Genomic DNA, 94,864 nt, shown 5'->3' with positions numbered 1-94,864 from the left:
CTACCTTCGCGCGGGGCCCCTAGAGCACCGCGGTGGTGAAAAAAGGGCGGGTGAAGGGCATCCCCACCACACGGCAAGTTTAGCGGTGCTCTCCCCCCACACGAAGGCAGTCCACCCAATCGAGCACTGGCGTAGCGGGTGTTGCGTGCCAGCGGGCTCGGCATTTAGAGATTAGAGATTAGAGATTAGAGATTAGAGATTTAGAGATTTAGAGATTTAGGGATGCCCGGATGTGGCCGACCGGTGAGCTGTTGACGACCTTGATGATGGGCGTCGATCTCCTCCTGTCGGCCGGGCCATCACATATGCACATCTGGCAATAAAGGGAATGGTCGCCCCTTTCGGACGAACCGGGCGTCAGCGAGGATCGGGGACTGGTTGTCCCTGATCCCTGCTGGAGGCAGCAACCATGGTCATCAAGAACCTTCTCCCCGTCGTGGCGGGGTTGGCGCTGGTGGGAGCGGTGCTGGCCGTGCCAGTGGCCACCGCGGCGCCCGCGCCGGCGGGCACGATCGCCGCGGCGCCGGACATCCCGGTCGCCAACGTGCAGGCGCACCTCAACCAGTTGCAGACGATCGCCACCAACAACGGCGGCAACCGGGCGCACGGCAAGCCCGGCTACAAGGCCTCGATCGACTACGTCAAGGCCAAGCTCGACGCCGCCGGGTGGGTGACCTCGGTCAAGACCTTCACCCAGAGCGGCGCCACCGGCTACAACCTGATCGCCGACTGGCCCGGCGGCGACGAGAACAGCGTCCTGATGGCCGGTTCGCACCTGGACAGCGTCGCCGCCGGACCGGGGATCAACGACAACGGCACCGGTTCGGCCGGTCTGCTCGAGGTCGCGCTGGCCGTCTCGGGCAACCAGCTCAAGCCCGCCAAGCACCTGCGCTTCGGCTGGTGGGGCGCCGAGGAGCTCGGCCTGGTCGGGTCGACCAACTACGTCAACAGCCTCTCCGCCACCGAGAAGTCGAAGATCAAGGGCTACCTGAACTTCGACATGACCGGCTCGCCGAACCCCGGCTACTTCGTCTACTCCGCCAGCGGCCAGCCCACCGGCTCGATCGACCTGCAGCGCGTGCTCGAGGAGCACTTCGCCGCGATCGGCGTGCCGACCGAGCTGACCACCGTCGGCGGCCGCTCCGACCACGCGGCGTTCGCGCAGGCGGGCATCCCGATCGGCGGCCTGTTCACCGGCGCGGAGGGCACCAAGACCGCCGCCCAGGCCCAGAAGTGGGGCGGCACGGCCAACACCGCCTACGACGCCTGCTACCACCGCGCCTGCGACCGGACCACCAACGTCAACGCGACCGCGCTGGACCGCAACACCGACGCCGTCGCCTACTCGATCTGGAAGCTGGCGGGCACCGGCGGCGGCACGCCGGGCAAGCGGTTCGAGAACCAGACCGATGTGGCGATCCCGGACCTGACGACCGTCGAGAGCCCGGTCACCGTCAGCGGCGTGACCGGCAACGCGCCGAGCGCGCTGCAGGTCGGTGTCGACATCCGGCACACCTTCCGCGGTGACCTGCAAATCGACCTGGTCGCCCCGGACGGCACCGCCTACCGGCTCAAGAGCACTTCCTCGAGCGACTCCGCCGACAACGTCAACACCACCTACACGGTCAACGCGTCCAGCGAGGTCGCCAACGGCACCTGGAAGCTGCAAGTGCGCGACACCGCGCGCAACGACACGGGCACGATCAACGGCTGGTTCCTCCAGTTCTGACAACGCCCGGCAATGCGGGCCACCCCGGACGGGGGGTGGCCCGCATTGGCGTCTAACAGGCGGACTTCGCGCTAAGAACCCGCTCCAGCGACTCTTGCACGCGCGCACTGTCGAGTTCCCCTGCTTGAACGGCCTTCTCAAGCCGGTCGAGGACTTCGGTCAACCGCGTCCCGGACGACCAGAACGGCATGTCGACACCCGCGCGCAGCGATAGCAGTACCGCCTCCGGTAGGTCGTACCGCTCGGTGACCGCGCGCATGGCGCCCAGGTCGTCCGTGATCGTCAGCCCGGCGAAACCCAGCTCACCGCGCAACAACTGGTACGCCGCCGGGTCGAGGGAGGCGGGCGCGCCGTTGGTCAGGCCGGGGACATCGAGGTGGCCGATCATGACAGCGACCGGCCCCTGACGCGGGAGTTCCGCGTACGGGCGCAGGTCGGTGCCCCGCAACTCGTCCAGGTTCGGTGTGCTCACCGGTCCCTTGTGTGAGTCCTCGGCACGGCCATGACCAGGGAAGTGCTTGAGAACGGGCAACATCCCGCCCTCCCGCAGCCCCTCGGCGAAGGCCGCGGCGTAGCGGGTGGCGGTGTCCGGATCGGGGCTGAACGAGCGATCGCCGATCACCGCCCGATCGGGCTGGTCACTGATGTCGACCACCGGCGCGAAGTCCAACGTCACCCCGCGCGCGAGCAACCGCTCCGCCCGGGTCTTGGCGGTCTCGCGCACCTGGTCCTCGGTCATGCTGTCGGCCATGACCCGGGCGCTGGGCAGCGGCCCGTCGAGGGACTCGACCCGCTGGACCCGGCCGCCCTCGTCGTCCACCGCGACCGTGAGCGGGAGGGCGGAGGCACCGGTCACCTCGGACAACCGGCCGTCCACCAGCAGGGCGGTGGACTCGCCGCCGAGGAAGATCGCGCCGACCCCCTCCGCCCGCACGGCCGCCAACGCGGCGGCGGGCCCACGCGGATCCACCCCAATCATGATCAACTGTGCCAGGCGCTTGCGCATGGGCAGCGCGGCGACGAGCAGGTCACAGGGCGACGGCTGCTCGGTGTGCGCGGGGGACCGCTGCGGGGTGTGGGCGGGGAAGGCGATGGGGACGCCGCGGACCTCGGCGACGGGGAGGGACAGCAGCGCGGCCATCAGCGCCCCGACCGCGACAGCGGCCAAGGCGCCCACCGTCCGCTGGGAAGCCACGCGCCATTCTGACCCGCCGACGAGCATCTCGCGCGAGTGAGTCCGCTCCGCGCGCGGCCTGTGCCTGGCCCGTGTTTCGATCTAGCGGGCTTTGCTGCCCCTGGTTGCCCAGGTAAGTGCGGGGGCTCGATCTAGTGAACTCGCTTCGTGTGGGGCCCCTAGAGCACCGCGGTGGGGAAAAAGCGTGGGGTGAAGGGCATCCCCACCACAGGTCAAGTTTAGCGGTGCTCTCCCCCCACACGAAGCGAGTCCACTAGATCGAGCATCCGTAGCGGGGCCGCCGGTACCAGCGTGGTCGGCCTACCCGCTGCGGCTGGTGGGGGGCAGGAAATGGCCCGTACCTGTCCCCCGCGCCTCCCATCTACTCACTCTCCCTTCCCTACCCTCTTCCCCTTGTCCTCCTTGCCTCACCTCTACTCACCCCCTCCTCTCGCCTCTCCCCCTCGCGCCCTCGCTCGTCGCCGCCTCTCGCCTTTACCTGCCTCCCTCTGCCCCGCCTACCTCTGCCTACCTCTGCCTACCTCTGCCCCCCTTCTCCTCGCCTCCCCCACTCCTCGCCTCGCCTCTCCTCTCCTCCTCTCGCCCTTCTCGCGTCGCTTCCTCGCCTCCGCCTCCTGACCTCTTCGCCCTCCGCTCCCCTCCACCTCCCCGCCCCGCTCCCTTCCTGCCCCACTTCCTTCCTCACCTCACTCGCCTCCCCTCCTCGCCTACCGGTGATCCACATCCCATCGGCAGGCGGCGACGTTCTCCCCGTTCAGTGCGGCGGAGGGCAGGTCTGGCCGTGCGGTCGGGTGAGTCTCCACAGGACTTCCACCACTCCCCCGCCCGCCAGGCACACTGCGCCGGCATCGTTGGTCGTATGCCCTACACGCTCTCCCACGCCGCGGCGGTGCTTCCGTTGTTGCGGCGTGGGCCGTTGGTGGGGTCCGCGCTGGTCGTCGGGTCCTTCTCCCCCGACCTGCTGTACTTCATCGCCTTGGAGCCGGGGGTCGATGACCGGTCGCACACCTGGCTGGGGCTGCTCTGGATCGACCTGCCGGTGGCGTTGGCGGTGCTGGCCCTCTACCACGCCCTGGTGGTGCCGGCCGTCCTCGCGCTCGTTCCCGGTTGGCTGCGCATTCGGCTGGTTGACCACGTCGCACCGCCGCGGCTGGGGGTCGTGGCGGTGGGGTGGGTTGTGGTGTCCGTGCTGGTCGGTGGGGTTACCCACCTGGTGTGGGATGCCTTCACGCACCACACCGGGTGGGGGGTGGAGCACTGGCCCAGCCTGCGGCTCTGGCTGTGGGAGGGGATGCCCCGCTACAACTTCCTGCAGTACCTGAGCAGTGTGGTCGGCGCGGTCCTGGTCGTGGTGTGGTGGCGGCGGACCCTGCGCCGGGCGGTGCCCGCCACCGAGGTACCTCCGCTGTACGCGCCGCCGCGCAGGCCGGGGCTGGTGGTCGGGGCGGTGGTGGCCAGCGGGGTCGTGCTGGCGGTCTACCGGGCGGTGACGGTGATGGCCGGGGTGGGCGGCCAGTCGGTCATGGGCTTCGCGCACACCCTCGCCGCGGGCGTGCCGCCCACCCACACGCAGTTGGCGGCGGGGCTGGCGCGGGTGTCGATCTGCCTGGTCACCGGGGCATTCGTGGCGTTGTTGGTGGTCGGGCTCCGCCAACGGATCCGAGCGAGACAACCGGCTTGATCAGACGGAGGGCCATTCGACCAGCAGGTAGCCGCGGTGTGGGACCTCGCTGCCCGTCTCGGGGGCGGACAGCGGGGCCAGCACGGTAGTGACCTCGGGCGCGGGCCAGTCCGGCGGCAGGTCCAGGACCGGGACCGCCGGGTCGGCCGAGCCGTTGGCCACCGCGAGGCGCAGGCCCCGGCTGGTCCGGGCGGCGTGCGGGATGAGGTGCGCACCACCGGTGACCAGCGGGAACACGCGGCGTCCGCCTTCCAGGAACCGGATGACCGCGTGCAGGAGGCGTTGCTGGGTGTCGCTGCGCGGTAGGTCTTCCGGCACGGTGGCTGCGAGGACTGCGACACGGCCTCCCGACGGGTTCGTGAAGAGCACCAGTCCGTCACCCCAAGCTTCCTGCCTGGGCGTTCTGACCTCGGTCCACACCGTCGCGCCGGGGAGCGCGGTCATCCTCGCCACTGCGGGCTGTTGGTTGTCCGGGTACAGGGTCCCGGCGGCCACGACTTCCGCTGCCTCGGTTACGCGTTCCATCGCGTAAGGGCCGTGTTCGGTGTGCTCTTCGCGCCCCTGCACGTCGTGCACAAGGACCCCGATCGACGCGGAATGCCCTCGTGCGGCCAAGATCGCCGCCGCGGTGCCGTCAAGCAAGAGGCCGCCGGTTAGGAACTGCGCGAGCTCCTCATCAGGTACTGCCCACGCAAGGTCCCCGAACAACGCCACTACCGGCGACTCCCCCGCGCGCACGGGGACGCCGTAAGACAGTAGGTAGCGCGCCGCGCGAGTCGGGTCGATGTCCAACGCCTCCAGCGACGCGCGCTCAGTCCGCACGTGCGCGGCGGTGTCCGCATACCAGGGGATCCCGACACCAATGGTCTCCACCTCGGTGTCGGCCACCCGGTCCAGCGCGGGACGGGCGCGATCGAGCAGGTCGCCGACCCGTTCGAAGGTCGCGGGCGTGCGCGCGGTGAACGGCAGCACGTTGAGCAGCAGACCGTCCACACCGGACAGTGCGCAGGCGACGAGCTCGGACCAGGTCTGGGTGTCCGACTTCGCCCAGTGCGTGTACGGGTAGTTCTCGACCTCCGGGGCGATCTCGATCCCGTGCGGGCGCAACGGCCGCTGCAGCTCCAACATGGCCACTGACCACGCGAGACTGTGCGCGGGAGCGTCCACATAGGGCGCGTAGTGCGGGCGGTGCACGGCACCGGGGCCAAGCGCGGTGAACAACGCACGCCAATCGCGGCCCTCGACTGAGGCGACACCGAGCGTCGAGCTCATCAACCCGAGCGCGGCCCGCCCGGCGACCGCGGCCCGGACCTGCGCGACGACCTCGAGCTGCGTCTCCCGCCAGGTGCGCTGCAGCAGGGCGCGCCACGGGTGCGGCTCGCCCGGCGCGGTGATGGCGGCGACCAGGTCCGCGCGGTCGACCGGTTCGCCGGCCAACTCGGCGAAGCGGGCCAGCATCCCCGGTTCGAAGCCGCCGCCCCAGATGAGCGGCGCGTGGTTGTGGAAGCGGAAGTCGTCTTCCAGCCACAGGACGCGCAGCCCCAAGTCGGCGAACCGGCCGTAGTGCGCGGCGAGCCACGCCCGCCAGCGCGGGCAGGCGAACGAGGCCTGGGCGGTGGCCACGTCACCGAATGGTCCGACCATTGGCGCGAAGCCGTGCCGGTCGACCCGCCCGCGGTCGGCGTGCCCGGTGGTGACCCACGGGTTCAGGCTCACCCCGACACCCGCCTCGCGAAGAACGTCTACAGCTGTAGCTACCGCCGCGTACCAAGAATCGGCCTCCTCGGCGGTGAGGTGGCCGTCGTGCAGCTCCTCGCCCGCGACGAAGAGGACGGCCTCCCCGATGCCGTGCCGGAGGCAGAACGCGGCGAGCTCGCGCGCGTCGTCCCGAGCTCGCGAGCCGGGCAGCACCTGGAACCGCAACGCGTAGTACACCGCACCCTCCCTGTTCGAAGTTGGACTATATTCGGCAACTTCGAGCAAAAACAAGCAGAACTCGTGCGCCCTGGTCCTAAAGCTTGGCGGATGTGATCGAGCGGCCTAGCTTTGTCACATGGAGCTGGAGCTGCGCCACTTCAAAATCATCTGTGCGGTCGCCGAGGCGGGCAGCATCACCAAGGCCGCGTCGACACTCGGCCTCGCCCAGCCCGCCCTCACCGCCCAGCTGCACCGCATCGAGCGGGCCCTGGGCGGACCGCTGTTCGAAAGGGACCGCAAGGGGGCCAGACCCACGCCCCTGGGCGAGTTGGTCCTGTCCCGGGCGAAGCTGTTGCTGCCCGCGGTCTCCGGGCTGCGCGAGGAGGCCGCGCGGTTCGCCAACAACGCCGCCCTGCCCGGCGACACCCCCTCGCGCCTGCGGCTGGGGTCGGCCACCGGCCCGGTGCTCGGTGGTCTGGTCCACCAGCTCAACGCCGCCTACCCCGACCTGCACGTGACGACGCACGTGTCGTGGTCGTCGGAGGAGCTGGCGGCGATGGTGGCCGACGGCCGCGTGGACTACACCCTCGCGGGCGTGTGCGGCGACGCGCCGCCGCCCTCCCAACCCGGCCTGATCTGGCGGACGGTGGCCACCGACCCGGTGTTCGTGCTGCTGTCCACCCAGCACCCGCTCGCCGGGCGGGACGCGGTCGACCTGAGCGACCTCGCGGGCGTCCAGTGGGGCGCCACCCCCGGCGACGGCTGCTTCGCCGACTGCTTCGCCGCGGCCTGCGCCCGCGCGGGCTTCACTCCGCGCACCCTGTACGAGACTGACGTGGTGAGCTGCATCGACCTGGTGGAGTCCGGCGACGCGGTGGTGCTGTGCCAGCCGATGTTCCGGCAGATGCCCGGGGTCATCGCGGTCCCGATCGCGGGCAACCCGCTGCGCTGGCGCAACCTGATCGGGTGGCACCCGGACGGGGCGACCGCCGCGTTCTCCGATCAGCTGGTCAAGCTGGCCAGCACGGCCTACTCCGACGTCATCGCCCGGAGCCCCCGGTACAGCGCGTTCCTCCAGGACAACCCGGGCTTCGGCCTGGAGCGGGCGGACCACCTGCCCACCTCGTGACCGTCGGTCACCGCTAGTGACCAGATCGATGCTATGGCCAAATCATATGACCCAATCGGTTGTGATCCGGATTACCGTCGCAGGCACCTGCTGACCGATTCGTCCGGTTGATCATTCGACCGTCGTCCCCGTTCCGAAGCGCGTGACCGGCCCAGCCAGCCGGTCTGCTTCGGCGCGCCGGTCGGCAGCCATCCGTAAACCCTTCCCTGCACGAGGAGAACGGCATGGCAAGACGACTCATCGCCGCGCTGGCGGCAGTGGTGGCCACCGGGGGCGTGATCACGGCGGTGACCCTGACCGCCGAGGCCGCCCCGGCCGCCACCGACGCCATGGGCGCCGCGCTACAACGCGACCTGGGCCTCAACGCCGAGCAGGCCCGCACCCGACTGGCCGCCGAGGACCGCGCGGCCCAGGCCGACAAGTCGCTGCGCAAGCAGCTCGCGGGTCGCTTCGGCGGCACCTGGTACGACGCGGGCCGGGGCAAGCTCGTCGTCGCGGTCACCGACTCCGCCGCCGCGGGCACCGCCCGCTCGGCGGGCGCCGACGCGCTCGTGGTCAGCCGCACCGAGGCCCAGCTCGACGCGCTCAAGGCCAAGCTCGACGCCAACGCCGCCACCAGCCCCCGCACCGTGCCCGCCTGGTACGTGGACCTGCCCAGCAACAAGATCGTCCTGAAGTCGCGCGGCAGCGCCCTCGCCGCCGCCCGCTCGTTCGTCGCCGCCAGCGGGGTCCCAGCGGACGCGGTCAGCGTCGAGGCCTCGGACGAGGCCCCGCGCAAGCTGATCGACGTCGTCGGCGGCAACGCCTACTACATCGGCAGCGGCACCCGCTGCTCCGTCGGCTTCTCGGTCGGCGGCGGCTTCATCACCGCGGGCCACTGCGGCCGCAGCGGCGCCACCACCACCCAGCCCAGCGGCTCCTTCGCGGGCTCGAGCTTCCCCGGCAACGACTACGCCTGGGTCCGCGTCGCCGCGGGCAACACCCCGATCGGCGCGGTCAACAACTACTCCGGCGGCCGGGTCACGGTCTCCGGCTCCACCGACGCCCCGGTCGGCTCGTCCATCTGCCGCTCGGGCTCGACCACGGGCTGGCACTGCGGCACGATCGCGGCCCGCAACTCCTCGGTCACCTACCCCGAGGGCACCATCACCGGCCTGATCCGCACCAACGTGTGCGCCGAACCGGGCGACTCCGGCGGCTCGGCCATCTCCGGCAGCCAGGCCCAGGGCGTCACCTCCGGCGGCTCGGGCAACTGCACCTCCGGCGGGACCACGTACTTCCAGCCGGTGAACGAGATCCTGCAGGCGTACGGGCTCACCCTGGTGACCAACGGTGGCGGCACCCCCACCACCCCGCCGACCACGCCGCCGAGCGGCAGCTGCACGGGCCCGGCGTACACCGGGTCCCTGGCCTCCGGCGGCTCGGCCATCCAGCCGAGTAACAGCTACTACCAGTCGACCGTCTCCGGCACGCACCGCGGCTGCCTGAGCGGTCCCGCCGGGACGGACTTCGACCTGGCCCTGCAGAAGTGGAACGGCAGCGCGTGGGCCGCGGTGGCCAGCGGGACCACGCCGTCGAACGTGGAAACCGTGAACTACTCCGGGACGGCCGGCTACTACCGGTGGCAGGTCCAGGCCTACAGCGGCTCTGGCAGCTACACGCTGCGCACCAACCGACCGTAGTCCCTGACGTTTCGCTGACTCGGTCGCGGATTCGGCCGACGGTTGTTCGCTGATTTCGTTCGGAATGTGGCCCGTGTGCGCGATCGCGCACACGGGCCACATTCCGTTGCGGCGGTGATCCATTGTGGATGACCTTCGAGTGCGTCCGGGAAATCAGCGGATCCAGCGAGCCGCGGCGAGTCCGGCGGTCGTACTGTCGAACCGTCTCCGAGGAGGACTTCCGATGCGCAGCGTGACTTGTTCGATGGCCGTCTCACTGGACGGTTACATCGTCGGGCCGGATGGCGGTTTCACCTGGGCGGCGCCCGACGAGGACGTCTTCCGCTTCTGCTTCGACCAGATCCAAGAGGTGGGCGTTCACCTGCTGGGACGGCACCTGTACGAGACGATGCTGTCCTGGGAGACCGCCGCGGCGGACCCGTCGCTCGACGACTCGGAGCGCGAGTGGGCCGCGCTCTGGAACCCGCTCCCGAAGGTGGTGTTCTCCACCACGCTGTCGGCGGTGCGGGGCAACGCCCGCCTGGCTTCCGGCGGCCTGGCGGCGGAGGTCGAGCGGTTGCGGGCCGAGCCCGGGGAGGGCGACATCGCGATCGGCGGCGCGACCCTGGCCGCCGAGGCAGCCGGGTTGGGTCTGGTCGACGAGTACCGGGTCCGGGTGTACCCGGTGCTGGTCGGCGGCGGGATCCCGTTCTTCCCCCGGCACGAGCGGCGGGTGGACCTCGAACTCGTCGAGAGCCGCGCGCTCAGCCCACAGGTCGTCTACCTCCGCCACCGCGTGGTGCGCTAGCGGTTGGGCCGGGCGTGCGAACGGACATCCTGGCGGTTTACAAACCGGAAGGTCGGTATTCGATCAGACTGCGACGTCGGCGGGCGGCTCGGCCAAGCGGACCTGGTTGCGGCCCGCGTTCTTGGCCTCGTAGACCGCCGCGTCGGCCCAGCGGAGGAGCTCGTCGAGGTCCGCTGAGGCGCCCTGGCCCGCCACCACGCCGATGGAGGTGGTGCGGTTGCTGATCACCACGGGTTGGCCGCGCTTGTCGGTGGCGGCCACGTTCATCGCCGCCACGCCCTGGCGAACGCGCTCGGCTACCTGCGTGGCACCGTCGGTGTCGGTGTCGGGCAGCAGGAGCACGAACTCCTCACCGCCGAAGCGGCCCACGACATCGCCCTGGCGGGTGGTCTCACGCAGGACCGCGCCGACCGCGCGCAGCACCGCGTCGCCCGCCGGGTGGCCCCAGGTGTCGTTGACCTGCTTGAAGTAGTCCAGGTCCAGGACCGCGACGGCGAGCGTGGTGTTCTGCCGCCTGGCCCGGGCGATCTCGCGACCCGCCTGCTCGTGCCAGCCGCGCGAGTTGAGCAGCTGGGTCTTGTGGTCGGTGCGGGCGTCGCCGCGCAGGTTCTCGATCTGCAGGGCGCCCCAGTCCAGCGCGCACAGCAGCGGGACCACGAACAGCGGCGCCAGCCACGCGTTGGCGATGGCCAGCGCGGCCAAGGCACCGAGGCAGACCGTCAACGCGGCCATGGCGTTGTCGCGGCGGGAGCCCGCGACCACCGTCCACGTCGGCTGCGGGGTGGACAGGGCGATGACACCGCCGATGGCGATCGCGTTGAGGACGAAGTACGTCAGCCCGGCCAGCGCGAGGATGAACGCCTCGCGGGCGCCGAAGGCCGCCGTGACGTCGACGTGGGTCAGCCGGATGACCGCCCACGAACCCAGCGCGGCCAGCAGGATGCCCGCCGTGCCGAAGGTGTAGCGGTAGAGCGGGCGGCGGGCCACCGGGTAGAGCTGCACGCGCAGCAGCAACATCGACAGCACGGCCATCCACGCGGGCAGCAGGACCATCGCGGGCAGGATCCACACGACACTGGTGTCCATGTGCGGACCCGGGCCGCTGTCGCGGCGGGTCTCCTCGGTGCGCCGGGACAGCCACAGGTGCACCGCGCCCGCGCCCACCAGGACGCCGAGCCTGCGCCAGTCGAACACCGTCGCCGGGGCGTCGGTCAGGCAGGCGAGTGCGACCGCGACCACGGTGACGAACTCGAACCCGATCACATACCGTCTGGCGGCGGGGGCCAGGTTCCATAGGCCCCAATCCCGCACCGAAGGCCAGGAAATGGACGAAGGGTGTTCACTGCGGAGCGAGTCGGTCACACTTAGCCGTGACCGGAGCCGCCGCAGGCTTCCCCCACGCGCCGTGCCACCGTGGGTTGGAGTCTGCTCAGCAACGGGACGCGTGCCGTCGCGAGGAGGTGTTCCCGGTGCGGAGCCTTGGCTGGAGAACTCCGGGTTGCGATTGGCGCCCGAGGCGTTTCCTTCCGGCCCGCCGAACGTTTCGTCCAGTGTGGATCCCCTTGGAGGTGTGTCCGATGCGCTCTCGCGACTGGTGAGCAAAGCACCCACTGTGTCCACTTCGAGCAAAGGAGTCGCTTCCGATGCGCTCTCGCGATTGGTGAACCCGCCACCGTCCCCGCCCATTCCCGCGGAAGGAGATCCAGATGAGCCGCGACTGGTGACAACCCCCGGACCACCCGACCCGCTCAAGGGAGTAGCCGATGCGCTCGCGCGACTGGTGACCACAGCACCCCCGACCGGATCAATCGAAGGAGCCACAGATGCGTTCTCGCGACTGGTGACCACAGCCCCCACCCCGTCGACCGAAACCGGAGGAACCCATGAGCCGCGACTGGTGACCACCGCAGGAGAAGAAGTGCCAACCACCGGAACACCGACCGGAACAGGAGATCCAGATGAGCCGCGACTGGTGATCACGAAGTCCTCGCCGACACCCGCCCCCAGAGCAGAGACAGGAGAAGCCGTTGAGCCGCGACTGGTGACCGCAGGACCCGCCCCACTCGACTCGACCGAAGGAGCCGCAAGTGCGTTCTCGCGACTGGTGACCTCAGGCAGCACACCGTCCACACCGACCACAGGAGACACAGATGTCCCGCGACTGGTGACCACCGAGCCGACCCCGACCGAATCGACCGAAGGAGCTCCAGGTGCGCTCTCGCGACTGGTGACCACCGCGTTCACGACGTCCACCCCGACCGAATCGACCGAGGGAGCCGCAGATGCGTTCTCGCGACTGGTGAGCACAGGCGCCACACCATCCACACCGACCACAGGAGGCACAGATGCGTTCTCGCGATTGGTGACCACGTGATCCCGTCCACCCGAGACCGGAGGAGCGCTCGATGCGCAGTCGTGACTGGTGACCCCGGCGTCGCCACCGTCCACACCGCCCGACCCGACCAGAGGAGCCGCGGATGCGTTCCCGTGACTGGTGACCAGCCCACCCGCCTGACCGTCCACACCGATTGGAGCACCCGATGCGCAGTCGCGACTGGTGACCGTCCCAGCAGCACTGTCCCCACCGGAGGAGCCGGTCCCGGGAGGCGCGTGCCGAGCGTCCCCGCGATCAGTGAGTCCCAACGGTGGCACCTCCCTCTCTCCAGCTCGTGGCACCCGGATGGACGCCCGCCGCGCCGGGAGGTTGTCAAACCTCCCCACGGCTTCGCACGGGTCGCCGACCCGCTGTCAGTAACATCGCCTGCCGATGTTGCCGCGTATCACGCGCGGCCCCGGACCACACGTTCCACTGTCCCCACGGTACGTCCTGCGCCGACAGTAGTGACCTCGCTACGCCAAGCAGCGCCCGAATGGAGCACGACAGTACTCGGACGTGTCGCCCAACCGGTTGCCACGTCCGCAGCACCGCGCGTGCGCCCGGCCGCCGCACCGCCGATGGTGATCTTCTGAATCGTCCGGCGGCAACGTGAGCGGACTCACGCGGTCAGCACCGGCGCCAGCCACTTGCGCAGCCGGGGCGGCAGCCGCTTCTCCAGCCCGTACGGCTCGAGGTGCCCGCCGAGCACCTCGGCGAACGCCGTGGTCAGGCTGTCGACGTCCCACACCGGGCGGTGCAGGATCGGCGCCTTGAAGTACGGCTGGCCGACGATGTGCAGCTCCGACCCCGTGCACCTGACCACCTGCCCGGTGATCCCCGCCGAACGCTCGTCGAGCAGGAAGTGCACCAGCGGGGCGACCAGCTCCGGGAGCCGGTCCGGTGACGTGTGCCGGGACGCGCGCTCCGAGGAACGCACCATCCGAGTGTAGGCCTTCGGGCAGACCGCGTTCACCCGAATGCCACATTCCTCCAGGTCCAGCGCCCACGAACAGGTGAGCGAGGAGACCGCCCCCTTGCTCGCCGCGTACGCGCCCAGGGTGCGCTGCCCCAGCGACGCGCCCGAGGAGATGTTGACGATGGCGCCGCCCCCCGCGGCCCGCATCCGGCTGATGGCCGCCAACCCGGTGTAGATGACGCCGAGCACGTTCACCTCGACCACCTCGCGCGCCCGCGCGGGCGTGTCCTCCCACGGCAGCGCCTCGTAGTTGAGGCCCGCGTTGTTCACCAGCCCGTCGATGGCGCCGAACTCGGCGACGCACTGCTCGACGATGGCCGCCGCCTGCTCCGGGTCGGCCACCGAGTGCGCGCTCGCCGACACCGCCCCGCCGCCGCGGCGGATCCGCCGGGCGACCCGGTCGGCCTGGTCGCCGTCGATGTCGTTGACCACCACCGCCGCGCCCGCCTGCGCCAGGTGGACCGCGAACGCCTCACCCAGCCCGCGGCCCGCCCCGGTCACCACGATCGCCTTGCCATCCATGTCGATCACCCCAACCCCAGCGCCGGCCCCGATCCCGCGGCGGCCTCGACCCGCCGCGGTGGCGGTCGTCAGACCGCCACCGGCTGTGGCCAGTGTTGGTCAGGGAGCACCGGCCCTGGGCCCGGCAACGCCCAGTGGTGTCAAGCGTGCGCTGAGCGTGGTGGGCCGTTCAGCGCGCGGGTAGGTACGGACCGATCACCCGCGTTGCGCCGGACGGCCGCATCAGCGGGTTTTCCGGGTTTCGGAACGCTTACCACCGCATCCGGCCGGCGTACTTGCCGGTACTCTGTGCGACGCCGTGATGACCGAGCGGCAGGCGTCACCGGGTTCACCGCCCCCAGACCCCGGGTGCGGAGGATGGAGTCAGCCGAACGGGCCACCCGCCCGCCGGACAGGAGCACACGTGAGCGCAGCAGCGCCGAGGATGACCGCGGTACTCGCCGATCGGGAGTTCCGCGCGCTCTGGTTCGCCGAGGCGGTCTCCGTCGGCGGTGACCAACTCACCCGGGTGGCGCTGGCGATCCTGGTCTACGACCGCACCGGCTCGGCGTTCTTCGCGGCGGGCATCTACGCGCTGACCTTCCTGCCTGCGCTCGCGGGCGGGCTCGGGCTCTCCCAGCTGGCCGACCGGTACCGGCGCCGCACGCTGATGGTGGTGTGCTCGGCGCTGCAGGCCGTGGTGGTCGGGCTGATGGCCATCCCGCACATGCCGCTGTGGGTGCTGTTCGTGCTGGTGATCATCATCCCGATGGTGCAGTCACCCGCGATGGCCGCGCAGAACGCCACCACCCGCGAGGTCTTCACCGACGACGCGATGTACCTGCGCAGCCAAGACCTGCGCGGCATCACCACCAACACGATGATGCTGCTCGGCCTCGGCGGCGGCGGCCTGCTGGTCGGCGCCATCGGCACCTCCTGGGCACTGACCATCGACGCGATCACCTTCGCCGTCGCCGCCGCCCTGGTCTGGCGCGACGTGCAGAACCGACCACCGGCGGGCTCCAAGGACGACGGCTGGTTCGACGGCGCCCGCTGGGTCTTCGGCGACCGCAAGCTGCGCGTGCTGCTCACGCTGTCCTGGCTGGTCGGGCTGGCGGTGATCCCGGAGGGCCTGGCCGCGCCGCTGGCCCAGGAGGCGGGCGCGCCCCCGGAGGCCGTCGGCTGGCTGCTGGCGGCGGACCCGCTGGGCTTCATCATCGGCACGTTCGCCATCTCGCACTTCGTCCCGGCCCGCCACCGCCCCAAGCTGATCGGCGTCTTGGCCACGGCCTCGGTCGGGGTGCTGATCTTCTTCGCGCTCAAGCCCAGCCTGGTCCTGGCCCTGCTGCTGCTGGTCCTCGCGGGGGCGGTGGGGGCCTACCAGATCACGGTGATGGCGGTCTTCAACTCGATCGTCCCCAACGAGATCCGCGGCGGCGCCTTCGGCACGGCCCGCACCGGTTTGCGGGTGTCCCAGGGTCTCGGGGTGGCGGCCGGCGGGGCCGTGGCCGAGCTACTGGACTCGGCGATGATCACGGTGGCGCTGGCGGGGCTGTTGGGTGTGCTGATCGCGGTGCCCGCGACGCTGGTGTGGGCACGGCTGAACGCGGACAAGGACTCAGGGTCTGCGCGTGCGGACTCTGATCGTCGGCAGGAAGCTGCCTGATTCTCGCGTTTGGCTGTCTGCTTCCGCGTTTGGCTGCCCGTTGGTGTTGCCGTCGTGGGTTCCCTGCTCCCCCTACGCCAAGTGTGACTACGGGCTGGACTGGTCTGTCAAGGCGGTAAAGATGCCTTGACAGACCAGTCCAGCCCGTGTTTTTGGCTGCGTATGGGATGCAGGGGCGGGAGTGGTCGCGGGGCTCGGTTGGCGGGCGCGATTCGGCTTGAGTGGATGCTCGGTCGCCGGAAGTGCCTGCGGCACAGCTGAGGGCGGTGGTTGTAGATGGGTGCGGTGGGCTCGGTGAGTGGAGTCCGGCGGGCGGGGGCCAACGGGGTGAATCGGTAAGAGGGGCTGGCGCGAGTGGGGCTGGAGGCGGATGAGGCAGGGAGCGGGCGAGGCTGGGGCGCGGGGAGTGTGCGCTCAGTCGGCGGCGAAGGCTGCCAGTAGGGCGCGGACGTGGGCGCCCTCGGGCACGCCCAAGCGCTCGAAGACCGGGAGTGCCGCTGCCCAGTCGGCAACCGCGCCTGGGCGGTCTCCGGTGAGTTGGCGGACCAGGGCGCGCACGTGCCGGGCGCGGGCCTCGGCCAGTGTTTGGCCACTGCGCGCGGCGATGCCCAGGCCGTGGTCGATGTGTTCGGCGGCGCCGTCGACGTCGGCGGCGTCGAGGTGGGCGTGGGCGAGTTCGGTGAGGGCTCGGGCCTCCAGCAGGCGCATCCCGGTGTCGCGCATCAGGGCGAGGGCTCGGGTGCCGTGGTCGATGGCGGCGCGGGGGTCGCCGGTGCGGCGGAAGAGGGCGCACATGCCGGTGAGCACCGAGGCCTCGCCGTAGCCGAAGCGGATCTCGCGGGCCAGGCTGAGGGCTCGGGTGTAGTGCGTGGCCGCTGAGGACCACTCGCCGGTGCGCTGTTGGATTGTGGCGAGGATGTCCAGGCCGCTGACCTCGTGCCTGCGCTCCCCCAGTTGCCTGCCCGCCTCCATGGCCTGTCGGACCTGGGCCGCCGCCGTGGCGTAGTCGCCTGCGTCGCAGCCGGTCTCGGCGAGGCAGATGAGCATGCTGGCTTCACCGTGTCGGTAGCCGTACCGGCGGCAGATGGCCATTCCTTCGCGGTAGCGCTGTGCGGCGCGCGGTAGGTCGCCCATCGCCCACAAAGTCAGACCGATCCCCTGACACGCGGCAGCCTGCACGTGGCGGTTGCCGATACGGGTGCTCAGGTCAAGAGCCTCCGTGTGCCGCTCTATGGCCTCTTGTGGTCTTCCAAGTGACAGCGCTGTCCCGCCGAGGTAGTTCAACGCGCCCGCTTCGCCGAAGCGGTTGCCGATGGTGCGGTTGAGCTCGAGTGCCTGCTCGTAGAACGCCGACGCCTGTGCGGGCTGCCCCAGCTGCGAGTGGGCGCGCCCCAGGTTGTGCAGGGCGGCGGCCTCGACGATCCGGTTGCCGGTGGACTGGCTCAGCTCCAGCGCCCAGCGGTGGCTCTCGATCGCCGCCACGTAGTCGCTGAGGTTGGTGTGGATCAGGCCGAGCAGGTCGTGCACCGAGGCCTCGGCGTCGACGTTGTCGGCCGCGCGCGCGGCGGCCAGGGCGGCCTTGGCGACGACCAGGCCGTCGGCCCCGTGGCCGCGGTTCCAGAAGTACGGCCGCAGCGACTCGGCGAAGCGCCACGCGTAGCGGTGCAGGCCCAGGGACGAGGCGGCGCTGGCCGCCGAGACCAGGTTCGCCCGTTCGGCGTCCAGCCAGGCCAGGGCCCGCTCCTCGGCGCCCTGCTCGGGCAGCGAGCCGACCCGCCAGAGCACGGCGCTGTGCGCCTCGATCTCGCTCAGGTAGTGGTCGAACAGGCCCACCACGGCCCCGGTGCGCTCGGCCTCGCGGTCCTCGGCCGAGGCCCGGCCGAAGGCGTACTCGCGGAGCAGGTCGTGGAAGGTGTAGCGGCCGCGGGTGTGCTCGCGGATGAGGTTGCCGTGGTCGAGCACGCGCAGCAGGCGGGCCGCGTCGCCGATGGGCAGGCCGCTGAGCGCGGCGGCGGCGGCCGGGTCGACGTCGACCCCCGGGACCGCGCCGAGCAGCCGGAACAGCCTGCGCGCGGCCGGGACGAGCTTCTCGTAGGACAGGTCGAAGGCCGCGCGGACCGCGCCCGACTCGTCGCCCGCGACCGCCAGGCCGGTCATCCGGCCGCGGTCGCGCAGCTCCCGGGTGTAGTCGGCGATGCTGATCAACGGCCGGATCGCCAGGTTCGCGCCCGCGATGCGCAGCGCCAGCGGCAGGTGCCCGCAGATCGCGGCCATCTCCGCGGCGGCGGCGGGCTCGCGGCGCATCCGGCCGACACCGACCAGCCTGCCCAGCAGGTCGACCGCCTCCGGGGCCGTGAGCACGTCCAGCGGCAGCTGGTGCGCACCGTCCTGGGCGGTGAGACCGGTGAGCCGGTCGCGGCTGGTGACCAGCACCAGGCAGCCCGACGAGCCCGGCAGCAGCGGGCGTACCTGCTCGGCCGTGGCGGCGTTGTCCAGCAGCACCAAGACGCGCTTGCCGGTGAGCAGCGTGCGGTACAGGCCCGCGGCCTCCTCCAGGTTGATGGGCACCCGCTCGGGCACCACACCGAGGGCGTGCAGGAAGCGGACCAGGACCTCCTGGGAGGTCAACGGCGTCCCCGCCGAGTAGCCCTGCAGGTTGACGCTGAGCTGACCGTCCGGGAAGCGCTCGCGGGCCCGGTGCGCCCAGCGCAGGGCCAGCGCGGTCTTGCCCACCCCGGCGGTGCCCGAGAGCGCCACGATCACCACCCCGGGGCTGCCGTCGACCTGGTGCAGCAGGTCGTCCAGGGACTCCAGCGGGGTGGTCCGGCCGACGAACCCGGGGGTCTCGGCGGGCAGCTGGGCGGGCGCGCGTTGGGTGGCGGGCTGCGGCAGCGGGGGTCGCGGGCGGTCGCGCAGCACCCGCAGGTGCGCGTCCTGGATCTCCAGGCCGGGCTCGACGCCGAGCTCCTCGTCCAGCCGGGCCCGGATGTCGGCGAACACCCGCAGCGCCTCGGCCTGCTCGCCGGTGCCCGCCAGGCCGAGCATCAGCCGGGCGTGCAGGCCCTCGTGCAGCGGCTCCTCGTGGGCCAAGGCGCGGATGCCCACGACCACCCGGGCGGGCCTGCCCAGGGCCAGGGCGACGTCGGCGTGGGCCAGCGCGACCGCCCGCCTGCGCGCGCTCAAGGCGACCGCGTTGGGGTGCTTGCGCAGCCCCGGCGGCAGGTCGGCCAGCACTGGGCCGCGCCAGCAGGCGAGCGCCTCGTCGAACAGGTCGGCGGCGGCGTCCGGGTCGGCTCCGCGCACCGCCTGCGCGCGGGCGGCGAAGTCCTCGAAGCGCAGCGCGTCGAGCTGGTCGGGCTTGATGGTGAGGCGGTAGCCGGTCGGGGTGGCGACGACCGCCCCGGTGTTGCGCTTGCCCGACCCGGCGAGCGCGCGGCGCAGCCGGGAGGCGTAGGTGTGGATCAGACCGAGGCAGCTCTCCGGCGGCTCCTCGCCCCAGAGCACGTCGATGATCTCCTCCCGGCTCACCGGGTGGTTGGCGTGCAGGGCCAGCAACGCGAACAGGCAGCGCTGCTTGAGCGCACCGACCTCGATAGGCCTGCCCCCGTGCGCGGCGGTGAACGGGCCGAGCACACCCAGGGTGAGGTGCGTACCGCGGGTCGGCCGGGCGGGTGGGGCGGCGCCGTCGGTGAGGTCCTGCTCGGTGACCCCCAGCGCGGCGGCGAGCCTGCGCACCGAGTCGGCCCGCGGCATGCCGACGGACCCGCGCTCGATGTAGCGCAGCGCGCGGATGCTGATCCCGGAGCGGTCGGCGAGCTGCTGCTGGGTGAGCCCCACCCGGGTCCGGTGCGAGCGCAGGAGCTCGCCGAACTTCCCGGGCGGGTCGGCCATCCTGCCCCCTCCTTGGCGGTCCGGTACGCGCGCGAGACTTGCCGCCTCTACTGCAAGAGACTTGCCGGTTGCCCATCGTAGTGCATACGACACGGCGATACCCGCAGGTGGGCAGGGCCAAGCGGGCTACCGGCGGTACCCCGACGCAGTACAGGTGGGCTGCCAGGACCACGCCGTAGCGTGTCAACTCGGGGGAACCGGGGTCCTTCAGGGGGACCAGACGTGGCGCGGCGTCCTGGGGGTGCGCCGTGCCACGGCCCCGGTTCGCCCGTGGCGCGCGCCGGTGCACCGGTAGCCTCCCCAGGAGTGGGGGCACAGCGCACACGATGACGGCCGCGGCTACGCGAACGCACCAGGACCCGCCGGACCGGCGGGTCCGGCTCCGCCTGCGCGGACGGCTGGGCTGGCTGCTGCTGGTGATCTTCGCCGCGGCCGGCTACGGGGTGGTCGCCTCCCGGTCGCCGAACGAGCCCGCGAACCCGCCCACCGGGCGGGCGGCCGAGGCGGCCGCGGCCATCGACGCGCTGCTCGACCCGACCGGCGGCCTCGACCCGATCGCGCTGCTGCCCGACGACTTCACCCAGGAGACCGGCGTGCGCCCGGCCCACCTGCGCGCCCCCGACGGCACGACCCGCGCGGTGCACGTGGACGGCGGCTGCTCGACGCCGTGGGGCGAGGACAACTCGCGCTGGGACTACTCGGTCGGCTGCAAGGCGCACGACCTGGGCTACGACCTGCTCCGCTACGCCTCGGCGAAGGGCCAGCCGCTGGGCCCGGGGCCGCGCCGCGCGCTCGACGCCAGGCTCTCGGAGGACATGCACGCGCAGTGCGACACCAACCCGCGCGGTTCGGCGGGGACCTGCCGGTTGGTGGCCTCGCTGTACTCCGCAGGCCTGGTGGCCAACTCGTGGCACCAGCGCTGGGGGCCGCCGCGCGCGGAGCCGATCGGCGCGTGGGCGGTGGCGCTGCTGGTCGTGATCGTGCTGCTCGCGGTCCGGGTGCCCGCGTTCGCGCGGCGGCGCACGGGTGTTCCGCGCGGGGCGGTACCGCTGGACGAGCGGTCCGGTGACCGGGCCGCCTACCTGGGGTTCCTCCGGGTGGTGAGCCTGAGCGCGGTGGTGCTGGCCGAGTCGGTGCTGGCCTTCGGGCCGCTCCTCGCCGCCCGGCCGGGCGCGCTGTGGCCGCTGACCTGGGTGTTGCAGCTGGTGCCGCTGTTCTTCTTCGCCGGTGGCGACTCGAACCTGCTGGCCTGGCGGGCCGCGCTGGCCGACGGCTCCGGCTACGGCGGCTACCTGGCCGCTCGGGTGTGCTGGCTGATCCGCCCGGTGCTGGCGTTCGTCACGGCCTGGTTGGTGGTGCCGCTGTCGCTGGACCTGGTGGACGCCTCCGACGCGTCGGTGGACGCCTTCGGCAGGCTGATCGCCCAGCCGCTGTGGCTGCTGGGGCTCTACCTGCTGGTGGTGGGCGTGACCCCGGTCCTGTACTGGCTGCACCGGCGGTTGCCGGTGGTCACCCCGGTCGCCCAGCTGGTCACCGTGGCCGGGCTCGGGCTCTTCGGCTCCGGGATCGGCGCGGCGTACGCGGGCGGGATCGTGCTCGCCGCGCTGTTCGCGCAGCTCTCGTTCCACTACGCCGACGGCACCTTCGCCGCGCTGCCGCGCCGGGCGCTGCTCGCGGTGGCCGCGGGTGCCGCGGTGTGCCTGGTGCTGCTGACCACGGTCGGCGGCCACGACAAGGAGCTGATGGCCGAGCCCGCCGGTACCGCCAGCTTCGTGCCCTCCGCGCTGGGCGTGCTGCTGATCGGCCTGGTGCAGGTGTGCCTGGTCGTGTTGCCGCGCGCCGATCGGGTGAAATCGATCGCGCACAGTCGACCCGCGGAGGCGGTCCGGTTCGTCCGCGCGGCGCCGATGACGGTCTACCTGGTCTACCTGTGCGCGATGCTGCTGCTGGCCGGGATCATCGGCGCGGCCTCCACGGCCGGGTTGCCGACCACGGCGGGTGACTGGCTGGTGCGGCCGAGCACCCTGCTCGCGCTGGCCCTGCTCGGGGTGCCCGCGGTGCTGGCGTTCGTGCTGTTCGAGTGGCGCGCCCCCGCCCACCCGGGGGCGCTGCGGGCCGGTGAGCCGCGGGCGAGCCGGTGGGACTCGGTGGCCGCGGCCATCGGCACCGGCTACGGCGCGCTGGGGACCATCGGGTTCGCGGTCAGCGGGCTGACCGGCACCCACCACGGCACCGCGCTGTTCGGCCTGCCCACCGACCCGATGGCCAGCATCATCCACCTGCTGCTGGGCTGGTACCTGCTGCACTCGGTGCGGATCGGCACCTCCTCCACGCCGTGGCCGTGGCTGCTGGTCGCGGTCGCCTGCGTGCCGCCGATGACCTCGGCCGAGGGTCCCGCGATCGGGTGTTACGGGGTGACGATCGGGGTCGCCGTGCTCGCGGCGGGCGCCTGCCTGCTGCCCCGGCTGCCGCGCAGGTCAGCGGTGCCGCCGACGGCCGGGGAGACCGCCCGGGGATGACTCGATGGTGGTGCTTGGACGCGTGCCGTGACGAAGCTCGCGAGACCGTGTGCCAGGCTACGGACAACCTCAGAGCGGCCGACCACGTCTTGACATGTGTTCGCGGCGGGCGCCGTGACGCGTGGGAGACAGGCCGCAGCCGACGGGGAGGAGCAGGGCGTGGAGTACCGGCCGCCGAGGTCAGGTAGTCGTGGTGGCCCGGCCGAGAGGTCCGTCCCGCCGCGGGCCCCGGCCCCCGGCAGGCGAGCCCAACCCGGCGACGACCGGCGCGACCTGCCCCGGCCGACCCGGTCCGAGCGCGACGAGCGTCCGCGCCGTGACGAGCCGCCGCGGCGGGCAGCCCACCGCGCCGAGCGCGAGGTGCCCCGGCAGGCGAGCCGCTCGGAGGGCTCCCAACCGCGCCGCCGGGTCTCCGGTGCCGCCCTGACCGAGCGCATCGAGCCCCCACCGCGCCCACGCCCGGCGCGCAAGTCCGCTCCCCCGCCGCGGCGGCACATCGGCGGGAAGGTGTTCCTGAGCCTGCTCTCCGCCGCGATCCTGCTGTCCACCGGCTACTACTGGCGGGTGGCCGACTCCTTCGCCAACGACCTGACCACCGCCGACGTGATCGAGGCCGCGGGCGAGCGGCCCGCCGACGGCGCGGTGGACATCCTGATGGTCGGCATGGACAGCCGCACCGACGCGCAGGGCAACCCGCTGTCGAAGGAGCAGCTGGCGATGCTCAACGCGGGCAAGGCCGACGGTGAGATCAACACCGACACGCTGATCATGATCAGGATCCCGAACGACGGCGGCAAGGCGGTCGGCATCTCGATCCCGCGCGACTCCTACGTGGACATCCCCGGCTTCGGCAAGCACAAGATCAACTCAGCCTACGGCCGGGCGAAGCTGGCCGCGCGGTCGCGGCTGCAGAAGGAGGGCGTCACCGAGGAGTCGAAGCTGGAGGTGGCCTCCAACCAGGAGGGCGCGCGCAGCCTGATCGCCACCATCGGCAAGCTCACCGGCGCCTCGATCGACCACTACGCCGAGGTGAACCTGCTCGGCTTCTACGACATCACCAACGCCATCGGCGGCATCGACGTCTGCCTCAACAAGGCGGTCAAGGACAGCTTCTCCGGCGCGAACTTCCCGGCGGGCCCGCAGAACCTGCAGGGCGCCCCGGCGCTGGCGTTCGTCCGCCAGCGGCACGGCCTGCCCAACGGCGACCTGGACCGGATCGCCCGGCAGCAGGTGTTCATGGGCGGGATGGCCAAGAAGGTGTTCTCCCAGGACGTGTTCACCCCCGGCTCGTCCACCCTGGGCAAGCTGCAGGAGGCGATCACCAAGTCGGTGGTGCTGGACAAGAACTGGAACATCATGCAGTTCGCCCAGCAGATGATGAGCGTCACCGGCGGCAACATCCAGTTCGCCACGGTGCCGCACGGCACCATCGACCTCGACACCCCCGGCGACGGCAAGGCGGTCGAGGTCGACCCGACCGAGGTCAAGTCGTTCGTCGGCGGCCTGCTCGGCGGCCAGACGTCGGTGGCCGCCCAGGCGCCCCCCACCGAGGCCGCCCCGGCCAAGCCGACGGTCACCGTGCTCAACGCCTCCGGCCGCACCGGCCTGGCCGCCGAGGTCTCCGACACGCTGTCCGGCAAGGGCTTCAAGACCACCGAGACCGGCAACGCGACCACCCGCACCAAGTCCGTCGTCCGCTACGCCAAGGGCGAAGAGGCCAACGGCACCGCCGTGGTGAGCGCGATCGGCAAGGACATCCCGGCCGAGCAGGACGCCAACGTGGCCAAGGGGAAGGTGACGGTCCTGATCGGAAAGGACTTCGGCACCAACGCCGCCATCGCGGGCGATCCCCTCGTCGGCACCCCCCCACTGCGCCTCGACGCCCGCCAACAGCCCGGCCCGGTGTGCGTCAACTAAGGACTTTCGGCCCTTTTCCTCACCCGATCGGAGCAACTTCACCCCAACCCGCGTAAGGCGAACGGGGTTGGGCGCTTTCACTGCCGGAAGCAGTGAAAGGGGCGGACGTGCGGATCGATGTGGCGACCTATCAGCGGGTTCTCGGCGACGAGATCCGCAGGCTGCGCAAGCAGCGAGGATGGACTCGCAAGGAGTTGAACACCAGGCTGCAGAGCGACATCTCGCTGCAGACACTGGCCACCTACGAGCTGGGGACCAGGCAGTGCTCGGTGGTGCGCTTCGTCGAGATCTGCGTGGCACTCGACGCCCTGCCGCACGACCTGATGGCCCGGGTGCACGACCGGGTCTTCGCCGACACCCCCATCGGCCGGGTCCGGGTCGACCTCAAGCGCGCGGTGGACGACCGAGCACCGGAGCTGATGCCCCTGCGCCGGTGGGCGGCCGAACTGTTGGCGGAGAACCAGGGCCAGACCGAGGTCCACTTGGACTTGTCAGCCCTCGACCGGCTCGCCGAGCTGTGCGGGATGGACACCGCGGACCTGATCGGCAGACTGCGACAGCTATCGGCCTGACACGCGGACTGGCACCACGGCCGGACATGACGGCCCACACGGATAAGACGAACTGACGGAAAGGACTGCCGGAAGGATGTGATGGCCGATCCACAGCGATCGGCCACCGCTACTCCGCACCCGCCACTCGACACTTCGGCCCCGCCACTCAGCCCAGCACACGGCACTCGGTAGTCGGTACTCGCCACTCCATGTCGAGACGCGAACCACATCAGCCGCATCCTCGGCGAACTCCGCCAACCATGCGAACTCCGCACTGCGCAACCCATGCAACTCCGCGAACCTCTGCGACCTCTGCGAATCGACGCGAACTCTGCGAACCAAGGGTTTCTTGTCGCTTGAGAAGCCGAGCCCCACCTGACGTAACACCCACTACGCAAGCGCTCGATCTAGTGGACTCGCTTCGTGTGGGGGGAGAGCACCGCTAAACTTGACCTGTAGTGGGGATGCCCTTCACCCCACGCTTTTTCCCCACCGCGGTGCTCTAGGGGCCTCGCGCGAAGTGAGTTCGCTAGATCGAGCCCCGCTCTTACTCGGGCAACCTGTACGAGGTTGCCCGCAGCGCACGTCAGGCGGAGATGCTGGATTGGGTGGACTCGCTTTGTTCGGGGCCCCTAAGAGAAGAGGCGCCGGGGTGAAGCGGGTGGGAAAGGGATCACCCACGCCTCAACCAGGCTAGCGCCTCTTCTCTCCCCAAACAAAGCGAGTCCACCCAATCCAGCACTCGGGCAGGCGGGTCACGCTTGGCGCAACTCGGCTTTCTCCCGGAGAAAACAATAGAATGGGGAGAATCCGCCGGGCGGCCGGGTGGCCGGGTGGCCGGGTGGCCGGGTGGCAGGAGCCAGGAGCCAGGAGCCAGGAGCCAGGAGCCAGGAGCCAGGAGCCAGGAGCCAGGATAAATGCTGGTCAGACGCCTGCAGTCTCCCTCGACCGGGCCCGCGTGATCAGTTCGAAGTTCGCCGGGTCCACCTTTCGGGTCTGCATCCAGTACCGCCAGGTGAATCCGGGCCAGATCGTCCGGTTCACGCCCTGGGAGTCCAGGTACCAGCTGGTGCAGCCACCCTTAGTCCAGACGCCGTCCGCCAGTTTTCGCTGGACCTCCGCGTTGAACTTGTCCTGTGCGCTGTGCCGGACGTCGATCGCGTCCGCCTGGTGCTTGTCGGTCAGCCGCAGTGCGTCGGCCACGTAGCGGATTTGGGACTCGATCATGAAGACCACCGAGTTGTGGCCGAGGCCGGTGTTCGGGCCGAGGAGGAAGAACAGGTTCGGGAAGCCCGCGACGTTGATGCCCATGTGCGTGTTGATGCCGTTGTCCCGCCACTGCTTGGCCAGGTCCAGGCCGTCGCGGCCGGTGATGTCGAGGTAGTCGAAGGAGTCGGTCACGTGGAAGCCGGTGCCGTAGATGATGGCGTCGACCTCGTGCTCCCGGCCGTCCTTGCCGACGATCGAGTGCTCCCGGACCTCGGCCACGCCCTCGGTGTCGAGGTGGACGTTGGGGCGGTTGAAGGTCGGGTAGTAGTCGTTGGAGATCAGCACGCGCTTGCAGCCCATGACGTAGTCGGGCGTCAGCTTCGCGGCCAGGACCGGGTCCTGCACCGAGCGCTTGATGTTGTGGGCCGCCAGCTTGGAGGCGTACTTGAGGATGCCCTGGTGGCCGTTGAAACCGACGGCGCGGACCTCGTTGATCCAGTACAGCAGGTGCCGGTAGGCGCGCTGGGCGCCGGGGACCTTGGCGAACGCCTGCTGCGACCACGCGGGCATGGCGTGGTCGGGCTTGGGCATCACCCACGGCGCGGTGCGCTGGAACAGCGTCAGCTCCGCGACCTCGGGGGCGATCTGGGGGACGAACTGGATCGCGCTGGCGCCGGTGCCGATCACCGCGACGCGCTTGCCCTTGAGGTCGTAGCCGTGGTCCCACCGCGCCGAGTGGAACGCCTTGCCCGCGAACTTCTCGATGCCGGGCAGGTCCGGGATCGACGGGAGGTGCAGCGCGCCGATGCCCGCGACCAGGAAGCGGGTCACGTAGGTGTCGCCGCCCCGGGTGCTCACCTGCCAGCGGTTCTGCTCGGCGTCCCAGCGGGCGCCGGTGACCTCGACGCCGAAGCGGGTATAGCGGGACAGGCCCCACTTGGCCGCGACGTCGCGCATGTACTGCCAGATCTCGGGCTGTGGGGCGTAGGAGCGGGTCCAGTCGGCTTTCTGCTCGAAGGAGAACGAGTACATGTGCGACTGGATGTCGCAGGCGCAGCCGGGGTAGGTGTTGTCCCGCCAGGTGCCGCCGAAGTCGTTCGCCTTCTCGAGCACGACGAAGTCCTCGCGGCCCTCCTTGCGCAGTTGGATGGCCATCCCCATGCCGGAGAAACCGGTACCGACGACCACCACACCGGTGTGGATGAGCTTGCCCATCTGGCTGGTCCTCCCTGTCAGGCTTTCCTGTTACCCGCCGTCAACCTTACTTCAAGTAGGTTACTTGCGGTAGAGTCAATCCCGTGACCACGACCGAGGGCAAGGCCGAGCGCAGGCGCCGGATGCCGCGGGCCGAGCGCGAGCGGCAGATGATGACCGTCGCCGAGGACATCTTCGCCGAACGCGGGTTCCTCGCCGCCTCGATGGACGACATCGCCGAGCGGTGCGGGGTCTCCAAGCCGATGATCTACGAGTACTTCGGCTCCAAGGAGGGCCTGCTCGTCGCCTGCATCCGGCAGGCGCGGGCGGAGCTGGCGAAGGTCACCACCGACGCCGTGGTGGGCGCCCAGAGCGCCGAGGACGCGCTGCGTCGGGGGCTGGTGGCCTTCTTCGAGTTCACCGACGCGCGCAGGCGCTCGTGGGCGCTGATGCTGCGCAACGAGGCCGCCGTGGCCGGTCCCGCCGCCGCCGAGGAGATCGAGGCGGGCAGGCAGGAGCAGGTGGAGATCGACATCGCGCTGTTCACGGCGTTCCTGCCGGACGCGCCGCGCCGCGACCTGGAGGCGGCGGCGCAGATCGTGGTCGGCGCCTGCGAGCGGCTGTCCCTCTGGTACGTCAACGAGGACGAGGTCAGCGCGGAGCAAGCGGCCGACTACCTGATGCGGACACTGTGGACCGGGCTCGGTGCGATGATCACCACTGTGGACACCGGGAATCGCCCGCACGGGTAGTGTCCAATTCGGAAGTTCCCTGCTAGCCGCGCCCGCCGACGAGCGGGATCCGGTCCCGTTGGGTTAGCTGCCACACATGCGGGGAGGTGTCGCTCCCCGCGGACCGGAAGTAGGAGGGGCGAACGATGTTCGAACCGATCCTGGCGAACTACACGCCCGACGGCGACGACTGGACAGTCGAGGTCACCGCGAAGGGCAAGACCCTCACCGCCACCGCGCCCGGCCTGATCGCCGCCCGCGACCGGGCGGACCAGCTGGTCGAGAAGCTCACCCCGGGTGAGGAGCTGCGCACCGTGGTGCACACGCTCCAGGGGGACGCGGTGAGCTTCACCGCGGCCTACCTGACCGCCCGGCTGGGCAGGTCCGAGGAGGCCCCGGCACCCGAGCCGGGCCCGGACGGGGCCGCGGACGGCGACAAGAAGGACGCGCCGCCGCCCGTGGCACTCGCCTAGCGGAAGAGCCTGCGCACGACCAGCAGGCCGACCAGCACACCCACGCCGATCAGCGCGTACTTCACCCGCGGATCGTCGAGCTTGGAGCGCGCGCTGGTCTTGGCGTTGTCGACCAGCCGCTTGGGGCTCGCCTTGGTACCGAGCTGGTCCAGCGTCGCGGCCAGCGCGTCGCGCGCCTGCTCGATCTCGCGCTGGATGGTGTCGGGGTCACGGGCCACGTGTCCTCCTAGGAAGCAAGCCGTCGGCGGGCACCACGGTAGATCACGGACCTGGCGCCGCGCGCACGGGCCACGCCGTTAGTCTGGTCGCGTTCGTGGACGGGCCCGTAGCCCAATTGGCAGAGGCACACGGTTTAGGTCCGTGCCAGTGAGAGTTCGAGTCTCTCCGGGCCCACGGACTCGGACGACCCGTGCCCGCGGAGTGCGCGGGCCGGGTCGTCCGTCTTTCGTCCTGGGGACCGAGCCCCCAGACCCCCACGGTGCGGCAGGCGGCTGTTCCAGCGCGGCTGGGTGGGGGCTCGCTCACGGCTTCGCCGATCGCATCGGGGTGGTCGGGGTGCGATCGGCGCCGAACCAGGGGCTCATCGGGCACGGCGGTGTGCTGGGTTGGTGGGGCCTGGGTGAGGGGCTCCGGCCCGGCGGGGGCATCCGCCGGGGCGAAGCGGCCTCCAGGGGGTCAGGCGGGGCAGAAGACCTCGTTGAGCAGCTCTGACAGGCCCGCGAACTGCCCCGGGGTGGGAGCGGTGGTCACCGACACCTCCAGGCGGGTGTGGGTGTCGCGGGTGCTGAGCACCACACTCGCGTACCCGGCGATGCCGCCCGGGTGGCCCCAGGTCTCGACGCCGCAGGGCGACGGGGTGACCGCCAGGCCGAGGCCGTAGCCGTTGGTGAACGGCAGCACCTTCGTCATCTCGGCGAGCTGGGCCGGGGCGAGCAGCCGCCCGTCGAGCAGGGCGTCGATGACCCGGTCGAGGTCGGCGGTGGTGCTGACCAGCGCGCCCGCCGAACCCGCGATGGACGGGCTGAGCCGGGTGATGTCGTTGGGCCTGCCCGCCAGGGCGGTGTAGCCGTGCGCGTGCGGGCCCTGGATGTCCAGCGCGCGGTCCGGCACGCTGGTGTCGCGCAGCCCCAGCGGGCGCAGGACGCGCTGCTCGACGGCGCGCTCGTAGGACTGCCGGGTGACCCTCTCGATGAGCAGGCCCGCGACGATGTAGTTGGTGTTGGAGTACTCGTAGGCCGTCCCGGGCGCGAAGACGGGCGGGTGCGCGTTGGCGATGTCGACGAACTCCCGCGGCTGCCAGTGGCGGTAGCGGATGGCCTCGAACTCGTCGGGCTCCAGTGGCAGGGCGTCGGTGTAGTTGTAGAGGCCGCTGGTGTGCTGGAGCAGCTGCCGCACGGTGATCCGGTCGCCGTCGCGGAGCAGGCCGGGCAGGTAGGCCGACACCGCGGTGTCGAGGCCGACCTTGCCCTCGCCGACGAGCTGGAGCACCACCGTCGAGGTCAGGACCTTGGTGATGCTGCCCGCGCGGAACCGCCCGTCCAGCGGCACCGGCCGGTTGGTGCCGAGCTCGGCGACCCCGGCCCGGGCGGTGAACCGGTCCCGGCCGTCGGTGACCCGCACCTGCACCCCGGCCGCGCCGTCGGTGACCAGCTTGTCCAGGGCGGCCTGGACGACGCGGCGGTCGATCCGGCTGCCGCGCTCGGCGGCCGCCGGGGCCGCCACCCCCACCGCCAGGCTCGCGGCCAGGACGGCCACCAGCCCGATCGTTGTCCCCTTGCGCATTCGGTTTCCCCTCGTTCGGTGAGATCGTGGCCACCGAGTCTCCGGTGGCCGCGGCGCGCGGGCGACCGTCCCGGGGATGGCTCGGCGCTCATCCCGCAGGGGTAGTCGCGATCAGCGGCCAGACCGGCGGAAACCGGACCGAGGAGCCATTTTTCCGTTGTCCCCCAATGGTTTCGCCCGCACACCTCCAGTCATACCCGCGACCGCGGCCCGCGCGCCCGGTAAAGGTCTCGGCGGATCGGGCACCGGGGCGCTACCGTCGCGGGCATGAAGGGCAAGGGCGGGCTGTCGTCGACGATCGCGACCAACCGGCGGGCGCGGCACGACTACGCGGTGCTCGACACGGTCGAGGCCGGGATGGTGCTGGTCGGCACCGAGGTGAAGAGCCTGCGCCTGGGCCGAGTGTCCCTTGTGGACGCTTTCGCAACGATCGACGACGGCGAGGTGTGGTTGCGCGGGCTGCACATCGGCGAGTACGCGCTGGGCACCTGGACCAATCACGCCCCGCTGCGGGTGCGCAAGCTGCTGCTGCACCGCCGCGAGATCGACAAGCTGGACACCCGGGTGCACGAGAGCGGGCTGTCGCTGGTCCCGCTGTCGATGTACTTCTCCGACGGCCGGGCGAAGGTCGAGCTGGGGCTGGTGCGCGGCAAGAAGACCTGGGACAAGCGCCAGGACCTGGCCACCCGCGACGCCAACCGGGAGATCGAGCGGGCCTTCTCCCGGCACGTCAAGGGGCAGCGGCGGGCCGCCGGGCGGGCGTGACACCATCGGCGTGTGCGGGCTCCCCGGGTGTTCACCGCGCTCCTGCGACTGGTCGACCGGTTCGAGGAGCGCGGGGTCTTCGTGCCCGGCGAGGACGACGGCGCGGTCTCCCCGTGGAAGGACTTCGGCTGGCTGATCGCGGCCTGGCTGTTCGCCATCGGGGTGCTGGTCCTGTTCTTCGCGCTGGCCGCCTGAGCACCCCCGACCCGCACCGAGCGCAGTGGCGGCGATCACCGCGGGTGTACCGGTGATCACAGCTCGGCCACAGTGCGACACCAGGTGCGACTCGACGGCCCGTTCGGTTCGCGGCGGGCCCCGATCGCCCGTCATGGTGGACCAGTACCACTCCGAGTCCCCAGTCAGGAAGAGGCACACGACCGTGAAGACCGTCGGACTGGCGGGCGCCCTCTGCGCCCTCCTGGTGGTCCTCACCGGGTGCGGCGGGGGCCCCGCGTACACGGCGTCGGCCGACCAGCCCGCACCGAGCACCGCGAGCGAGGAGCTGGCGCAGTCCGGTGTGCCGCCGCGCAGCGGGGAACGCAGGCCGCTGGGCAACGGGCTGACCATCACGCTGTCCGCGCCCAAGTCGTTCGTCCCGGCCGACTCGGCCTACCCCGAGGCGGTCCGCGCGATCGGCTTCGAGATGACCGTGGTCAACAACGGCACCAGCGCCTACCGACCGACCCTGCTCTCGCTCTCGGCGATGGCCAACGGCGCCAAGACCCAGCAGGTGATCGACTCCACCCAGGGCTACTCCGGGGTGGTCGGCGCCGCCGACGTGCCGCCGGGGCGCAGCACCCGGTTCTCGGTCGCCTTCGCGGTGCCCGAGGAGAAGGCCGAGGTGCAGGTCAGCGCCCAGCCGGACCCGGCGGGCGCGACGATGGTGACCGTGTTCGACGGGCTGGCCTAGCGGCGCGCTAGCGTCACGGCATGACTGAGCAGAACCGGCTCGCCACCGGCGATCAGGCCCCCGAGTTCACCCTGCCCGACAGCACGGGCACCGAGGTGTCGCTCTCCGACTTCCGCGGCCAGTCGGTCGTCCTGTACTTCTACCCGGCCGCCGCGACACCGGGCTGCACCAAGCAGGCGTGCGACTTCCGGGACAACCTCACCGAGCTGAACGACGCGGGCTTCGCGGTGCTGGGTGTCTCGCCGGACAAGCCCGCCAAACTGGCCAAGTTCGTCGCCGACGAGGGCCTGACCTTCCCACTGCTCTCCGACGTCGACCGCGCGGTGCTCACGGCCTATGGCGCGTACGGCGAGAAGCAGCTCTACGGCAAGACGGTGACCGGCGTGATCCGCTCGACGTTCGTGGTCGACCCGGAGGGCAAGATCGCCCACGCGCTGTACAACGTGCGCGCGACCGGACACGTGGCGAAGCTGCGCAAGGACCTCAAGATCTGAGGACAACCCAGCGCGGCAGTGCGCCGTAGGGGGCCGCTGAGCTGGGAAGTTGTCCCACTAACGGGTCAACTTTCCGGTTCGGGCACGGCGTATTCACGCCGTGCGTCGAACACGGGTCTTGGCTCTGTCGAGCTTGTTGGTGCTGTCCTCAACGGCACTGTCCGGGTGCGCCGAGCGCGCGCCTGCGGCGGGGAAAGCGGTTCTCGCGATCGCCCCACAGACTGTCGTGGTGACATCGGTGGCATCAGTGGCGCCGCCTGCGGTGGTGAAGGTGCCCACACCTGCCCCGCCTGCGGCCTTCGACCCGAAGGCCGTCACAGTGGCGGTGCGCGGGGTGGCAAAGCAGGCCACGGTCGGCATCGTGGTCTTCGACCGCACAACCGGGACCGAACTGCTGTCGGTGTTGGCCGACCGGCAGTTCAGATCCGCTTCACTGGTGAAACTGCTGATCGCGATCGACGTACTCGCCGACGGAGCCGACGCAGCCACCCGCAAACGAGTAGCAATGATGCTGCGCCTATCCGACGACGGCACAGCCAGCGCGTTCTGGATGACGCAGGGCGGATCGGCTTTGGTCACACGGACTGCCCGGGTAATTGGACTCCGAGGCACCCGGCCACCGACGAACCCCAGGCAGTGGGGGGATGTCCTGCTGACCGCACGGGATGTCCTGCGGATCTACGAGTACGTGCTGCGATTGCCCACGGCCGACCGAGAACTGGTGGTGGACGCACTCGCATCGGCGCCACGGCAAGCCGCAGACGGATTCGACCAGCACTTCGGCATCCCAGACGGGATTTCTGTCGAATGGGCCATCAAACAGGGATGGTCGAACAGCGCGAGGGACATCGTCGTGCACAGCACCGGGCTGGTGGGACCGGGATGGCGGTACGTAGTGGTATTGCTGACAGAACACCCGCTATCGACACGCTTCGCAGTAGCGACGCGAGCCGTGACCGCGGGGGCGCGGGTCTTGAGCCCTTTACTCGCACCTTGAACTCTCGCCGCTGGGGACCCGTCTTCGTTGCTCGTGCGGGGGTTGCCGTCTTCGTTGCTTGTGCGGGGGTTGCCGTCTTCGTTGCCCGGGTTAGAAGCGGGGCTCGGGGGCGCCGCCTCGGTTGCCCGAGTAGCCGCCTCGGTTGCCCGGGTAAGAGCGTGGGCTCGATCTAGTGAACTCACTTCGCGCGGGGCCCCTAGAGCACCGCGGTGGTGAAAAAAGGGCGGGTGAAGGGCATTCCCCACCACCGGCAAGTTTAGCGGTGCTCTCCCCCCACACGAAGCGAGTCCACCAGATCGAGCATCCGTAGCGGGACTTGCGTTCCAGCGGGGTCGGCCTATCCGCTGCGGTCTGGTGGGGCGGCCGTCGGCTGCGGTCTGGTGGTGGGGGTACCAGCGGGGTAGGGCTACAGAGCCTTCAAGTGCGGCAGGAGCAACGCCAACGCCTGGCCCCGATGTGAGACCGCATCCTTCTCGCCCGGGCTCAGCTCAGCCGAAGTCACCGAATACCCCTCCGGCACGAAGATCGGGTCGTAGCCGAACCCATTGGTGCCGCTGGGTTCCCGGACAACAGTCCCACGCCAGTCGGCACGAAGGGTGATCTCCGCGCCGTCCGGCTGCACGAGTGCGATCGCGCAGACGAACCCGCCGCCCCGGCGCTCATCCGGGACGTCGTTCAGCTGGGCCAGGACCAGGTCCAGGTTCGCCTGGTCGTCGCCGTGCCTGCCGGACCAGCGGGCCGAGAGCACGCCGGGCATCCCGTTGAGGGCGTCGATCGCGATGCCCGAGTCGTCGGCGATCGTGGGCAAGCCGGTCTCCCGGGCGCCGTCGCGGGCCTTGGCGAGGGCGTTCTCCTCGAACGTGGCGCCGGTCTCCGGGGCGTCCGGGAAGGCCGGGACGTCGTCCAGGCCGACGATCTCGACGTTCGACACCGCCGCCGCGGCCAGGATGCGGCGGAGCTCGGCCAGCTTCTTGGCGTTGCGGCTCGCCAGCAGGACCCGGGTCATCACTTGCCCGCCTTGGGTTCGGGCAGGGTGCCGGGGTAGGGCAGGGCCAGGGCGGCGGCCTGGATCCGGTTCAGCTCGGCGCAGCCCGCCATGGCCAGGTCGAGCATGGCGTCGAGGGTGGATCGGGCGAAGGTGGCGCCCTCGCCGGTGCCCTGGACCTCGATCAGGGTGCCCGCGTCGGTCGCCACGACGTTCATGTCGACCTCGGCGCGGGCGTCCTCCTCGTACGGCAGGTCCAGGCGGACCCGGCCGCCGACCACGCCGACGCTGACCGCGGAGACCGCGCAGGACAGCGGCTGGGGGTCGGCCAGCTTGCCCGCCGCGGCCAGGTAGGTCACCGCGTCGGCCAGGGCCACGTAGGCGCCGGTGATGGCCGCGGTGCGGGTGCCGCCGTCGGCCTGGATGACGTCGCAGTCGAGGTGGATGGTGTTCTCGCCCAGGGCGGCCAGGTCGATGCAGGCGCGCAGCGACCGGCCGATCAGCCTGCTGATCTCGTGCGTGCGGCCGCCGACGCGGCCCTTGATGGACTCGCGCTCGCCGCGGGTGTTGGTCGCCGAGGGCAGCATCGCGTACTCGGCGGTCACCCAGCCGAGGCCCGAACCCTTGCGCCACCGGGGCACGCCCTCGGTGACGCTGGCCGCGCAGAGCACCCTGGTGCGGCCGAACTCCACCAGCACCGAGCCCGCTGGCCAGTCCTGGTAGCCGCGGGTGAGCTTGATGTCCCTGAGCTGGCCGTCTGTCCTGCCGTCGCTTCTCGCCACGACGGCCAGCCTAGAGCCCGCCGCTAGACCTCGTAGACCGCGCCCTGCTCGACCAGCACGACCTCGCCGTCGAAGACCGCGCGGGCCTCGGCGAGGACCTCGGCCGGGTCGGTCCACGGCGGAACGTGGGTGAGCAGCAGCCGGGCGGCGGCCGCGGCCGCGGCGAGCTCGCCCGCCTCGCGGCCGGACAGGTGCAGGTCGGGGACGACCGCGGCGTCGTGGGTCCAGGACGCCTCGGCGAGGATGGTCCGCGCGCCCTTCGCCAGTTCGGTCACCGGGGCGCACGCGCCGGTGTCGCCGGTGTAGAGGAAAGTGCTGCCGCCGTGGGTGATCCGGAAGCTGTAGGACTCGCACGGGTGCGCGGCGGTCGTCGCCACCACCTCGAACGGTCCGATGTGGAATGGCCCGGGTGCCAGTGGACGGAAGTCGAACACATCGGACAGATCCGTGACAGCGCGCTCGGCATCGCTGGTCGCGTATGCGCCCGCGAACCGGGTGGGGGCCTCCCGCGGCGCGTACACCGGCAGGCGGTGCAGCCGCGGGTCGCGGGACGGGGCCGGGTGGTAGCGGCGCCACACCGTCAGGGAGGCGAAATCCGCGCAGTGGTCGGCGTGCAGGTGCGAGAACAGCACCGCGTCCAGCGCGAACGGGTCGCGGACCGCCTGCAGCGCCGCGAAGGTGCCGCTGCCGAGCTCGACACCGAGCAGGAAGCCGTCCGCCTCGAGCAGGTAACCGGATGACGGGGCGTTGGGTCCGGGAACGCTTCCGGAACAGCCGAGAACGGTCAACAGCACACCGGACAGCCTGTCACAGCGGGTATCGAGAAGACGATCACCCTAGGGCGGGTGAGGCGAAACTCGACGGGTTGAGGCCGAGGAAGCGGTGCGCCAGCCGGTGGAACGGTTCCGCGGGCCCGGTGGCGCCGAACTCGTGCCGCGGCTCGCCCTCGTCCTCGGCGAGCAGACCGGTCTCGGTGAGCACCCGGTAGACGTCCTTGGCGCACTCCTCCGCACTGGACACCAGCGTGACATCCGGCCCCAGCACGACCTGGATGACACCGGTCAGCAGCGGGTAGTGCGTGCAGCCGAGCACAACCGTGTCCACAGCGGCCTGTTGCAGCGGTTCGAGGTAGGTCTGGGCCAGGCCGAGGATCTGGCGGCCCGAGGTGATCCCGCGCTCCACGAAGTCGACGAACCTCGGGCACGCCGAACCGGTGAGCGTCACCCCGGGCGCCGCCGCCAGGGCGTCGTCGTAGGCGCGCGAGCGGATGGTGCCCGCGGTGCCGATCACCCCAACCCGCCCGGACCGGGTGGCCGACGCGGCCCGGCGGGCGGCGGGCACCACGACCTCGACCACCGGGATGTCGTAGCGCTCACGCGCGTCCCGCAGGCACGCGGCCGACGCGGTGTTGCAGGCCAGCACCAGCATCTTGACGCCGCTGCCGACCAGCTCGTCGGTGATGGCCAGGGTGAGCTCACGGACCTGCGCGATCGGCCTTGGTCCGTAAGGGTTGTTGGCGGTGTCGCCCACGTAGCGCAGCCGCTCGTGCGGGAGCTGGTCGAGGATGGACCGGGCGACGGTCAACCCCCCGACTCCCGAGTCGAAGATCCCGATCGGCGCGTCCGGACTCACAGGATGGGACCGGCACCCGGACTCGGACTCGGCCCGGGCGCGGTGGCGCGGTTGCCGAGCGAGACCAGCCAGGCGGCGAGAACACCACCGAGCGCGCCGAACAGGTGGCCCTGCCAGGAGATGCGCGGGTCGCCGGGGAGCACCCCGAAGAGCATGGTGCCCCAGTACAGGAGCAGGACGACGGCGAGCCCGAGCTGCAGGAGGCTGCGGTTGAACAGGCCGCGCACCAGCAGGAACAGCAACCAGCCGAAGCACAGCCCGGAGGCACCGATGGTGACCGAGCCGCCGTCCCCGGTGAGCCAGACACCGATCCCGCTGACCAGCCAGATGGTCGCGGTCACCGCGACCCACTGGGACAGCCCGTTGGCCATCGCGAGGAACGCGAACACCAGCAGCGGCACCGTGTTGCCGATGAGGTGGTCCCAGCCGCCGTGCAGCAGCGGGGCCCAGAGGATCCCGTCGAGCCCACCCAGGCTGCGCGGCACGATGCCGTTCTGCTCCAGGTTGGCGGGCAGGATCGCGTCGATGATCTCGACCAGGTAGAGCAGACCGGTGAACGCGGCCACCACGATGGCCGCCTGCGCGGGCCTGGGCGGCAGGATCCTGGCCGCGTCACGCTTGACGGGTTGGGTGCTCACGGGTCGAGCGTACGTGGTTGGGGGGTGGGGTGGATCGGGGTTGACCCTGATTCGGCCCTGGTCTGGGGCTTGCGGGCGGGGGTGGCCTCGGGGTGGCTGGGGTGCGGTGGAGCCGGACTTGGTGCCGGTGGGGTGGTTGGGTCGGGGCCTGGGTGCTTGGTGGGCTGGCTGGGTTCCGGCGGAAGCGGACTTGGTCCCGGTGGCGGGGTTGGGTTCTCCCTGGGGCGGGGTCTGGGTGCCCAGTGGGTGGTCCTGGTTCCGGCGGAAGCGGACTTGGCGCTGGTGGAGTGGTTGGGTTTTGGCGGGGATGGGGGTCTGGGTGCCCGGTGGGGTGGCTGGGTTGCGACGGAAGCGGACTTGCGCTGGTGGCGCGGTTGGGTTCTGGCGGGGGCAGGGACTGGGTGCCCGGTGGGGTGGGCGGGTTCCGGCGCAGGGCTGGATTGGGTGGAGTGGCTTTGTTCGGGGCCCCTAAGAAAAGAGGCGCCGGGGTGAAGCGGGTGGGAAAGGGATCACCCACGCCGGAGCCAGGCTAGCGCCTCTTTTCTCCCCAAACAAAGCCACTCCACCCAATCCAGCACGTCAGTGGGGGCCGAGAAAAAGCGATTCGAGAACTTCAACCCACCTGCCTAGCGCCCACCAAACCGCAGCGGTGAGGCCGACCACGCTGGAACGCAACACCCGCTACGGATGCTCGATCTAGTGGACTCGCTTCGTGTGGGGGAGGAGTACCGCTAAACTTGCCGTGTGGTGGGGATGCCCTTCACCCGCCCTTTTTTCGCCACCGCGGTGCTCTAGGGGCCCCGCGCGAAGTGAGTTCACTAGATCGAGCCCCGCTTGTAACTCGGGCAACGAAGACGGCAACCAAAAGACGACAACAAGACGCCAACCACAGCAGCAGCATCAAGAAGAGACAGCGCGAACGAGCCGGATCAGCGACTCCTCCATCCGCCGCGAGATATCCGAGTTCCCGAACACCCGCATGGCGATCCGCTTCAACCCATCAGCGGGCAACTGCTGAGTCCGCAAGTGCACCACCGTCTCCTCACCATCGGCCTCCAGGTCGATCCGGAACACCGATGCCGAGGCGAAGACCGGCGCGGGTTTCCCGTCCATCCGCTCAGCCGTGTGCTTCCAGGCGATCGAGAGCGGGGGCGCGAACTCGATGACCTCTTGGTCGATCTCCGAGGTCCGTCGCCCCCAACGCCCGTACTGGCGGCGCTTCTCGCCCTTGCCCGCGCCGGAGAGCACGTCCGTGCGCTCGGCGAAGCTGAACCAGTCCGATGCGCGTCGGGCGTCCGACACCACCGACCACACCTGTTCGACAGGTGCCGGGATGCGCCCGGTCCGGTGTACCTCGATCACGGGCACAACTTAGCCGCACCAGTCCGGTGGCTACGCCCAGAGGTGGCCGTCCAGCTCCTCCGACGCCTGGTCCAGGGTGCCGCTGTAGGCACCGGTGGACAGGTACTTCCAACCTCCGTCGCAGACGACGAACACGATGTCCGCCGACTCCCCCGTGCCCGCGACCTTCTCGGCCACGGCGAGGGCCGCGTGCAGGATGGCGCCGGTGGAGATGCCCGCGAAGATGCCCTCGGTCTCCAGCAGCTGCCGGGTCCGGCGCAGTGCGTCGTAGGAACCGACCGAGTACCGGCCGGTCAGCACAGACGGGTCGTAGAGCTCCGGTACGAAGCCCTCGTCGAGGTTGCGCAGGCCGTAGACCAGCTCCCCGTAGCGCGGCTCGGCGGCGATGATCTGGACGTCCGGCTTCTGCTCTCGCAGGTACCGGCCCACCCCGACCAGCGTGCCCGTCGTGCCCAGGCCCGCCACGAAGTGGGTGATCTGGGGCAGGTCGCGCAGGATCTCCGGGCCGGTGCCCCGGTAGTGCGCGGCCGCGTTGTCCGGGTTGCCGTACTGGTAGAGCATCACCCAGTCCGGGTGCTGCTCGGCCAGCTCCTTGGCCCGGCGGACGGCCTCGTTGCTGCCGCCCGCCGCCGGGCTGAACACGATCCGGGCGCCGTAGGCCTGCAGCAGCTGCTTGCGCTCCTCGGAGGTGTTCTCCGGCATCACGCAGACCAGGCCGTAGCCCTTGAGCTTGGCGGCCATGGCCAGCGAGATGCCGGTGTTGCCCGAGGTCGGCTCCAGGATCGTCGCCCCGGGCAGCAGCCGACCGTCGCGCTCGGCCGCCTCGACCATGGCCAGGGCCGGGCGGTCCTTGATGGAGCCGGTCGGGTTGCGGTCCTCGAGCTTGGCCCACAGCCGCACCCGGTCCGACGGCGAGAGCGTGGGCAGACCCACCAACGGGGTGTTGCCGAGGGCATCGATGAGCGAGTCGTACCGAGCCACTGGGGATCCCCCTCCAGGGGTTGCTTGGCGCCGGTTGCCTAGCGCGCGCCGCCTGCGACCGCGGGCAGGATGGTGACGTTGTCGCCGTCGGCGACCTTGGCCGCCAGGCCGCCCGCGAAGCGCACGTCCTCGTCGTTGACGTAGATGTTGACGAAGCGGTGCAGGGTGCCGTCCTTGACCAGGCGCGACTTGAGGCCGCCGTGGTTCGCCTCGAGGTCGTCGATCACCTCGGCGACGGTGCTGCCCGCGGCCAGGACGGACTTCTCGCCGCCGGTGTGGGTGCGCAGGATGGTCGGGATCGAGACGGTGACGGCCATGGTTGAACCTCCGGGGTGTGCCAGTGCTACTGGGGATGACGCGCGGGAGCGCGACCGGTATTCCGGTACGCGCGCGAACTCACTGCTCGGGGACGTCGTCCGGACCCGTGTGGGCGAACCGGTAGGACTCGACGACCTCGACCGGCTCCTCGGTGATGACGCCCTCGACGATCCGGAACGAGCGCAGCTCGTGGCTGTCCGGCTCGCGGGTGGAGATCAGCACGTAGTGCGCGTACGGCTCCTGCGCGATCTTCGCGTCGGTGCGCGACGGGTAGGCCTCGGTGGCCGTGTGCGAGTGGTAGATGACCACCGGCACCTCGTCGTTCGCGGCCATCTCGCGGTACAACTTCAACAGGTCCGCGGAGTCGAACTCGTAGAACGTGGGCGACCGCGCGGCGTTGAGCATCGGGATGAAGCGCTCGGGGCGGTCGGACCCCTCGGGGCCCGCGAGCACGCCGCACGCCTCGTCGGGGTGGTCGCGGCGGGCGTGGGCCACCATCGCTTCCACGAGGTCCCGGCGGATCGTCAGCACGGAACCCATCCTACTGGGTGAGTGCGCCCCTCCCAGTCTGTGAGAGGTCGCACGTCAGGACCACGCGTCGCGGTATGAGCGCAGGTCACCCACGGTGGTGGCGGCCAGGACACCGCGCGCGACGGCGCGGGAGAACACGTCCGCGGCGGTCATGTAGAGGGTGTCCAGCTCGCCCAAACCGTTCACCGGACGCGCACCGGTCGCGGCGGCGAAGACGGTGTCACCGTCGAAGAGGGAGTGTGCGGGGCGGATAGCGCGTGCCAGTCCATCTTGGGCGGACATGGCCAACCGCTTGCACTGGGACTTGGTCAAGAGGGCGTCGGTAGCGACAACGCCGATGGTGGTGTTGAGGTCGCTCGACCGCTCGCCCAGCTCTACCGCCCACCCTGGTGGCGGTGGCAGCTCCCCTGGCGTGCCGGTGGCCCAGAAGGCGCCGGTACCCAGGTCGACGGCCTCACCACGGGCGTTGACTGCGGCGATCACCCCGATCGTGACGTCACCCACCCGGGCACTCGCCGTGCCGATCCCCCCTTTGAGTGAACCCGTCCGGGCGCCTGTACCCGCGCCGACGCTGCCCTCGGCGACCGGACCCCCGGTGGCGGCGGCGCACGCGGCATAGCCGAACTCGGCGTCCGGGCGGTTGCCCCAGGCGCCGCGCGGCAGGTCGAACAGGACGGCGGCGGGCACGATCGGCACCACCTCGTGCGGCTCCGGACCGACGCGGTAGCCGCGGTTGTGCTCACCGAGCCACCGCATCACCCCGTCTGCGGCAGCCAACCCGTACGCGCTGCCGCCGGACAGGCAAACAGCATCCACGCGGTCGACGAGGTTCTCCGGCGCCAAGAGATCGGTCTCCCGGGTACCCGGCGCGCCGCCGCGGGCGTCGACCCCGCCGACCGTGCCTTCCGGCAGCAGGACGACCGTGGTGCCGGTCGCCCAGCCGTCACCGACCCGGTGGTGGTGCCCGACGAGCACCCCGCCGACGTCGGTGATCGCGTTCACGGCGCGGACAGCGCCTGGACCAGCGACTCCTGCACCCAGGTGAGCCAGTGGTAGACGGCCAGGTGCGGGCTGCGCGGGTCGTCCTCGGGCAGCTCGTCGGGCATGTCCTCGGTGACCTCGATCGCGGTGCCGAGCGCCAGCCGCACGTCGTTGAGCGCGGAGAGCCACGCGTCGGCCTGCTCCAGGGTGAGCCGGATGCCGCCGCCGTACATCGGGCAGGTGTCGAGCACCACGCCCGCGACGCCGGTCTTGAGGTCGAGCAGCGTCGGCTCGTGCAGCGAGCGCAGCATGGCGGCCGAGTCGAGGTCGGCCTTGCTCGGGTTGTCGTCGTCGAGGCGGTGGAAGTCCGGCAGCAGCCGGGACAGGATCGGGTCGTCGGGCGAGGTGGAGGGACCGGTGCGGATCCCGGTCAGCTCGGCCAGCTCGTCCTGCGGCGCGTCCTCGACCCGGGCCCGCAGCATGTCGTCGATCTGGGAGACCAGGCCGCGCAGGACGGCCGCCTCCTGCTGGTCGATGTCGGCCAGCACCTTCTCGCCCTTGCGCTTCCACGGTTTCACGAGGTGTGTTCCATCGTCGCCCAGAGGCCCGCCGCGTGCAGTCGCGCGACATCGGCCTCGACCTTGTCCTTGCTGCCCGAGGACACGATCGCCTTGCCCTCGTGGTGCACGTCCAGCATCAGCTTGGTCGCCTGGTCCCGGCTGTAGCCGAACAGCTTCTGGAAGACGTAGGTCACATAGGACATCAGGTTGACCGGGTCGTTCCAGACGACGGTCTGCCAGGGCCGGTCCTCGGACACGACCTCCGCACCGGCGGGCGATGCCTGCGTCTGCTCCATGTCGACGGCTGCGGTCATGGGTCAATGGTGGCATGGCCGGTTTCGTCCGGACCGGCGGATCTTCATTCGTTCGGAGTACCCGATCACCGATCGTGCCCGACCGGGCCAATCGATGGCCGCCTAGGCTTCGTGGCATGGGTGTGAGTACCGCGTTGCTGACCGACCACTACGAGCTGACGATGCTGGCCGCCGCGCTGGGCAGCGGCACCGGCGAGCGCCGCTGCGTCTTCGAGGCGTTCGCCCGGCGGCTGCCCACCGGCCGCCGCTACGGCGTGGTCGGTGGGACCGCCCGGGTGGTCGAGGCGATCAGCGAGTTCCGCTTCGGCGACGACGAGCTGCGCCACCTGCGCGAGCACCGGGTGGTCGACGAGGACACGATCGCCTGGCTGGCCGACTACCGCTTCGCCGGTGACGTCGACGGCTACGCCGAGGGCGAGCTGTACTTCCCCGGCTCCCCGATCCTGACCGTCACCGGCACCTTCGCCGACGCGGTGGTGCTCGAGACGCTGGTCCTGTCGATCCTCAACCACGACAGCGCGATCGTCTCGGCGGCGGCGCGGATGGCGGGCGCGGCCAACGGCAGGCCGATCATCGAGATGGGCTCCCGGCGCACCCACGAGCACGCGGCGGTGGCCTCGGCTCGGGCGGCGTACCTGGCGGGCTTCGCCACCACGTCCAACCTGGAGTCCGGGCGCACCTTCGGCATCCCCACCGCCGGGACCTGCGCGCACGCGTTCACGCTGCTGCACGACAGCGAGCGGGCCGCGTTCGAGGCGCAGGTCGCCGCGCTGGGCACCGGGACCACCCTGCTGGTGGACACCTACGACATCACCCGGGGCATCGCGACCGCCGTCGAGGTGGCGGGCACCGGGCTGGGCGCGATCCGGATCGACTCCGGCGACGTGGGCGTGCTGGCCCGCCAGGCCCGCGAGCAGCTCGACGGCCTCGGCGCCCGGGACACCCGGATCGTGGTGTCCGGCGACCTGGACGAGTACGCCATCGCCGCGCTGCGGGCCGAGCCGGTGGACGCCTACGGGGTGGGCACCTCGGTGGTCACCGGGTCCGGCGCGCCGACCGCGGGCATGGTCTACAAGCTGGTCGAGGTGGACGGGCGGCCGGTGGAGAAGCGCAGCTCGCACAAGGAGTCGCGGGGCGGCCGCAAGCTGGCGCTGCGCACGCACAAGCCGACCGGCACGGCGCTGGAGGAGGTCGTCTACCTCGAGCGCGGGGTCGCCCCCGAGCTCGGCGAGCACGACCGGCTGCTGCAGATCCCCCTCCTGCGCGGTGGCAGGCCGGTGGCCGGACTGCCCACCCTGGAGGACAGTAGGAACCGGGTCCGCCAGGGCCTGGTCAGCCTGCCGTGGGAGGGCCTCAAGCTCTCCGCGGGCGAGCCGGCCATCCCCACCGTGTACCCGGTCCAGGAGCAGGCATGACCAAGAAGGCACTGATCGTCGTCGACGTGCAGAACGACTTCTGCGAGGGCGGCTCGCTGGCGGTCGCGGGCGGCGCCGCGGTGGCCGAGGCCGTCAGCGCGCACATGACCGCCACCGGGTACGACCACGTGGTGGCCACCCGGGACTTCCACATCGACCCCGGCCCGCACTTCAGCGACACCCCGGACTACGTCGACAGCTGGCCGGTGCACTGCGTGGTCGGCACCGCGGGCGCGTCGTTCCACCCGTCGCTGGACGTGGCGCCGATCGAGGCGGTGTTCTCCAAGGGCGCCTACGCCGCCGCGTACTCCGGGTTCGAGGGTGTCGGCCCGGCCGAGGTCTCGCTGACCGACTGGCTGCGCGCGCACGGCGTGGACGCGGTGGACGTCGTGGGCATCGCCACCGATCACTGCGTGCGGGCCACCGCGGTGGACGCCACGCGGGCCGGGTTCACCGCGACCGTGCTGCTCGACCTGACCGCGGGCGTGTCACCGACCACCGTCGAGTCGGCGCTGGGCGTCCTCGGCGTCGCGGGTGTGCGGCTCGTGGGGACGCCGAACGTGGGCTGAGTGGCGAGCAGCTGGTCGATCGCCGCGCACGCGCGGCGGGCGGCGTGGCCGTCGCCGAACGGGTTCTGGTCGGCGGGCACGCGGATCCCGGTGGCCAGCACGCGCTCGGCCGCGTCGAGGACGCGCGCCCGGTCGGTGCCCACCAGCCAGGCGCAGCCCGCCCGGACGGCCTCCATCCGCTCGGTCACCGCGCGGGCCACCAGGACCGGCACGCCGAAGCTGGGCGCCTCCTCCTGGATCCCGCCCGAGTCGGTGATCACCAGCTCGGCGCGGCGCAGCACCCGGACGAGGTCGGGGTAGGCCAGCGGACCGGTGACGGTGATCCGCGGGTGGCCGCCGAGCACGTCGCCGACCTGCCTGCGCACCGCGGGGTTCGGGTGCGCGGGCAGCACGACGCGCACTTCCGGGTAGCGGTCGGCCAGGGTGCGCACGGCGCCGAGGACCTCGGTCAGCGGGGCGCCCCAGGACTCGCGGCGGTGCACCGTGACCAGCACGAGCCGCCCGCCGCCCGCGTCCAGGTCGGCCTCAAGGCACGCCAGCGCGGGGTTGACGGCGGGCCGGTCGGCGGCGGCGATGTGGCGCACCGCGTCGACCACGGTGTTGCCGGTGACCACGACCGACGCGGCCGGGATCGCCTCGGCCCGCAGCGCCTCGGCGGCGTCGGCCGTGGGTGCCAGGTGCAGGGACGCGATCCGGGCGACCATCTGCCGGTTGCCCTCCTCGGGGAAGGGGGCGGCGAGGTCGCCGGTGCGCAGCCCCGCCTCCAGGTGCACCACCGGGATGCCGCGCCAGAACGCGGCCAGCGCACCGGTGAGGGTGGTCGTGGTGTCGCCCTGCACCACCAGCGCCGCGGGCGCGCGGCGGGCGAGCACGCCGTCGAGGGCGGGTAGCAGCGCGGCGACCAGCTCGGCCTGCTCGCCCGCGCGGCGCTCGACGGTGAGCACCTCGGCCGGGGTCAGGCCGAACGGCGCGAGCGCCTGCTCGACCATGCCCCGGTGCTGTCCACTGTGGATGATGGCGGGGCGCAGCCGCCGGTGCCTGCCCAGCGCCAGCGCCACCGGGGCGGCCTTGACCGCCTCCGGCCGGGTCCCGACCAGCAACAGGATCTCGTTGTGCATTGCGGCCTTCCAGGTCGCGGTGGGGAAGTGGACCCCCCGGGCGCCGCGGGACGGCGCCCGGGGGTCCACTTCGGACTGGTCGACCTAGTGCGTCGACCGCTGCCTGCGACGGTTCGCGTGCAGCAGGAGTACCCCGGTGACGAGCAGGGCGATCCCGAGGGCGATCCACCAGCCGACGTCGGCACCGGTCATGGCCAGACCGGCGCTGCCGCCGACGGCGCCTCCGGTAGGAGCTCGGTACACGCGCTGACCTCCTCTACCTCAGCCGGTCGCCTGGGCCGAGCGCCTGCGGACCACGCTGATCCCGGCGGGTACGGCGATCAGGCCGAGCAGCCCCACGCCGAGCCACAGTCCCGCGCCCGAGGCCAGCGGCATCGGCGCGGCGGCCGGACCGCAGGTGGCACTGGCCAGGACCAGGTCACCGGTGCCGAGCAGCGCGTTGAGCCGCACGTGCACACCGTTGACGGTCAGGCTGCCGTCGGGGTTGGTGATCTGCTCGTTGAACGTGATCGAGAGCAGCGGCGGCGGGATCGGGCCCGGCGGCACGGCGATCACCGTGTTGGGGGCCGGGTTCACCGGCACCGTGACACCCGCCAGCGCGACGTTGGCCAGCGAGGTGGACCCGGTGTTGCCATCGGTGGCCCCGGTGCAGTCGACGTTGATGGCGCCGATGCTGCCCAGCGCCGCGAGGGTGAGGCCGACGTTGGTGAGGTCGGCGTGCGAGCTCACCACACCGGTGTCCTCGTCCAGGGTGGCACTGCTGTTCACGATGCCCGCCGTCACGACGCCGGGGATGTTGAGCGAGGCCAGTTGCGCACTGGTCGGCCCGCTGGTGTTGCTCGGGGCCAGTGGCCCCACGTCGACAGCCGGGTTCCCGAGCAGCGTCAGGCTCGCGTCGGCGACGAACGCCGACCCGTCACCCGGAGCTGCCGACGCGGGCAGCGCGCCCGCGAGCAACGCGGCGGCGGCGATGACGCCGACCAGCCCGCCGCGACGCACCATTGGCTTGTGCATCAATCCTCCATGGGGTTTTGGCACCGGCTCATCGATTCCGCCAAGGCGGGAGCCGGACCGGGGCTTGCGTTTGCGTATCGCCTCCAACGAGCCTGAATCGACACATGAAACGAGCTCCAACCCGATCGTGTGGCTCATGCCATCGGTACCGACCCAAAGTAGGTATCCGCTAACGGAGTGTGGAGTTATCCACTTTCGACATCACCCTTTTCAGCGATGCAGACTCGGCCGTAGGGGAGCCGATGATGAGTCCGACGCGTCGAGTGAACGGCGCGCGGAACGGACGGAGCAACGGTGGCCCTCGCCGGATCACTGCCGGTACCACGCCGGAGCACGCCCACCGCCCGGCTCGCGGTGGTGGTGCTGGTCGCGCTGGCGGCCGCGCTGGTGATCGGGAACCGGGTCTACCGGACCGCGGAGATGACCCTGGCGAGCGGGATCCTGCGGCTGACGACCGCCGGCGGGGTCTACCTCGCGCCGCAGCGCCAATCCGTCTACTTCGGACTCGGCACGGACCACGCGTTCGGGCTGCGGATGAGCCCGGAGTGCACCTCGGCGTTCCTCGTGCTGCCACTGCTGGTGATCGGCGCGGTGATGATCGCGCTGCGGCCCGCCATCACCGGGCGGGTGCTGGTCGCGCTCGGGATCGCCGCGCTGGCGGTGGTCCTGGTGAACCAGCTGCGGGTGCTGACGCTGGTCGGCCTGATCGACTGGCTGGGCACCGAGCGCGGCTACTACTGGGGCCACACGCTGCTCGGCTCGATGGTCAGCGTGCTCGGCGGCGCCGCGGCGCTCGTGCTGTTCGCGTGGCTGTCCACGCGCAAACCCAGGGACCAGCGGTGAACCTGGGTCTGCTGCTGGGCTTCACCCAGGCGCTGGCGCTCACCATGAGCGTGGCGTTCATGACCTACGTCTGCTTGATCGTGGTGCCCTACCTGCGCCACAAGCGCGCGGTGCCAGGCGATCCGTACCAACTGGAGTGGCACTTCTTCGTGCCCTGCCGCGACGAGGACGCGGTGGTCGGCGACACCGTGCGCTACCTGCGCGGGAACTTCCCGCACGCGCACGTCTGGGTCATCGACGACGACTCCGACGACGGCACGGTCGCGGTCGTCAGCAGGCTGCAGGGCCCCCGGCACGGCGGCGACCGCAACCTGCACCTGGTGCGCCGACACCGACCGCACGCCCGCACCGGCAAGGGCGACGCGCTCAACTCGGCCTACCGCGCGCTCAAGGACTGGATGGGCAGGCACGCCGACACCGACCGCGCGATCATCGTCGTGGTCGACGCCGACGGCAGGCCCGCGCCGGACTGCCTGGCCGTCTGCGCCGCGGACCACCTCTTCGGCGACGCCCGGGTCGGCGCGGTGCAGGTCGACGTGCGGATGAGCAACCGCGGCACTCCCCCGCCGGAAACCGGTCTGTGGAAGCGGAAGTTCGGCAGCGCGCTGGTGCGCATGCAGGACCTGGAGTTCCGCAGCGCCATCGCGGCGATCCAGATGTCGCGCGGGCGCACCGGCACGATCTCCATGGGCGGCAACGGCCAGTTCACCCGGCTGTCCGCACTGGACACCATCAGCACCGGCCACGGGCCGTGGCGGGGCGCGCTGCTGGAGGACTTCGAGCTCGGCGTGCACCTGCTCACCGCGGGCTGGAAGACCGGGTTCACCGTGGACACCCACGTCGACCAGGAGGCGCTCTACAGCCTGCGCCGGTTCCTGGCCCAGCGCACCAGGTGGGGCCAGGGCACCATGCAGTGCGGCCGGTACGTGCGCCGGATCTGGGACTCCACGCACCTGTCCACCCTGGGTGCCGCGGAGATGCTCTACTACCTGGCGCAGCCGTGGATGCAGCTGCTCGGCACGCTGATCTACCCGATCCCGTTCATCCTGCTGTTCACCCGCGCCGCCACCGACCCCGGCGAGGTCTGGGACTGGTTCACCGGCGGCGCCTGGATCCTGTTCGCCACCTACGGCTCGTTCGGGCTGCTGCCGTTCGTCATCTGGGGCCCGATCTACCGCAGGCGGTGCGAGCCGGAGAAGGGCTTCCTGCGCAGCGTCGGCTACGGGTTGGCCTACGCGCTCTACATCTACACCTTCTACATCACCTCATGGCGAGCGGTGTTCCGCCTGGCCCGCGGCCGCAACGGCTGGACCAAGACCAAGCGGAACACCGAGCGCCGCACCGGCGTGGTGGCGCTGGACCACTAGCGGCCCGGCGGGTTGCAGGACACCGACCCGACGGTCAGCGTGCCGCTGGCGGCCCCGCCGCCGCGCGGGTAGAGATGCACCTTGAGCACGTGCACGCTCTCCGACCGGAGGTCGGTCGGGTCGGCCGGGGCGGTGTCGTTGAACACCAGCCGGGCCATCGGCTGGTTCGGGTTCGGGCCCGGGATGATCACCGTGTAGTCCTCCGGCACCTCATCGGGCAGCGCCACCCCGGTGACGCCGCTGAGCGCCACCGACCGCTTGATCCCGGTCTCGGTGGTGGTGCAGCTCGCGGAGAACGAGCTGATCCCGATGGACGGACCGCCGTAGAGCGTCAGGCCGTTGACCTCGAAGTCCTGGCCGGTGACGTTCGCCGAGGCGACCCCGCTTTCCGGGTCGAACGCGCAGGTCCCGCTGCCGCGGCCGTACTTGACCAACCCGAAGTCGGACTCCGCCCCGGTGGTGGTGCCGTTGCCCGGGCCACCGGCGGCGCACGGCGCCAGTGGCCCGATGTCGACGGCCTCGGTGCCGAACAACGCCATGCCGCCGCCGACCGCCCCGCTGCTGTCCGCTCGGACCTGGGCGTGGGCGGGTACCGCGAACGCGAACACCCCCACCGCCGCGAGAGCGGCCACTCGTCGAGCTCGTCGTTGAGCCATCGTCGAATCCCTCCTCGTGTCGTCCTGAACTTCGAGTGGAGCCGACCACGACCAGCGGTGCCAGGCAGGACGCGAGTTCCACCCGCGAGAACCCCGACGCTCACCCGGTCGAGCGACGACACGCCTGACCGCGAGACGGGACTGACAGACCCCACCGGTACCGTCTCCGCCATGCCCGACTCCCTGCCCTCGCTGCGCGAGCTGCTCGCGACCGCGGTGACCGCGGTGGGCGGGGCGGAGCGCCCGGGCCAGGTCGAGATGGCCGAGGCGGTGCACCGGTCCTTCGGCTCCGGCGACCACCTGGCCGTGCAGGCGGGCACCGGCACCGGCAAGTCGCTGGCCTACCTGGTGCCCGCGGTCCGGCACGCGGTGGCCAAGGGCAAGTCGGTCGTGGTGTCCACCGCCACCATCGCGCTGCAGCGCCAGCTGGTCGACCGGGACCTGCCCCGGCTGGCCAAGGCGCTGGCGAAGTCGCTCAAGCGGACGCCGACCTTCGCCATCCTCAAGGGCAGGCGCAACTACCTGTGCCTGCACCGCCTCGACGGCCCCGAGGAGCCCGACGAGCAGGCGCTCTTCGACCCGTTCGCGGTCTCGCGGATGGGCCGGGAGATCACCCGGCTGCGGGAGTGGGCCAGTGACACCGAGGTCGGCGACCGGGACGAGTTGGTCCCCGGCGTGTCCGACCAGGCGTGGCGGCAGGTGTCGGTCTCGGCCCGCGAGTGCCTGGGCGCGTCCCGCTGCCCGATCGGCACCGACTGCTTCGCCGAGAAGGCCCGGGCCGAGGCGGGCCGCGCGGACGTGGTGGTCACCAACCACGCGCTGCTGGCCATCGACGCGCTGGGCACCGCCCAGGTGCTGCCCGAGCACGACGTGGTGATCATCGACGAGGCGCACGACCTGGTCGACCGGGTCACCTCGGCGGCCACCGGCGAGCTCTCCGCCGCTGCCACCTCGATCGCCGCCCGCCGCGCGGGCAGGCTGGTCGAGGACGACGTCGCCGACCGGCTGGTCGAGGCGGGCGAGGGCCTGGGGATGCTGCTCGAGGACGTGCCCACCGGTCGGTTGGACACGCTGCCGGAGCCGCTGGTGGCCACCCTGGCCGCGATCCGCGACGGCGCGCACGCCTGCGTCACCGCGATCGGCCCGGAGCGCAAGGACGACGTCGAGGCGGCCACCGCGCGCAAGCTCGCGCTCTCGGTGCTCGAAGAGGTGCACGACACCGCCGTGCGGGTGCTGGAGGCCTTCGGCCAGGACGACGCGCACCGCCGCGACGTGGTGTGGGTGACCGGCGACTTCGGCGCCACAACCCCGCGCCCGCCGACGCTGCGGGTCGCGCCGCTGGGCGTGGCCGGGCTGCTGCGCGAGAAGCTCTTCGGCGAGAACACCACGGTGCTCACCTCGGCCACGCTGACCCTGGGCGGCACCTTCGACACCCTCGCCCGGCAGTGGGGGCTGCCCAGTGAGCAGCGCGCCGGGGTCAAGGCGGCCGGGACGGCCACCGATAAGGAGCCCGGCGACGAGATCCGCTGGACCGGGATCGACGTCGGCTCCCCGTTCGACCACCCGCGCTCGGGCATCCTCTACACCGCCCGCCACCTGCCGCCGCCGGGCAAGAGCGGCCTGCCGCCCGCCTACCTCGACGAGCTGCGCGAGCTGGTCGAGGCCGCGGGCGGGCGCACGCTCGGCCTGTTCTCCTCGATGCGCGCGGCCAAGCAGGCCGCCGCCGAGCTGCGCGACAAGGTCGCGGTCAACATCCTCTGCCAGGGCGACGACTCGACCGCGCTGCTGGTGAAGAAGTTCGCCGAGGACCCGGCGACCTGCCTGTTCGGCACCCTGTCGCTGTGGCAGGGGGTGGACGTGCCCGGACCGTCGCTCTCCCTGGTAGTGATGGACCGGATCCCGTTCCCGCGCCCGGACGACCCGCTCGCCTCGGCCCGCCAGCGCGCGGTGGAAGCCCGCGGCGGCAACGGTTTCCTGTCGGTGGCCGCCACCCACGCGGCCCTGCTGCTGGCCCAGGGCGCGGGCAGGCTGCTGCGCTCGATGGACGACCGCGGCGTGGTCGCCGTCCTCGACCCGAGGCTGGCCACCGCCCGCTACGGCGGCTTCCTGCGTGCCTCACTGCCGCCGTTCTGGCCGACGACCGACCCCGAGGTCGTCCGCGCCGCTCTGCGCCGCCTGGCCGCGGCGAACTGAAAGTCCTGTTGTGCAGTCACGGATCAGCGGAGGTCGCGTGTCAGGCGAAGGTGGCATCACGGTCGACGACGACGGCGTGCGCAGACTGCTGGCCGACGGCTCCGAGGAGTCGGTGTCGTGGTCGGACCTCGCCGAGGTCGCGATCCGGACCACCCCGGAGGGCCCGTGGAAGGAAGACGTGTTCTTCCTGCTCATGAGCTCGGGCGGCGGCGGCTGCGCGGTGCCCGCCGGGCACCCGTCGGCCGACGACCTGATGAGCAGGCTGCAGTCGATGCCGAACTTCGACAACGACGCGTTCATCGAGGCCATGACCACCACCGAGGACGGCCTGTTCGTGGTCTGGCAGCGCTAGGGCCTGTATCGAGGTCGGGTCCGCAGGTCGGGCTGGGAGTTGGCGGTGTGGGGCGTGTCGGCGGCTGAGCGGGGTGAGATCTCCGGTAGTCGGTTCATGGACCGAGAAGGAACCTGGGCACCGGAGAGCTCGTGGACACCCTGGCGGTGACGGCGCGGTCGACCTGACGCGGGCAGTGGGCGGCGCTGGGGGCCGTCGCTGCCTGGACCGTCGCGGCCGGGTCGGCCGTCGTTGTGGAGTGACCGGCAGCTGATCGACGGGATCCGGTGGCGGTGCGCACCAGTGCCCCGTGGCGGGACATGCCGGTGGGGTGCCGGCCCTGGCCGATCGCCGCGATCAACGAATGGCCCTGACCGATTTCGGCACAGGCGCCAGCCGCGGTCAGACCACACCGGCCTGGTCAGCCGGTCGGCAGGAAGCCGGTGGCACCGTCGATGAGCTCGCGGACGATGTCCATGTGCCCGGCGTGCCGGGCGTTCTCCTCGACCATGTGCACCAGCACCCAGCGCAGCGACACCGTCTCCCCGGTCCACGGGACGGTGCCGGTGGCGTCCAGGTCGAGCTCGGCGATCACCGCGTTGGCGGCGGCCCGGGCCCGGTGGTGGAAGGCGACGATGTCGGCGGTGCTCTCGTGCGGCTCGGGCCGGATGTCGGCCTCCGGGTCGGCCGGGTCGTGCGCCGGGGCGCCGGACGGGCGGCCGAAGGTCTCGCAGAACCAGCCGTACTCCACCGTGGCCAGGTGCTTGACCAGCCCGAGCAGGTTGGTGTTGGTCGGCGTCATCGGCCTGCGCGCCTGCTGCTCGTCGAGCCCCTGGAGCTTCCACAGCACCACGTCGCGGTGCCGCTCCAGGCTCTCCAGCAGGATCACCTTCTCGTCGCCGATGACCGTCCCTCGATTTCCCATGCCCGCACGGTAGCCAGGTCGACCGACACTTTCCCGACGAGCGCGGTCGGAACGACCGGGCTCAGCACCACTGGGCGATGACGGTGACGGTGCCGGGGTCGACCTCGGTGAACCCGGCGTCGCGGACCGCGACCACCGAGCGGGTGCGCCAGGCCAGGTCCGGGTCGTCGCCGGGGTGCGCGGCGGCCCAGGTGGCGGCGTCCGGGGTGCGCACGGCGCAGCGGAAACCGTCCTCGGTCCAGGCCTTGAGGTGCTCGTCCTGGCCGGAGCCGTGCAGCAGGGCGGCGAGCAGCATGGTGGCATGGCCGACTTGAGCGGCGGCCTTGCCCGCGGTCATCGCGACGTGCGGGTTGAGCCAGAGCACCGGCCTGCCCGGTGGGGGCGGGCCGGGCTCGTCGTCGGGCAGTTCGCTACCGGAGATCTGCAGCCGGGACACCTCGCGCGGGGCCTCGGCGACGAGGCCGGGGACCAGTGCCCTGGCCTCGGCACCATCGACCTCGACGGTGGTGCCGGGCAGTTCCAGCACCGCTGCCCAGTGCGCCCCCCTGGCCCGGCGGGACACCTTGCGGATCCGGCCGCGCACCCAGGCGTCGACCTCGGCGTGCCACTCGCCGCCCGGCTCGGCCCGGGGGTCGAGGCAGACGGCGATGGCCGCCGCGGCCGCCGCCTCGAGCAGCGGGGTACGGCCGGGCGCCGGGTCGCGCTCCACGCGCAGCACCACGGGCATGGCGCGGACCGACTCGGGGGTCTCGTCGGCGGTGTCGTTGGTGGCCTCGGCGGGCAGCCGCAGCCAGGTCGCGTACCGCGCGGCCAGGGGGTCGAGGGGGTGGTTCACGGTCGTTCGGGGTCCAGTCCGTCGGCGGCGTCGGCGGCCTCCACCTCGGCCCGGGTGACACCGAGGACGAAGAGCACCACGTCAAGGTACGGGTGCGAGAGCGCGGTGTCCGCGACCTGGCGCAGTGCGGGCTTGGCGTTGAACGCGATGCCCAGGCCCGCGGCGCCGAGCATGTCGATGTCGTTGGCACCGTCGCCGACCGCGACGCACTGGGTCAGCGGGATGCCGTACTCGTCGGCGAACCGGCGCAGCGCGACCGCCTTGCCCGCGCGGTCGACCACCTCACCGGTGACCCGGCCGGTGAGCACGCCGTCGACCACCTCGAGCTGGTTGGCGGCCTGGAAGTCCAGTCCCAGGTCCTCGGCCAGCGGGGTGATGATCTCGGTGAACCCGCCGGACACCACGCCGGTGCGGAAGCCGAGGCGCTTGAGGGTGCGGATGGTGGTGCGGGCACCGGGGGTGAGCTGGAGCTCGCCCGCGACCTCGGCGAGCACGCCCACCGGCAGCCCGGCGAGCAGCGCCACCCGGCGGTGCAGCGACTCGGTGAAGTCCAGCTCACCGCGCATCGCGGCCTCGGTGACCTCGCGGACCTGGTCCTCGCAGCCCGCCTTGGCGGCCAGCATCTCGATGACCTCGCCCTGGATCAGCGTGGAGTCCACATCGAACACGATCAGCCGCTTCGCCCGGCGGGCCAGCACATCGCGCTCGACGGCGATGTCCAACCCGACCCGCACGGACAGCTCGGCCAGCGCCGAGCGCAGCGCGGTGTCGGCCTCGTCGGTGTCCTTGGGGACCGAGACCCGCAGCTCCAGCCCGGTGACCGGGTAGTCGGCGACCCGGCGGATGGCGTCGATGTTGACCTCGAGCGCGGCCAGCCTGCGCGCGACCTCGCCGAACGCGCGGGCCGAGACCGGACTGCCCAGCACCACCAGCACGTGCGAGGAGTTGGCGGTGGGCTGCAACGGGTCGACGCCGATCTCGACGTCCACCCGCATCGAGACGGTGGCCATGGCCTGCTCGACCGACTCCTGCAGGCCCTCGGCGTCGTGGTCGGTGCCGACCAGCGCACCGAGCACGAGCTGACCGCGGATGACGACCTGCTCGACGTCGAGGATGTCGACGCCATGCCGGGTCAGCGCGGCGAACAGGACCGAGGACACGCCCGGCTTGTCGGGACCGGTGACGGTGATGAGGACGGGGGTGTGGTGTGCGGCGGACACAGTTGTACGACTCCCATGCGGCGGGCCGTCAGTATCTCGGCACGAGCTGACGGACGGCTGATACAGCGGGACGGTCACGCCGGGTCGCGACGCGTTGAGACCTTCGGCGCTGAAGGCCGTGTGCGGCAACCATCCCATGGCTTGACGGGTGCCGGAAGGCTTGTGTGGCGTAGGTCTGGTTGCCGTCTTTGTTGCCTGGGTTGCGATCGGGGACGTTTTCGCGCTGCCGTCTTCGTTGCCCGGGTTACAAGCGTGGGCTCGATCTAGTGAACTCGCTTCGTGCGGGGCCCCTAGAGCACCGCGGTGGTGAAAAAAGGGCGGGTGAAGGGCATTCCCCACCACCGGCAAGTTTAGCGGTGCTCTCCCCCACACGAAGCGAGTCCACTAGATCGAGCATCCGTAGCGGGGCCGCCGGTACCAGCGGGCTTGGAAATTTGTTGCGTCTGGTAGGTAGGTGGGTGGGTGGTGGGTGAGGTCTTCGCCTTGGACCGATTGTCCCTGAAGGACAGCTATAGAAAAGACACCGCGAGCGGAACAAGTCCGCTCGCGGTGTCTCGATGGTATCTGACTTATCAGATCAATTGGGCAGTGTTGGGTCGCCCTTGGAGATCTCGTCGGGGTTCATCTTCTCGGCGAGGAGTTCCGAGGGGGCTGCCTTGCCGTGGCCGCGTGCGGTGAGGCCGACGTACTTGTCCGCCTCGGTGACCTCCCGCATGTGCGGGTAGTGCAGGTCGAAGGCCGGGCGCTCGGAGCGGATCCGGGGCAGCTCGGTGAAGTTGTGCCGTGGCGGTGGGGAGCTGGTGGCCCACTCCAGGGAGTTGCCGTAGCCCCACGGGTCGTCGGCGGTGACGATCTCGCCGTAGCGGTAGCTCTTGAAGACGTTGTAGATGAAGGGCAGCGTGGACGCGCCGAGGATGTAGGCGCCGATCGTGGAGATCGTGTTCAGCGTGGTGAAGCCGTCGCTGGCCAGGTAGTCGGCGTAGCGGCGGGGCATGCCCTCGTTGCCCAGCCAGTGCTGGACCAGGAAGGTGCCGTGGAAGCCGATGAACGTGGTCCAGAAGTGCAGCTTGCCCAGTGGCTCGTCGAGGAAGCGGCCGGTGATCTTCGGGAACCAGAAGTAGATGCCCGCGAAGGTCGCGAAGACGATCGTGCCGTAGAGCACGTAGTGGAAGTGCGCCACCACGAAGTACGTGTCGGACACGTGGAAGTCGATCGCCGGGGCGGCGAGCAGCACGCCGGTGAGGCCGCCGAAGAGGAAGGTGACCAGGAAGCCGACGCTGAAGAGCATCGGGGTCTCGAAGGTCAGTTGGCCCTTCCACATGGTGCCGATCCAGTTGAAGAACTTCACGCCCGTCGGGATGGCGATGAGGAACGTCATGAAGGAGAAGAACGGCAGCAGGACGGCGCCGGTGGCGTACATGTGGTGGGCCCACACGGTGACCGACAGGGCGGCGATGCCCAGGGTCGCGTAGATCAGGCCCCGGTAGCCGAAGAGCGGTTTGCGGCTGAAGACCGGGAAGATCTCGGACACGATGCCGAAGAACGGCAGGGCGACGATGTAGACCTCTGGGTGGCCGAAGAACCAGAACAGGTGCTGCCAGAGGATCACGCCGCCGTTGGCGGGGTCGAACACGTGCGCCCCGAGTTGTCGATCCGCGAGCAGGCCGAGCAGCGCGGCGGTGAGGATCGGGAACGCCAGCAGCACCAGCACGCTGGTGATCAGGATGTTCCAGGTGAAGATCGGCATCCGGAACATGGTCATGCCGGGCGCGCGCAGGCAGACGATCGTGGTCAGCATGTTGACCGCGCCGAGGATGGTGCCGAGACCACCGACGACCAGGCCGGTGATCCACAGGTCGGCGCCGACGCCGGGCGAGTGGATCTTGTCCGAGAGCGGCGTGTAGGCGAACCAGCCGAAGTCGGCGGCGCCGCCGGGGGTGAGGAAGCCGGTCATCACGATGATGCCGCCGAAGAGGTAGAGCCAGTACGAGAACGCGTTCAGCCGCGGGAAGGCGACGTCCGGCGAGCCGATCTGCAGCGGCAGCACGAAGTTCGCGAAGCCGAACAGGATCGGGGTCGCGTACAGCAGCAGCATGATCGTGCCGTGCATGGTGAACAGCTGGTTGTACTGCTCCTGGGACAGGAACTGCTGTCCCGGCACGGCCAGCTCGCTGCGGATCAGCATGGCCATCGCGCCGCCCACCATGAAGAAGGCGAACGACGTGACCAGGTACATGATGCCGATTTGCTTGTGGTCCGTCGTGCGGAACAGCCGCAGCAGGTACGAACCCTTGGCCGTCTCGCGAGCCGGATACGGCCGCGTGGCGATCGGCTGCGGGGCTACTGCCGTCACTCCTGCCTCCTGCAACTGATGGGTGGTGGACGTCCATCGTGAGCCGTTGCTGCTGGCTCGGAAGGGATCGTAGCCCGGCGCGACCACCCGGGCGCGCGTGGGCCGGGTGTGCTCTGGCCGACTCCGGGCGCAGTTGCCCAGGTCACACCGGCAGGACGGCGTACTGGCGCAGCACCAGGTCGGTGAAGGTCACCGGGCCGCGCGGGCCGGGGACGCGGTCGATGTTGATGCCGGTCTCGGGCACGCCGAGCAGGCGGAAACCGTCGAGCAGGCGGGTCGGCGCGTTCCAGAACACGCCGGTGCCGGTGTAGGCGGCGATGAACTCCTCGGCGGTGGCCTTGTCCTCGGTGACGATGCCCGCGGCCAGCCCGGAGGTCTCGGTGTTGGCGATCCGGGCGGCGTGCCGCAGGTCGTCGACCGGGGCGACGGTGACGGTGGCCTCGCGGTCGCCGTCGAGCGCCCACTCGTAGCCGATGGCGTGCTCGTGCGGGGGCAACGCGGCGCTGACACCCGCCGCCGCCAGGGCGGTCTGGATGCCGGGCAGCGCGGTGTCGTAGACGTCGCGGTGGACGAGGAGCAGGTTGAGCCGGTTGCACACGCCGAGCCGGTCGAGGCTGCGGGTGATCAGGTCGACGGCGAGCGCCGGGTCGGCCTTGGCGTCGTAGTAGAGGACCCCGCCGCCGTCGGCGTGCGCGAGTGTGCGCACACCGGACACCGCCGCCCGGCGGCCGAGCTCCCGGGTGCTCTCGCCGCTGCCGCGCAGGATGACCAGCGGGATCAGCGCGGGCAGGTCGACCAGGGCGCCCGCGGCCTCGCGGTCGGGGCTGGGGACGAGCTGGACGGCGTCGGGGTCGAGGTCGGCGTCCGAGAGCGCGGGCGCGATCACGTGCTTGACCAGCGCGGTCGCCGAGCGCAGGGCCGCCGCGCCGGTGCGCAGCACGCCCGCGTTGCGCGACTTGACCAGCTGGGAGGCGACGTCGACGGTCACGTTGGGGCGGGCCTCGTAGTTGGCGCCGATCACCCCGACCGGGCGGCTCAGCTCGACCAGGCGCAGGCCGCCCTCCAGCGTGCCGACCTGCCGGGACCGCTGCGGGTGGGCGACGCTCGCGAGCAGGCGCAGCTGCTCGGCCATGCCCTCCAGGCGCTCCCCGGTGATCCGCAGCCGGTCGAGCAGTCCGCCGCTCATGCCGCTCGCCTCGGCCGCGGCCACGTCCTCGGCGTTCGCGGCCAAGATCTTCGCGCGGGACGAGGACAGCCGGGCGGCCATCTCGGCGATGGCGTTGTCGATCGTCTCGTCCGAGGCCGCCGCGAGCGACGGGGCGGCCGCGAACGCCTTGGCCGCGCACGCGGACACGAGGTCGCCGATGGTCTGCTCGTCGGTCACGGTGGGTCCTTCCAGAGGCTGCCGGTTGCGCCCACGAGTCTGCCGCACGCGCGCGCGGGACCCGCGCTAGCCCTCCAGGCCCTCGACCTGCACCGATGTCTCGTAGAAGTGCGCGACGAGCCGCAACCGCCCCTCGTCGAGGTCCGGTCGCGGGTAGACGGCGTTGACGAGGGTCTCAACGTCGAACATGTGCAGTCCGGCGAAGACGGCCGCTTGGCGCGTCTCGTCCGGTTGGGCCGCGATGGCCGGTATGCGGAGCGCGGTGAGGTAGATGTCCTTGGAGTAGGACTCGATCGTCGGAGCCAAGCGGGCACGCAGCTCGGCGTCGGTGCGGGCGGCGAGCAGCAGCTCGAACCAGACGATGTTCAACGGCGAACGGGACGCCTCGCGGATGGCCCGCAGCACGTCGAGGAAGTCGTCACCACCCGCGAAGAACGGGGCGGTGCGCGCCAGGAAGTCGGCGAGCTGGCGGCGGCCGACCTCGGCGGACACCCGGACGACCAGGTCCAGCCGGGTCTCGAAGTGCCGGAAGAGCCCGCCGTGCGAGACCCCGGCCCGGCGGCAGATCTCCTGCACCGAGGCGCGGGCGTAGCCGACCTCGGAGATCGCCTCGATGGTGGCCTCGACCAGCTTGCCGACGGTCGCCTCCCGGCGCTCGCGCTGGGTGCGCCGCCGCGGTGCCGCAGGCTGCGTTGCTGCTGGTAGCTGGGCTGCTGGTAGCTGGGCTGCTGGATGAGGTGCTTGAGGCTGCGGTCCCGAGGGTTGCGGGGACGGGGTGGGCGCCGCGGGTTCGCTCATCGGGTCGACCTTTCGGTGGGGACCGCTCGGTGGTGACCGCCGTGTCAGACCGCTGTGCCGGTGTTCGCGCTGTGCCGGTGTCCGCTGCGGGCCTGTGCGGAGCACAACGCGCGAGGTGCCGGGAGGACGCGCGCCGGGACCGTTGGGTGGATCACGGGCCGGTGGCCGGGCTAGAGCAGCAGCCAGCCCGCCGCTAGCAGCACCGCGCCCAGGTTGACCAGGGCGAAGGTGCCGACCCAGAAGAACCCGGGGGCGCCGGTGAGCCGGGCGAGCTGGTCGGCGTCGGAGTCGCGGGCGTGCCCGCGCCGGCGCTTGGCCTGCAGCTCGGCCACCGGGCGGAGGCCGCCGAGCAGCAGGAACCAGGCGATCAGGTAGGCGAACGCGGCCTGGATCTCCTCGGAGGCCAGCCAAGAGACGCCGAAGAGCACCGCGCCGGTGGCCACGATGGAGAACACGCCGTAGACGTTCCGGATCATGATCAGCACACCGAAGAGCAGGACCGCGCAGACGACAAGCACCGCGGTGACCCGGTCGGTGCCCAGCAGGGCGGCGAACCCGAGGCCGAGCAGCGACGGCGCGACGTAGCCAGCGAGCGCGGTGCACACCATCCCCGGCCCCTCCGGCTTGCCGCGCGAGACGGTGACCCCGGAGGTGTCGGAGTGCAGGCGGATGCCCGCGAGCCGCCTGCCCGCCAGCACCGCGATCAGGGCGTGGCCCGCCTCGTGCACGATGGTGATCACATTGCGGGCGGGCCGCCAGAGCACGTTGACACTGACCAGGACGATCGCGATCGCGGCGGTGACCAGCACCATGGTCGCGGGCGGTTCCCACTGGTCGCCGAAGATCTGCTGCCAGAGGTCTGATTGGGCTGCCTGCACAGCACCGATCTTCCCCTAGGCGCTGTCCGGTGAATCTGGTGCGTGGGATTCATGATCCGCGTGGTTCCTGCCGCGCGGACGGGAAGCCGCTCGTACCTGGTCGTACTTGGGATTTCCGTCCGTGCGGCCAGGGGCCGCGCGGGCGCGGATAGCGCGTGCCGGACTCACCGGACAGCGCCTAGGCGGGTGGGTGCCAGTTCAGCAGTGGCGCGAGTGAGCGCTGGAAGACGGCGTCGGGAAGCAGTCGCAGGATGGTGTTGCGCAGCGGGGCGGCGGCGGAATGGGCGAGCACGCCAGCGGTCCTGGACTGCCGGGCGATGGATTGCGACCGGGGCCTGCGGAGGGCGTCGTACCGGGCGAGGTCGTCGGCGGTGCGGGCGAGCGTGATCGCGTCCTCCAGCGCTTGGCAGGCGCCCTGTCCCAGGTTGGGCGGCATGGCGTGCGCGGCGTCGCCGATTAGCGCTACTGGGCCGTGGACGAAAGAGCGCAGGGGTGGCAGGTAGTACAGGTCGTGCCTGAGCACCTCTTGCGTGGCGGCCAGGATCGCCGGGATCGGATCCGGCCAGTCGGCGAAGCGGCGGCGGAGCTCCTCCAGGTCACCGTGGGCGTAGACGGTGTTGGGCGGAAGGACCGCGGCGGCGTAGCAGTAGATCCGGTCGTCGCCCATCGGGAAGACGCCGACCACCTGCCGGTCGCCCCAGGTCTCGCTGCCGTCGAACGCCGGGATCCCGGCCGCGGGTAAGACCGTGCGCCACGCGGTGTGGCCGGTATAGCGGGGCGCCTGCGCGTCTGGCCAGAAGGCGGCGCGGACGGTGCTGCGCAGGCCGTCAGCGCCGACCAGCAAGTCAAACTCCTCGCCCGCGACGACCGCCTTCCCACCGCGCAGCTCGATGTCGCCAACCTGGGTTCCCGGCTGGAGGGCGTCGGCCGGAACGGCGTCGAGGAGGATCTTCAGCAGGTCTGCCCGGTGCAGTATGACCAGTTCGTCCGCCGACCCGACTCCGCGCGCGATCCACCGGCCGCGGCGGTCCCGGAACCCGCCGCGCCCCGGGTGCGCACCGGCCGCGCGCACCTGTTCCCCAAGGTCGAGTGCGTCGAGCGCGTGCAATGCGTTGCCCCAGATCGAGATCCCGGCCCCGACCTCGTCGAACGTGGCCGCCTGTTCGAAGACCCGCACCCGCCACCCCCGCGCGGTGAGCCCGGTGGCCACCGCGAGACCGGCGATCCCGCCGCCGACCACTGCCGCTGTCCGCATGTCCGCCTCCTCTACATCTGTAGAGGACTCTACCCTTGTAGAGGTGGACCGACGAGACCAGATCACCGACGTGGCGATCGCCACGCTCGCCCGCGAGGGCATGCGCGGGCTGACGCACCGGGCGGTGGATCGCGCGGCGGGCCTGCCGGAGGGGTCGTGCTCCTACTACTTCCGCACCAGGCAGGCGCTCTTGGCCGCGACGGTGGAGCGGTTGGCGGCACTGGACACCGACGAGCTGGCTCCGGTCACCCCGGTGCCCGCGCGGATCGACGCCGAGCGGCTGGCGGCGTTGATGGCGGGCATGGCCGAGCGCGCGGTGACGGTCAACCGGGACCGGATGCTGGCCCGCTACGAGCTCTCCCTGGAAGCGACTCGGCGCCCGGAGCTGCGGGCCGCGCTGGTCGCCGTCGGCGAGCGCTACCGGGAGCTGGCCGCCGCGCTGCTGGCCGCCGCGGGCGCGACCGACCCCGAGCGGCAGGGTCGGGCGCTGGTGGCCTTCCTCGACGGGATGATCTTCGACCGGCTGGCGGGCGCCGGGCGGGTGCCGCTGGCAGGCGCGGATTTCCGCCGCTCGTTCGCCGAGGCGCTTCGAGGGGTGCTCGACGCGCCCGCTGGGTAGCCTCCGGGCATGGCGAAGCTGACCTGGTTCCCGCGAGCCCTCGGGCTCGCCACCGCGGCCTACGGGGTGGCCGTGACCGTGCGACCGGCCCTGATGGCCGGACCCACCGGCCTGACCGACGCGAAGGGCGAGCCCTCGACCGGTGTGGCGCTGCTGACCAGGAGCATCGGGATCCGGGACATCGCGAGCGGGCTGGCGATGGCGTTCGCGCCCGCGGGCACGCCGCTGCGCGCGGCCATCGCGGTGCGGGTGGCCTCCGACGTGGGGGACGCCATCGGGTTCGGTGTCGGCCTGCCCGACGCCGACACCCGGCGCAAGGCGGCGTTGGTCGCCGGGGTGTGGGGCGGGCTGTGCGCGTTGTCCGCGTTGGCTTCCCGGCGGTGAACCCCTCCGCGTGAAGCACGCTTTGGGATCTCGCCCAGTGTCGGCTCCTTGTGGTTGACTGGCTGTGGTCGCCCGGATCGCCTTGGTGAGTCACCACGAGTCACCACTGAGCACGGTGGTTCGCGTGGCCGGGGTGTCCGCACCAGCGGTCGCCTCCAGCAGCATGGCTAGGAGATAAGCATGGCCCAGGGCACCGTCAAGTGGTTCAACTCGGAGAAGGGCTTCGGGTTCATCGCTCCCGATGACGGCGGCTCCGACGTGTTCGTGCACTACTCGGAGATTCAGTCGAACGGCTTCCGCACGCTGGAGGAGAACCAGAAGGTGCGCTACGAGGTCGGCCAGGGCGCGAAGGGCCCGCAGGCGACTGGCGTGACCATCGTCTGAGCATGACCTGAGAAGGGCCCCGCGCCGGTTCGCCTGCGCGGGGCCCTTCTTCTTTCCGGCTGTACTGCTTTCCCGCTGATCAGCGGCGGCAGGGATTGCCCGCCGGGTGGGTCGCGGTGCCGTGCAGGCCGACCTTGACCTCGGCGAGCACCACCCGGGTCAGCGGGGTGTCCAGGACCACGGCCTGGCGGACGAGCTGGCCGTTGACCTCGGTGCTGCTGTTGAGCCGCAGCGAGCCGACCACCAGCGGGATGGTCAGCGGCCGGGTGCCGACGGTGATCGGGGCGCCGTTGATCCGCAGCGTGGCGACGCTGGAACTGCTGTGCGACACCGGGGTCAGGCCGCCCGGTCCTGCCACGCAGGTGAGCCCGGCCTCGGCGTGGATGTCGCCGAGCTGGATGTTCGCCAGGCCGAGCAGGCTGACCGTCGCCGCGTTCACCGACGCCTCGGACTGCGCGCCGTCGCCCGGGCCGGGCGCGGTCTCCTGGTTGGCCGGGAACAGGTCGGTGCTGCCGGAGAGACCGTCGACCCGGACGCCGAGCAGGCTGACCGTCGGGACGAGCTTGCTGTCGGTGGCGCACGGGTTGTTGGGCGGGTTGGCGGCGGCGGCCGTGCTGCCCAGGACCGCCGCGGCCGTGGCCGCGCAGGTGAAGCCGCCGTCGCGGTCCCCGTCGGTGATCGTGCCCGTGCCGGTGGCGCGCAGGATTCCCGCGCCGGTCGCGTTGGCGAGGGTGACGCGGAAGTTCTCGGTGAGCTCGTCGAGGGTGTCGCCGAGGACGGTGACGGCCACGGGCCTGCTCAGCTCGCCGGGGGCGAAGGTGAGGCTGCCGGTGGCGGCGGTGTAGTCGGCGGGGGCGGTCGCGGAGGCGTTGGCCGTGACGAAGTCGACGGTGACCGGGCTCGGCGAGGGGCCGGTGAGCGAGACGGTGAAGGTCGCGGTGGCCGGGCCGGAGTCGGGCTCGACCAGGGTGACGTCGTTGACGGAGAGGCCCAGCACCCGGACGGTGGTGGTCTCGACGAAGCCCTGGGACACGCCGCCGACGAGGTAGTCGACCTGGCAGGTGTAGTCGCCGGGGGCGGCGGAGGGGCTGACCGCGACGGTCTCGGCGAAGGTGGCGGCGTCACCACTGGTGACCGTGACCGACGTCGGGCTGTTGGTGAGGGTCAGTTGCGGGGCGCAGGTGGTGACGACCGGCTCGACCGTGACCTGGATGGCGCGGATGCCGTCGAGGATGGCCTGGGAGACCTGGTTCGACGGGACGTTGTTGAGCAGGACGCCGCCGGTGGCGTTGACCAGCGCGGTGGCCTGACCGGCGGAGTCGAGGTTGCCGACGTTGACCGCGATCACGCGCACGCTCGCGGCGTTGAGGGCGGCGATGGCGGCGGCGAGGGTGTGCCCACCACTGGGGTCGTGCGACGGCGCGTCACCGAAGATGGCGACGATCCGGGTGCTGCCCGGCCGGAACGCGATGTCGCCGGTGGCGATCCGGTAGAGGGCGTTGATCTGGTCCTCGGGGAAGTCGCCGCCACCGCCCGCCGCCCACTGGTTGATGCCCGCCTGGACCGCGCCGGGGTCGCCGGTGAGCTGCTGGTTGACCCGGAACGGGATGGCGTCGGCGATGTCCTTGAACTCGGCGACCCCGAACCGGGCGGTGGGCTGGGCGGCCAGCACGTCGGCGGTGATGGCACCCGCGTTGGCCCGCACGTTGCCGATGGCGCCGCCCATGCTGCCGGTGGTGTCGGCGAGCAGGACGAGGTCGGGGTTCTGCGGGACCTCGGACGTGCGCACGGTCTTGCCCACCGAGGCGGTGGCCCCCGGCGCGAGCGTGAGGTCCACAGTGGACGGTGTGACGCCCGGGTCGGCGGTCGCGGGGGTGGTCAGGGCGAGGGAGCTGAGGATGGCGGCGGTGAGGATCAGGGGTGTTCTTCGGGTTTTCCGCACGGGCACTCCGATCGGGCTGGGATGTCGGGCGGAATGGTTCGCCGTGGACGGGCGGCGGGACAATGGGTGCGGGGCGGGACCACCGGAGAGGGTGGTGGGTGCGATCCGGTTGGTCTAGTGGTGTCCACTGTGGGTGGAGCGGATTGGGCTGAGTGGGGTGCCTGTTGGGGCAGCCTGTTGGGCTTGCGTGTTTCGTGTTGCTGGGCTTCCGTGTTGCTGGGCTGGGTCCCGCTGGGCTTGGGTCGTCTTCGGCTGGCGGCCTGCCCTGGTGGGGGGCGCGGGTGGGTGGGGGTGCTGGATTGGGTGGACCTGCTTTGTTCGGGGCCCCTAAGAAAAGAGGCGCCGGGGTGAAGCGGGTGGGGAAGGGATCACCCACGCCTGGGCCAGGCTAGCGCCTCTTTTCTCCCCGAACAAAGCAGGTCCACCCAATCCAGCAGGTTTGTTGCGCGAGTTCGGTTGGTGGGACCGAGGCTTCGAACCTTTGGTGGTTTGGTGGTGGCGGCTCAGTTCGGGCGACCCACTTCGGGCGGCTCGGTGCGACGGCTCAGTTCGGGCGGTTCAGTGTGGCCGGCTCGGTTCGGGCGGCCCGGTTCGGGCAGCTCAGCGTGGGCGGCTCGGTGCGGGCGGCTAGTCGATGATCAGGATTAGGAGGGTTCTTGGGCCGTGGACTCCTTCTACTCGGTGCAGTTCTATGTCGCTGGTTGCCGAGGGGCCGCTGATCCAGGTCAGCGGAGCGGTTGCATCCACAGTGGACAATGCTTCTGGGACGGTGCCGACTATCTGGTCCGCTCGCACCAGGCAGAGGTGGGTGTCTGGGATGAGGGTCAGGGCTCGGCGGCCCTGTAGTGGACCGGCGTTGAGGATGATGGTGCCGGTTTCGGCTATGGCGGCGGCGCAGCCGGTGAGGACCGCGTCGGTGGTGTCGAGGTCGGCTACTGGGAGCGGTGGGTCGTCTCGCCGGATGACGTAGTTGTCTTGGGGCAGCAAGGCTTCGGGGAAGTCCGCGGGAACGACCAGCGATCGGACGTGGGTTGTCTTGAGCAGGTCGGTGATGGCTGCTGCTACCGGGACCGGGTCGAAGGGGATGAGCGCGGTCGGCCCGCCCGGACCGGCCAGGGTGGGTTGGGCCGTGACTCGGCGGACTCGGGCTTGGTAGTCGGCGGCGCGGGTGGCGAAGAGGGTTGGGATGTCGTCGGTTTCGGGGGTTGTTCGGGTGTAGGTGCGGGGGACGTCGACGGGGGTGCGGTCCGGGCCTAGGGCCGTGCGGATGCGGGAGAGTATTTCCGACTTGGCGTCCACGGGTCAGGGCTCCTCTCGGGTGCGGGACCACCAGTCGCGGAAGGGTTCTGGGGGTGGGGTGGGGGCGTCGCGGGTTTCGGTCCAGCGGGACAGTGGGGGTGGGAGGCGGGTGATGGTTGGTTTGCGGAACAGGAGGCTTGCGACGCGGGCGGTGAGTCGCTGCAGCAGTTCGAGCCTTCGGGTGCGAGCGAAGATCCAGGCGGCCACCTTCATGGCGGTGCGTTCTGGGGATGGGTTGGCGCGGTTGGCGTCCACGACCTTGGCGCGGAGGTGGACGAGGGCCTTCGGTATGTCGATCATGACCGGGCAGACCTCGTAGCAGGCGCCGCAGAGGGTGGAGGCGTAGGGGAGGCTCTTGGCCACCGGGTCGGCGTCCACTCCCCTCAGTTGGGGGGTGAGGATGGCGCCGATGGGGCCGGGGTAGACCGAGCCGTAGGCGTGGCCGCCGGTGCGTTCGTAGACGGGGCAGACGTTCAGGCAGGCCGAGCAGCGGATGCAGCGCAGGGCGTCGCGGCCGATCTCGTCGGCCAGGGCGGCTGTGCGGCCGTTGTCCAGCAGCACCAGGTGGAACTCGCGGGGGCCGTCGCCGGGGGTGGTGCCCCGCCAGATCGTGGTGTAGGGGTTCATGCGCTCGCCGGTGGCCGAGCGCGGGAGGAGTTGGAGCATCACCTCCAGGTCTTGCCAGGTGGGGATGACCTTCTCGATGCCGACGACGCTGATCAGCACCTCCGGCAGGGTGAGGCACATGCGGCCGTTGCCCTCGGACTCCACCACCACGAGCGAGCCCGTCTCGGCCACCGCGAAGTTCGCGCCGGAGATCGCGACGCGGGCGGCGAGGAACTTGCGGCGCAGGTGCTCGCGGGCGGCGCCGGCGAGGGCGACCGGGTCGTCGGTGAGGCCCGGTGGGGCGTCGGGCATCTCGCGCTGGAACAGGTCGCGGATCTGGGACCGGTTGCGGTGGATGGCCGGGACCAGGATGTGCGACGGCCGGTCGTGTCCCAGTTGGACGATCAGCTCGGCCAGGTCGGTCTCGTGCGCGGTGATCCCGGCGGCGGCCAGTGCCTCGTTGAGCTCGATCTCCTGGGTGGCCATGGACTTGACCTTGACCACCTCGTCGGCGGCCGCGGCGCGCACGAGCCCGACCACGATCCGGTTGGCCTCGGCGGCGTCGCGGGCCCAGTGCACGACTCCCCCGGCCGCGGTGACCTGCTCCTCCAGCCTGAGCAGGTGGGTGTCGAGGTCGTGCAGTGCCTGGTCCTTGATGGCGCGGCCCGCCTCGCGCAGCTGCTCCCAGTCAGCGCGCTCGGCGACGACGGCGGCGCGTTTCGCCCGGATCGTGCCCGTCGCCGTGCGCAGGTTGGCGCGCAGCTGCCCGTCGGCCAGCGCGGTGCGCGCGGCCTCGGGGAAGGCGGGCATGCCCATCCACACTCCACTCACGCGTCCGCTCCGTTCGCCAGGATCTCGGCCACGTGCATGACCCGCACCGCCGAGCGGTTGCGGGAGAGGAGGCCGCCGACGTGCATCAGGCAGGAGTTGTCCACCGCGGCCAGCACCTCGGCGCCGGTGTCGACCACGTGCCGGGCCTTGTCCGCGCCCATGGCGACCGAGGTGTCGGCGTTCTTGAGGGCGAAGGTGCCGCCGAAGCCGCAGCACTGCGTCGCCTCCGGTAAGTCCAGCAGGCGCAGGCCGCGGACGGCGCGCAGCAGCGCGGTGGGGCGGTCGGCCAAGCCGAGGACACGCAGGCCGTGGCAGGTCGGGTGGTAGGTGACCCGGTGCGCGAAGGTTGCGCCCACGTCGGTGACGCCCAGGACGTCGACCAGGAACTCGGTGAACTCGCGGACCCGGGGCGCGGTCTCGGCGACGGCCCTGGCCAGGCCCGGGTCGCGGGCGACCTCGGCGACCCGGGGGTGGTGCTCGCGGACCATGGCCACGCAGGACGCCGATGGTGACACCACGTGGTCGAGGTCGGCGAAGTCGGCGGCGAACTTGGCCACCAGCGGGACGCACTCGCGCTGGTAGCCGGTGTTGAAGTGCAGCTGGCCGCAGCAGGTCTGCGACCGGGGGAAGACCACCTCGTGGCCCAACCGCTCCAGCACCCGCACCACGGCGCGCGCCGACGCGGGGAACAGCGTGTCGTTGAAGCAGGTGACGAACAGGCCGATCCGCATCGGTTCCTCCGTTCCGCTCGGGTGGGGACCTTTATCGCACGTCCGGCGGACGCGTGCCGGGAGTTGTCCACAGGGCGAGTTGTCCACAGGGTCGCGGGTCGGGCGCCCACGTGCTCGCCGGTTCCGCCAGAATGGAACGGAAAGTGACCGAGAAGTGGAAGCGGGACCGATGACTGCGCCAGCACAGGGGATCCACCAGCGCATCGCCGAGGAGCTCGGGGTGCGCGAGCGGCAGGTGACCGCGGCCGTCGACCTGCTCGACGGCGGCGCGACGGTGCCGTTCATCGCGCGCTACCGCAAGGAGGCCACCGGCACGCTCGACGACGAGCAGCTGCGCATCCTCGAGGAGCGGTTGCGCTACCTGCGCGAGCTGGAGGAGCGCCGGGCCGCGGTCCTCGACTCGATCCGCGAGCAGGGCAAGCTCGACGACGCGCTCGCCGCGCAGATCATGGCCGCCGACTCCAAGGCGCGGCTGGAGGACATCTACCTGCCGTACAAGCCCAAGCGGCGGACCAAGGCGCAGATCGCCCGCGAGGCGGGCCTGGAGCCGCTCGCCGACCGGCTGATCGGCGACCCGACGCTGGACCCGCGCGCGGTCGCGGCCGGGTTCGTCGACGCCGAGAAGGGCGTCAACGACGCCACCGAGGCCCTCGACGGCGCCCGGTCGATCCTGGTCGAGCGGTTCGCCGAGGACGCCGACCTGATCGGCGAGCTGCGCGAGCGGATGTGGACCAAGGGCGTGCTGGCCGCGAAGGTCCGCGAGGGCAAGGAGACCGACGGCGCGAAGTTCGCCGACTACTTCGACTTCTCCGAGCCGTTCGGCAAGCTGCCCTCGCACCGGATCCTGGCGATGTTCCGCGGCGAGAAGGAGGAGGTCCTCGACCTCACCCTGGACCCCGACCCGGAGGCCGACCCGACCACCCGCGGCGAGTACGAGGCGCGGATCGCCTACCGGTTCGGCGTCGACGACCAGGGCAGGCCCGCCGACCGCTGGCTCTCCGACGTGGTCCGCTGGGCCTGGCGCACCCGCATCGTGGTCCGGCTCGGCATCGACCTGCGCTCCCGGCTGCGCCAGGAGGCCGAGGACGAGGCGGTACGGGTCTTCGCGATGAACCTGCGCGACCTGCTCCTCGCGGCGCCCGCGGGCTCACGCGCGACCATGGGCCTGGACCCGGGCTTCCGCACCGGGGTGAAGGTGGCGGTCGTGGACGCCACCGGCAAGGTGGTCGCCACCGACACGATCTACCCGCACGTGCCCCAGCAGCGCTGGGACGACGCCCTGGTGTCCCTGGCCAGGCTGGCGGCGGCGCACAAGGTCGAGCTGATCGCGATCGGCAACGGCACGGCGTCCCGGGAGACCGACAAGCTCGCCATCGAGCTGATCAAGAAGTGCGCCGACCTCAAGCTCACCAAGATCGTGGTCTCCGAGGCGGGCGCGTCGGTGTACTCGGCATCGGCCTACGCGACCCAGGAACTCCCCGGCCTGGACGTCTCCCTGCGCGGCGCAGTGTCGATCGCCAGGCGCCTGCAGGACCCGCTGGCCGAACTGGTGAAGATCGACCCGAAGTCCATCGGCGTCGGCCAGTACCAGCACGACCTGTCCGAGGTGAAGCTCTCGCGCTCCCTGGACGCGGTCGTCGAGGACTGCGTGAACGGCGTCGGCGTGGACGTGAACACGGCATCGGCACCCCTGCTGACCAGGGTGTCCGGCATCGGCGCGGGCCTGGCGGAGAACATCGTCGCCCACCGCGACGCACACGGCCCCTTCCGCACGCGCAAGGGCCTCAAGGACGTCGCCCGACTCGGCGCCAAGGCCTTCGAACAGTGCGCGGGATTCCTCCGCATCCCGGCGGGCGACGACCCGCTCGACGCCTCCAGCGTGCACCCCGAGGCCTACCCGGTGGTCCGCCGAATCCTCGCCCGCACCGGCGGCGAACTCCCCGCGCTGATCGGCAACTCCGGCAAACTGCGCACCCTGCAAGCCCAGGACTTCGTCGACGAGACCTTCGGCCTCCCCACGGTCACGGATATCCTGACGGAGCTGGAAAAGCCCGGCCGCGACCCCCGCCCAGCGTTCAAGACCGCCACCTTCGCCGACGGCGTCGAGAAGCTGGCAGACCTGCGCCCCGGCATGACACTGGAGGGCGTCGTCACCAACGTCGCCGCCTTCGGGGCCTTCGTGGACATCGGCGTCCACCAGGACGGCCTCGTGCACGTCTCAGCGCTGTCCCGCACATTCGTCAAGGACCCCCGCGACGTCGTGAAGTCGGGCGACGTGGTCAAGGTGAAGGTCCTGGAAATCGACATCCCCCGCAAGCGCATCTCGCTGACCCTGCGCTTGGACGACGAGATCCCCACAGGGACCCCGGGCGAAGGCGGGCAACCGCAGCGGGGTGGCAGGGGTGGTTCCTCGCAGCAGCGCGGTGGTGGTGGTGGTGGACAGCAGCGAGGCGGACAACAGGGGCGCGGCCGCAAGGAGGCACCCGCTAGCGGTTCACTGGCAGATGCCTTGCGAAAGGCTGGATACAAGGAATAGCAACGAATGCGCGGAGACTGCGGGAAGAGCGGGTGACTGAACGCGGGCTGGGCTGGGCTGGGCTGGGCTGGGCTGGGCTGGGCGAGAGTGGCTAACCTGGCTGCTCAGCCGAGCAGCCCGACAGACCGCGCTGAGGGACTGACCGGCGCGGGCTGGGGAGTCGGTGGCCTGGCGAACTGAATGTCGGCTTGGGGACGGCAGGCTGATCGGCTGGCTGGTGGTAGAGCGAGCGTGATCAACTCTGCCTCTGTTGCAGCGCAATGCAATCTCACTCTCGTTGACACCTAACGAATTCCGCGCCCGCTGGAAGGCGACAGGATCCCGGCCCCGCTGGTACGCAACACCCGTTACGTTTGTGCTCGATTGGGTGGACTGCCTTCGTGTGGGGGGAGGCGACCGCTAAACTTGACCTGTGGTGGGGATGCCCTTCTCCCCACGCTTTGTCCCCACGCGGTCGCCTAGGGGCCCCACGCGAAGGCAGTCCAGCCAATCGAGCCCCGCTCTTACTCGGGCAGCTCGTGGGGTGTGCCGCACACCGACCTACGGTCGACCTCGGCGGCGACCCATCGCATGGGCTGCCCGAGGAAAAGATATGGGGCTCGATCTAGTGAACTCGCTTCGTGCGGGGCCCCTAGAGCACCGCGGTGGAGAGAAAAGGGCAGGGTAAGGGCATCCCCACCCACGGCAAGTTTAGCGGCACTCTCCCCCCACACGAAGCGAGTCCACTAGATCGAGCAACCGTAACGGGACTTGCGTTCCAGCCGGGTCGGCCTCACCGCTGCGGTTTGCTGGGGGACGGAACTCGCTTGGGTGACAGCAGGGTTGGCCTATCTGCTGCGGTACCAGCAGGGTCGGGATTCACTTGGGTGCCAGCGGGGCTGGGGTTCTGTCACCGTTCCAGCGGGGTCGGGAGTCTGGTGCGTCTACTTAGGACCTGCCGTAGATCACTGTCCAGTAGTAGTCGCATGGTCCGCCGTCCGCGCGGGAGGTGCCGATGGACTTGGTGGCGCAGGTGTAGGCCGGGGAGTCGTTGAGCAGTGCCGCCATTTCCTCCGCTGTCTTCCGGTTGGCCGCCACCATCGCGCCGATCATCTGCTTGTAGCCTGCCGCGTCCACCCGGTCTCCCAGGGTCGTGCCGCTGGGGGCGGTGAGGCTGGTGTAGTCGGAGCGCATCATGTCCGTGCTGTGGGTTTGGGCGGCGCTGGTCAGCTTGGGGTCGACGCGGAGTGGGGTGCAGCCCTGGGCGGCTCGGCGGTCGTTGATCTTGGCGATCAGTCTGGCCGGCTCGGTGACCGGGGGTTTGGCCACCGGAGGCGCGGCCGGGCGCGGTTGGAGGGAGACCGAGGTCGGGGCCACTGTGGACGGTGTCGCCGCAGTGGTGGTGACGGCCGGGATCTCGGTCGTGGTGGACACGGTCGGGGTCGGGCGGGCGGTTTCCGGGGGGATGCTGTTGTGCGGGATCAGCGACCAGAGCACCGTGAGGGCGAGAGTGAGTCCGAGGGTCACCGCGGTCTTGCGCACCAGGTGCCTGCTCGGGTCCACCAAGGCCCAGGCCGCGTTGTCCGCGCGTGGCGTTGTCGCTCGGGTGGCCGCCGTCAGCAGCACGGCCAGCACGCCCAGCGGTGCGGTGAGCCTGCCCGCCAGGTCGCGGCAGTCCGGGCAGCGGCGCAGGTGGCGGTCCACACTGGCGCGTTGGGCCCTGGACAGCGTCTTCGGTCGGTCGGGGACCAAGCCCGCCAAGCGCTTGCAGCGGCGTGGGTTGCGGGCCAGCAGCAACATCCGGACCGCGTGGCCCAGGGCGGATCGGGCGCGGTGGGCCAGGACGGCGGCGTGTGAGGTCTGGACGTCGAGGGCGTGGGCGAGCTCCGCTGTGCTCACTTCGTCGCGGACGGTGAGTTCGAGGATCGCCAGTTGCCTCGGCTCCAACGACGCCGCTGCGTCCCAGACCAGTTTGGCCGCCTCGTGGGCGTCGGCGGCGTCCTGTGGGGACTCTCCCGATGCCACTACCTCCGGCATCTCCGCCAGCAGGACTGGGCCACCGCGGCGGATGTGATCCAGGGCACCACGGTGGGCGATGGTGAACAGCCACGGGCGGAAGCGGTCTGCCTCGCGCAGTGACGACAGGTTTCGCAAAGCACTGACGAAAGCCTCTTGCGCCAAGTCCTCGGCCAGGTGTCCGTCACCGACGAGCCTGGTCAGGAAGCTGGTGATCGGGTCGCGGTAGCGGTCGTAGAGCTGCGAGAACGCCTCGTCCTCGCCGGCGCGGGTGCGCTTGACGAGGTCGGCGTCGGGGGGATCGCTGGGCTGCACAGCCGCCTCCGCGGAGATTTTTCGCGTCTGGTTCGGCCTCAGACCGTAATCCCCCGCGCAACCCCTCCGTCCAACTGGCGTAGGCAACAACCGGCCGAAGGGATTCCTGATCGTGAAAGCTCGACGCCGTCTGGCCGTGCTGGCCGCCGCCGCCATCGGTTCCGCGCTCACCGCCGGGGCGTTGACGCTGGGCTCGCCCGGTCCGGCGGACCCGTCCCCCGCGGCGGCGGCGCTCGCCCTGCGTGACCTCGCCGCGCCGGGGACCAGGTCCGCGACCGCGTCGTTGGACCCGGCGAGTGCCACGGCGACGACCACCACGGCGGACTCCATACCCGCCGAGTCGACTCCGGCCGAGCCCATACCCGTGGCGGCGGAGGTGGCGGCCACCTCTACCAAACCGAAGCCCACCACCACGACGACCAAGCCCAAGCCGACGACGACCACCACGACGAAGGTCCCGGGTGCCTCCGCCGAGGAGCAGAAGGTCCTGGAGCTGGTCAACGCCCGGCGGGCCGAGGCTGGGTGCAAGCCGTTGCGGTGGAACGACAAGCTCGGCACCGCGGCGCGCAAGCACAGCGCCGACATGGCCGCCAACAACTACTTCAGCCACACCTCGCAGGACGGGCGCTCGCCGTTCGACCGGATCCGCGCCGAGGGGTACACCAAGGGCGGCGGCGAGAACATCGCCGCCGGTCAGGGCACCCCGGAGGCCGTGATGACCTCGTGGATGAACAGCGCGGGGCACAAGGCGAACATCCTCAACTGCAAGTTCGGCGAGCTCGGCGTCGGCGTGGCCAAGGGCGGCAGCTACCGGATCTACTGGACGCAGACCTTCGGCTACGCCTGAGACCCGCGCAACAGCTCGACGACCTCCGGGTGCCCTCCGTGCTCGGCCCAGCCGAGCGGGGTGGCGCCGTACTCCCCGTCCACTGAGGACGGATCGGCGCCGAGGTCGAGCAAGGCCTGCACCAGCGGTAGGTCCCCCCGTACCGCCGCCTGGTGCAGCGCGGTGTGCCTGGCCGAGGCGTTGACATCCCAACCCGCCTCGACCAGCAGCCGCACCGCCCGCACGCGGCCCCGCCCGGCCGCGTGCAGGACGGCCAGTGGCTCCCGGTCCCGTGCCCGCTGCAGGAGACCGGGAGCCGCGGCCGCCAGGGCGTCGGCGTCACCGCGCAGGGCCGCCGCCACGACCAGCACCTCGTCGTCGAGCTCGACCGCCCGCGCACCTGCGCCGCGCAGGCGGTCCGCGATCTCGGTGTTCCCCGATCGGATGGCCAGTTCCAGCGCACCGCGTCCCGCGTGCGCCGGGTGGCCGGGGAAGTCCGCGTCCGGGTCGACACCGTGGTCGAGCAGGAGCTCGACCCGCGCGCGCTGGTCGTGGGCGGCGGCCCACAGCAGGACGTCGTGCAGCATCCGCGCGGGCGAGCCGCCCCACGGCCCGCCGTCGCCGGTGCCGAGGCCGAACTCGAAGAGCAGCCGCAGGTGGCTGTCGTCGTCGGTGAACATCCGGTTGTACAGCGCTTGGCCGTCGTTGGGGTCGGCGCCCGCGCGCAGCAGCAACCGGGCCAGCGGCTGCTCGTGCGGGTGGCGCGGCTGGTCGCCCTCTCCCCCGCCGAACGCGCCGGTCAGCGCGGTGAACGCCGGGGTCAGGCCCTGCCAGAGGAAGCCGGAGTCCGGGTCGGCGCCCGCGTCGAGCAGCAGCCCGGCGACCACGACCGGGTTGCCGCGGTCGAGGCGCGCGTAAGCCAGGTACAGCAACGGTTCCCAGTCGAACGGCCCACCAGGGCGCACCGCGGCACCCGGGTCGCGGTCGAGCCAGGCGCGCGTCGCCTCGACGTCGCCGAGCACGACCGCGGTGAGCAGCGAAGGGGGTTCGGCGGGCACCAGGTCGGCGGCGCGGGCGCGCCGTTCGGGGCTGTCGGCGCCGTAGGTCAGGCAGGCGTGCGCGAGGAACTCGGCCTCCCGGTCGGCGAACTCGGTGACCAGGTGCGGCGAACGGGCGCGGTCGGCGGCGCGCGGCGTGGGCATGCCGCCAAGCTACCCGCGCTCAGTCGCCGGAGGAGGTGACCCGCAGCCGGGTGTTCATGCCGTTGGCGTCGATCACCCGCGACACCGCCTCGGACACGTCGACCAGCCGCAGCCAGCCGCCGGTGCGCTCGAGCCTGCGCTGGGCGGCGAGCAGCGCGTTGAGCCCGGCGCAGCCGAAGAACTCCGCGTCCGACAGGTCGACGATCAGCCCGGGTCGCGGGGTGCGCTGCTCGGCGACCGCGCCGAGCAGGAAGCGCTCCAGGATGCCCGCGGCGACCAGGTCGACCTCACCGCCGATGGCCACCAGCACCACCCCGGGCGCGGGCGGGGCGTCCAACCGAAGATCCACCACACCCCCACCCGCACGGAACCGACCACCGCACGCTACCCGCGGTGGCCGGTCCGTGACGACCCACGAACGGGTTACTCAGCCGAAGCGGCCGTGCACGTAGTCGGCGGTGCGCGGGTCGACCGGCGCCTCGAAGATCTGCTGGGTCAGCCCGGACTCCACGATCACCCCCGGTATGCCCTGCTCGGCCAGGAAGAACGCGCACTGCTGGGAGACCCGGGCCGCCTGCTGCATGTTGTGCGTGACGATGATGATCGTCACCTCGTGCGCGAGCTCGGCGATGGTCTGCTCGATGCGCCGGGTGGAGGTCGGGTCCAGCGCCGAGCACGGCTCGTCCATCAGCAGCACCTTGGGCCGCACCGCCAGCGAGCGGGCGATGCACAGCCGCTGCTGCTGCCCACCGGAGAGCGCGCCGCCGGGCTGGCGCAGCCGGTCGCGGACCTCGTTCCACAGCCCCGCCTTGGCCAGGCACTGCTCGACCAGGCTGTCCTTCTCCGCGCGGCTCGCCTTGGTGCCGGTCAGCTTCAGGCCCGCGACCACGTTGTCGTAGATGGACATGGCCGGGAACGGGTTCGGCTTCTGGAAGACCATGCCGATCTGCTTGCGCGCGTCGGTCAGCTTGCGCGCGGGGTCGTAGATGTCCTGGCCGGACAGCAGGACCTCACCGGCCAGGCTCGCGCCGGGGATCAGCTCGTGCATCCGGTTGAGGGTGCGCAGGAAGGTCGACTTGCCGCAGCCGGACGGGCCGATCAGCGCGGTGACCGAGCCGCCGGGCATCAGCAGGGAGACCCGGTCGAGCACCTTGCGGTCGCCGAACCAGGCCGAGATCGACCGCGCGTCCAGCTGCGCGAGGTCGGTGGGCACCGGCAGCGCGACGGTGTCGCCGGGCTGGGTGATCTGGGTGGTCATCGCGGCCTCCGGGCTCACATCAGGTTGGGCAGCAGGGCGGCGGCCTGGTCGGCCAGGGTCACACCGAGCACGCCGAGGACCGGGATCCCGATCACCCAGGCGTGCCAGCGGCCGACCCGCTGCCGCACGTAGACCACGGCCACCGCGGCCGCGGCCAGGATCAGCGTCCACAACGCGATCGGCACCAGCGCGGACTCATCGCCCGCCATCGCCCGCTCGTCGTCGGGCACCGCGAACGCGGGCACCGAGCCCGGGCGCTCGCGCACCTCGGTGGTCAGCGTCGCGTCGACCCGGAGCACGTCGGTGGGCAGGAAGAACGAGCCGTCGGCGGTGGCCAGGGTGAGCCTGCCCTTCCCGGCGCCGGGGGCGGGCCGCTCCTTGTCGTTGGCCCGGCGCACCCCCTGCACCGAGTACCGGCTCTCGCCCTGGCCGGTGGTGACGATGATCAGGTCGCCGGAGCGCAGCATGTCGATCATGGCGAACGGTCCGCCGTAGGCCGCCTTGCGGCCGTAGATCACGCTGGTACCCGGCTGCCCGGGCAGCGGGGTGTTGCGCACGTGGCCGGGACCGGACTTGAGCGTGCGCGCGGAGGTCCCCTCGCTCACGACCTCCTGGATCCCGAACCGCGGGATCTCCAGGATGGCCACCGGGGTGCCGCTCGCCAGCAGCCTGCCGTCGGCGAGACCGCCGACCGGCGCGACCGCGTTGGCCAGCCGCGCGCGGAAGTCGGTGTAGGCGGTGTTCTGGTCGCGCTCGTGCTTGAGCGCGCCGAACAGGACCAGCTGCGCGACGAAGCACAGCAGGACCGCGCCCAGGATCCCGAGCATCTGGCCCGCCAGCACCAGACCCGAGCGCTCCGGCGGGGCGGCGGGCGGCGGCAGCGGGTCCGGCGCGAGCGGCGGGGCTGGCTGGTCGAGCACGGTCACCCGGGTGTCCTTTCCCTCGGACGCCGCGTGCGCCGGGGCGGTGCCGCCCCGGCGCACGCGGTCGCGATCAGCTCTCGGTCGGGGTCGCGCCCGCGCGACGGCGACGGGCGGCGATCAGGGCGATGGCGCCGAAGCCGACCAGCGCGGTACCCACCAGCAGTGCCAGCCCGATCGAGGCGCCGGTGCTGGCCAGGCCGCCACCGGTGCCGCTCGAGCCGCTGGTGCCCGAGCTGCCCTGCGGGGCCGGGTCGGTGGTGTCGGTGCCAGTGCCCGGGTCCGTGGTGCCGGTGCCCGAGGTGGTCGTGCTGGCGCCACCGGTGGTCGAGGTGGTGGACGTCGTGGACGTGGTCGGCGTGGTGGTCGACTGGTCCTGCTTGACGATCCACGCCGAGGCGGTGGTGAACTGCAGGTCGAGGGCGAAGTAGCCGACGCTGACCGAGTCGAACTGGACCACGCAGTTCAGGATGACGGTGTAGGTGCCGCCCGGGACGATGGCGGACTCGTCGTGGTCGTCGGCGATGTCCTGGAAGGTGAAGGTCTGCGACACCGAGAACGGGTCGGTGGTCGAGAAGCCGAACTCACCGACCGCGGTGGCCACGTAGCCGCCCGCCCAGTTGCCCGGGCCCTTGATCACCAGCTCGTAGCCGTCGGAGCCGGTCGGGCAGCCGCTCGGGGTCTTCCAGGTGGGGGCGTCGACGGCGAGGCCCTTCTGCTCGTCCTTGACCAGGATCAGCTTGCCGAGCCGCTGCGGGCCACTGGGCGTGGTCGTGGTGGTGCTGGTCGGCTGGACCGAGGTGCTCGACGAGGTGGGCGCGACCGTGGTCGACGACGTGGGCGACGAGCTCGACGACGGGGGCGTCGACGAACTGGTGGGCTTGGTCGTGGTCGATGAGCTGGTGGGCACGACCGTGGTGGTCGAGCTGGTCGGCACCGCGGTCGTCGTGGACGACGTCGTCGACGTCGGCTCGGCGGTCGTGGTCGTCGAGGTCGGCTCCACCGTGGTCGTGGTGGTCGTCGGCTCGACCGTGGTGGTCGTCGTGGTCGGTTCCGCCGTGGTGGTCGTGGTGGTGGGCTCGACCGTGGTGGTGGTCGTGGTCGGCGTGGTGGTCGTGGTCGTCGGCTCCACCGTGGTCGTGGTGGTCGTCGGCTTCGTGGTGGTGGTCGTCGTCGTGGTGGTCGACGTGGTGGTGGTCGTGGTCGGCTCGGCCGGGTCCTTGACCTGCCAGTCCTTGGCGGTGGTGAAGTAGATGGCCTTGGTGAAGGTGCCGCGCACCTCACCGGCGAACTGGTCGACGCAGGTGACCACCAGGGTGAACTTGCCCGGCTGGATGGTGGTGTTGTTGTCGACCGCGATGTCCTTGAAGGTCAGGCCCTGGGTCACCACGATCGGCGAGGTCAGCGAGAAGCCGACCTCCGACGGGGTCGCGCCGACCAGGCCGTTGGCGAACCCGCCCGGCCCGTAGACGTCGAGCTTGTAGGCGTCGGAGCCCTCCGCGCACCCGGCGGTGGTCGTGTAGCTCGGGGCGTCGGTGTCCAGGCCGGACTGCTTGCTGACCGAGAGCGACCCGAGCGTGGCGACCGGCGGCTCGGCGGAGCTGCTGCCCGCGACGACGATCACCGCCGCGGTCGCCGTGGTGAGGACCGCCGCGCCTGCCGCGATCAGTTGGCGCTTACGCATGAAACATTTCCTCCATTGTCGACAGCAGACGTGCAGAGCAGCGGCCGGGGTTCGGCGTCACTCGGTCTCGGTCTCGGGGGTGGCTTTGCCGCGCCTGCGCAACGCGACGGCGGCACCGGTGAGCAGCACGACGGCGGCCACACCGCCTGCCACGTAAAGGAAGGGGCCGTTGCTGCCGCCACCGGGCTCGGCGGCCGCGGGGGCCGCCATGTCGGTCGCGGGCTGCGGGGCGACCTGCCCTTCGGGCAGCGGCGCGCCGGACTCGGCCGGCGGCTGCTGGACCGGCGGCGCACCGGGCTCGGTGCTCTTGCCCAGGTCCGGCGGGATGATCGGGTCGGTGTTGCGCGGCGGGCCCTTGGCCGCGCCGACGGCGGCGTAGCGGGCCGGGCCGGTGAACTCGACCGACGCGGTGAACTCGCCGAACACCTGCTGGGAGAACGAGTCGATGCACCGCAGCGTGATGTCGTAGCGGCCCTGCAGGGTGGTCTTGTTCTCGTCGGCGTAGTCGCGGAAGGTGTTGGCGACCGGGACGACGAAACCCTTGTTGTGCGAGAGGAGCACGTCGGAGGTCGGCACGATCACGACGTCCTCGAGCCCGTGCCCGCGCATCGTGGCCAGGTACCCCGTTGTCCCTTGTGGACAGCCCTTCTCGGTGGTCAGCCGCACCGGCACCTGGTCGACACTCTCACCCGGGGTCACCAGCAGACCGCCGAGGCGGTCGGCCGACGCCGTGCCGGGCAGCACCAGAGTGCCTGCCAGCGCGAGGAAAGCGGCGAGGATCAGGCCAACTCGTTCATACCGTCGCATGTTCCACCTCCGGGAGCGGGTCGGGCTCGGTGGTCGTGGCGGCGCGCCGTCGGCGGCGCCTGCGCCAGAGCAGGAAGAGCACCAGGGCGACCACGAGGAGCAGGATGAGCAGCACCAGCCAGGGCACCGCGACGATCGTGACGCTCGCCTCGGCCACCTCGGCCTGCGGCTGCGGACCGGGCGCGGGCACCGGGTCGATGCGCACCAGGCCGTCCAGCCAGCCCGCGGGCAGCACCCCCGGGACCACGGTGGTCACCCGGAAGCTGTTGCCGGGCAGCAACTCCGGCAGGTCGGGCAGGTTGGGCGCGTCGGTGCCGGAGCCCCAGGGGGTCTCGACGGTCACCTTCTGCTTGCCACCCAACCGGACGTTGCCGACGTTGCGCACGGTGTAGGACACCGTGGTGTCCCCGGTGCCGAAGAACGTGCCGTCGTAGTCCGCGGTCAGCTCGTCGATCGACAGCTTCGGGACCAGGTCACCGGACACCCGCAGGTAGATCCGGGCACCCACCCGCTGCTCCACCGCGACGCGCTGGCCATCCGCGTTGGTGGCCTCGGTGACCAGCGCCGCGACGATGCCGCCGACGTGGTCACCGGGGGTGGCGTTCGCCGGGATGGTCACCGTGAACGGCACGATCGTGGTGGTGCGCCCCGGGATCCGCACCTCGGCCAGGTCCAGCTTGGCCCAGGTGCCCACGTCGACCGAGGCCTTGCCCTGGGCGAGCAGGTCGAACCCGCCCTCGGGGGTGTTGAACGCGTCGTTGGCGTAGAGCTTGAGGCCCAGCGGGTCGTTGGACACGTTGGAGACCGCGACGTAGTCCTTGACCACCGCGCCGGGGGTCGCGCTGTAGCTGAAGTTCGGGCGGTTGTCCGGCGCCTGCGCGGTGGCGGGCCGCACACCGAAGGTGGCGGGCCCGCTGGGGACGGCGGCGTGCGCGGGCACCGGGGCCAGCCCCAGGGCGAGCGCGGCCAGCAGGCCGGAGAGCACCGAACGGCGCCAGATCCGCTTCATCGGGATGTCCTTAGTAGAGGGTCACGGGCGTGGGGGCGGGCCGGGGTACCTGGCCCGACCCGCCCCCACTGGCTTATCCGACTGACTCAGTCGCCGAGGATCAGATGGCGGTGAGGGTCAGGCGCGCCGTGTAGGTGCCCGCCACGGTGGAGGTGGGCACGTTCAGGGCCAGGTCCGCGGAGAGGTTCTCGGTACCGTTGCCGCCCAGCGAGGCGGCGGTGGCCAGGACGCGGGCGGCGGCCAGGCCGAGCCCGTTGGGCGCGGTGGCACCCGGGGCGATGGCGTTGGCCGGGTTGACCGCGGCACCGACGGTGATGTTCTGGACCGCGGCCTTGTCGACCAGCTTGGGGGTCCAGCCCAGGTTCGCGCCGTTGATCGAGTTGGCGCCGTTGACGAAGTCGGTCACCTGGCCGGAGACGTTCCAGCCCGGGTTGCCCGCGCGGGTGTCGGTGACCTTGATGGTGTTGAGCGAGCCCGAGGTGGTCAGCAGCGAACCGTCGGCGGCCATGACCGGGGAGGGCAGGACCACGTTCTCGTTCGCGACGCTGATCAGGAGCTCACCGGCGAGCACGGTGGTGGTGATGTTCTCGCCCGCGGTGACGCCCGCGAACGCGGTGACGTCCAGCGCGACCGCGGCCGAGGTGGAGGTCACGTACGCGGCGGCGTTGGCCGGGATGAAGCGAGCGGTGAAGTTGTGCGCGCCCACCGCGAGGGTGGTCGTGCTCAGCGTCGCCGAACCGGCGGTCACGGCAACCGGGCTGCCCAGGTTGTTCGCGCCGTCGAGGAACTGCACGGTGCCCGCGGCGGCGGCCGGGTTGACCGTCGCGCTCAGGGTGACGGTGCTGTACTGCGCCGCCGTGCCGCTCGGGGTGACCGCGAGGGCGGTCGTGGTCGGGGTCGCGACCGGGGCGTTGACCTGGTAGGCCACGGCCGGGGAGGCCGAGTTGCCGATCAGGGCCGTCGCGCCGGTGAAGGCCGCGGACAGCGAGCGGTTGCCCGCCTGCAGGGCGGTGGTGCTCAGGGTCGCGACACCGTTGACCACGGTGACGGGGGAACCCACGTTGTTCGCGCCGTCCTTGAACTGCACGGTGCCCGTGGCGGTCGCCGGGGTCACGGTGGCGGTCAGGGTGACGTTCGCGCCCACCAGGACGGGGGCGTTGGGCGACACGGCGAGCGCGGTCGTGGTGTTGACCGGCTGGTTCGGGTCGTTGAGCTGCCACGCGGTGGCGGTGGTGAAGTAGACGTTGCGGGTGAAGGTGCCCTTGGTCTCCGCGGCGAACTGGTCGACGCAGTTGACCGCGATGGTGTAGGTGCCCGGGACGATCGTGGTCGAGTTGTCGACCGCGATGTCCTTGAAGGACAGACCCTGCACGACCGGGAAGCCGCCGCTGGTGGAGAAGTTCACGTCGGTGACGGGGGTACCCACCAGGCCGTTGGTGAAGGCGCCCGGGCCGTAGACGAACAGGCTGTAGCCGTCGGAGTCGGCCGAGCAGCCCGCCGAGGTGGTGAAGGTGGGGGCGTCGGTGTCGAGGCCGACCTGCTTGTTGGAGCTCAGGGTGCCCAGGTTGCCCACGGGCGGGGCGGCGGCCGCGAGGCCCGCGGCGCCGATGGTCGCCGCGGTGGCGGCGGCGAGCACGATGGCCCCGCCGACGAGCCTGCGGGTGAAGTTGTTTCCTCGCACTGTTGTGCAAACCTTTCGTGAAGTGGTCACGTGTGGACTAGCGGGGGTGGAGCTAGTGCGAGAGGTCACTGACCGCAGTTGGCGGCGATGCCGAAGCCGTAGCGGGTGATGACCGAGCCCTGCTGGCAGACCAGGGAGTTCTGGCCGACGAAGAGGCTCTTGTACGGCTCGACGTCCACCTTGTCGGCCGGGATGACGTTGTAGACGTCGCGCTTGAGCACCGAGGAGATGTTCAGGTTGGTCGGCTGGACGTTGTCGATCGTGCCCAGCACGGCCTTGCCCTGAGCGGCGGGCGCGTTGCCGTAGACCTGCGAGTTGTAGACCGCGATCGAGTAGGGCAGCAGGTTCTTGGTGTCGGTCAGGTAGGTGCCGACGTGCTCCTGGATGCCCTCGCCCGCGGCGTCCTTGTCGTTGACGCACGGGTAGGTGCCGCCGGGACCGAACAGGCCGGTCGAGTCGGTGGTGCCCGCCGGGAGGATGTTGCGGATGAAGAAGGTGCGGGTGCCGGAGCCGAACTGCGGCGCCAGCGGCTTGAACGCGGTGTTGGTGCAGGTGTAGATCGCGGTCAGCTGGGCCTTGGTGAGCTTCTTGGGCACCGAGCTGTCGCTGCGCACCGCGTAGGTGAGCGCGTCGACGGCGAACGGGATGAACTTCAGGTCCGGGTACGTCGCCGAGGCGTTCGAGGACGACCGGGCGAACTGCACGCAGTTGGTGCCCGCGGTGATGTCGTTCTTCAGCGTCGTGATGCCGGGGGTCGAGCCCTCGGGGCGGTTGAACGTGCAGGCCGGGTTGGCCACCGGGTCCTTGGTGGTGATCTGCGCGCTGCCGCGGGCGTCGTAGGAGCCCAGGACCTTCACGCCGTTGATGGTGATGGCGTCGGAGAGGCCGTTGACCACGGTCTGGGTGGTGTCCGAGCCGGTGCCGACGATCTCCCGGTAGGTGGGGGCGCCGGTCGGGTCCGCCTGGGCGGAGCCGGTGGACAGGCCCACGGCGGCCAGCGCGGCGGTGGCCACGAGGATCATACGCTGCTTCTTGCTCACTACCTGTATCCTTTTCTACGCAGTGGTGCGCGGACTGGTGTCCGAGCACGTCCCGGTCTGGCCGGTGGACTGGCGCCTGGCCGGGTGCACTACCACGCGAGTGGTTCGCCTGGTCTGTGGCGGGAGCTGCAACTCTCGTCACAGGCCGGTCGGCTGCATCACCCCTTCCTCCGCCGTGGTCGGCCCCCGCGCGCCGACGCGGCGTCGCAGTGGCCGTACACCTTGGTGTATCGCGGCGAAGTTTGCTTCCCCGACACCGGCGGGTGGCCGGTCGGCGAACAGGTCGTTGGCAACAGACTGTCCGCAGTGGACAGTCCAATGCGTACGGTCATCGACCGCTCACCCGCCGTCCGAGCTGGGTCAGCAGCGGCCCGCCCGCGGTGGCCAGACCACCGACGACCAGCAGCGCGGCCAGCAGGTAGCGCAGCAGCCAGCCGACCGGGGTCGACGGCGTGGTGCGCGCCTGCGCGACGTTCTGCGCCGGGCTGCTCGCCGCCGAGCTCTCCGGCGCGGCGGGCGCGGGCTGCGGCGCGGGACCCGCCGCCGGTGCCGTGTCGCCGGTGTTCACCGCGGCGTCGGCGGGCGCGGCCGGGGGTTCCGCCGCCGGGCCCGAGGTGCCCTCGACGGGCGCGGGCTCTACCGGCGGCTTGATGCCCGAGTCGCGCTCGATCGCGGTGGCCGCGGCGGTGGTCTGCTCCCGCATCTGCTGGGACAGCGGGACGTAGCCGACGGGCAGCTTGCCGACGCCCTCACCGGTGTCCTGGCCGGGGCCGACGGCGTAGCGCAGGAAGGTGCCGTAGTCCTTGCCCGCGTCCTTGGTCAGCATCGACGGCACCGTCGCGGCGTAGGTCACGCTGGCCAGCGGGTAGGCGTTGGCCCCCTTGGCCGCCGGGTTGGTCCGCTTCACCCCGGGGACGCCGGTGTCGGTCATCTCCGCCAGGCCCGCGCGCACGTTGTCGTCGGTGGGGGCGACGAAGTTGCCCGCGGCGTTGCGCAGCTTGGCCACCTGCAGGCCGTAGCGGGCCGCGGTCGCGGTGTCCACGATGGCCAACTGGGCCCGCCGCCCGATCACCGAGCGGCCGACCTTCTGGGTGCCGGGCCTGGTCAGGTCGTTCGGGTCGCGCAGGCCGTTGGGCTCGCGGCCCAGGCTGTCGCCGCGGTTGACCGCCCGGCCCGCCTCGTGCATGTCCGCGGCCAGCGGGCGCCGGGTCTGCGAGCACAGCTGGGCGATGATCTTGGGGTACTTGACGTCGACGCAGGACAGGTCGGCCTTGGGGAAGTTGTCGACCTGCAGGCTCAGCTCGAGGAACTTCTTGTTGACCTTCATGCCGTGGCCGTCCGGCGTGCCGGTGAGCCACTGCTTGGCCTCCTGGTCGGCCAGCACCCAGGACCAGAGCGCGCCGGTGGCGTCGGAGTCCACTGAGGACGCCAGGGCGTCGACGGTCTGCATCAGCCTGCCGTGCGTGCGGAAGTCCGGGTTCAGGTCGAGGAAGTCCTCGTCCTGGCTCAGCCGCGTCGGGTTGCCCTTGAGGTAGTCCTGCGCACCGGGCACGGCGTCCGAATAGGACTGGGTGAGCAGCTTGGCCACCAGCCGCGGGGTCAGCTTGAGCTCGGTCATCGGCTGGCCGTTGAGGGCGAGCACGTCGGCTGGGGCGTCGGTCGCGGGTTGGCGCTCCATGATGAACGCGACCGTGTACGCCGAGACGGCCACCGGGGCGTAGACGACCTTGCGGTCCGCGGGCAGCGTCGTGGCGTCCGCCGGGTTGTTCAGGAACACCATGCCCGGGTCCTCGGCCCCCAGCAGCTCGCGGGCCTGCCGGTCGGGCACCTGGACGAAGCCGAACACCGGACCGGTGCCCGCGCACAGCGTGGGCTGCCAGCGCAGCACGGCGTCGGAGACGAACTCGTGGCCGGAGAGCGCCCGCTCGGCCACGCCGAGCCTGCACGGCTCGCCCACCGGCTGGAAGTCCAGCCGCACCGAGATGTGGTTGCGCCAGTTGGACTCGCTCAGCGGCGAGGAGTCGAGGTAGTTGTGCAGGTAGCTGTCCGGCAGACCCGGGCTGACCACCTTGCCGTTGGTCTCCCGGTCACCCCGCGGCACGACCACCAGCCAGCAGTGCCGCGGCTTGCCGGTGTCCGGTCCGCTGGTGCGCACCTTCCCGCACTCGAGCGCGGGCGACTCGGCCAGCGTCTGCACCTCGAAGTCGATGTCGCCGGTGCCGTTCTGCTGGGTCGCGGCGACCTGCACCTCGTTGGTCAGGCTGGCGTCGTAGTAGAGCCCGTAGCCGGGTTCGGTCGCCTTCGTCGCCGGGCCGCTGACCGGGGTGAACGGCACGTAGGTCGGCACCTTGCGCTTGCCGCCGCCCGCGCTGTCGACCTGTTCCTCCGGCTGGGTCTCGGCCTTGTCCTGGATGTAGTCCTGGTAGAGCAGCTGGCGCGACCACAGGGCCAGCGAGTCGTAGTTGGCCAGCGGCGAGCCGTACACGCACTGGTCCTTGCGCGGACCGGTCGGGTCGTCGCCCCAGCACTGCATGACCTGCAGGAAGTTGCGGCTGCGGGTGGAGTCGGTCGGGGTGGCGCCCTTCCAGGACAGGTGGATCGTCTGGTTGATCAGGTCCCGGGTCTGGGACACGGTGACCTCCAGCGCGGCGAAGTCCCCCTTGCCCTTGACCGTCGTCGCGGACGCCGTGGGCGGCACCGCGACGGCGCGCGACGGCTCGGGCACCAGGGCCACCCCGGCGACGATCAGCGCCGCGGCCAGGACCAGCCGGAGGAGCCGGGCGGGTACCGCGGTCCGGCCGCTCATGCCTGGCTCCCCTTCGCTCGGATGATCTTGGCTACCAGCGGCGGTCCGACCACCAGGGCCAGCAGCAGCACGGAGGCGACGACGATCAGCAACGTGCCGTCGTTGGCGGGCAGGTCCACCGACACCGGTACCGCGGAGGCGGAATTGACCACGCCGTCGGTGCTTCCCTCCGCAGTGGTCCCCTCACCGCCCTCCGCGGTCTCACCGGCCGCGGCCGGGCCCGCGGCCGCGGGATCACCAGCCGCGGCGGGGCCCGCGGCGCCCGGAGTCGCCGCACCCGGCTTGGCCGCGCCGTTGGTCCCCGCGGTGGAGCCGGTGCCGGAGGTGCCCCCGGGACCCGCGCAGACGACCGGGCCGCCCTTGCGGTCGCAGTCCGGTGGCTGCGGCGCGGTCTTGGCCAGCGTGTTGGTGCCGTCGGTGGAGAAGGTGGGGTTGTTGCACTTGGCGATGTCGGTGGACTTCTTGGTCGAACCGGGGATCCGCGCGACCTGCTGCAGACCCGCCTGCACCAGGTTGATCGGCAGCGGCGAGAACCCGAGCCGGTCGGCCTGCTGCTGGCCCTCGCACAGGAAGTAGTAGGCGAAGTCGGAGAGCGTGCGGCCCTTCTGCTCGTTGAACTTCGCCGTCGGCGCGGTCGGCAGGATCATGTAGCTGTAGCTCGACATCGGGTAGGTGCGCGGGTCGGCGTCGGTGTAGACCTGGTTGAGGTCCTGGGTCAGGTCCGGGTTGATCTTCGCCTTGAGCAGCGCCACGGCGACCGCCTGGGCGGTCGGGGAGACGTAGTACCCCTTGGCGTTGAGCAGCTTGGCGACCGGGAAGCCCGCGTTCTTGGCGTAGGAGTACTCGACGTAGGTGATCGCGCCGTCGCTCTGGCCCTGCCGCACGTAGTTGGCCACGCCGATCGACTTCTCCTGGGCGATGATGCCCTGCATCGACGGGTAGCTGGAGGTGAACCCGCACGGCGTCGCGCGGTTGACCTTGCGGCAGAAGTCGTCCCAGATCCCGCCGTGCTGGGCGGCCATCCAGGCGGTGAACTGCGCGGTGCTGCCCGAGCCGTCACCGCGCACCACCGGGATGATCTGGCGGGCGGGCAGCTTGAGCGAGGGGTTGTCCGCGGCGATGGCCGGGTCGTTCCACATGGTGATGACCCGGGTGAAGATCTTGGTCACCACGTCGCCGGAGAGCCGCAGCGTGGTCACCCGCTTGCCGCCGATGTTCAGGTTGTACATCAGCGACGTGCCGCCCGCGACGATCGGCATGTAGGCGAAGTTGCCGTTCTCCGGCGGCAGGTCCCGCACGCCGCCGTCGACCAGGTTGTACGGGATCTCCGAGACCGCGAAGTCGACCTGGCCGGACTTGAACTGGTTGCGGCCGTCGGTGGAACCGGTGCCCGCGAACGAGATCCGGATGCCGAACTGCTGCACGTTCTTGCGCCACTGGTCGATCGCGTTGTAGCTCCAGGTCGACCCGGAGCCGCTGATCGGCACGTAGCTCTGCGCCGACGCCGCGGGCGCGAACCCGGTCACCACCGCGGTCAGCACGGTGAGCACCGCGAGCAGGCCCACCATCCGGCCGCGCGCGCGTACCTGCGGGGTCATGACTCTCCTCGTTGCGTTGGGGCGGTGAAACGAGCTCGGTCCCGGGTCGACGCCTTGGCCCGGCGGCGCAGCTGACCCGCGGAGAGGTTGCCCGGCTCACGGCCGCCGAGGAGCCGGGCGAGCACGAAGAGCACCAGCACCAGCGTCATCAGCACCGCGGCGGCGCCGAAGGCGCGGGTCTGCATGGTCTCCTCGGAGGAGGAGACCATCTGGTAGGTGGCCAGCGGGAGCGAGACCTGGGCGTCGGCGAAGGGGTTGAGGTTGAGGTACGGGGTGAACCCCGCCGCGATCAGCACCGGCGAGGTCTCGCCGACACCGCGCGCGGTCGCCAGCAGCACGCTGGTGGTGAGCCCGGAGCGGGCGGTGGGCAGCACCACGTGCCACACGGTGCGCAGCTGCCCGGTGCCCAGGGCCAGCGAGGCCTCGCGCAGCGAACTGGGCACCAGCCGGATCACCACGTCGGCGGCCCGGATCATGATCGGCAGCATCATCACGCTGATCGCGCAGCCCGCGGCGAAGCCGGAGCGCTCGACGCCGAGCAGCAGGATCAGCGAGGCGTAGATGAACAGACCCGCCACGATGGAGGGCAGCGCGGTCATCGCCTCGACCACGGTGCGCACCACCCGGGTGAACACGCCCTTGGTCTCGTTGAGGAAGGCCGCGGTGGTCAGTCCCAACGGGACGGTGATGACCAGCGCGATGCTGATCTGCTCCAGGGTGCCGACCATCGCGTGCAGGATGCCGCCGTACTCCAGCGGGTCCAGGGTGCCCGCCTCGGACATGTCGTCGGTGTAGAAGTTGGCGTAGCCCAGCACCTCCCAGCCCTTGACGACCGGGTAGACCACGATCACGACCAGGGCGCCGATCGCCACCACGGCGATGCTGTGCACGATGGCCGAGACCACCTTGTCCCGGACCGTGAGGCTGTTCTCCTCCAGCGAGACCAGCAGCGCGTAGAGCGCCAGGAACAGCGGGTAGGCGATCGCGATGAAGCCGACGACGCCGGAGAAGGGCGCGATCTGGGCGAAGAGCACCCCGGTGAGCGCGACCGCGGCGACCAGGGCGCCGAGCACCGCCACGACGTCGGTCCGCTTGATCGACCGGGTGTCGCGGCGCACCTCGACCGCGCGGGCCGGGCGGGCCGGGGCGGGCGGCGGGGTGACCGGCTGAACCCGCCCGACCAGCTCTTGCTCCACAATGGACATCAGGCGTCACTCCCCTGGCCGGACCGGCTGCGCGCGATCACCGCGGAGGCGGCGAAGTTGACCACCAGGGTCATCAGGAACAGCGCCAGGCCCGCGGCCATCAGCGCGCCCAGGCCGAACGGGCTGGCCGAGCCCCAGCGCTGCGCGATGAGCGCGGAGACCGAGCTGCCGCCCGCGCCCAGGATGTGCGGCTGGATCACGAAGATCGGCGAGATGATCATCGCCACCGCGATGGTCTCGCCCAGCGCGCGGCCCAGGCCGAGCATGGTGCCGCCGATCATGCCGCTGCGCCCGAAGGGCAGCACCACGCTGCGGATCACCCCCCAGCGGGTGGAACCGAGCGCGTAGGCGCCCTCGCGCTCGCCCTGCGGCGCCTGGGTGAACGACTCGCGCATCACCGAGCAGATGAACGGCATGATCATGAACCCGACCACCAGCCCCGCCCAGAACGTCGAGGTGGCGTAGACCCCGGTCGGCGAGAGCGGGTTGTCCGGATCGGCCTGCGGCACGTCCAGGAACGGGATCCAGCCGAACTGGATGGACAGCCAGCGCGGGATGTCGCTGCCCTGCCACTGCAGCAGCGTCGAGCCGAACAGTCCGTACACGACACTGGGCACCGCGGCCATCAGGTCGACCATGCTGGTGAGCACCCGCCGGACCCGGCGCGGGGCGTACTCGGAGATGTAGAGCGCCACCCCCAGCGCCAGCGGGAAGGCGACCACCAGGGCCACCGAGGCGATCAGCAGCGTGCCGACCAGCACCGCGGCGATCCCGAACCGGTGCGAGTCCGGCTCCCAGCTCTCGGTGGTGAAGAAGTCCAGGCCCGCGACCGAGAACGCGTCGAGGCCGCGGACGAACAGGAAGAGCCCGACGGTGCCCATCAGCGCCAGCACGGTCAGGCCCGCGCCGCGCAGCGTGGCGCGGAAGACCCGGTCGACGCCGCCGGAGAGGGCGACCCGCCTGCGCGGGGGATCGACGACCTCGGCGCGCCGGACGTCCTCGGGCGCGCTGGTCAACTGGGTCATCTGGGGGCGCTCCGAGTCGGGAGGGGCGATATCCGCGCAAGCAAAACCCGCGCAGCTGTCCGGGCCTGGATGCGGTCGTGAACAACAGACGAACGCAAGCGCTTTACCCGGCGTTGCTGGGCCGAATGGCCGCGCCGGGAATCGGCGGAAACGACCATCAGAAATGCACCACGCGCGGCAGGTCCGCGACCGTCGCGGTGGCCACGAGCCCGAGGAAACTGCGGCAGGCGTACTGCGCCTGGACTCGGCGGTGGTACTTGCGGCTGGACACCGCGAGGTCGGTCGAACCCAGCCGGACGCGCCACGACCACAGCTGCGAGGGGGTTTCCCTGGCGGTGGTCGCGGCGGTGTCGGTGAGCCGGGCACGCAGCTCCACCAGCGCCTTCGAGCAGTCGTCGAGGTCGTCGAAGAGGCAGGCGGCTTGGCCGAGGCTGCGGTTGTTCGCGGAGAGGAAGCGCCATGTCACACCCGAGTCGGTGGATCTGTAGATCTGGAAGCGGGCGACTGCCATCGGGTTTCTCCCATCAATCTGGTACACCCCGACGTGTTGACGAATCGTCTGGTTCGCGGGTGGACGGGAGAAAAAGGACGGGCAGCCGACAGGTTGCGATCATGCTCACAGCGAACGGCGGCAGACTTATTGTCACGGTATGGAAACCATCGGTAACGCTTTTACGGTTAAGGTCGACCATTGACGGTGGAAAATCACCACCGGGGGTCGGGTAAAAGATGTAAACCGATGCGCTGAGTGCCGATCACGTCACACAGGCGAACTAATCATCGCCCTTTTCGGGGGATCCCCGGTCCGCATTGCCGGAGAAGTACGCCAGCACCTCCGCGGCGAGTGGTTCGACCACCCGGGGCGCGCCACCGGCACGCAGCGAATCCGTTGCTGCACAGCCGGTGGCGACCGCCTGCCGGGCCGCCACCGGCGAGGTCAGCGTCGGCCCGCCGTCGCGGGCGAACCGGAGGAACTCGGCGACGATCGCCGGGTCCGCGCCACCGTGACCGCCCGCACTCGGTCCGATCCGGACGACGTGGTCGGGCTCCGGCGCGTAGGAGCGGTGCCTGCGGTCCCAGACGCGCACCTGCGCGCCCGGACCGTCGCCGAAGTTCTCCAGCCTGCCCGCGGTCCCGATGACGGTGTAGTTGCGCCAGTAGTCCGGTGTGTAGTGGCACTGCTGGTAGGTCGCGAAGGTGCCGTTGCCCAGCGCCATGGTGACCATGGACAGGTCCTCGACGTCGACCACCGGGTTGAGCCCGGTCTGCGCCAGCGGCGGCCAGGTGCCGTGGTCGTAGGTGTCCTTAGGGGCCGGTTCGGCCCGGCGGTCGGTGACCCGGCCGTAGACGGTGAGCCCGCCCATGGCGGTGACGGTGGTGGCGTAGCCGCCCGCGAGCCAGTGGATCACGTCCAGGTCGTGCGCGCCCTTCTGCAACAGCAGCCCGGTCGAGCGGCTGCGGTCGGCGTGCCAGTCGGTGAAGTAGTAGTCGCCGCCGTGGCCGACGAAGTGCCTGCACCACACCGCGGTCACCTCGCCGATGGCGCCCGCGGCGATCAGCTCGCGCATGGCCAGGACCACCGGCAGGTGCCGCATGTTGTGGCCGACGTAGACCCGCCCACCGGTGCGCGCGGCGGCCGCCAGGATCCGGTCGCAGCCCGCGACGGTGATCTCCAGCGGCTTCTCCACATAGGCCGCGCGCCCGGACTCCAGCACCGCGACCGCGTGCTCGGCGTGCAGGTGGTCGGGCGAGAGCACGAAGACCGCGTCGAGGTCGTCGGCCAGCAGCCGCTCGGCGGCGCGGTGGAGAGCGACACCCGGGCCGAAGCGCTCGGCGGCGACGGCCAGCCGCTCGGGCCGCGGGTCGCACACCGCGACCACCCGGGAACCCGCGCCCGGCCGGTGGGCGTGCTCGACCAGGCCCGCGCGCAGTCCGAACCCGATGACACCGATCCGCAGGTCCACCACTCGAACCTAGCCGAACCGGGCCGGAACCCGCTCAGTCCGAGCGGAGCATCCGTACCAACTCGACGGTCGGCAACCCGCACAGCTCGGCCAGCGACTCCAGCGCGCCCAGGTCGAGGTCACGGGTGGCGGCGGCGTGCCGGGCCACCTCGGTGGCCGCCCAGCGGCGGGCCGGGAAGAGCTCGGGCCGCTCGTCGAGGGCGAGGTCGGCGAGGTCGACCTTGAGCGAGGCCGGGTACTCCTCGTGGCTCACCTGGTCGTGCACGCGCTCGAGCAGATCGTGCGGGGACGCCTCGAGCGCGGTGCACAGCTGCACGAAGCGCACCACGGTGCAGGACCTGGTGCCGGTCTCGTAGGAGGCGAGCGCCTGCGCGGACAGCTCGTTGGGGAGCCGCTGGACGAGCTGCGCCCTCGTCCATTTGCGCCGGACCCGCAGCTGCTGCAGCTCCCGGCCCAGCGCGCGCTGGTATGCCACACCGTCCATGCCGTTCCCCCGTCCGAGTCCCGTGGCACTGTCACGCACAGTGCGCTGACCAGCACTTTCCCCGATTGTTGTCACGTTACGCACATTTGCTTTCACCGCACCCATCCCGTGCGGAAGGTGCCACTATCGAGTGAGACCGCAGTGGGTGAATCACACGCTCCGTAGAACTCCGGGCGCCGTCCGATTACCGGCCGGTAGGTCTGGACCGGGGGCCCGGTACGAGCAGATACTGCCTGAGCACCAGGCTCACGGCCCCCGCATCGAGGCCCGTCGCCCCCTCCTTCGACGGGGCGGGCGCCGAGCGAGTGCGCGCCCGGGGCCGGTGGTGCCGCACCGGCCCCGGGTTTCACCGCGACCGGGCGAGCAGTGCCACCACCGCGAGCGCCGCGGGCGCCACCGTCAGCAAGCCGGCCCAGGCGGGCATCGCCGTCGGGACCACACCCGCGTAGGCGCGGCGGTAGCGGATCGTTCCACACAGGACCAGGCCGACCGCGCACAGCAGGGCGAGGCCACCGCACACCAGACCGGTGGCATCGCGCGCGCCGTGCACCAGCAGCGCGCCGACGGCACCGGCCGCCAGCGCGGTCCGCGACCAGGCCAGCCGGGTCCGCTCGGTCTGCAGCCCCGGGTCGAGCAGCTGCGGGCCGAGCTGCCTCATCGGCCGATCAGCACCAGCACCAGGATCCCGACCGCGATCGCGGTGACACCGAAGGCCAGCAGCGGGATCTGCACCCCGCTGCGCAATGGGCGGCCGTGCCGGATCGCGTCCTGGGTCGAGCGCCACCGGTGGTGGCTCAGCGCCGCCAGCACGGTGCCCAGGGCGACCAGGCCGATGCCGATCGCCGAGCGCAGCGCGGGCAGGCCGAGGTCCGGGAGGTACTGCCAGACGGCGACACCACCCGCGACCAGGGCCAGGGCGGTGCGCACCCAGGCGAGGAAGGTCCGTTCGTTGGCGAGGGTGAACCGGTAGTCCGGCTCCCGCCCTGGTTGCTCTGCCATCGCTACGGGATCGTAGGCGACCACCACCCGGATGCCGACCACTCGCACTCCTGGTGACGCGTACATCACCCCACCAGGTAACCCGCTGCGCTCCAACGGCCGCTACCGGTGAATATCCCGCCGCGCGTACCGTCCCAGACGAGGTGTGCACCGTTCGGCCCATTCCCCTGTCTGGAGGCCGCTCGTGACTCGACCGAACCGAATCCCCGTTGTCCTGTTGGCCCTCACCTGCGCGGTGGCACTGACACCACCCGCCGCGGCCCAAGTGGTGTACAGCACGGCCGCGCTCGACCAACTAAAGTCCTCTTTGGATGATCAGGCCCGCAGCGTTCCCGACTCCGTGACCGGTTGGCACGTAGACGAAAACACCAACCGAGTGGTGGTGTCGGTACTGGACAACACCGGAGCCCGGTGGGCGAAGTCGTTCGGCCGAGGCGTGCGGGTCGAGCGGGTCCGGACCGCACCACGTCCACTGTGGAATGTGATCGGCGGGCAAGCCATCTACTTCAGCGGCGGAGGGCGGTGTTCGATCGGTTTCAACGCGCGCAACGCCGCCGGCACGCGTTACCTGATCACTGCCGGGCACTGCACCGAGGTCGTCACGAACGTGTCGGGTACCGGCGGCTCAGTGGGCCCGGTGGCCGGTTCCTCGTTCCCCGGCAACGATTTCGGGATCATCCGAGTGAGCTCGTCCGCGGTCTCCACGCCACTGGTGGACCGGTACTCGAGTGGTTCGGACGTGACCGTGGCGGGCTCGACGCCGGTGCCGGTGGGCGGGCGGATCTGCCGGTCCGGGTCCACGACGGGGTGGCGCTGCGGGAAGGTGTTGGGGGTGAACCAGACGGTCAACTACGGGGGTGGGGACGTGGTGACCGGACTGACCCGGACGAATGCCTGCGCGGAGCCTGGGGATTCCGGTGGGTCGTTCGTGAGCGATCCTGGGAGTGGGGATCGGGTGCAGGCTCAGGGGTTGACCTCGGGTGGGTCGGGGAACTGCACATCCGGCGGGATTGTCTATTTCCAGCCGATCGCTGAGGCGTTGAGCACTTATGGGCTGACTCTGTATACGGGGTGAGGTGTTGTGCACTGTCGCTCTGACTGGCGTCGGGGGTTGCCGTCTTCGTTGCTCGGGTCGTGATCGTGGGCGTCGGTCTGGGGGTTTTGCTGCCCTGCGTTGCCCGGGTAAGTGCGGGGGCTCGATCTAGTGAACTCGCTTCGTGTGGGGCCTTGACCTCAAGGGGTCGATGCGCCGGGTGTGGGATGATCTCGGTGAGCGAGTGATCGGAGATTATGTCTGTGGCGGGTCATGTGGTGTTGGGTTGTGAGGATCGGGAGACGATCTCGCGGGAGTTGGCGGCGCGGCGGTCGTTTCGGTTCATTGGGAAGGTGTTGGGTCGGCA

Annotated in this window: 82 protein-coding genes, 1 tRNA gene and 1 pseudogene; 29 read left to right on the top strand and 55 right to left on the bottom strand. The window is 71.1% G+C overall.

Annotation, left to right across the window (positions count from 1 at the left end; all coding sequences use genetic code 11):
• Nucleotides 1-409: 409 nt before the first annotated feature.
• Complete coding sequence (locus QSK30_RS23080; protein WP_285505723.1) at nt 410-1,729, top strand: M28 family metallopeptidase; 1,320 nt, start codon at nt 410-412, stop codon at nt 1,727-1,729.
• 52 nt (nt 1,730-1,781) lie between these two features.
• Here the strand turns inward: QSK30_RS23080 and QSK30_RS23075 are convergent, their stop codons facing one another.
• Nucleotides 1,782-2,924, bottom strand: a complete 1,143-nt coding sequence (locus QSK30_RS23075; RefSeq protein ID WP_285505721.1) for a glycoside hydrolase family 3 N-terminal domain-containing protein — start codon at nt 2,922-2,924, stop codon at nt 1,782-1,784.
• Between the two features lie 859 nt (nt 2,925-3,783).
• Here QSK30_RS23075 and QSK30_RS23070 point away from each other — a divergent pair.
• The gene (locus tag QSK30_RS23070; protein WP_285505720.1) at nt 3,784-4,605 is read left to right on the top strand and encodes a DUF4184 family protein; all 822 of its coding nucleotides are present in this window, start codon (nt 3,784-3,786) and stop codon (nt 4,603-4,605) included.
• Here the strand turns inward: QSK30_RS23070 and QSK30_RS23065 are convergent, their stop codons facing one another.
• Complete coding sequence (locus tag QSK30_RS23065) at nt 4,606-6,540, bottom strand: hypothetical protein (protein ID WP_285505718.1); 1,935 nt, start codon at nt 6,538-6,540, stop codon at nt 4,606-4,608.
• 118 nt (nt 6,541-6,658) lie between these two features.
• Here QSK30_RS23065 and QSK30_RS23060 point away from each other — a divergent pair, with 118 nt between their 5' ends.
• The 3 genes from QSK30_RS23060 to QSK30_RS23050 all read left to right on the top strand — a co-directional run bounded on the left by QSK30_RS23060 (nt 6,659) and on the right by QSK30_RS23050 (nt 10,120).
• Nucleotides 6,659-7,651, top strand: coding sequence for a LysR family transcriptional regulator (locus QSK30_RS23060; RefSeq protein ID WP_285505716.1), 993 nt, complete (start codon nt 6,659-6,661; stop codon nt 7,649-7,651).
• A 224-nt stretch (nt 7,652-7,875) separates the two neighbouring features.
• On the top strand, nt 7,876-9,333 hold the full coding sequence (locus tag QSK30_RS23055; protein WP_285505714.1) for a S1 family peptidase: 1,458 nt from the start codon (nt 7,876-7,878) through the stop codon (nt 9,331-9,333).
• A 223-nt stretch (nt 9,334-9,556) separates the two neighbouring features.
• Nucleotides 9,557-10,120, top strand: a complete 564-nt coding sequence (locus QSK30_RS23050) for a dihydrofolate reductase family protein (RefSeq protein WP_285505712.1) — start codon at nt 9,557-9,559, stop codon at nt 10,118-10,120.
• Nucleotides 10,121-10,183: 63 nt separating this feature from the next.
• Here QSK30_RS23050 and QSK30_RS23045 read toward each other — a convergent pair whose 3' ends face one another.
• Both QSK30_RS23045 and QSK30_RS23040 read right to left on the bottom strand, forming a co-directional pair.
• Complete coding sequence (locus QSK30_RS23045) at nt 10,184-11,383, bottom strand: GGDEF domain-containing protein (protein ID WP_285505710.1); 1,200 nt, start codon at nt 11,381-11,383, stop codon at nt 10,184-10,186.
• A gap of 1,733 nt (nt 11,384-13,116) precedes the next feature.
• Nucleotides 13,117-13,995 carry an SDR family NAD(P)-dependent oxidoreductase gene (locus tag QSK30_RS23040; protein WP_285505709.1) on the bottom strand — a complete coding sequence of 293 codons (879 nt, stop codon included), beginning with the start codon at nt 13,993-13,995 and terminating at the stop codon, nt 13,117-13,119.
• A 424-nt stretch (nt 13,996-14,419) separates the two neighbouring features.
• Between QSK30_RS23040 and QSK30_RS23035 the strand changes: the two genes are divergently transcribed.
• Nucleotides 14,420-15,640 (top strand): MFS transporter, encoded by a 1,221-nt coding sequence (locus QSK30_RS23035; protein ID WP_285505732.1) that lies wholly within the window; start codon nt 14,420-14,422, stop codon nt 15,638-15,640.
• Between the two features lie 414 nt (nt 15,641-16,054).
• On the opposite strand, the gene QSK30_RS23030 is transcribed toward QSK30_RS23035, so the two are convergent.
• Nucleotides 16,055-19,531 (bottom strand): tetratricopeptide repeat protein, encoded by a 3,477-nt coding sequence (locus QSK30_RS23030; RefSeq protein WP_285505708.1) that lies wholly within the window; start codon nt 19,529-19,531, stop codon nt 16,055-16,057.
• A gap of 326 nt (nt 19,532-19,857) precedes the next feature.
• On the opposite strand from QSK30_RS23030, the gene QSK30_RS23025 reads away from it, so the two are divergent.
• The 3 genes from QSK30_RS23025 to QSK30_RS23015 all read left to right on the top strand — a co-directional run bounded on the left by QSK30_RS23025 (nt 19,858) and on the right by QSK30_RS23015 (nt 24,539).
• On the top strand, nt 19,858-22,050 hold the full coding sequence (locus tag QSK30_RS23025; protein WP_285505707.1) for a phospholipase A2 family protein: 2,193 nt from the start codon (nt 19,858-19,860) through the stop codon (nt 22,048-22,050).
• A 159-nt stretch (nt 22,051-22,209) separates the two neighbouring features.
• Nucleotides 22,210-23,967 (top strand): LCP family protein, encoded by a 1,758-nt coding sequence (locus QSK30_RS23020; RefSeq protein ID WP_285505706.1) that lies wholly within the window; start codon nt 22,210-22,212, stop codon nt 23,965-23,967.
• Nucleotides 23,968-24,074: 107 nt separating this feature from the next.
• On the top strand, nt 24,075-24,539 hold the full coding sequence (locus tag QSK30_RS23015; RefSeq protein ID WP_285505704.1) for a helix-turn-helix domain-containing protein: 465 nt from the start codon (nt 24,075-24,077) through the stop codon (nt 24,537-24,539).
• 906 nt (nt 24,540-25,445) lie between these two features.
• On the opposite strand, the gene QSK30_RS23010 is transcribed toward QSK30_RS23015, so the two are convergent.
• The gene (locus QSK30_RS23010; protein ID WP_285505703.1) at nt 25,446-26,945 is read right to left on the bottom strand and encodes a flavin-containing monooxygenase; all 1,500 of its coding nucleotides are present in this window, start codon (nt 26,943-26,945) and stop codon (nt 25,446-25,448) included.
• 122 nt (nt 26,946-27,067) lie between these two features.
• Between QSK30_RS23010 and QSK30_RS23005 the strand changes: the two genes are divergently transcribed.
• Together QSK30_RS23005 and QSK30_RS23000 are read left to right on the top strand one after the other, a co-directional pair.
• On the top strand, nt 27,068-27,676 hold the full coding sequence (locus QSK30_RS23005; protein ID WP_285505731.1) for a TetR/AcrR family transcriptional regulator: 609 nt from the start codon (nt 27,068-27,070) through the stop codon (nt 27,674-27,676).
• A 125-nt stretch (nt 27,677-27,801) separates the two neighbouring features.
• Nucleotides 27,802-28,128, top strand: coding sequence for a hypothetical protein (locus tag QSK30_RS23000; RefSeq protein ID WP_285505702.1), 327 nt, complete (start codon nt 27,802-27,804; stop codon nt 28,126-28,128).
• Here QSK30_RS23000 and QSK30_RS22995 read toward each other — a convergent pair.
• Nucleotides 28,125-28,346, bottom strand: a complete 222-nt coding sequence (locus QSK30_RS22995) for a DUF3618 domain-containing protein (RefSeq protein WP_285505701.1) — start codon at nt 28,344-28,346, stop codon at nt 28,125-28,127. The genes QSK30_RS23000 and QSK30_RS22995 overlap by 4 nt on opposite strands.
• 101 nt (nt 28,347-28,447) lie before the next feature.
• Between QSK30_RS22995 and QSK30_RS22990 the strand changes: the two genes are divergently transcribed.
• Nucleotides 28,448-28,521: transfer RNA gene (locus QSK30_RS22990), tRNA-Leu, on the top strand.
• 282 nt (nt 28,522-28,803) lie between these two features.
• Here the strand turns inward: QSK30_RS22990 and QSK30_RS22985 are convergent.
• Complete coding sequence (locus QSK30_RS22985; protein ID WP_285505700.1) at nt 28,804-29,910, bottom strand: serine hydrolase domain-containing protein; 1,107 nt, start codon at nt 29,908-29,910, stop codon at nt 28,804-28,806.
• Nucleotides 29,911-30,177: 267 nt separating this feature from the next.
• Between QSK30_RS22985 and smpB the strand changes: the two genes are divergently transcribed.
• The 5 genes from smpB (at nt 30,178) to QSK30_RS22960 (ending at nt 33,076) form a co-directional block, all read left to right on the top strand.
• On the top strand, nt 30,178-30,675 hold the full coding sequence (gene smpB, locus QSK30_RS22980) for an SsrA-binding protein SmpB (RefSeq protein ID WP_285505699.1): 498 nt from the start codon (nt 30,178-30,180) through the stop codon (nt 30,673-30,675).
• Between the two features lie 12 nt (nt 30,676-30,687).
• On the top strand, nt 30,688-30,870 hold the full coding sequence (locus QSK30_RS22975) for a hypothetical protein (RefSeq protein WP_285505698.1): 183 nt from the start codon (nt 30,688-30,690) through the stop codon (nt 30,868-30,870).
• A 184-nt stretch (nt 30,871-31,054) separates the two neighbouring features.
• Nucleotides 31,055-31,585, top strand: coding sequence for a hypothetical protein (locus QSK30_RS22970; protein ID WP_285505697.1), 531 nt, complete (start codon nt 31,055-31,057; stop codon nt 31,583-31,585).
• A 20-nt stretch (nt 31,586-31,605) separates the two neighbouring features.
• Nucleotides 31,606-32,079 (top strand): thioredoxin-dependent thiol peroxidase, encoded by a 474-nt coding sequence (bcp, locus tag QSK30_RS22965; RefSeq protein ID WP_285505695.1) that lies wholly within the window; start codon nt 31,606-31,608, stop codon nt 32,077-32,079.
• A gap of 229 nt (nt 32,080-32,308) precedes the next feature.
• Nucleotides 32,309-33,076 (top strand): serine hydrolase, encoded by a 768-nt coding sequence (locus tag QSK30_RS22960; protein WP_285505693.1) that lies wholly within the window; start codon nt 32,309-32,311, stop codon nt 33,074-33,076.
• Nucleotides 33,077-33,482: 406 nt separating this feature from the next.
• On the opposite strand, the gene rdgB is transcribed toward QSK30_RS22960, so the two are convergent.
• The 12 genes from rdgB to clpS form a co-directional block, all read right to left on the bottom strand.
• Entirely contained in the window at nt 33,483-34,082 is a 600-nt protein-coding gene (gene rdgB, locus QSK30_RS22955) for an RdgB/HAM1 family non-canonical purine NTP pyrophosphatase (RefSeq protein ID WP_285505692.1), read from the bottom strand.
• Complete coding sequence (gene rph, locus QSK30_RS22950; protein WP_285505691.1) at nt 34,082-34,843, bottom strand: ribonuclease PH; 762 nt, start codon at nt 34,841-34,843, stop codon at nt 34,082-34,084. Before rph ends, rdgB begins: the two co-directional genes overlap by 1 nt.
• A 23-nt stretch (nt 34,844-34,866) precedes the next feature.
• The gene (locus QSK30_RS22945) at nt 34,867-35,637 is read right to left on the bottom strand and encodes an MBL fold metallo-hydrolase (RefSeq protein WP_285505689.1); all 771 of its coding nucleotides are present in this window, start codon (nt 35,635-35,637) and stop codon (nt 34,867-34,869) included.
• Nucleotides 35,638-35,674: 37 nt separating this feature from the next.
• Nucleotides 35,675-36,475, bottom strand: coding sequence for a glutamate racemase (gene murI / locus QSK30_RS22940; protein ID WP_285505688.1), 801 nt, complete (start codon nt 36,473-36,475; stop codon nt 35,675-35,677).
• Nucleotides 36,472-37,113 carry a rhomboid family intramembrane serine protease gene (locus QSK30_RS22935; RefSeq protein ID WP_285505686.1) on the bottom strand — a complete coding sequence of 214 codons (642 nt, stop codon included), beginning with the start codon at nt 37,111-37,113 and terminating at the stop codon, nt 36,472-36,474. The genes murI and QSK30_RS22935 overlap by 4 nt, the downstream gene beginning before the upstream one ends.
• A gap of 900 nt (nt 37,114-38,013) precedes the next feature.
• Entirely contained in the window at nt 38,014-38,475 is a 462-nt protein-coding gene (locus QSK30_RS22930) for an SRPBCC family protein (protein WP_285505685.1), read from the bottom strand.
• Nucleotides 38,476-38,505: 30 nt separating this feature from the next.
• Nucleotides 38,506-39,456: a PLP-dependent cysteine synthase family protein gene (locus tag QSK30_RS22925; protein WP_285505684.1), complete on the bottom strand. Its 951-nt coding sequence runs from the start codon at nt 39,454-39,456 to the stop codon at nt 38,506-38,508.
• Nucleotides 39,457-39,494: 38 nt separating this feature from the next.
• Nucleotides 39,495-39,773, bottom strand: coding sequence for a MoaD/ThiS family protein (locus tag QSK30_RS22920; RefSeq protein ID WP_285505682.1), 279 nt, complete (start codon nt 39,771-39,773; stop codon nt 39,495-39,497).
• A gap of 79 nt (nt 39,774-39,852) precedes the next feature.
• Complete coding sequence (locus QSK30_RS22915) at nt 39,853-40,314, bottom strand: M67 family metallopeptidase (RefSeq protein WP_285505680.1); 462 nt, start codon at nt 40,312-40,314, stop codon at nt 39,853-39,855.
• 45 nt (nt 40,315-40,359) lie between these two features.
• On the bottom strand, nt 40,360-41,307 hold the full coding sequence (locus QSK30_RS22910; protein WP_285505679.1) for a P1 family peptidase: 948 nt from the start codon (nt 41,305-41,307) through the stop codon (nt 40,360-40,362).
• Nucleotides 41,304-41,864, bottom strand: coding sequence for a DUF2017 domain-containing protein (locus QSK30_RS22905; RefSeq protein ID WP_285505678.1), 561 nt, complete (start codon nt 41,862-41,864; stop codon nt 41,304-41,306). Before QSK30_RS22905 ends, QSK30_RS22910 begins: the two co-directional genes overlap by 4 nt.
• Nucleotides 41,861-42,160, bottom strand: a complete 300-nt coding sequence (gene clpS / locus QSK30_RS22900) for an ATP-dependent Clp protease adapter ClpS (RefSeq protein WP_285505676.1) — start codon at nt 42,158-42,160, stop codon at nt 41,861-41,863. Before clpS ends, QSK30_RS22905 begins: the two co-directional genes overlap by 4 nt.
• A 116-nt stretch (nt 42,161-42,276) precedes the next feature.
• On the opposite strand from clpS, the gene QSK30_RS22895 reads away from it, so the two are divergent.
• Both QSK30_RS22895 and QSK30_RS22890 read left to right on the top strand, forming a co-directional pair.
• Nucleotides 42,277-43,575 (top strand): nicotinate phosphoribosyltransferase, encoded by a 1,299-nt coding sequence (locus QSK30_RS22895; RefSeq protein WP_285505674.1) that lies wholly within the window; start codon nt 42,277-42,279, stop codon nt 43,573-43,575.
• Nucleotides 43,572-44,144 carry an isochorismatase family protein gene (locus tag QSK30_RS22890; protein ID WP_285505673.1) on the top strand — a complete coding sequence of 191 codons (573 nt, stop codon included), beginning with the start codon at nt 43,572-43,574 and terminating at the stop codon, nt 44,142-44,144. The genes QSK30_RS22895 and QSK30_RS22890 overlap by 4 nt, the downstream gene beginning before the upstream one ends.
• Here the strand turns inward: QSK30_RS22890 and wecB are convergent.
• The 3 genes and pseudogenes from wecB to QSK30_RS22875 all read right to left on the bottom strand — a co-directional run.
• Nucleotides 44,138-45,262: pseudogene (gene wecB / locus QSK30_RS22885) on the bottom strand (non-hydrolyzing UDP-N-acetylglucosamine 2-epimerase); the annotation flags it as partial. The gene QSK30_RS22890 and the pseudogene wecB overlap by 7 nt on opposite strands.
• Nucleotides 45,263-45,346: 84 nt before the next feature.
• Nucleotides 45,347-45,505, bottom strand: a complete 159-nt coding sequence (locus QSK30_RS22880; protein WP_285505672.1) for an LAXTG motif-containing small protein — start codon at nt 45,503-45,505, stop codon at nt 45,347-45,349.
• A gap of 18 nt (nt 45,506-45,523) precedes the next feature.
• Nucleotides 45,524-46,276, bottom strand: a complete 753-nt coding sequence (locus QSK30_RS22875) for a choice-of-anchor protein CoaP (protein ID WP_285505671.1) — start codon at nt 46,274-46,276, stop codon at nt 45,524-45,526.
• 294 nt (nt 46,277-46,570) lie between these two features.
• Between QSK30_RS22875 and xrtP the strand changes: the two genes are divergently transcribed.
• Nucleotides 46,571-47,119 carry an exosortase P gene (gene xrtP / locus QSK30_RS22870; protein WP_285505669.1) on the top strand — a complete coding sequence of 183 codons (549 nt, stop codon included), beginning with the start codon at nt 46,571-46,573 and terminating at the stop codon, nt 47,117-47,119.
• Nucleotides 47,116-48,486, top strand: coding sequence for an XrtP-associated glycosyltransferase (locus QSK30_RS22865; RefSeq protein ID WP_502871871.1), 1,371 nt, complete (start codon nt 47,116-47,118; stop codon nt 48,484-48,486). Before xrtP ends, QSK30_RS22865 begins: the two co-directional genes overlap by 4 nt.
• Here QSK30_RS22865 and QSK30_RS22860 read toward each other — a convergent pair.
• The gene (locus QSK30_RS22860; protein WP_285505668.1) at nt 48,483-49,142 is read right to left on the bottom strand and encodes a hypothetical protein; all 660 of its coding nucleotides are present in this window, start codon (nt 49,140-49,142) and stop codon (nt 48,483-48,485) included. The genes QSK30_RS22865 and QSK30_RS22860 overlap by 4 nt on opposite strands.
• Before the next feature lie 171 nt (nt 49,143-49,313).
• Here QSK30_RS22860 and QSK30_RS22855 point away from each other — a divergent pair, with 171 nt between their 5' ends.
• Nucleotides 49,314-51,335, top strand: coding sequence for an ATP-dependent DNA helicase (locus QSK30_RS22855; protein ID WP_285505667.1), 2,022 nt, complete (start codon nt 49,314-49,316; stop codon nt 51,333-51,335).
• A 37-nt stretch (nt 51,336-51,372) separates the two neighbouring features.
• Entirely contained in the window at nt 51,373-51,687 is a 315-nt protein-coding gene (locus QSK30_RS22850; RefSeq protein WP_285505666.1) for a hypothetical protein, read from the top strand.
• A 400-nt stretch (nt 51,688-52,087) separates the two neighbouring features.
• Here QSK30_RS22850 and QSK30_RS22845 read toward each other — a convergent pair whose 3' ends face one another.
• The 8 genes from QSK30_RS22845 to QSK30_RS22810 all read right to left on the bottom strand — a co-directional run bounded on the left by QSK30_RS22845 (nt 52,088) and on the right by QSK30_RS22810 (nt 61,314).
• Complete coding sequence (locus QSK30_RS22845; RefSeq protein WP_285505664.1) at nt 52,088-52,591, bottom strand: DinB family protein; 504 nt, start codon at nt 52,589-52,591, stop codon at nt 52,088-52,090.
• A 61-nt stretch (nt 52,592-52,652) separates the two neighbouring features.
• Complete coding sequence (locus tag QSK30_RS22840; RefSeq protein WP_285505662.1) at nt 52,653-53,426, bottom strand: peptidyl-tRNA hydrolase; 774 nt, start codon at nt 53,424-53,426, stop codon at nt 52,653-52,655.
• Nucleotides 53,423-54,646, bottom strand: a complete 1,224-nt coding sequence (gene serB, locus QSK30_RS22835) for a phosphoserine phosphatase SerB (RefSeq protein WP_285505661.1) — start codon at nt 54,644-54,646, stop codon at nt 53,423-53,425. Before serB ends, QSK30_RS22840 begins: the two co-directional genes overlap by 4 nt.
• A 577-nt stretch (nt 54,647-55,223) precedes the next feature.
• Entirely contained in the window at nt 55,224-56,999 is a 1,776-nt protein-coding gene (gene ctaD / locus QSK30_RS22830) for an aa3-type cytochrome oxidase subunit I (protein WP_285505659.1), read from the bottom strand.
• Between the two features lie 142 nt (nt 57,000-57,141).
• Nucleotides 57,142-58,383, bottom strand: coding sequence for an aldehyde dehydrogenase family protein (locus QSK30_RS22825; RefSeq protein ID WP_285505658.1), 1,242 nt, complete (start codon nt 58,381-58,383; stop codon nt 57,142-57,144).
• 66 nt (nt 58,384-58,449) lie between these two features.
• Nucleotides 58,450-59,181, bottom strand: coding sequence for a TetR/AcrR family transcriptional regulator (locus QSK30_RS22820; protein WP_285505656.1), 732 nt, complete (start codon nt 59,179-59,181; stop codon nt 58,450-58,452).
• A gap of 170 nt (nt 59,182-59,351) precedes the next feature.
• Complete coding sequence (locus QSK30_RS22815; RefSeq protein WP_285505727.1) at nt 59,352-59,993, bottom strand: M50 family metallopeptidase; 642 nt, start codon at nt 59,991-59,993, stop codon at nt 59,352-59,354.
• Nucleotides 59,994-60,237: 244 nt separating this feature from the next.
• Entirely contained in the window at nt 60,238-61,314 is a 1,077-nt protein-coding gene (locus tag QSK30_RS22810) for an FAD-dependent monooxygenase (protein WP_285505654.1), read from the bottom strand.
• Nucleotides 61,315-61,357: 43 nt separating this feature from the next.
• On the opposite strand from QSK30_RS22810, the gene QSK30_RS22805 reads away from it, so the two are divergent.
• The 3 genes from QSK30_RS22805 to QSK30_RS22795 all read left to right on the top strand — a co-directional run bounded on the left by QSK30_RS22805 (nt 61,358) and on the right by QSK30_RS22795 (nt 62,701).
• A complete protein-coding gene (locus QSK30_RS22805; RefSeq protein WP_285505653.1) occupies nt 61,358-61,933 on the top strand; it encodes a TetR/AcrR family transcriptional regulator in 576 nt (191 codons plus the stop codon).
• A 9-nt stretch (nt 61,934-61,942) separates the two neighbouring features.
• A complete protein-coding gene (locus QSK30_RS22800) occupies nt 61,943-62,317 on the top strand; it encodes a hypothetical protein (protein WP_285505652.1) in 375 nt (124 codons plus the stop codon).
• Nucleotides 62,318-62,497: 180 nt separating this feature from the next.
• Nucleotides 62,498-62,701 carry a cold-shock protein gene (locus QSK30_RS22795; RefSeq protein ID WP_285505651.1) on the top strand — a complete coding sequence of 68 codons (204 nt, stop codon included), beginning with the start codon at nt 62,498-62,500 and terminating at the stop codon, nt 62,699-62,701.
• A 79-nt stretch (nt 62,702-62,780) separates the two neighbouring features.
• Here QSK30_RS22795 and QSK30_RS22790 read toward each other — a convergent pair whose 3' ends face one another.
• From QSK30_RS22790 to QSK30_RS22775, 4 genes are all read right to left on the bottom strand, one after another.
• Nucleotides 62,781-64,643 carry a Calx-beta domain-containing protein gene (locus QSK30_RS22790; RefSeq protein WP_285505650.1) on the bottom strand — a complete coding sequence of 621 codons (1,863 nt, stop codon included), beginning with the start codon at nt 64,641-64,643 and terminating at the stop codon, nt 62,781-62,783.
• 627 nt (nt 64,644-65,270) lie between these two features.
• Complete coding sequence (locus QSK30_RS22785) at nt 65,271-65,942, bottom strand: LutC/YkgG family protein (RefSeq protein WP_285505648.1); 672 nt, start codon at nt 65,940-65,942, stop codon at nt 65,271-65,273.
• Between the two features lie 3 nt (nt 65,943-65,945).
• Entirely contained in the window at nt 65,946-67,364 is a 1,419-nt protein-coding gene (locus tag QSK30_RS22780; RefSeq protein WP_285505725.1) for a LutB/LldF family L-lactate oxidation iron-sulfur protein, read from the bottom strand.
• An 11-nt stretch (nt 67,365-67,375) separates the two neighbouring features.
• Nucleotides 67,376-68,110, bottom strand: a complete 735-nt coding sequence (locus tag QSK30_RS22775; protein WP_285505646.1) for a (Fe-S)-binding protein — start codon at nt 68,108-68,110, stop codon at nt 67,376-67,378.
• A 169-nt stretch (nt 68,111-68,279) separates the two neighbouring features.
• Here QSK30_RS22775 and QSK30_RS22770 point away from each other — a divergent pair, with 169 nt between their 5' ends.
• The gene (locus QSK30_RS22770) at nt 68,280-70,646 is read left to right on the top strand and encodes a Tex family protein (protein ID WP_285505644.1); all 2,367 of its coding nucleotides are present in this window, start codon (nt 68,280-68,282) and stop codon (nt 70,644-70,646) included.
• A 927-nt stretch (nt 70,647-71,573) separates the two neighbouring features.
• Here QSK30_RS22770 and QSK30_RS22765 read toward each other — a convergent pair.
• Nucleotides 71,574-72,956 carry a sigma-70 family RNA polymerase sigma factor gene (locus tag QSK30_RS22765; RefSeq protein WP_285505643.1) on the bottom strand — a complete coding sequence of 461 codons (1,383 nt, stop codon included), beginning with the start codon at nt 72,954-72,956 and terminating at the stop codon, nt 71,574-71,576.
• A 112-nt stretch (nt 72,957-73,068) separates the two neighbouring features.
• Here QSK30_RS22765 and QSK30_RS22760 point away from each other — a divergent pair, with 112 nt between their 5' ends.
• Nucleotides 73,069-73,803, top strand: a complete 735-nt coding sequence (locus tag QSK30_RS22760; RefSeq protein ID WP_285505641.1) for a CAP domain-containing protein — start codon at nt 73,069-73,071, stop codon at nt 73,801-73,803.
• Here QSK30_RS22760 and QSK30_RS22755 read toward each other — a convergent pair.
• The 18 genes from QSK30_RS22755 to QSK30_RS22670 all read right to left on the bottom strand — a co-directional run bounded on the left by QSK30_RS22755 (nt 73,794) and on the right by QSK30_RS22670 (nt 93,464).
• A complete protein-coding gene (locus QSK30_RS22755) occupies nt 73,794-74,984 on the bottom strand; it encodes an ankyrin repeat domain-containing protein (protein ID WP_285505639.1) in 1,191 nt (396 codons plus the stop codon). The two genes, QSK30_RS22760 and QSK30_RS22755, sit on opposite strands and share 10 nt — an antisense overlap.
• A 19-nt stretch (nt 74,985-75,003) precedes the next feature.
• Nucleotides 75,004-75,333, bottom strand: a complete 330-nt coding sequence (locus QSK30_RS22750) for an STAS domain-containing protein (RefSeq protein ID WP_285505637.1) — start codon at nt 75,331-75,333, stop codon at nt 75,004-75,006.
• Between the two features lie 78 nt (nt 75,334-75,411).
• Nucleotides 75,412-76,242 (bottom strand): phosphate ABC transporter ATP-binding protein, encoded by an 831-nt coding sequence (locus QSK30_RS22745; protein WP_285505636.1) that lies wholly within the window; start codon nt 76,240-76,242, stop codon nt 75,412-75,414.
• 14 nt (nt 76,243-76,256) lie between these two features.
• Entirely contained in the window at nt 76,257-77,225 is a 969-nt protein-coding gene (locus QSK30_RS22740; RefSeq protein ID WP_285505635.1) for a sortase, read from the bottom strand.
• A gap of 10 nt (nt 77,226-77,235) precedes the next feature.
• Nucleotides 77,236-78,846 (bottom strand): hypothetical protein, encoded by a 1,611-nt coding sequence (locus QSK30_RS22735; RefSeq protein ID WP_285505631.1) that lies wholly within the window; start codon nt 78,844-78,846, stop codon nt 77,236-77,238.
• 57 nt (nt 78,847-78,903) lie between these two features.
• Nucleotides 78,904-79,653 (bottom strand): hypothetical protein, encoded by a 750-nt coding sequence (locus QSK30_RS22730; RefSeq protein WP_285505630.1) that lies wholly within the window; start codon nt 79,651-79,653, stop codon nt 78,904-78,906.
• Nucleotides 79,640-80,662, bottom strand: coding sequence for a WxL protein peptidoglycan domain-containing protein (locus QSK30_RS22725; RefSeq protein ID WP_285505629.1), 1,023 nt, complete (start codon nt 80,660-80,662; stop codon nt 79,640-79,642). The genes QSK30_RS22730 and QSK30_RS22725 overlap by 14 nt, the downstream gene beginning before the upstream one ends.
• A 100-nt stretch (nt 80,663-80,762) precedes the next feature.
• Nucleotides 80,763-82,343: an Ig-like domain-containing protein gene (locus tag QSK30_RS22720; protein WP_285505627.1), complete on the bottom strand. Its 1,581-nt coding sequence runs from the start codon at nt 82,341-82,343 to the stop codon at nt 80,763-80,765.
• Between the two features lie 65 nt (nt 82,344-82,408).
• Entirely contained in the window at nt 82,409-83,383 is a 975-nt protein-coding gene (locus QSK30_RS22715; RefSeq protein WP_285505625.1) for a substrate-binding domain-containing protein, read from the bottom strand.
• Between the two features lie 328 nt (nt 83,384-83,711).
• Nucleotides 83,712-86,189 carry a hypothetical protein gene (locus QSK30_RS22710; protein ID WP_285505623.1) on the bottom strand — a complete coding sequence of 826 codons (2,478 nt, stop codon included), beginning with the start codon at nt 86,187-86,189 and terminating at the stop codon, nt 83,712-83,714.
• Complete coding sequence (locus QSK30_RS22705; RefSeq protein WP_285505622.1) at nt 86,186-87,787, bottom strand: phosphate ABC transporter substrate-binding protein PstS; 1,602 nt, start codon at nt 87,785-87,787, stop codon at nt 86,186-86,188. Before QSK30_RS22705 ends, QSK30_RS22710 begins: the two co-directional genes overlap by 4 nt.
• Complete coding sequence (pstA, locus tag QSK30_RS22700; RefSeq protein ID WP_285505621.1) at nt 87,784-88,992, bottom strand: phosphate ABC transporter permease PstA; 1,209 nt, start codon at nt 88,990-88,992, stop codon at nt 87,784-87,786. Before pstA ends, QSK30_RS22705 begins: the two co-directional genes overlap by 4 nt.
• Nucleotides 88,992-90,017: a phosphate ABC transporter permease subunit PstC gene (gene pstC, locus QSK30_RS22695; protein ID WP_285505619.1), complete on the bottom strand. Its 1,026-nt coding sequence runs from the start codon at nt 90,015-90,017 to the stop codon at nt 88,992-88,994. The genes pstA and pstC overlap by 1 nt, the downstream gene beginning before the upstream one ends.
• Nucleotides 90,018-90,174: 157 nt before the next feature.
• Complete coding sequence (locus QSK30_RS22690) at nt 90,175-90,528, bottom strand: hypothetical protein (RefSeq protein WP_285505618.1); 354 nt, start codon at nt 90,526-90,528, stop codon at nt 90,175-90,177.
• Between the two features lie 262 nt (nt 90,529-90,790).
• Nucleotides 90,791-91,981 carry a Gfo/Idh/MocA family protein gene (locus QSK30_RS22685; protein ID WP_285505616.1) on the bottom strand — a complete coding sequence of 397 codons (1,191 nt, stop codon included), beginning with the start codon at nt 91,979-91,981 and terminating at the stop codon, nt 90,791-90,793.
• A 34-nt stretch (nt 91,982-92,015) separates the two neighbouring features.
• Nucleotides 92,016-92,465 (bottom strand): helix-turn-helix domain-containing protein, encoded by a 450-nt coding sequence (locus QSK30_RS22680; protein ID WP_285505614.1) that lies wholly within the window; start codon nt 92,463-92,465, stop codon nt 92,016-92,018.
• Nucleotides 92,466-92,811: 346 nt separating this feature from the next.
• The gene (locus QSK30_RS22675; protein WP_285505613.1) at nt 92,812-93,123 is read right to left on the bottom strand and encodes a DUF202 domain-containing protein; all 312 of its coding nucleotides are present in this window, start codon (nt 93,121-93,123) and stop codon (nt 92,812-92,814) included.
• The gene (locus tag QSK30_RS22670) at nt 93,120-93,464 is read right to left on the bottom strand and encodes a YidH family protein (protein ID WP_285505612.1); all 345 of its coding nucleotides are present in this window, start codon (nt 93,462-93,464) and stop codon (nt 93,120-93,122) included. The genes QSK30_RS22675 and QSK30_RS22670 overlap by 4 nt, the downstream gene beginning before the upstream one ends.
• Before the next feature lie 268 nt (nt 93,465-93,732).
• Here QSK30_RS22670 and QSK30_RS22665 point away from each other — a divergent pair, with 268 nt between their 5' ends.
• Nucleotides 93,733-94,539 (top strand): S1 family peptidase, encoded by an 807-nt coding sequence (locus QSK30_RS22665; RefSeq protein ID WP_285505610.1) that lies wholly within the window; start codon nt 93,733-93,735, stop codon nt 94,537-94,539.
• Nucleotides 94,540-94,864 lie beyond the last annotated feature (325 nt).

Origin of the sequence: Actinokineospora sp. NBRC 105648, assembly GCF_030269645.1 — a bacterium.
GTDB lineage: Bacteria > Actinomycetota > Actinomycetes > Mycobacteriales > Pseudonocardiaceae > Actinokineospora.
Note: the sequence above shows the minus strand (reverse complement) of the source record. Positions and strands in the feature narration are given on the sequence as shown.

Bases quoted from the DNA above. Each gene is read 5' to 3' on its own strand.
- QSK30_RS23080 (WP_285505723.1), top strand. From the start codon at position 410: ATGGTCATCAAGAACCTTCTCCCCGTCGTGGCGGGGTTGGCGCTGGTG.
- QSK30_RS23070 (WP_285505720.1), top strand. From the start codon at position 3,784: ATGCCCTACACGCTCTCCCACGCCGCGGCGGTGCTTCCGTTGTTGCGG.
- QSK30_RS23060 (WP_285505716.1), top strand. From the start codon at position 6,659: ATGGAGCTGGAGCTGCGCCACTTCAAAATCATCTGTGCGGTCGCCGAG.
- QSK30_RS23055 (WP_285505714.1), top strand. From the start codon at position 7,876: ATGGCAAGACGACTCATCGCCGCGCTGGCGGCAGTGGTGGCCACCGGG.
- QSK30_RS23050 (WP_285505712.1), top strand. From the start codon at position 9,557: ATGCGCAGCGTGACTTGTTCGATGGCCGTCTCACTGGACGGTTACATC.
- QSK30_RS23040 (WP_285505709.1), bottom strand. From the start codon at position 13,995: ATGGATGGCAAGGCGATCGTGGTGACCGGGGCGGGCCGCGGGCTGGGT.
- QSK30_RS23035 (WP_285505732.1), top strand. From the start codon at position 14,420: ATGACCGCGGTACTCGCCGATCGGGAGTTCCGCGCGCTCTGGTTCGCC.
- QSK30_RS23030 (WP_285505708.1), bottom strand. From the start codon at position 19,531: ATGGCCGACCCGCCCGGGAAGTTCGGCGAGCTCCTGCGCTCGCACCGG.
- QSK30_RS23025 (WP_285505707.1), top strand. From the start codon at position 19,858: ATGACGGCCGCGGCTACGCGAACGCACCAGGACCCGCCGGACCGGCGG.
- QSK30_RS23010 (WP_285505703.1), bottom strand. From the start codon at position 26,945: ATGGGCAAGCTCATCCACACCGGTGTGGTGGTCGTCGGTACCGGTTTC.
- QSK30_RS23005 (WP_285505731.1), top strand. From the start codon at position 27,068: ATGCCGCGGGCCGAGCGCGAGCGGCAGATGATGACCGTCGCCGAGGAC.
- QSK30_RS23000 (WP_285505702.1), top strand. From the start codon at position 27,802: ATGTTCGAACCGATCCTGGCGAACTACACGCCCGACGGCGACGACTGG.
- QSK30_RS22985 (WP_285505700.1), bottom strand. From the start codon at position 29,910: ATGCGCAAGGGGACAACGATCGGGCTGGTGGCCGTCCTGGCCGCGAGC.
- smpB (WP_285505699.1), top strand. From the start codon at position 30,178: ATGAAGGGCAAGGGCGGGCTGTCGTCGACGATCGCGACCAACCGGCGG.
- bcp (WP_285505695.1), top strand. From the start codon at position 31,606: ATGACTGAGCAGAACCGGCTCGCCACCGGCGATCAGGCCCCCGAGTTC.
- rdgB (WP_285505692.1), bottom strand. From the start codon at position 34,082: ATGACCCGGGTCCTGCTGGCGAGCCGCAACGCCAAGAAGCTGGCCGAG.
- QSK30_RS22920 (WP_285505682.1), bottom strand. From the start codon at position 39,773: ATGGCCGTCACCGTCTCGATCCCGACCATCCTGCGCACCCACACCGGC.
- QSK30_RS22915 (WP_285505680.1), bottom strand. From the start codon at position 40,314: ATGGGTTCCGTGCTGACGATCCGCCGGGACCTCGTGGAAGCGATGGTG.
- clpS (WP_285505676.1), bottom strand. From the start codon at position 42,160: ATGACCGCAGCCGTCGACATGGAGCAGACGCAGGCATCGCCCGCCGGT.
- QSK30_RS22895 (WP_285505674.1), top strand. From the start codon at position 42,277: ATGGGTGTGAGTACCGCGTTGCTGACCGACCACTACGAGCTGACGATG.
- QSK30_RS22890 (WP_285505673.1), top strand. From the start codon at position 43,572: ATGACCAAGAAGGCACTGATCGTCGTCGACGTGCAGAACGACTTCTGC.
- QSK30_RS22875 (WP_285505671.1), bottom strand. From the start codon at position 46,276: ATGCACAAGCCAATGGTGCGTCGCGGCGGGCTGGTCGGCGTCATCGCC.
- QSK30_RS22860 (WP_285505668.1), bottom strand. From the start codon at position 49,142: ATGGCTCAACGACGAGCTCGACGAGTGGCCGCTCTCGCGGCGGTGGGG.
- QSK30_RS22855 (WP_285505667.1), top strand. From the start codon at position 49,314: ATGCCCGACTCCCTGCCCTCGCTGCGCGAGCTGCTCGCGACCGCGGTG.
- QSK30_RS22845 (WP_285505664.1), bottom strand. From the start codon at position 52,591: ATGGGAAATCGAGGGACGGTCATCGGCGACGAGAAGGTGATCCTGCTG.
- QSK30_RS22820 (WP_285505656.1), bottom strand. From the start codon at position 59,181: ATGAGCGAACCCGCGGCGCCCACCCCGTCCCCGCAACCCTCGGGACCG.
- QSK30_RS22815 (WP_285505727.1), bottom strand. From the start codon at position 59,993: ATGGTGCTGGTCACCGCCGCGATCGCGATCGTCCTGGTCAGTGTCAAC.
- QSK30_RS22810 (WP_285505654.1), bottom strand. From the start codon at position 61,314: ATGCGGACAGCGGCAGTGGTCGGCGGCGGGATCGCCGGTCTCGCGGTG.
- QSK30_RS22800 (WP_285505652.1), top strand. From the start codon at position 61,943: ATGGCGAAGCTGACCTGGTTCCCGCGAGCCCTCGGGCTCGCCACCGCG.
- QSK30_RS22795 (WP_285505651.1), top strand. From the start codon at position 62,498: ATGGCCCAGGGCACCGTCAAGTGGTTCAACTCGGAGAAGGGCTTCGGG.
- QSK30_RS22780 (WP_285505725.1), bottom strand. From the start codon at position 67,364: ATGGGCATGCCCGCCTTCCCCGAGGCCGCGCGCACCGCGCTGGCCGAC.
- QSK30_RS22775 (WP_285505646.1), bottom strand. From the start codon at position 68,110: ATGCGGATCGGCCTGTTCGTCACCTGCTTCAACGACACGCTGTTCCCC.
- QSK30_RS22770 (WP_285505644.1), top strand. From the start codon at position 68,280: ATGACTGCGCCAGCACAGGGGATCCACCAGCGCATCGCCGAGGAGCTC.
- QSK30_RS22755 (WP_285505639.1), bottom strand. From the start codon at position 74,984: ATGCCCACGCCGCGCGCCGCCGACCGCGCCCGTTCGCCGCACCTGGTC.
- QSK30_RS22745 (WP_285505636.1), bottom strand. From the start codon at position 76,242: ATGACCACCCAGATCACCCAGCCCGGCGACACCGTCGCGCTGCCGGTG.
- QSK30_RS22735 (WP_285505631.1), bottom strand. From the start codon at position 78,846: ATGCGTAAGCGCCAACTGATCGCGGCAGGCGCGGCGGTCCTCACCACG.
- QSK30_RS22730 (WP_285505630.1), bottom strand. From the start codon at position 79,653: ATGCGACGGTATGAACGAGTTGGCCTGATCCTCGCCGCTTTCCTCGCG.
- QSK30_RS22725 (WP_285505629.1), bottom strand. From the start codon at position 80,662: ATGAAGCGGATCTGGCGCCGTTCGGTGCTCTCCGGCCTGCTGGCCGCG.
- QSK30_RS22710 (WP_285505623.1), bottom strand. From the start codon at position 86,189: ATGAGCGGCCGGACCGCGGTACCCGCCCGGCTCCTCCGGCTGGTCCTG.
- QSK30_RS22705 (WP_285505622.1), bottom strand. From the start codon at position 87,787: ATGACCCCGCAGGTACGCGCGCGCGGCCGGATGGTGGGCCTGCTCGCG.
- pstA (WP_285505621.1), bottom strand. From the start codon at position 88,992: ATGTCCATTGTGGAGCAAGAGCTGGTCGGGCGGGTTCAGCCGGTCACC.
- pstC (WP_285505619.1), bottom strand. From the start codon at position 90,017: ATGACCCAGTTGACCAGCGCGCCCGAGGACGTCCGGCGCGCCGAGGTC.
- QSK30_RS22690 (WP_285505618.1), bottom strand. From the start codon at position 90,528: ATGGCAGTCGCCCGCTTCCAGATCTACAGATCCACCGACTCGGGTGTG.
- QSK30_RS22680 (WP_285505614.1), bottom strand. From the start codon at position 92,465: ATGGACGGTGTGGCATACCAGCGCGCGCTGGGCCGGGAGCTGCAGCAG.
- QSK30_RS22675 (WP_285505613.1), bottom strand. From the start codon at position 93,123: ATGAGGCAGCTCGGCCCGCAGCTGCTCGACCCGGGGCTGCAGACCGAG.
- QSK30_RS22670 (WP_285505612.1), bottom strand. From the start codon at position 93,464: ATGGCAGAGCAACCAGGGCGGGAGCCGGACTACCGGTTCACCCTCGCC.